Below are 115343 nucleotides of genomic sequence, written 5' to 3' on the forward strand. Positions count from 1 at the left end.
GCATCAATCACATAAGTATCTGAAGCTTGCAGAACCGCTGAGCCATCTGGTTTATTTCCATCTGCTGTTACATTGTTAGTAATGTTTCCAGCATTTACATCCTCTTGTGTTACAGTATATGGATTCGCAGTGAATACCCAAGTTTCCGTAGGATCTAGGATGTTATTAGCATTCGTATCACCAGCAAGAGTAAGGGAAGCAGTAATATTTCCACCAAGTAAATCATCCATAATCACGATATCACTGATAGATACTTCACCAGTATTGTTTACTGTGAAAGTATACACTATTTGATCTCCTTCCGATACACAACCACTAGCATTGGAGGTAGCTGCTTTAACGATACTGATTCCGCCATCGTTACATAATGTAACATCTGGGTTTGTAGCATCAATCACATAAGTGTCTGAAGCTTGTAATACCGCTGAACCATCTGGTTTATTTCCATCTGCTGTTACATTGTTAGTAATGTTTCCAGCATTAACATCGTCTTGTGTTACAGTATATGGATCTGCAGTGAATACCCAAGTTTCTGTAGGATCTAGGATGTTATTAGCATTCGTATCTCCAGCAAGCGTTAGAGACGCAGTAATATTTCCACCAAGTAAATCATCCATAATCACGATATCACTGATAGATACTTCACCAGTATTGTTTACTGTGAAAGTATACACTATTTGATCTCCTTCCGATACACAACCACTAGCATTGGAGGTAGCTGCTTTAACGATACTGATTCCGCCATCGTTACATAATGTAACATCTGGGTTTGTAGCATCAATCACATAGGTATCTGAAGCTTGAAGAACCGCTGATCCATCTGGTTTATTACCATCTGCTGTTACATTGTTAGTAATGTTTCCAGCATTAACATCGTCTTGTGTTACAGTATATGGATCTGCAGTGAATACCCAAGTTTCTGTAGGATCTAGGATGTTATTAGCATTCGTATCTCCAGCAAGCGTTAGAGAAGCAGTAATATTTCCACCAAGTAAATCATCCATAATCACGATATCACTGATAGATACTTCACCAGTATTGTTTACTGTGAAAGTATACACTATTTGATCTCCTTCCGATACACAACCACTAGCATTGGAGGTAGCTGCTTTAACGATAGTGAAGCAAGCATCCAAAATCGTAACAGGTAAATTGAAAGTACAACCTTTTGAATCTGTAATTATTACATTGTATGTAGTATTCGATAAATTAGTAGCAGTATCAGAAGTTTCAGCAGTTGCATTATCCCATAAATAGGTATAAGGCGGTGTACCACCGGACGCTATAATTGTTGCAGTAGCAACTTCTTTACCACAAAGTGTCGTTGTTTGTGATTGTACGGAAGCGATTAATGCAGTTGGTTCGCTAATAGTAACGGAATTCGTAGTAGTACATCCATTATCATCTGTAATGGTTACATTATAGGTTCCGGCAGGAATGTTATTTAGATCTTCGGTAATTGCACCATTACTCCAATTATAAGAATAAGGAGGAGTTCCACCAGTAACGCTTAGGTTAACAGAACCTTCTGCTTGTCCGTTACAAAGAACATCTTCAGAAGTAAGAGAAGAAGCCAATGCGTCTGGTTCATTAATAGTTACGGAATTTGTAGTAGTACATCCATTATCATCTGTAACAGTTACATTATACGTTCCGGCAGGAATGTTACTTAGATCTTCGGTAGTTGCCCCATTACTCCAATTGTAAGAATAAGGAGGAGTTCCTCCAGTAACGCTTAGGTTAACAGAACCTTCTGCTTGTCCGTTACAAAGAACATCTTCAGAAGTAAGAGAAGAAGCTAATGCGTCTGGTTCGTTGATATTAACGGAATTTGTAGTAGTACATCCATTATCATCTGTAATCGTTACATTATACGTTCCGGCAGGAATGTTACTTAGATCTTCGGTAGTTTCACCATTACTCCAATTGTAAGAATAAGGAGGAGTTCCTCCAGTAACTGTTAGGTTAACAGAACCTTCTGCTTGTCCATTACAAAGAACATCTTCAGAAGTAAGAGAAGAAGCCAATGCGTCTGGTTCATTAATAGTTACGGAATTTGTAGTAGTACATCCATTATCATCTGTAACAGTTACATTATACGTTCCGGCAGGAATGTTACTTAGATCTTCGGTAGTTTCACCATTACTCCAATTATAAGAATAAGGAGCAGTTCCTCCAGTAACGCTTAGATTAACCGAACCTTCTGCTTGTCCATTACAAAGAACATCTTCAGAAGTAATAGAAGAAGCCAATGCGTCTGGTTCGTTGATAGTTATGGAAGTATTTGCATTACAAGCTGTATTATTATCAGTAACTGTAACTTCATAGGTTCCTGCAGGTAAATTATTAACATTTGGAGTATTTATATTTGGATCTAATATTCCATTATATGTCCAAGCGTATGAATAATCTCCAGAACCACCTGAAACAGTTAAAGTTATTGTTCCATCATTATTTTCATTACAAGTTTCATTAGTTGATTCTTCTGTTATTACAATATCGTTATATACTGAAACTTGAATTGGAACTTTGTTACCTACACAATTATTATCAAAACCTTCCGCAGCATAATAGGTGAATTCACCAGTAGTATTGGTTGGTGGAGTGAAGCTAGTTTGACCTACTGTACTTGGATTATTATCAGGGTAAAAATAAAGTGTGTAAAGTGGGTTTGTTGTTATTCCTGAAAGTGGTTCAGCTACTTCATCTACACAATAAGTATAGTTGTTAACTGTAGGTTCTGTAGTTATATTTACAACTTGTATGGTAAAAAGATAGATACAAGTAGTATCCCCTGGAGGAACTGCATAATATGTTTTAATTCCTGGTGTAGCAGGAAAAGGATTAGAATTTGTGTATTGAATTGTTGATGGCCCTACAGGATACTCATTGTAAAATGAGGAAGCAGGAGGGAATTGAGAAGAAACCTCTGATAAAGATATGGTTGAGCTATTAGAGTTACAGAAATAAAATCTTCTTTCGTCTGTAATATCTAAACAGTTATCTGCAATAAATTGAGCTGAATCAATATCAATAGCTATAGGCTCTACATTAGGTTCTCCTTGGCAGATACCATTTTCTTGATATCCTTGAATTAAAGGCAACGAATAATTATTACCAGAAACCACTCCTTCACCAGCAATATGTCCTCCTAAAATTACAATTCTAGGTTCACAACTTTCATTAACAAGTATAGAACAGTCTTCTGTAGATCTTAGTTCAAAAGTTATATCTGCTAATAAGGTATTTAAATCTGTGTTTAATGGTATATAATCTAGTTCCCAAACTATAGCTCCGGTGGAACCTTCATTAGGGTCGTAGTAAGGTGCTTGCTGCTGTACATTAGAGTCATATACATTATAATTAATACTTGGATTAACGTATGTAGAAGTAAAAGGAATAGGAACAACAAGTTTTGCGTTTTGAATAGCCTCTGTTCCTTTGTTTCGTATTTCAATACCATACTCAATAACATCTCCTGGTTCCACAACGATATTAGACCCAGAAGGAGGAACGCCATTAATTGTGTTAGTAGCTAGTACACCCTCTGAAACCGGTATATAGGCATCTACAGACATTGCCATATTAAATATTATATAAGTGTCTTGGTTAGATCCATATCTAAACTTAGTTTGGGTTTGACCATTAGAGATTAGTGATTTGTCTGCATTGTTTAGTTCAAACATGCTAATGTCTAAACCTGTATTATTAACTACGTTAGGATTTCTAGGATTACCACCTGTTTGAATAGAAGAGTTAAAAAAGTTATTAGTAGAATTTCCTGAATGATTTAAGGATACCCAAGCATTGTTGTTAGGGTTGGCATCATTTACGTTAGCAGATTTAATAATTTGAAAGTAATCACCTGAAATTCCTTTGTCTCCTTCACCTGCCATAAGACCTAATTTGACATTAACATCTCCAGATTGTACTGCATTGAAACCTGAAACTGGTAATTGATAATTTAAAGTAGAACTTCCTTGAACATATGCATAACCATCAAAAAGTGTTACATCTCTCCAATTCATTTTAGAGTTCTCATATACTACCACAATACCCCATCCACCGTAATATCCGGTAGTACCTCCATTTCCTTCAGATAAAGCTATATCTGCAACCCAATATTCACCAATACCATTGTTTTTTAATTGATCTGTTACTTCAACATAACCTGCATACATATTATTTGATCCAGGGAATTTAATATCATTAGAATTAGCAACATAAGTTCTGTAAGTGGCATCTTGAGGACCTTTTAATTTAACAGTTCTTTGTTGGATTGTGGTTACAGTACTAGCTGCTCTTCCTGTCCAATAAAGGCCAGCATAAATAATATTTGAACATTCAGGGCTTGCACCATTTTCATTTGAGAAAGTTAATGTAGCAGAAGACGAGTTAATTGTTGAAAAGTCACCATCTTCATCAACATATATCATTTCATTCCTACTATTGTTACTATCAACATCGTAAGTTTCCAACGTTAAGTTAGAGTTACCTATAAGTGTAAAGTCTCCTTTTATATTATAGATTTTTACATCAGGAGAATATTGTGATGAACGTTGGGTAAAAGGCTCTATTACTTGAGCAAAAGAATTGCTAGCAAACAAACAAATAAGTATAAAGATACTTATGGTGGTTTTTTTGTAGAAAATGGATTTTATAGTAAACTTTTTCATGCTGATATAAGTTTTACGTTGTTCTGGTTATTTATTATTGAGGAATATTTATGCCGAAATAATTAAGAATATTTGTTGAAGGTACATTGGTAAACATGCTTTCAACTTGTTGCTTTGTGGTTTCAATTTCACAATCAATATAGATGCATTTAAGGTTTGTGATACTTGAAAATGTTTTAGAATAATTTACTCTAGTGTTTAAATCGTTTAAACTTTTAACTTTGATAATTATCGACTCCACACTGCTTAATTCAAAGTTACTTATAGATGAAATAGAAGCAACATCCATATAAAGTCGTTTGAAGTTTGGATCTGCAAATTTTAGGTTGCCGTTTTCAATAACACCACTTTTTAAATGATCATATAGATAATACTGAAGCTCTTTATTTACATTCTTTTCGGTACTTCTTAAGGTATTGTTGTTAGTGAATAATGGCACATCATTTTCTTGTGCACTTACTTTACTTGAAAAAATAAAAATTAGTAATAGTAGGAATGAAAATTGAAGAATAGCTCTATGCTTTTTCATAATTCTTAGATTAAAGGATTTAATTAAATATGACATACTTATGTATGTGTAAAATGTTACTTGTTTTATAAATAATACTGTATAACAATATCTTAAGATATTGCTGAGGGAAGAATATTGATCTTACAATATAAAGGGGCGGTAGTTTGGGATTTTTTTCAATTTGGTCATAGGTTTTAATTAATAGCTAGGATAAATTAACAGCGATTCTTCAATCAAATCAAAAAAAAATGTTAAATAGCTTAAATATTCGTTGAGATGATTTTCAAAAACATTTCATCGAGAAAAAGGAATGATTAGCCGATAAGCTTTTTTAGATATCTTCTGTTTAGTGCTTTAATAAAACATCTTTAACAATAAAATTTAATTATATAATTGTTTGCCTTACTTTTATAGTATATAATTTGTAAAGGATAAAAGGATATGACTTTTATTTTTGATAGCTTTTTAATAAGAAGAAAATGAAAAAACTTATAATTGTTCGACATGCAAAATCTACTTGGAATGAAGGAGTTTCAGACCATGATAGAAGTTTGAAAAAGAAAGGAATTGAAGATGCTAAAATTGTTTCTGAACATTTTAAACAGTTAAACATACATCCAGATCAAGTAATTTCTAGCACAGCTAAAAGAGCTAAACTAACTGCTGAAATATTTTTTGAAAATTTAAAAATAGATACTAATAGTATTCATTTTGAAAAAAATATATACGATTTTACTGGAGATGAACTCATCGAGACAATAAAATCCACAAAAGACCATGTAGAAACCTTAATGGTTTTTGGTCATAATTATGCCATTACTAATTTTGTAAATAACTTTGGCGATAGGTTTATTGAAAATGTCCCAACAAGTGGTTTGGTAGTTATAGAATTTCATGTAGATTATTGGAAATATATTTATAAAGGTCAAACAATAAATATTATCTTTCCAAGAGATTTAAGAGAGTAAATTATATTGCTATTAAGGTAATCTAAAGCTAATTTTTATAGCATTTACTTTTATAAAATATGTTTTAAAAAGAAATAGATTTCATGACAAAATCAGATAAACAAAATAATATATATATAAATAGAGAAATAAGCTGGCTAAATTTTAACGCTAGAGTTTTGCAAGAAGCAGAAGATGAAAACGTTCCTTTAATAGAACGTTTACGTTTTTTAGGTATTTTCTCGAATAACTTAGATGAATTTTTTAAAGTACGATATGCAACAGTAAAGCGTATTGTAGAAGCTGGTAAAAGCGGAAAAAGTGAACTTGGGGGTGTACAATCTAAAGAAGTATTAGAAATAATCACTAAAATAGTAATAAAGCAACAAAGTGAAAGTTTAAAGATTTTAAGCGAGATTGAGAAAAAGCTAGAATCTGAAAATATTTTTGTTATTAACGAAACTGAAATAAACGAAAAACAACAAAAATATATCAAAAGCTACTTCATCCAAAAGGTGAGTCCGGCATTGGTTACTATTGTTTTAAATGATTCTGTAGAACTTCCAAACCTTAAAGATAGTGCAGCATATTTAGCTATAAATATGGTGATGAAAGACGGTAAAAACCAATATGCTTTAATTGAAATCTCTAAGGCTATGGATAGGTTTGTTGTGCTACCTAAAGAAGATGATAAAAATTATATCATTATGGTAGACGATTTACTTCGTTACTGTTTAGATGATATTTTCAATATTTTTGATTATAAGAGCATTACAGCACATATGATCAAAATAACTAGAGATGGAGAGTTAGATTTAGATAGCGATTTAAGTAAAAGTTTTATTGAAAAAATTTCCGATAGTGTAAAACATAGACAGATTGGTGATCCCGTAAGATTTGTTTATGATAAAACTATTGATAAGAAAACCCTTCAATATTTTATGGCTAAAATGGCTATAGAAAATACCGATAGCGTTATTCCAGGAGGAAGATATCATAACCGAAGAGATTATATGGCCTTTCCAAGTCTTGGAAGAAACGATTTACTATATAATAAAATCGAACCTTTGCCAATTAAAGGTTTGAGTCTTGAAAATAGTATCTTTAGTGAAATAGCTAAAAAAGACTATTTACTTTATGCACCATATCATACTTTCTCTTATGTAGTAAAGTTTTTACGAGAAGCAGCTCTTGACCCAACAGTAAAATCTATAAAAATTACTATTTACCGTCTAGCACAAATTTCACATGTAGCAAGTTCTTTAATTAATGCCGCTAAAAACGGAAAAAAAGTAACTGTTTCTATTGAGATTCAAGCACGTTTTGACGAGCAAGCCAATATAGATTATGCAGAACAAATGGAAAACGAAGGTGTTAATTTGTTTTTTGGCGTACAAGGCTTAAAAGTGCATAGTAAAATGTGCGTAATTGAACGCGAAGAAAAGAATAAAATTAAACGATACGGATTTGTTAGTACAGGAAATTTTAATGAGTCTACAGCAAAGATTTATACCGATTATACCTTATTTACTTCCGATCAAAAAATACTGAAAGACATAAACAAAGTGTTCAGTTTCTTTGAAACAAATTACCGTGTATTTAGATATAAACACATTATAAAATCTCCGCATTATACCAAGTCGGCATTCTTCAAATTAATTGACAAAGAAATAGCAAATGCTAAAGCTGGTAATCCAGCATATATAAGACTTAAGATGAATAGTATGTCTAGTTATAAAATGATAGACAAGCTATACGAAGCAAGTAGAGCAGGGGTTAAAATTCAATTGATTGTAAGAGGACTTTGTTGCTTGATTCCTGGTAAAAAAGGAATGAGTGAAAATATTGAAGCAATAAGTATCGTAGATAAGTTTTTAGAACATACAAGGCTTTTCATTTTCTGTAATAACAACGACCCTAAAGTATATATTTCTTCAGCCGATTGGATGACAAGAAACATAGACCATAGAGTAGAGGTGAGCTGTCCTATTTACGATGAAGATATCAAACAAGAATTAATTGATACTTTTAATATTTGTTGGAGCGATAATGTGAAGGCAAGAATTTTAAATGAAAAACAGAATAATAAATATAAACGTAATAATAAGCCAAAAGTACGCTCCCAATTTGAAACGTATAATTATTACTTAAAAAAGAACGAAGAATAGATGTTATCTATAAAAAAATATGCGGCTATTGATATTGGTTCCAATGCGGTACGACTATTAATAGCAAACATAATCGAAGAAAAAGGAAAAGAAACCCGCTTTAAAAAAAGCTCGTTAGTACGTGTCCCTATTCGTTTAGGAGGAGACGTGTTTTTGAAACAGAAAATATCCAAAGAAAACACCCAACGTATGTTGGACACCATGTTAGCTTTTAAGTTGTTAATGAAATCACATAAGGTTGAAAAGTATAAGGCCTGTGCTACTTCTGCAATGCGTGAAGCTAAAAACGGAAAAAAAGTAACGGATTTAATTCTAGAAAAAACCGATATAAAAATTGATACTATTAATGGTGAAGAAGAAGCTGCAATAATTGCTGCTACCGACTTGCATGCTTTTATAGATAAAAACAAAAATTATCTATATGTAGATGTAGGAGGAGGAAGTACCGAGTTTACGGTTATTCATAAAGGAGAAACCGTAACTTCAAAATCCTTTAAAATAGGAACCGTTAGACTTTTAAACGATATAGTTAAAAAGGAAACATGGCAGGAATTAGAAAAGTGGATTAAAGAGAATACTTCAAACTATGACAAAATAGACCTTATAGGATCTGGTGGAAATATTAATAAGATTTTTAAAATTTCTGGAAAATCTATGGGGAAACCATTAACGTATTTTTACCTAACTAGTTATTATAATACTCTACAGTCTTATTCTTACGAAGAACGTATTTCGGAACTTGATCTAAATCAAGATAGAGCAGATGTAATTATTCCGGCAACTCGAATCTATTTATCTGCTATGAAATGGAGTGGCGCAAAAGACATTTATGTTCCTAAAATAGGATTGGCAGACGGAATCATAAAAAGCATGTATTATGATACGGTTTCTAGTAATTCGCAGTAAAAAACAGCCTTTTATCTTTTAAATGTTTTATTTTAATTAATTTGATTTATATTTAATTAACTAATCATCTAAACAGAAAAGGTTTGAACTAAAGACTGTTATGAGTATAGATTTTAAACTAAAGCTCTCAAACGTTCTCTTAGGAGTTGCGTATAAAATTTAGATTATTATTCTTTAATTCCATTTAATTGTTATTTTTGTTATCTAACCATTTAATATAATCATCCATTATGAGAAAAAAATTACTTTTACTAGCATTTTTAGTTACAGGTGTTTTAGTACAAGCACAAGATGTAACTTCAGGAATTCGTGTTGGTTTAAATATTTCTAACTTAGATTTTGAACCACATCCAGAATTTGAAAATGCACATAGAAACGGATTTGCTATCGGAGCATTTGTTAATTACCCTCTTTCAGAAAAAGTTTCTTTAATGCCAGAATTAGTTTATTCTGCAGAAGGTGGGAAAGCTAAAGAATTACGAGCTAATTATATTCAACTACCTGTTACATTAAGATTTCATTTCGGAAACCTTTCAGTTGGTGTTGGTCCACAAGCAAATTTAAAAGTTTGGGAATATGAAGATGGTTATAAAAACTTAATTCTTTCGGGAGTTGGTGGATTACAATATGACATTTCAGATACATTCTTTTTAGATGCTAGATTTAACTACGGATTTACTAATATACTAGAAGATAATCCAGCTGGTATTGAAGCTAAGAACTCTACCATTCAAGTAGGATTCGGATTAAAAATCTAATTAGTTTTCTATATATAATAAAAAAGCCTTCAATAAATTTGAAGGCTTTTTTTTATTATCCGTGAATAGTTTCACTTTTGCTTAAATCTTTCATGATTTCAGCTTCATATTCTAAAAGAGCTTGCCATTTTTCATCAACTTCTTTTCTATCTCCATATTGTCTAGCAAACCCTAAAAACATTGTATAATGATTTGCTTCGCTAACCATTAGGTTTCTATAAAAAGTAGCAAGTTCTTCGTCTTGTAATTCTTCAGAAAGTAATCTAAAACGCTCACAGCTTCTAGCTTCAATTAAAGCTGCATACAGCAACCTATGAACTAATTGATTTGTTCTGCTACCTCCTTTAGGAAAGAACTTTAAAAGGGCTATTACGTATTCATCTTTTCTATCTCTACCAAGTGTCCAACCGCGTTCTAAAATTTTATCGTGTACCATTTTAAAATGGCTAATTTCTTCTTTTACAAGTGCAACCATTTCTTGAACTAGATCTGTATATTCTGGAAAACTAACTATTAAAGAAATAGCTGTACTTGTTGCTTTTTGTTCGCAAAAGGCATGGTCTGTAAGTATGTCTTCAATATTTTTTTCTACTATATTTACCCAACGCGGATCGGTTGGTAATTTTAATCCTAGCATGTTAATTTGTTTTAAAGGTTTTTCCTTGATTAAATATTTATCTGAATGGTATAAACTAAATAGCTCAATATCTCAAAGGGTAGAAGACTAGCAAGTCTTAGACATCTAGATCGAAGGTTTTTCGAAGTAATTCTATAATTGGGTTTTTCTCAGCAAGTTTTTCGAATTTATCCTGAGAACTATACACGTATTTTTTTTCTAGTTCTTCATTTATAACAATATCTAATGTGATATCGTAATTGTTTAGTTTCTTTCTTATATAACCTAACAGGTGATATTGATTACGTTCCACTTCCACTTTATTCGTTTCATTAGGGTAAACAACATTTATAGTGGTTCCAGAAACTTTAGGGGTGTCTATAGATAAAATGGAAGCTAAATTATGCCTTCCGTTTTTCTCTAATTTTTTTACATAAGCATTCCAAGTTTCAACAAGAGCTTCTTCTGTAAAAGGATCTTTAGGTAAATCTTCCTCATCATGAACTACTTCCATTTGCTTGATAAGGTGCTCTTTTTTTAATCGAATACTTTTTAAAGAAAGTGCTGATGTCGATTTTTTCTTTGCATTTAAATCAAGCTTAGGTGTTTCTACCTTTTTAGTTTCTGTTTTAACAGATTGCGAAGGCGTTACCTTAGTTACTGAAACTTCTTCTTTTTTAGAAACTGTTTGAGGAGCAATCTTCGGTTTTGTTACAGAAACAGGTTTGATTCCTAGTTTTGCAAAGTAGGAAGGTGGAATTATGTAGTTTTTGCTATTTTTTTTTTCTCCATCAAAAGTGATAGAGGCAAGCTGCATTAGAGTTAGTTCAACGAGTAACCGCTGATTTTTACTGCTTTTGTATTTTAAATCGCATTCATTTGCTAAGTCAATTCCTTTTATTAAAAAGTCTTGCGAAGCTTTTTTACACTGAATTTGATATTTTTCTTTGGTTTGTTCACCAACTTCTAAAAGTTCTAAAGTTTGCGGATTCTTACAAACTAATAAATCTCTAAAGTGGCTAGCAAGTCCAGCAATATAGTGGTGACCGTCAAAACCTTTAGATAAGGTATTATTGAATTGCATTAACAATTCCGGAATTTTATTCTCTAATATTAAATCGGTACTTGTGAAATAGGTTTCGTAATCTAGAACATTTAAATTCTCTGTTACTGCTTGACGTGTTAGGTTTTTTCCTGAAAAACTTACCACACGATCAAATATAGAAAGCGCATCACGCATTGCACCATCAGACTTTTGAGCTATAATATGAAGTGCATCGTCTTCGGCTTCAATACCTTGTTCTTGTGCAATGTATTTTAAATATTCCTTCGCGTCTTTTACGGTAATTCGTTTAAAATCGAATATCTGACATCTAGAAAGAATAGTAGGTATGATCTTATGTTTTTCAGTAGTTGCAAGAATAAATATACAGTGTTTTGGCGGCTCTTCCAATGTCTTTAAAAAAGCATTAAATGCTGCTTGAGAAAGCATGTGAACCTCGTCAATAATATAGACTTTATATTTACCAACTTGCGGCGGTATTCTTACTTGATCGGTTAGGTTTCTAATATCATCAACCGAGTTATTAGAAGCGGCATCTAATTCAAAAACATTAAATGCAAAATCCTCGTCTTCTTTTTCTGTACCATCACTATTAATCATTTTAGCAAGAATACGTGCACATGTTGTTTTACCAACTCCACGAGGTCCTGTAAATAGAAGTGCTTGCGCTAAGTGATTGTTTTCAATAGCATTTAATAAAGTATTTGTAATAGCAGATTGACCAACAACATCTTTGAATGTTTGTGGTCTATATTTCCTTGCCGATACTACAAAATGTTCCAATCTTTCTGAATTTATTTAAGCAATAAAATTACTACTTTTTGCTGAAGAAACAAAGTTAAAAATAAGCTTTGAAATACATAAGTTTCTAATCTAAATTTAATAGGAGTTATTAACAAAACAAGGTATGTCTTTCAGAAATTATCTCCGATTAATCAAGTTCTATAGTTATTTATAAATATCTTGGATTTCCTCTTAATTTAAGCTGTTTGTTTTAGATATTTCTAGAAATAGTTTTAATAACTTTGCAGGCAAGTAGATTGCCTTATCGCTGTTTCGATTTATCGAGATGGAGGAAAGTCCGAACACCGTAGTGTAATCATAGTGGTTAACGACCACCAGTCGTGAGGCTAGGAAAAGTGCAACAGAAAGTATGTACAGGTAATGCTGTAGTGAAACCGGGTAAACTCTATGTGGTGCAATGTCATGTAAACTAGTGTTTGAGCGTGCACGCGCGATGCTAGAGGGTAGACAGCTAAAGTTTATTAGTAATAATAAACGCAGATAAATGATAAGGGGCATTTTTTTAGAAAAATGTACAGAATTCGGCTTATAAATTTACTTGATTAAACAAGCCCTTTGCTAAATGCAAAGGGCTTTGTTTTTACTTTAAAAGTTTTAGTTTTTTGGTGGAATTACTTCATATCCTAGTTCTTTTGCTACTTCTAGATTGTCATAATAAATTCTGCTGGATATAATTTTATTATCTTTTATTCTAGCAGTTAATTGGTAAGGCATTTCAATAGTTTTTCCGTTTAGCATATAGCTATAGGTTCCCCATTGTGAAACCCAATCTCCTTTATGATTTCCTTTTATTACTCTAAATGTTTGTGATACAAATTCAACTTTTTCATTGGTTCGGTATTTATGTACTTTAGTCCAAGACTCTAAAGTTTCCTTTTTATTAATGGAATCGTTTATAGAAGGACCATACCCGATATATTTTTCATCTAGAAGTATTTCAACCGTTTCCATCTTATCATAAACTAAAGCGTTTACATAATCACTTAAGATTTTAATAGTAGCTTCTGGCTCTGGATTTTCTACAACAATTTCTTTGTAGTTTAAAGATTTTTCTTGGGCGTAGGTGAATAAGTTTACTAATAGAAAGCTTAGTAATAATACTGTTGTTTGTAAAGTTTTCATAATTTCATGTATTTAATTAATAGTTCATTAATCCATAATGAAGCATAGTTAATTAAAAACAAGATTATGTTTCTAATACATTCGTTTTGCAGAAAAAGGGTTTTCTAAGGGAGAAAACGGTTTTTAATTTCAACTAAGATAGTAAAAACTTAACTTTAGATGTGTTAAATATTGGCCAATTGATGTTTATGTAAGAAAGTGAATACAAAGTTTTTTATTCTTCTTCCGCTAGTTCAAAAAAGCTAAACATATTACCGCCATAACTTTTTGAGTAGGAGAAATTAGGTAAATGCGAAAGTTTTGTGTGTTTAGAATGTTCTATAATTAAAACACCTTCTTCTTCTAATAAGTTATTTTGAAATACAAGTTCTGGTATTTTAGAAAAATCTTCTAGAGGAAAATCATAAGGGGGATCTGCAAAAATAATAGTACTAGGTGTAGTAGTTTTTTCTAAAAAAGTAAACACATTGCTTTTAATGGTTTGTATTGGCATTTTAAAGCCTTCAGCGGTTTCGTTTATAAAACGGATGCAACCATAATCTGCATCTACACTTGTTATCTGTTTGGTGCCTCTTGAAGCAAACTCGTAACTTATATTTCCTGTTCCGCTAAATAAATCTAATACAGAAATCTCATCAAAATAGTAAAGATTATTAATGATGTTAAACAGGGCTTCTTTAGCCATATCTGTAGTTGGTCTTACTGGTAATTTCTTTGGTGCAGTAATTCTTCTTCCTTTATATGTTCCAGATATTATTCGCATTAAAAGCTATGTTTTAAAATATAATTATTGTGTTTTAGTTCTTTGGTATTTTCTATAAGATAGTTAGTGTTGGTTTTACCAAACTGTATATGTCTTATGTACTTATAAGCTATATTATAAAGTGAATCGTCTTCCTTTATGTTTCCTAATAATACAAGTTTTACTGTTTCAGGGTTTAGCTGTAGTTGTTCGGCAGTAAAAAGTATATAATATATAAAATCTTCTGCTGTATTATAGTTAAAGGTATTGTATAAAGTTAGTTTTCCTTGGTTGCTAACTATTATTTCAAAATGTGTATCACTTATATGAACATACATTTTTTTGTCCTCTGCATGCTTTTCTGCTTGTAAAATCTCTTCTATTAAAATAGTAGAGTAGTGCTTGTAGTTAAAGGTTCCAAACCTATCGTACAAATAGTTGTTTATATTTACGTAAGGTACGTAAATATTTATACTATCATTAATATGGATTTCATCTTGAGCTATAAAATCCGTTTGTAAAATTTTTGTGTTAAACTTTAAATAGTCGGCAATAGCATCTTCCTCAAATAAAGGTTTTGGTACTAGAGTAGAAAGTTCATTTACATAAATTACATGAATAGTTCGGAAGCTATCTAGAAGTGCTTCTTCGTTATTAAAAGCATCTTTTAAATGGTCTAAAGTATTAAAAGGTGTTTGCTTTTCAGAAAAGGGAATATGCTTTAAATAACAGATGCTATTAGCTTCTGTATTTAAAACACAAAAAGAAAGTCCATTCAAGCTTATTTGAATGGACAATTCTTTAATAGATAATATGTTTGTTTTATTATTCGCTGTCACCATAAGTTTTTGGCCAGTTTCCGCTAGTATTAACTTGATCTAAAGATCCAACTTTAATAGCGTTTCCGTTAACACCATCAACCGATACTACTTCGTTTTCTTGTGCTACTAAATCTTTGTCCTGATCAGCTAATATAACATTCTTTAAAATCTTTGCTTCAAATACTGGGATTTTAGGCTTTCCTTCTTCACCAATAAAACCAGATTTCATTTCAATTTTAGCACCTTCGATACTAGGGATTTCCATCATTGTTTTATATCTGTTAGATTTCTTAAATAAAGAATCTTTTACAGGAACTGTTCCTAAAGTATCAATAACAGTAATATCTTTAAAAGTTTCAACTCCACCGTAAAGTTTTGTTGCTTCTTCATCTAATACTGTTTCTACTCTACGTTGCGTAATAGTAAATTCTGCGGTATCAATAAATTTAATTAAGTTTTCAAAGTTTGGTGCAAAAGTACCAGTTACTTGTCTGTGTGCTAATTGAGAATCTCTAACATCAATCATTTTTTCAATTACAGCAGCATAACGTTTTTGTTTTACTTTGTTAAATTTAATAGGCTCATAGATAGAGTTGAAAGTTTGGTAACCTAAAAAAGCTATTAAAGCTATAAGGGCTATCATTAAAACAGGTCTTAATTTATTAGGTATAAACTTGTCAACAAGCCAAACCAAGCCAATAGTTAAAAGAATTACTGCAACTGCAATTAGTATTATATTCATAATATATTAATTAAATTTTATTAAAGGTCTTTCGCAAATCTACAATTTTTTTTTAATCGTTAAAACCAAAGAGCATAAAAATCATTACTATATTTGATGAAAAATTTCCAGACAGTCTAAATAAATGAATGCATCCAAATTTTATACCCTTATAAAACAACAGTTTCCGTTCCAAACAACGCCAAAACAGGATATTGTTTTATTGCAACTTTCTGAGTTTATTTTTTCAAAATCTCCAAATCAGCTTTATTTATTAAAAGGATATGCTGGAACAGGAAAAACAACCATAATTGGTACCATTGTTACGCATTTATGGCAAGCTAAAAAAAGCGCCGTACTTATGGCACCAACCGGTAGAGCGGCTAAAGTAATTTCTAATTACTCCAAGAAAGAAGCTTTTACTATTCATAAAAAAATATATTTCCCAAAGAAGGAAAAGGGTGGAGGAGTAAAATTTGTTTTACAGCCTAATAAGCATAAAAACACTATTTTTATCGTGGATGAGGCTTCCATGATATCTGATACACCTGGAGAATCTAAGTTTTTTGAAAACGGATCTTTGTTAGATGATCTTATGCAATATGTGTATTCTGGTCACCAATGTAAACTATTATTAATTGGAGATACGGCTCAATTACCGCCAGTTAAGTTAGATTTAAGTCCGGCCCTAGATGAAAACACCTTGAGTTTGAGTTTTAATAAGGATGTTATTAAAATGGAGCTAGATGAAGTAGTTCGTCAAAATCAAGATTCCGGAATCTTAGAAAACGCAACGATTCTTCGAGAAACATTAACAAGTGCTTTTTTAGATACTTTTAAATTCAATTTGAAAAGCTTTACAGATATCATCCGACTAGTTGACGGCTATGAAATTATGGATGCTATAAACGACTCCTACAGTAATTTAGGAAACGAAGAAACCACCATAATTGTTAGAAGTAATAAACGAGCAAATCTGTATAACCAACAAATAAGACAACGTATTCTATTTAATGAAAACGAAATATCTGCGGGAGATTATTTAATGGTTGTTAAGAATAATTACTTTTGGATTAAACCAACTACCGAAGCTGGTTTTATTGCAAATGGAGATATTATTGAGGTTTTAGAAATATTTTCTATTCAGGAGTTATATGGTTTTCGCTTCGCGGAAGTTAAAATACGCATGGTAGATTACCCTAGAATGAAACCATTTGAAACCGTTTTACTTTTAGATACTATTTCAGCTGAAACTCCTTCCTTAGCTTATGAAGATTCTAATAAACTCTATCAAGAAGTTCAAAAGGATTATGAAGATGAAACTAGTAACTATAAGAAGTTTATAAAAATAAAAGGAAACAAACACTTTAATGCGCTTCAAGTAAAATTTTCTTATGCTATAACTTGTCATAAATCACAAGGTGGACAATGGAATACCGTTTTTGTAGAGCAACCTTATTTACCAAACGGAATAGATAGAGATTATCTGCGTTGGTTATATACAGCAGTTACAAGAGCTAAAGAAAAATTGTATCTTATTGGTTTTAAAGAGGAGTTTTTTGAAGAAATATAAGTTTAAAACAATTTGTTAAATGACAACAGAAGCTATTTTAAGTATATTTTTAGGTGTGGGTTTAGCTGCATCTGTTGGTTTTAGAGTATTTGTACCATTATTTGCTTTAAGTCTAGCATCCTATTTTAATGTTTGGGAACTTAATGAGTCTTGGCAATGGGTTGGTAGTTTAACAGCTGTTATAACCCTTGGCGTTGCAACTATTGTAGAAATATTTGCATATTATATCCCGTTAGTAGATAATCTTTTAGATTCTATTGCAGTGCCATTAGCCGCCATTGCAGGAACCGCTGTGATGGTTTCTACTGTTGCCGATTTAAGTCCGGTAATCACATGGGCTTTAGCCATTATAGCAGGAGGAGGGACGGCTGCTGCAATTGCAGGAACATCTAGCGTAGCTCGTGTTGCTTCCACTACAACAACAGGAGGCTTAGGTAACCCTATAGTTTCTACAGCAGAAACAGGAACCTCTATAGTAATGGCAGGAATATCTTTGTTTGTCCCTGTATTAGGCTTTATTTTAGTAATATTTTTGTTGTTTATAATATTTAGACTTTATAAAAAGTTTAAAACTACTAAGGCTTAAAATCCTTTTTAAAGTTATATTTTTGTTATTCTAGTATAATATTTAATATGAAAATAATCTCCATGATTCCGGCACGATATAGTGCTTCTCGTTTTCCAGGTAAGCTGATGCAAGACCTAAATGGCAAAACAGTAATTCTTCGAACTTATGAAGCTACAAAAGCAACAAATCTTTTTGATGATGTTTTTGTTGTAACAGATAGTGAAATCATTTTTAATGAAATAACAAGCCATGGAGGAAAAGCAATAATGAGCATCAAAGAACACGAATGCGGAAGTGATAGAATTGCCGAAGCTGTTGAAAACTTAGATGTAGATATTGTTGTAAACGTACAAGGAGATGAACCTTTTACCGAAGTTGCTTCACTTAAAAAACTGATTGAAGTTTTTAAAGACGATGCTGATAAACAAATAGATTTAGCTTCATTAATGGTTCATATTACAGAGGAAGAAGAAATAAAAAACCCCAATACGGTTAAGGTTATTGTAGATCAAAACAACTTTGCACTGTATTTTTCTAGAAGTCCAATTCCGTTTCCTAGAGCAACAGATGTTGGTGTGAAATACTTTAAACACAAAGGTGTTTATGCGTTTAGAAAAGAAGCATTACTAGACTTTTACAGATTGCCAATGCTACCATTAGAAGCTTCAGAGAAAATAGAATGTATCCGTTATTTAGAATACGGAAAGCGAATTAAAATGGTAGAAACAAATGTGCAAGGAGTTGAAATTGATACTCCAGAAGATTTAGAAAAAGCTAAAAAACTCTGGAAATAACCCCTTTTTAACCGAAACTTAGACTATTGAATAAAGAATACCAACATATTAAAGTCATTGGATTTGATGCAGATGATACGCTTTGGATTAACGAAACCTATTTTAGAGAAGCAGAAGAGAAATTTGCAAAAATTTTAGGAGCTTTTGAAACAACCAACAAGGTAGATCAAGAACTTTTTAAAGCACAAATAAGTAACTTACCATTATATGGCTACGGCATCAAGGGTTTTATTTTATCTATGGTCGAAATTGCTTTAGAACTATCCAATTATACACTTTCTAATAAAGCTATAGAGCAGATTCTGAATATAGGAAAAGATATGCTTAATAAACCAGTAGAGTTATTAGATGGCGTAGAAGAAACTCTAGAAAAATTATCCAATAAATATAAATTAATAGTTGCCACAAAAGGCGATTTATTAGATCAAGAACGAAAGTTAGAAAAATCTGGTTTACTAGATTATTTTCATCATATTGAAGTGCTAAGTGATAAAAAAGAAGAGAATTATTCGAAACTTTTAAATCGTTTAGACATTAAACCTTCTGAATTTTTAATGATAGGAAATTCTATGAAATCCGATATCCTTCCTTTGGTTAATATTAAAGCAAATGCCATTCATATTCCATTTCATACCACTTGGGCACACGAACAAGTAAGCGAAAGAGAAACGAATGGAAAAACCTATAGAACCTTAAAAAGTTTGAAGGAGCTTCCTGATTTACTAGAAAAAAATGGAGGTTGATATAGTTGAAATTTTCACGAACAGAACCTTAAAATGATAACTTCAAATACATAGAAAATCATATTTAGGTTTATTTTCAGAAATATTTCAGAAAAGATTAAATAAGTAATAACTTTACAAATAAAGACTAAAAAGAAGTCTATGAGCTATAAAAATTATCCAATGGTATCTAGAGTCGTTTTTGGACGAGGAAGTTTCAATCAACTGAATGAAATTTTATCACCCAAAAGGTTAAACACAAAAGCTCCGTTTATATTTTTAGTTGATGATGTATTTAAAGGAAACGCTTGGTTAACATCTAGAATTCCTTTGTCTTATGAAGATAAACTATTATACATTTCTGCAGCAGAAGAACCTAAAACATCGCAAGTTGATGCACTTGTAGAAGAAATAATACTTACCCATAAAGAAAGACCTTCTGGAATTATTGGTATTGGAGGAGGGACCCTATTAGACTTAGCAAAAGCTGTATCTATCATGCTTACCAATAAAGGAGAGTCTAAAGATTATCAAGGTTGGGATTTGGTGAAAAATCCAGCAATTTATCACGTAGGTATTCCTACTATCTCAGGAACTGGTGCAGAGGTTTCAAGAACCACCATACTTACAGGACCACAAAGAAAACTTGGAATTAATAGCGATCACACGCCTTTTGATCAAGTTATTTTGGATCCAGAATTAACACAAGGTGTACCAAAAGACCAGTGGTTTTATACTGGTATGGATTGTTATGTACATTGTATTGAATCTTTAAACGGAACGTATTTAAATGCTTTTAGTCAAAGTTATGGTGAAAAAGCTTTAGCACTTTGTAAAGAAATTTTTCTTGAAGGAAGTTTAGACGTACAAGAATCTGCAGATAAATTAATGATGGCTTCCTGGCACGGAGGAATGAGCATTGCTTATTCACAAGTTGGTGTTGCACATGCTATGAGTTACGGACTTAGTTATTTATTAGGAGTAAAACACGGAGTAGGTAATTGTATTGTTTTTGAACATTTAGAAGAATATTACCCTGAAGGTGTTGCCATGTATAAGGCAATGCGTGAAAAACATAATATTAGTATACCACAAAATATTTGTGCTAATTTAACAGACAAAGAATTTGATATTATGATAGATGTTTCTTTGAGTTTAGAACCGCTCTGGGAAAACGCTATCGGTAAAAATTGGAAGAATATCATTACAAGACAAAAGCTAAAAGAACTTTATCAAAAGATGTAATATGATGCATTGGTTAGCAAAATTTATTTACTTTAAAATATTAGGATGGAAAATGGTAGGTAATACTACTTTTTCTAAAGATACCATTAAGAAAGCGGTATTTATTGCAGTGCCTCATACTAGTTGGCATGATTTCTATATAGGTGTTTTATTACGAAAAACAGTTAATATAAAAACTAACTTTGTAGGTAAAAAGGAGTTATTTAAATGGCCATTTGGTTGGTATTTTAGATCTGTTGGAGGAAGAGCCTTAGACAGAACTCCTGGGCAAAATAAAGTAGAAGCAATTGCTAAATTGTTTGATGAAAATGAAGAGTTTAGATTAACATTGGCTCCAGAAGGAACAAGAAAAAAGGTTAGCGAATGGAAAACAGGTTTTTATTATATAGCTAAAAAAGCAAATGTTCCTATTATCATGTTTACCATGGACTTTGAAAATAAACAAAATAAAATATCAGAACCTTTTTACCCTACTGATGATATGGAAGCAGATTTCGCTTTCATGCATAACTTTTACAAAGGAGTGAAAGGAAAAGTTCCAGAAAAATCTTTTGATGTTGAGTAGCTTTAATCAGTTTTTAATGCTTTAGAACCTTTTAGAATATTCTAATTTGCTTCATTAATTTTAAGGTGTACGAGTAATTAAACGAATTATATTTCATTTATATTTCCTTTAGAGGATTTGATTCTATTCACTAATATCTTCAAAATACAACTTTTGCCTAATAGATGTTTAGAGTATATAATTACTCCGTTTCTACTTTGAAGTTTTTCATTTCGTTTAATGGTTCAATTACGTTGTAGTCAGACCAAATAGAAGCATCAAAGGATTTTCTCTTTTCATATTCTATTCTAGTTTCTTCTGTAAAACTTTCATAATCACTAGCAGATAAATCACTTCTTGACAAAATAAGAAGTTCGGATTTTCCCTTAAAAGTTCCTTCCATTTTAAAATTGAAAGCAACCTTATTGCGGCTGTTATCCATTTCAATAAATTTAATAGGTCTGTTTATATAAAAATACCTGTCTGTTTGGTTGTTTATATAACTAGGATAATAGTAGTTATCTGCATCTTTTTTATAAACCACAATGCCTTTTTGATTCTTTTCAACGTATTTTATTCCTAACAACAATTTTAAGTTTAATTTTTCACCAACTCTACCCTTATAAAAACTATAATCAGTTCTAATAACAGCAAAAGTATCGTTGGAAATATATAAAGTACCAGTGTACAAGGCAGCAGATCTACTTGGTTTAAAACTTATGATATAAACCATTTCGTTACCTAAAAAAGTGACGTCTTTTATTTCATACTCATAGTTGCTAGTATTGGTAACAAAGTCTAATTGAGATTTATCATTTATAAAACTACTGTTTTTTATTAGTTTGAATGTTTCGTTTTTTGCAAGGCGAAGTGTATTAACTGTATCTTGCTTTTTTTGTCTATCCTCTCTATTCATAGAAATAGAATCACCTACTTTAAACAAGCCAGACTTAATAGTGTAGAACTTATCTTTATCAAGGTGTTTCATTACTATTTCTTGACCACGGTCAGAAATACTTTCTATAGATTGATCATTTCGTTCATCAAGAAGACTTACAGCTTTTTCAACTTCTAGTTTTGCTTTTTCTTTATTTAAAATCTTTAGATACCCAATAAAATCGGTATACTGTTTGGATTTATTTTTTAGTAGAGACCTTTCTAACTTATCAAAATCATTGTTAAAAGCTTCTAATTGTTTCCTTTTAAAATTGCTAGATTTTTTTATCTCAAAATCTGCATTATCACCAATTACATATTCCGTTTTTCTACTAAATATTTTATATTCATCTAGCTCTAGTTTGTAATTGTTTTTCAGATTTTTATTTACATAAATCATGATAGAATCTACGGAAAGAGATTCGTGATTTAAAACAACTTCGGAGAGTTCATTAATTTTTTCGTTTAAAACATATTCTTTTGAAGTGAAGTCTTTGAGAAGCATCTCATTTTTTTCAAAACCCAAACAGGAAATACTAACAGAATCTGTTTCTGTAAAACCTTTTGTATCTATTGAAAAATTTCCTTCCTCGTTAGAAATCACTCCGTAATTACTTCCAATTTGTATGGTAGCAAAAGGTATTTCTTCATTGTTTGTAGATATTACTTTACCGGAAACCGTTTGAGCTTGCATTAAATGCATACTTAATAAACTAGTTGCAAAAGCTAATAAAATAGATTTACTTTTCATAAGGTGGTTTTATTATACAACGATTAATAAACTTAAATGTAACAAAACAAGCCTAAACTTTCGTTTTAGGCTTTTCAGTTTGTTTGGGTTGAATCCCGATAAATATTTTACTCTTCGTCTGTAGACTCTTCCATTGTGTGATATACGTTTTGTACATCATCATTTTCTTCTAGTTTTTCAAGAAGTTTTTCTACATCTGCAGCTTGTTCTGGAGTAAGCTTTTTGGTTACTTGAGGAATACGTTCAAATCCTGATGATAGTATTTCAATACCGCGACGTTCTAATTCTGCTTGAATAGCACCAAAGCTTTCAAAAGGTGCATAGATTAAAATTCCGTCATCATCTATAAATACCTCTTCAGCACCAAAATCAATAAGTTCTAATTCTAATTCTTCAGGGTCTAATCCTTCTGCATTTACTCTAAAGTTACAAGTATGATCAAACATAAAAACTACAGATCCTGAAGTTCCTAAGCTACCATCACATTTGTTAAAATAACTTCTTACATCGGCAACAGTACGTGTATTATTATCTGTAGCAGTTTCTACAAGAACAGCAATTCCGTGAGGAGCATATCCTTCAAAAACTACTTCTTTATAGTCTCCTTGACTTTTATCACTTGCTCTTTTAATGGCTCTTTCAATATTGTCTTTAGGCATGTTTACTGCCTTAGCATTTTGAATTACTGCTCTTAAACGCGAGTTTGTATCGGGATCAGGACCACCTTCTTTTACAGCCATTACAATGTCTTTACCAATACGAGTAAATGCTTTACTCATGGCAGACCAACGTTTCATTTTACGTGCTTTACGAAATTCAAAAGCTCTTCCCATTAAAGTTTAAGTTTTTAGCTTGCAGCTAGGTGCAAACAGGTTAATAATTAGTTCTTGTGACAAATATAAAAATAAGTAGTGCAAACTACAACAGTTTTCTGCTATCTAAATACAGGTTTTTTAACATGAACCCAACAAGGAAATAGTGTTGTTATTCGTCTTCTGGAATTACAATTGCATCAATAGCTTCTGCTAGTTTAAAATCTTTTTTTGTTACACCGTTTACATCGTGTGTAGAAAGTGAAATTTTTAAAACATTATACAGATTACTCCAGTCGGGATGATGGTTTTGTGCTTCACATTCAAAGGCTATTCGGCTCATCGCACTAAAGCAATCTTTAAAATTATCGAATTCAAATTCTGCATGAATAGCATCGTCTTCAAAATACCAATCAGGAAATTGTAATATTCTTTTTTCTATGTCTAATTCTGTAAGTTTTTCCATGTTTTTTTATTTTAATTAATAATCTATAAAATACTCATTTTTATGACATTTTTACTTTGAATTTGCAAGTTATTTGGTAGCATATTGTTTTTTGGTAGAACAGCTAAATATCTGTCGTCATTTGTAGTGTACACTTGTTTGTAGATTGGTTTATATGAAATTATAGAATCGACTATACTTTTTATAAATTCATCATGGTGAATTAAATCTGTACTCCCCAAATGAAAAATACCAGTTTTATCTCTATTAATGATATAATGTACTTGTTGTGATAGTTTATAATCTGTAGTTACATTAATTATTAAGTTTGGAAACACTTCAATAGGTGATTTTTCATGTAGCAATGTTTTTATTTCTTCTATTCTAGGAGAGCCAGCTCCAAAAACCATAGGTAGTCTTAAGATAGCCCATTTTCTTCTAGGTAAACGCATGAGCATATTTTCAATTTTAATCTTAAAGTGTCCGTAAACACTTTGACTGAAGGTTTTGTCATACTCATAGCTCGGATAGTTTTTATAAGCATCAAAAACATTTGCCGAAGACAAGAAAAGAATTTTGCAGTTATACTGACTAAGATATTCGGCTATATGTAGATGCGCAATATACTGCGTTGCAAAATTACCGCGAAGCGCTGAAATAATAATAGTAGGTTTCGTTATTTCTAGTATTTCTACAATATCATCTTCTTCATGGTTATAGTGAAAAAACTGCTTATTATTATCTAAAGCTTTGGTGGGAGTAGCGTAAGTACCAAAAACCCTAAAGTATGCGTAAAGCTCTTTGTAAATAGCATTTCCTATAAAACCATTTACTCCGAGTATTAAAATTTTATGCTTGTTTATTATCTCCTTCATTCCTTCAAATCCTCAATATTTGCAATCTATTAAATTAATAAAAGTTACTAAGTATGTATCCTTATACGGATATTAACCTAGTAACTTTTACTTTATTGTAGTTATATAAAATAACTTTTATCCTTTATAGAAAGGTAATTTTACAACCGTTGCAGGTACTGCTTTCTTTCTGATTTGAATGTGAATTTTACTATCAACATCAGAAAATACTACAGGTACATACCCTAAACCGATTCCTTTTCCTAACATAGGACTCATTGTTCCAGAGGTTACTTCCCCAATCTTTTTTCCTTGTCCGTCAACAATATCATAACCTTGACGAGGAATTCCTCTTTCATCTAGTTCAAAAGCAATTAACTTACGTTCTACACCGCGACGTTTTTCATCTTCTAAAGCTTCAGAATTTGTGAATTTTTTAGTGAATTTAGTTACCCATCCTAAGCCAGCTTCAAAAGGTGAAGTAGTATCATCTATATCATTTCCGTAAAGGCAATATCCCATTTCTAATCGTAAAGTATCTCTTGCTGCAAGTCCGATAGGTTTTGCTCCAGCTTCAACAACTTTATCCCAAATTTGCTTTACTTCATCGTTTTTGCAATAAATTTCAAATCCGCCACTTCCTGTATACCCAGTTGCTGAAATAATTACATTTTCAATTCCTGCAAAATCTCCAACTACAAAATTGTAAAATTTGATAGCTGCTAAATCATGGCTAGAAAGATCTTGCATAGATTCAACTGCTTTTGGGCCTTGAATTGCTAGTAACGAATAGTCTTCACTTAAATCACGTATCGTAGCGCCAACATCATTTCTATCTTTAATCCAGTTCCAATCTTTTTCTATATTACTTGCATTTACAACAAGCAAATACTGGTCTTCTTTTAATTTGTAAATAATTAAATCATCTACAATTCCACCATCTTCATTAGGTAAGTAGCTGTATTGCGCTTTTCCAACAGTAAGTTTGCTAGCATCGTTGCTACATACTTTTTGAATTAAGTCTAAAGCATGAGGACCTTCAATCAAAAACTCTCCCATGTGGCTAACATCAAAAACACCAACGCTTTTACGTACAGTTTCGTGTTCTATATTTACACCGTCGTACTGAACAGGCATGTTAAAACCTGCAAAAGGAACCATTTTTGCTCCTAAAGCTTCGTGAGTAGATGTTAAAGCAGTATTTTTCATATCAAATTGTTTTTTGTTTTTTAGATTGTCTTCTATTATGAAGACACTAAAGATTATGTTGCAACACAAAAGTATTGAAAAATATTGAGTTGGATTAAGAATAAAATTATTAAAAAAGGAAAAATTATTTCTTAAACGAAAGTTATTTAGAAATAAAGATTACCACCAAACAACGAAGCATTTTTGAGTTTTTCCGTTCGGGGATTTTAACCAACACATAGGAGATAGACTTTTGCTTAAAAGAGATGATAATTCTTCTGAAAAAGCATCAAAATTTAGCCAGTTAACTTGAGGATTCACTTCAGAAAGCCAATCTATTTTTTTAGGTATATAAAACTTACAATCTTTAAATTTCTGAAGTTCTTGTTGGTTTATATAGAAGCCTTTAATACAAGATTTATTTATGATTTTAAATTCCTGATTTTGTTTGTTTAGTGGGATAAATAATTGTGCTTTAAAATTAACTTTTTGTTGGATTTTAGTTACATCTAAGTCCAGACTTTGAAGCAGTGGTTTGGTTAAAGGGTGATAAAGTAATGGTAACTGTTTTTCTTTTAACTTGTTAAGCTTTTGGTTTAAACTATCTTTTCTGTTAGGACCAATCCAATGGTCTATTTCGGTAGTGCCTACAGTTGCATCATACAAATAAAACTTATAGATAACCTCTAGATGTATTGGTGATTTTTTCTGTTTAAGTAAACAATCTAGTTCCCCTTTAGTGATTTTTCTGTCTTGTATCTGAATGTTTTCAGCAAGAATAGAAGTGTCTTTATCATGTTCTAATTGATGAGAAACAAAGCGTTCAACCAATTTGCCAAGTCTAAGTCTTTGTTCTAAAGAATTATGAAATTGAAAATCTTTACTAGATATTTCAAGTTGGTCTAGTCCAAAATCTGAAGCATTTTCCCAAAGATTTGGTGTGTTTATAAAGCCTAGATATGGATTCCTTAAGTTGGTCATTAATAAATGAAGTTTACGATAAATCAATAACAATTAGTATAGAAAAGAATGAAGAAAAGCAGATTTACTAATACTTTTATTTACAGAATTTCTTTGCTTCAAGAAAAGTATTACTTTTACTTCAATTAAAAAAATAAGAAGACAGGTGAAAATATTTTCAAAAGAACAAATCTACGAAGGAGATAGTTTAACAGCCCAAAAGCAGAACATTACTTCTACAGAATTAATGGAACGCGCAGCTACCCGAATTTTCGATTGGATGCATTTACGCATGCAAGGTGCACAAGTGCCTATTCATGTTTTTTGTGGTATTGGTAATAATGGTGGAGACGGGTTGGTTTTGGCAAGGCATTTAATTACACATGGCTATAATGTACACGTGTATATTATTAATTATAGTGATACCCGTTCTAAGGACTTTTTATTGAACTATGACAGAATAAAAAATGTTACTAAAAAATGGCCTTTATTAATGACCAACGCAAAGGAATTGCCGGTTATTAATCCTGATGATATCATTGTAGATGCCATTTTCGGAATTGGTTTAAATAGACCTATTGATGATTGGGTTAAAGTTTTATTTCAGCACCTTAGAGCATCCAAAGCATTTACTCTTTCAATTGATATTCCTTCCGGTTTATTCACCGATAAGCTTCATGCAGATGATAATGAAGTGATTTGGGCAAATTATACCTTAAGTTTTCAAACGCCTAAATTATTATTCTTCTTACCGGAAACAGCTAAATTTACTACCCAGTGGGAAGTTTTAGATATAGGTATAGATCCGGAATATTTATATAATACACAGACAACTTATGAGTTAGTAGGTAAAATGGAAATGCTTCCATTATACAGACCTCGTGAGAAATTTTCAAACAAAGGAACCTACGGGCATGCGCTAATTATAGGAGGAAGCTTCGGAAAAATAGGGTCTATAACTTTAGCTAGCAGATCGGCATTATCTGCTGGAGCAGGTTTAGTTACTTCTTATGTACCTAAGTGCGGCTATCAAATATTACAAACTTCGTTTCCGGAAGCTATGGTAATAACAGATAAAGAAGAAGAAATTATTTCTAATATTCAGTTTGATATAGAACCTAGTGTCATTGCATTTGGTGTAGGAGTGGGTACAGCTCATAAAACAATAGATGCTTTTGAATCTTTCTTAAAAACGAATAAAACTCCTTTAGTAATTGATGCAGACGGATTAAATATTCTTTCTAAAAAGAAAAGCTTATTAAAATTACTTCCAAAACAAACTATTTTAACTCCACATCCTAAAGAATTAGAAAGGTTAATAGGAACCTGGAAAGATGATTTTGATAAATTAGAAAAAACAAAAGCTTTATCTAAAAAACACGATTTAATCATAGTTATTAAAGGCGCAAATACCATTACGATATATCAAGATAAAGGATATGTAAACACTACAGGTAATCCAGGTCTAGCTACTGCAGGAACCGGAGATGTTCTTACAGGAGTAATCACTGGATTAGCAGCACAAGGATACGAACCAATTGTGGCTACACTTTTCGGGATATATTTACATGGAAAAGCTGCAGATATTGCTGTGGAAGATTTAGGATATCAAAGTTTAATTGCAAGTCACGTTATTGAAGCTTTAGGAGAAGCCTATATAGACTTGTTTAAACAACCGGAAGCTCCTCAAGTAGAAGAGGAGGAGACTGAGAAAAAGTAAAAATAAGAGAAAGTATAATCCATAAAAAAACCACTCTAAATTAGAGTGGTTTTTTATTTAGAATTCCGAATTATAATAACTCGTTAAGTACTTCTTTTATTTTCTTGCTAGATGGTCTAGGAGCATCTGGACTAACAATTTTTCCGTCAGGATCTACTAAGATAAATCTAGGAATCCCGTTAATTTTATAATCTCTAATAAATTGAGAGTTCCATCCTTTAGGAGCAAATAATTGAATTCCAACTAGGTTTTCATCAGCTACCATAGCTCTCCAGTTTTCATTTGCTTTTTCCCAAGAACCTTTATGTGCTTTATCATCATCAATAGAGATACTTAAAAACTGAATGTTCTTGTCTTTGTACTCTTCCTCTAATTCTTTAATTGCAGGAATTTCAACTTTACATGGTCCACACCAAGTAGCCCAAATATCTATATATGTGTATTTTCCTTTTAAATCTTCTAAAGAAGTTGTTCCTCCTGCATAGTTTTCATAATCTACAAAAGTAGGAGATTCTGTTCCTGCAGGTAATTCTGCTTTTAAAGCAATTTTCTGATCAATATATCTTTTATAGGATCCTAGCATTGGCTCTAAACTCTTATTTGCAGAGTTTACTACGGTTGTATCTATGTTTTTATTACTGTTATAGAATTCGCTTAATTCAGATTTAATATCATTAAAAGCTTTTTCAACACTTGCAGAGTCTAAATCTCCTAATTTATCTAAATCTAAAAGTTTCTCTTCAAGTAAAGCTTTTTCAGCGATAAAATTACTGTGTTCTGCTCCAACACCTGTGTATTTCGCAGTTTCATCAAAAAGTTTGGTATCAATAGTCATTTGTAAATCAAAACCATTCTTTAAGAATACGTTGGTGCTTTCGCTTCCATCATAAAGATTGTAAACTCCTGGTTCAACCTTTAAAGTATCTTTAAAAGTTCCGTCTTCGTTTACTTTTATAGTTTTAGAATATGTTCTAGTTCTAACCACTAGAGAATCACTGTTTTTATTTGAAATAGTCCCTGAGAAAGTTACGTAGTCTTTAGGTTCTTCTTTACAAGCAACTATGCTCAAAGCACATAATGCTATTATAGTTTTTTTCATTTTTTTATATTTATGTTTTTTCAAAAATAGACAAAAAATGAATTTATGAATAATTTATTAAGGATAAAAGTTGCACAACTTAATAGGATTGATGATTTTTGAAACTCATAAATAATATCATGAGCGAATTTCATCATATATCTTCAGAAAAATTAGACATTGTAACGATTTACAATATTTTTAAAGACAAGAAAAAACTTAAATTGTCTTATGAAGCAATTCAAAGAATAACGAATTGTAAAGAATATTTAGACAATAAACTAAAAGAAGCAGAAAAGCCTTTTTACGGAATTAACACCGGATTTGGTTCTCTTTATAATGTAGAGATTTCTAAGAAAGACTTAACGAAGTTACAAGAAAACTTAGTAATGTCTCATGCTTGCGGAACCGGAGATAGAGTTCCAGAGAATATTGTAAAAGTGATGTTGCTTTTAAAAATTCAATCTTTAAGCTACGGACATAGTGGCGTGCAGTTAGAAACTGTAAATAGGTTGATAGACTTTTTTAATAATGATATTTTTCCGTTTGTTTATACACAAGGTTCTCTTGGAGCATCGGGAGATTTAGCTCCTTTAGCACATTTAGCTTTACCCTTAATAGGAAAAGGAAAAGTTGTTCATAATAAGGTTGAATATACAGCAGAAGAAATATTAGAAAAATTTGATTGGAAGCCAATTCAATTAGAAGCAAAAGAAGGATTAGCACTTTTAAACGGAACACAATTTATGAGTTCGTATGGTGTGTATCTTTTAATGATGTCGCATAAAACTTCTTATTTAGCAGATCTTATTGCTAGTATTTCATTAGATGCTTTTGATGGTAGAATCGAACCATTTCATGATTTAGTACATCAGGTTCGTCCGCATTTAGGACAATTAAAGGTTGCAAGACGTTTTAATGAATTCCTAAAAGGAAGTGAATTAATTACAAGAGAAAAACAACACGTTCAAGATCCATATTCTTTTAGATGTATTCCACAGGTACATGGAGCGACAAAAGACACTTTAGATTTTGTTGAAAAAGTTATAGTTACTGAAATAAATTCGGTTACAGATAATCCTAATATTTTCCACGAAGAAGATTTAATTATCTCTGGTGGAAACTTCCACGGTCAACCACTAGCTTTAGCATTAGATTATTTAAAAATTGCTATGGCAGAAATTGGAAATATTTCGGAAAGAAGAACCTTCCAATTAGTTTCTGGTTTACGTGGTTTACCAGCATTCCTAGTAGATAACCCAGGATTAAATTCTGGTTTTATGATTCCGCAATATACAGCTGCAAGTATTGTTAGTGCCAACAAACAATTAGCTACTCCAGCAAGTATAGACAGTATTGTATCTAGTAACGGACAAGAAGATCACGTAAGTATGGGAGCAAATGCAGCAACTCAAGCTTATTCTTTAATAAGAAATGTAGAACGTGTTATCGCAATTGAATTAATGAATGCTAGTCAGGCAATAGCTTTTAGAAACCCTTCAAAAACCTCTCCTTTCTTAGAGTCTTTCTTAGAGCAATACAGAAAAGAAGTTTCTTTTGTAGAAAAAGACAGAGTTTTACACGATGATATAGAAGCATCTATTGATTTCTTAAGTAAAGTAGATATTGAAGTAGAAGAATTATTTTTAAATAATTACGGAATTTAGATTTTCTAAAAACAAGAATAAAAAATAAAAAAAAGGGCTTATTTAAGTTAAATAAGCTCTTTTTTATGGATGTATTTTTAATAACCAAGTTTCTTTTTCATATTACAAAGGTTATCGGCCCAAAGTATCGCATCTTCTAAATCTTCAAAAATTTCAAATGGTTTATTTAAAAATGCTTTTTCATAAATAGCATTTTTAATACCTGGTTTTTCTTTAGAAACAACCACAAAACCAGCTAAAGCTGAAAACTTGGAAGTTTCAAAATAAATAGTAGGATCCACCGAATAAGAATTTATTCTATGTGTAATGTACACAAATGGTCTGTCTTTAAAATGATCCATAAGTACTTGTGTTTGTAAGTTGCTTTTTTCTTGCGAAACAACTTCTCCTTCATTGATAGTACTTATAACATAGTTTTCAAAGAAGACCATTTTGCAAAAGCTTAGTTCGATAGTCATGATTTTTATATCAAATTATTTAAAAAAACTCCATTATAATAATAGAGTCTTATAAACAATATTTTTTGATTAAATTTTAAGATTCAGCAGGTTTTTCTGCTTTTTCTGTTTTAATTTTTAATTCGTTTGTTTCACTATCTAAATCCATCATTATTTTATCACCTTCATCTAGCTTCGAATTAATAATTTCTTCCGCTAGCGTGTCTTCAATATATTTCTGGATTGCACGTTTTAATGGTCTTGCTCCGTATTGTTTATCGAAACCTTTATCCGCAATATAGTCTTTAGCAGCATCTGTCAATGTTAAGGTATAGCCAAGACCTTTAATTCTAATAAGTAGCTTCTTTAATTCAATATCAATAATTTTATTAATATCTTCTTTTTCAAGAGCATTAAATACTACAACATCATCAATTCTATTTAAGAACTCAGGTGCAAATGCTTTTTTAAGTGCATTTTCAATTACACCTCTTGCGTTTGCATCTTCTTGAGCCTTTTGTGAAGCAGTACCAAAGCCTACACCTGTTCCAAATTCTTTTAATTTTCTAGAACCAATATTTGAAGTCATGATGATTATAGAGTTTCTAAAGTCTATTTTTCTACCAAGACTATCTGTAAGATAACCGTCATCTAAAACTTGAAGCATCATATTGAATACATCTGGATGCGCTTTTTCAATCTCATCTAATAAAACTACTGAGTAAGGTTTGCGTCTTACTTTTTCTGTAAGTTGTCCGCCTTCTTCATAACCCACGTATCCTGGAGGTGCACCAACTAATCTAGAGATAGCAAATTTCTCCATGTATTCACTCATGTCTATTCTAATTAAAGAATCTTCACTGTCAAATAATTCTTTAGCTAAAACTTTTGCTAATTGCGTTTTACCAACTCCTGTTTGCCCTAAAAAGATAAACGACCCAATTGGTTTATTAGGATCTTTTAATCCAGCACGGTTACGTTGAATGGCTTTTACAACCTTTGCAACAGCTTCGTCTTGGCCAATTACTTTTCCTTTTATAAGTTCTGGTAATTGTGCTAATTTATTACTTTCGGTTTGGGCAATTCTATTTACAGGAATTCCTGTCATCATAGAAACAACATCTGCTACGTTGTCTTCGGTAACAGTTACACGGTTTAATTTCGTATCCTCTTCCCATTGTTCTTGGGCTATAGCTAAATCTTTTTCAATGCGTTTCTCATCATCACGTAATTTAGCAGCTTCTTCATACTTCTGTTTCTTGACTACAGATTTCTTTGTTTCCTTAACCTCTTCTAGTTGTTTTTCTAGCTCTAGAATTTGTTCTGGTACTTTTATGTTTGTAATGTGTACTCGAGAACCTGCTTCATCTAAAGCATCAATTGCTTTGTCTGGTAAAAAACGATCTGTCATATATCTAGAGGTAAGTTTTACACAAGCTTCAATAGCTTCATCTGTATAGTCTACATTATGATGTTCTTCATATTTACCCTTGATGTTATTAAGAATTTCAATGGTTTCATCTACAGTTGTAGGTTCTACAATAACCTTTTGGAATCTACGCTCTAATGCACCATCTTTTTCAATATACTGTCTGTATTCGTCTAGGGTAGTAGCACCAACACATTGAATTTCTCCTCTAGCAAGTGCAGGCTTAAACATATTGGAAGCATCTAAACTTCCTGTAGCGCCACCAGCTCCAACAATCGTGTGAATTTCATCTATAAAAAGAATAATATCGTCATTCTTTTCAAGCTCATTCATAACAGCTTTCATGCGTTCTTCAAACTGTCCTCTGTATTTTGTTCCAGCAACTAAACTTGCTAAATCTAGTGTTACAACTCTTTTGTTAAAAAGAATTCTAGACACTTTTTTACTTACAATTCTGTTAGCTAAACCTTCTGCAATAGCAGATTTACCTACTCCAGGTTCTCCAATAAGTAAAGGGTTGTTTTTCTTCCTTCTACTTAAAATTTGAGAAACTCTTTCTATTTCTTTTTCACGACCAACAACAGGATCTAGTTTTCCTTCCTCAGCCATCGCGGTTAAGTCACGTCCGAAATTATCTAAAACAGGAGTTTTAGATTTTTTGTTAGACTTACCAGTAGGAGAGTTGAAAATATCCTTAGACGGATCATCTGGAGATGAAGTATCATCGTCTGGAAATTCTGCCTTTGGTTCTATATAATTATCATCGTTTGTTATCATAAGCTTGAATTGTTCTTTTACGTTATCATAATCCACTTTTAGCTTATTTAAAAGCTTTGTAGTAGGATCATTTTCGTTTCTTAAAATACACAACAGTAAATGTGCTGTGTTAATAGATGTACTTTGAAACAGTTTAGCCTCTAAATAAGTTGTTTTTAAAGCACGTTCTGCTTGTCTAGTAAGATGTAAGTTTTTCTTTTCATTAAAAGCTATTGCAACATTAGGGTTTGCAGGGCTTAAAATTTCTACTTTACGTCTTAAGTGATTTAAATCAATTTCTAAAGCATTCAGAATGTTAATGGCTTTACCATTTCCATCACGCAATAAGCCAAGCATTAAGTGCTCAGTACCAATAAAATCGTGGCCTAAACGCAATGCTTCTTCTTTGCTAAATGCAATTACATCTTTTACTCTTGGTGAAAAATTATCATCCATAAATTATTCCTTTCTACATTAAAAATACTAAATTCCTACTCATTAAAATCAAAAACTATACCTTAATTTATAGGATATATGCTAATAGAGAAAAAATCTTCCAAAATTCAAAATAATTAAGGTCATACTTATCAACTAAAAATGACTGCAAAATTGTTAATAAAAATTCCTAAAAAAATCAAATGAAATGCCTTGCTATGACTGATGAAAGTGTTATATTAGCGTGTTTTGAAAAATACAGAATAATTTAATATTTATATATATGACAGAAGGAGAAAAACTCATTCCAATTAATATTGAAGATGAAATGAAATCGGCTTACATTGATTATTCAATGTCAGTCATTGTGTCACGTGCTTTACCGGATGTAAGAGACGGATTAAAGCCGGTACACAGACGTGTTCTTTTTGGAATGCATGAGCTGGGTATTAGAGCAAATAGCGCACATAAAAAATCTGCAAGAATTGTCGGGGAGGTTTTAGGTAAGTATCACCCACATGGAGATATTTCGGTTTATGATGCAATGGTTCGTATGGCTCAAGAGTGGAGTTTACGTTATATGCTTGTAGATGGTCAAGGTAACTTTGGTTCTGTTGATGGAGATAGTCCAGCAGCAATGCGTTATACAGAAGCACGTATGCGCAAAATATCTGAAGACATGTTGGCAGATATTGATAAAGAAACTGTAGATCATAAATTAAATTTTGATGATACTTTAGAAGAGCCAACCGTTCTTCCTACAAGAGTACCAAGTCTTCTAGTTAATGGAGCTTCTGGAATTGCTGTAGGTATGGCTACTAATATGCCGCCTCACAACTTATCTGAAGTTGTTGATGGTACAATTGCCTATATCGATAATAAAGATATTGAGATTGACGAATTAATGAAACACATCAAAGCACCAGATTTCCCAACAGGAGGAACTATCTATGGCTATGATGGTGTTAAGGAAGCTTTCCATACAGGTAGAGGACGAATCATTATGCGTGGTAACGCAATTATTGAAGAAGTTCAAGGTAGAGAATGTATCATCGTTACAGAAATTCCTTATTTAGTTAATAAAGCAGACATGATTAAAAAGACTGCTGACTTAATTAATGAAAAGAAACTAGACGGAATTACTAGTATTAGAGATGAGTCTGATAGAAACGGAATGCGTATTGTTTACGTTTTAAAGCGTGATGCAATTCCTAATATTGTTTTAAATAAATTATATAAATATACCGCTTTACAGTCTTCATTTAGTGTGAATAATATTGCACTTGTTAAGGGAAGACCAGAATTATTGAATTTAAAAGAATTAATTCACTATTTCGTAGAGCACAGACATGATGTAGTTGTAAGAAGAACTACTTACGAATTACGTAAAGCAGAAGAAAGAGCACATATATTAGAAGGATTAATTATTGCATCCGATAATATTGACGAAGTAATTAAAATCATTCGTGCGTCTTCTAATGCAGAAGAAGCTCGTAATAACTTAATCGAGCGTTTCAAACTTTCAGAAATACAAGCAAAAGCAATTGTCGAAATGCGTCTACGTCAGTTAACTGGACTAGAGCAAGACAAATTACGTAGCGAGTATGAAGAAATCATGAAAACTATTGAAGACTTAAAAGACATTCTTGCTAGAAAAGAAAGAAGAATGGAGATTATTAAGGAAGAACTTCAAGTCATTAAAGATAAGTATGGTGATGAGCGTCGTTCTGTTATTGAATATGCCGGAGGAGACTTAAGCATTGAAGATATGATTCCTAACGAAAAAGTTGTAATTACTATCTCGCATGCAGGGTACATCAAACGTACTTCTCTTTCTGAATACAAAACTCAAAATAGAGGAGGGGTAGGACAAAAAGCTTCAACAACTAGAAATGAAGATTTCTTAGAACATTTATTTGTTGGAACCAACCACCAATATATGTTGTTCTTTACGCAAAAAGGTAAATGTTTCTGGATGCGTGTTTATGAAATTCCAGAGGGATCTAAAACTTCAAAAGGTAGAGCAATTCAAAACCTTATAAATATTGAGCAAGATGATAAGGTAAAAGCATTCATTTGTACACAAGATTTAAAAGACGAAGATTACATAAATAGTCACTATGTAATTATGGCTACTAAAAAAGGTCAGGTTAAAAAGACTGCTTTAGAACAATATTCTAGACCAAGAACTAATGGTATTAATGCTATTACCATTAAAGAAGACGATGAATTACTAGAAGCAAAACTTACAACAGGTGAAAGCCAAGTGATGTTAGCACTTAAATCTGGTAAAGCTATCCGATTCGAAGAGGCTAAAACTAGACCAATGGGTAGAAACGCTTCTGGTGTTCGCGGTATTAGATTACAAGACGAAGTAACAGATGAGGTTATAGGAATGATTGCTGTAGATGATATGGAAAGTGATATTCTTGTTGTATCTGAAAACGGGTACGGTAAACGCTCTAGTCTAGATGACTATAGAATTACAAACCGTGGAGGAAAAGGAGTAAAAACTATTTCTATTACAGATAAAACTGGAAACTTAGTTGCTATCAAGAACGTATCAGATGCAGACGACTTAATGATTATTAATAAATCTGGTATTGCTATTCGTATGGCAGTTCAAGATTTAAGAGTAATGGGAAGAGCTACGCAAGGAGTGAAACTTATTAACCTAAAAGGTAAAGACTCTATTGCTGCTGTTGCTAAAGTAATGCATGATGAAGATGATGTAGAATTAGATGAAGACGGAAATATTATTCCGAAAAACATAGAATCTACTAATGATAATGAGGATGGCATAACTCTTGATAATAACCAGGAAGAAGAAGAATAACCCTCACAAATAATTTAACAAATTTAAAAAATGAAAAAACAAGCAATTATAGCATTAGCATTAGGAGTTAGTGCATTTTCTTTCGCTCAAAAGAAAGAACTTAAATCAGCAGAAAAAGCTATTAATAAAAATAATTTTTCTGAAGCTACATCCCTTTTAAATGAGGTAGAATCTATGTTACCAGAAATGGATGGGAAATTAGCAGATAAATACTATTACCTTAAAGGATTAGCGATTTACGCTAACGGACAAGGAAATGAAAAAGTAGATGAAATTATCGCAAACTTTGATAAAGTAAAGGGAGCATACGAAACAGAAATTGCAGACACAAAGCAAAATATTGTAAACACTATATTAACAAAATCGAATGATTTATATCAGTCTGCTAAATATGTAGAAGCTTCTAAAGGATTCAAGAAATTATATAAACTTGTTCCTGCAGATACTACTTATTTATACTATGCTGCTGCAAGTGCAGTTTCTGGTAATGATTATGACGCTGCTGCAGAAAACTACGAAGAATTAATCAAATTAGGCTATACTGGAATTGAAAAACAATACTCAGCAGTTAATAAAGAGACTGGTGAAGTAGAGTTTTTCCCTAAAAGTCAAAGAGATTTATTTGTAAGAACAGGATCTCATATTAAACCAGCAGAAACACTTACAAAATCTAGAAGAGGAGAAATAATTAAAAACATTGCTTTTATCTATTTAAGCCAAGATAAAACAGAAAAAGCTCTTGCTGCTATTCAAAATGCAAGAAAAATGGATCCTAATGATGCTAATTTAATTGTAAACGAAGCAAACATTTACTATAAGAATGGTGATCAGAAAAAATACAAAGAGCTTATCGAGCAAGCAATTGAATTAGATCCAACTAATATTGATTTAATTTTCAACTTAGGAGTTGTTGCTGCAGAAAACGGTGAAACTGAGAAAGCAAAAGAATATTACAAAAAAGTAATTGAAATGGATCCTACTTATGTAAATGCACAAACAAATATGGCTGCATTAATTTTAAGTGGAGAAAATGCTTTAATCGAAGAAATGAATGGGTTAGGTACATCTAATGCAGATAACATTCGTTACGACCAATTAAAAGAAGAGCGTACGCAGTTATATAGAAACAGTATTCCTTACTTAGAGTCTGTATTAAAAATACAACCAGACAACATTGATGTTGCTAGAACATTAATGAATATTTACAGTGCAATTGATGATACTGTAAAAACAAAAGAAATGAGAGCTTTAATTCAGTCTCTGGAAAAGAACTAATTAGAGATTTATATTACATAAAAAAGCCACTTCAATCGAAGTGGCTTTTTTTTATATAATCTTTTTTATAACTCGTAATTTATGAGTGTGCATCCGTTTGTCTGCATTATAAATTCCGGAGTGGTCTAATCTATCTATTCTTACTTTTCCATGTGCGTGAATAATATAATTATCTTTCATGATAATTCCTACATGCACAATATCACCTTCATTATTATCAAAAAAAGCTAAATCGCCAGGCTCACTTTCTTCAATAAAACTTAAAGCTTCTCCTTGTGTAGCTTGCTGAGAAGCATCACGTAACAATTTGTAACCATTTAGTTTATAAACCATTTGTGTAAAACCAGAACAGTCAATACCAAATGGTGTTTTTCCTCCCCATAAATAGGGAGCATTTAAAAATGAAAAAGCAGTTTTAATTACATCTTCTTTTGGTTGTATCTCTTTTACGACAGAACCATCAAAGCTATGGTTTAAAAGTTCTAAACCATTTAAAGTAGAACCTAGTGGAATAGAATATAAGTGATTGTCTTTATCTTGAACAAATTCAATTAAGTCGTTAGATAAAATAGGAGCTTGGTTGTTTAAAGAGTTATATTGCTCCTCTGTGATTTCAATATACTGCTTATTATCTATCCAACCTTCATAACCATCAAATGCAATACGGATTTTACTCCATGATTTTCGTTGCTCCAATATTTTAAAATAATCTCCATACAAAACTTGCGAAACTAGTTCGGCTTTGTCTGATGGCTCAAATCTTAATGGAACAATGCTTAAGTTACAAATTCCGTATTGCATTAATGATAAATAAATTTATGAGGTTAAGTTAGAATTAAGAACGTTCGATAACAATAGCAGAAGCACCACCACCACCATTACAAATAGCGGCTGCACCAATTTTAGCATTGTTTTGTTCTAATACGTTTAATAAAGTAATAATAATTCTAACACCTGAACATCCTAATGGGTGTCCTAAAGAAACAGCTCCACCATTTACGTTAACCTTATCATCTGTTAATCCTAATATTTTCATATTAGCTAAACCTACAACAGAAAATGCTTCGTTAAATTCAAAATAATCTACATCTCCTAACGCAATTCCAGCTTTATCTAAAGCTTTTGGTAATGCTTTAGCAGGAGCTGTTGTAAACCATTTTGGTTCGTGCGCAGCATCTGCATAACCTTTTATAGTTGCTAAAGGTTTTAAACCTAATTCTTCTGCTTTTTCTTTACTCATTAATACCATTGCTCCAGCTCCATCATTAATAGTAGAAGCGTTAGCAGCAGTTACTGTTCCTTCTTTTGTAAATGCAGGACGTAAAGATGGAATTTTATCCATTCTTACATTTGTATATTCTTCGTCTTTACTAACAATTACTGCTTCTCCACGTCTTTGAGGAACTTCTACAGGAACAATTTCGTTATCAAATTTTCCTGCATCCCAAGCCGCAGCAGAACGACTATAAGATTGAATTGCAAAAGTATCTTGGTCTTCTCTAGAAAACTCATATTCTGTTGCACAGAGATCTGCACAAACTCCCATCGCATTTTGATCGTAAGCATCTACTAATCCGTCACGTTGCATACCATCTTCCATTTTAGCAGGACCAAATTTAGTTCCTGTTCTAGCGTGGTAGTAATGCGGAATTAAACTCATGTTTTCCATTCCTCCAGCAACAACAACATCTGCATCACCTAAAGCAATAGCTTGAGCGGCTTGCATAACTGTTTTCATTCCAGAAGCACATACTTTATTAATGGTAGTACATGGTACAGTATCTGGTATTCCAGCATAAATAGCCGCTTGTCTAGCTGGTGCTTGACCCGTTCCTGCTTGAACAACATTACCCATTAAAACTTCTTGAACCATTTCTGGTTTCAGGTTAATTTTATCTAATGCGCCCTTAATTGCTATGGCTCCTAATTTTGGAGCAGGAACTGAAGATAAAGCGCCTAAAAAACTACCAATTGGTGTTCTAGCGGCAGATACTATAACTACTTCTTTACTCATTGTGATTTGCGTTTAAATTTAATTTATGCGAAAATAATCAAATTTTAGTAGAAATTAGAATGATACTTTATTAATAACAGTTTAAAAAGTATATTTTATTACATTTGAGAACAGTAAAAATTACCATGAAAGACTTCATAAATAGTATCTATAAAAATCATGCTTTAATTTATAAAGCCCTGCTGTTTATTTGTACAACAGTGTTAATCGTTTATTTGTTTCCGAAACAAGGAAAATTCAAATACAATTTTATACAAGGAAAACCTTGGCAGTCTGAAAACCTATATGCTCCTTTTGATTTTGCTATCAAAAAAACGAAACAAGAAATTGATGCAGAAAAACATCAAATTGAACAACAGTCAAACCTATATTTTAACTTAAATACAACGGTTGAAAAAAATGTTAGAGCAGCATATAAGCAAACATTTTATCAAACTTTTCCAGATTCTATTTCTAAGAACCAGTTAAACACTTTATATAAAACAGGAGAGCTTGTTTTAGATAAACTATATAGTTACGGTGTTTTAAATGAAAACTTTAATTTTTCTGAAGAAAAGAAAAGTGTCATTCTAGATGGACAAATAACTGTTAAACAAACTAAGTTTGAAAACCTTATTCAGCAGAAAGATGTAACAACAACTATAAATAAACTCTTAAAAGCAAATCAGGTTGAAGGTTTTGAGATTCATTTTCTTTCTATATTTTTTGAAGTAGTAGAGCCAAATCTAAGCTTCAATAAAAAGCTCACCGAAAATGCTTTAAAAGATGAATTAAGCAAAATAGCATACACACGAGGAAGTATAAATAAAGAGACTTTAATTATTTCTAAAGGGGAAGTAGTAGAAGGAGAGAAGTATCAAGTTTTAGAGTCTTTAAAAAACGAATATAAATCACAGGTATGGACAGCTTCAAACTATAACTGGGTTGTATTTGCTTATACTTTACTGGTTTTACTTGCCTTATTAATGCTGCTGCTTTTTTTAAGAAAATACAGACTAGACGTGTTTAATAACAACACGAAAGTTACCTTCATTTTTTTCAATGTTATAATGATGGTGCTTATAACAAGCTTCGTTCTTAACTATAATTCGCAGTATTTATATATAGTTCCTTTATGTATTCTTCCTTTGGTTTTAAAAGCTTTTTTTGATGCAAGACTCGGTTTGTTCACCCATGTTATAACAGTTCTTCTGTTAGGTTTAATTGTTCCGAATAGTTATGAGTATATGTTTTTACAGATTACAGCCGGAATTATTACCATCTTAACAGTTTCAGAACTATACAAACGTGTCAATTTATTTATTTCCGTAGGACAAATAACGCTTATTTATATCATTGCCTATTTTGCCTTTTTTGTAATTCATGAAGGAAGTGTAGACGCTATTCATTGGGAAACTTTTGGACTCTTTGTTTTATGTGGACTAGCAACCTTATTCGTACAACCTTTAATTTATGTTTACGAAAAGTTATTCGGATTGGTTTCAGATGTATCCCTATTAGAGTTATCCGACACGAATTCTAAGCTTCTAAAAGAATTATCTAACAAAGCACCTGGAACCTTTCATCATTCGTTAAACGTAGCCAATTTAGCGGAAGCAGCAGCAAACGAAGTGGGGGCGAATGCCATGTTAATTAGAGTAGGAGCGCTGTATCATGATATAGGTAAAATGAAAAACCCAACTTTCTTTACCGAAAACCAATCTACAGGCATCAATCCGCATGATGAGTTATCTCCAAAAGAAAGTGCTAACGTAATTATAGATCATGTCTTAGACGGCATTGAAATAGCGAAAAAGAATAACCTTCCAGATAGAGTTATAGATTTCATACGAACCCATCACGGTACAAGTTTGGTTTATTATTTCTATAAAAAAGAAAAGTCTATGAATGAAGAAGCTTCTAAAGAAGATTTTATTTACCCAGGACCGAAACCATTTAGTAAAGAAACTGCCATTTTAATGATGTGCGATAGTGTAGAGGCAGCATCTAAAAGCTTGAAGGAACCAACCTCTTCTAAGATCGATACTTTTGTTGAAAATATCATAAATAAGCAGATGGAAAGCGAACAATTCCTAAATGCGAACATAACTTTTAAAGAAATTCAATCTATAAAAAAAGTGCTAAAGCACAAGCTTGCAAATATTTACCATTTACGAATTGAATATCCCGAATAATTTTCGAAAAAATATTCCAAAAAAATTTGTGTTCTTTGATAAAAGAATATACATTTGCATCCGCATTTAAGAACAAATGCTGTTGTTCATATAAAGATTAACGGAGAGGTGCCTGAGTGGCCGAAAGGAGCGGTTTGCTAAATCGTCGTAGGTGGAAACACTTACCCAGGGTTCGAATCCCTGTCTCTCCGCAATTTTTCAATTTTATTGATAACTGTTTCGGGGTGTAGCGTAGCCCGGTTATCGCGCCGCGTTTGGGACGCGGAGGTCGCAGGTTCGAATCCTGCCACCCCGACAATTTTTTTAGAGTTACGGGCTCGTAGCTCAGCTGGATAGAGCACCTCCCTTCTAAGGAGGCGGTCATAGGTTCGAATCCTATCGGGCTCACAAAAAGACTTACTGTTTCAGTAGGTCTTTTTTGTTTTATATAGGTTTTCTAGAGTTTCATTAAAGGTTTTACTCATAATGTAACTTTAGGGTGATATTGTTGAAATGGGGGGTAGAGCTTTTTAAGGTACACTTTGGTACACCATAATTATTAAAGGGTATCATAAAAAAACGGAGAAAATAATTGTTAAATTATACTTCTCCGTTTTACTATTTTAAAATGAAAAGCAGTTTTAATTTAACTCTTTTCTGTAAGTTTTTCTTCTCTTTATAACTTTAGGGTCAAAATGCTTCCAGATTTTTTGAATAGCATGGTTATTTGCTAGTTCTGGAGTTCGAATACAGTTCTGTATACCTTTTGCCGCAAAAGTCTTGTAATACTCGCTAAAAATGACTGCAGTAATACCTTTGTTTTGATACTCAGGTAAAATTCCAATTAAATAGAAAATAACATCTTTACTTTCTTTTTTAGCTTTCAGAAGTTTTAAGAATCCAAATGGAAATAGTTTTCCGTTAATTTCTTGTAATGCTTTAGAAAAAGAGGGCATAACAATAGCAAAGGCAATCATTTTGTCATCTTTATCAAAAACGTACTTAATGTATTCCGGATTAATAAAACCAATAAATTTCTTTTTAAAATATTCCTTTTGAATATCTGTTATCTCAACAAAAGAGGATAGGGAAGCGTAACTTTTATTAAATAAGTCAAACATCTCATCTGCATAAGGCATTACTTCTTTTGTTTTAGTAAAATCCTTTACATGTACTTGATAACGTTTTCTAATTAAAGCATCTGCTTTAGAGAAAACTTCAGGATCTATATTACTGAATGGAAAATGGCTCTCTATCCATTCTTTTTCTGGCCTATAGTTGTGCTTTTCTAAATGTGTTACATAATATGGGTGGTTGTACCAAGTAATCATGGTTCCAATGACATCATATCCTTCGGTTAGTACACCTACTTTATCCAAATTAGAGAAACCTACAGGGCCTTCTAGGTACTCTAAGTTATTCTCTTCACCAATTTCAGCAACCTTATCTAAAAGTGCTTTAGAGACTTCTAAATCATCTATAAAATCAAACCAACCAAAACGCATTTTCTTTTCGTTTTGCTTGTTTACTTCCAACCAATTGATGATTGCTGCAACTCTTCCTACAATTTTATTTCCTTTATAAGCAAGGAAGAAATAAGCATCGGCATCATTAAATACAGGGTTTTCCTTCTGATCGAAGGTTTTTAATTCCTGTGAAATTATTGGTGGAACCCAGTATTTTGAATCTTTGTAAAGTTGAAAAGGAAATTTAACAAATTCTTTGTATTCTTTTTTAGTGCGGACTTGCCTAATGCTAATCATAAAATTATTAATTCTTTAAAAATCATCAAAATTCTGTTGTTGTTTTTCTTGTTTACTTTTTTTAGTTTCTTTCTTGGTCTTAGTTCTTATTTTTTTACCAGGTTTAGGAGTATTATCTATCAATTGATCTTCATGAAAATCTAATCGGAAAGATGCACCAAGTGTAATTCCGAAAACAGAAGGAGTATCTTTAGTATTCAAAGTTACTGCTGTATCTAATTGAAAATTTTTGCTCCATAAATAAGCACCACCAAATCGAACTAAATTGTCAGCATAAAAATCGCTTTTTATTCCGTGTGCTTCACCAAAAACAGCCCACTGCTGGTTAATTGCTTTTGTAAGTGTAAGTATATAAGAAAAATCAGATTGTGTAGATCCAATTCTATCTTGCATGAAATTCATTACATAAACCCAACCACCAACAAAATTATTCTGTGTAGCAATCATAACTTTAGGGCTTATTCCTTGAACTCCTGGAGCAGTAAACGGATTGTCTTTAGAGTCAAAATTAACCCCTGCATAAATAGATACTGCAGGAATTAGCGACTTCCATTTAAATTTATGATTTGCCTTCCAGCTGTAAATGTTTGGCTTTTCTTCTTTTGCATGCCTGTAAGGGTCAAAAACTAAATATTTAAGACCAAAAGTGAAATGTTTGAAATTGCTAAAATCTGCTTCACTACTAATATTATTGGTAAAAGTTCTGTTGGTGGATTGATAAATACCTTCCAAATTAATTTCTAAGTTCTCTAAAAATAAACCGTATCTAAGGCTGAAATCCACACCATAACTTTCATCATCTCGTTGTAATCGAGAGTGTTTTTCATTTAGCATATATGGTCCAGCTTCAAACTGAATAACGTTAGTTCCTACAGAAAAGGCGCTTTTTGAAACTCCTGGTCTATTTGAATTTATAACTTCTGTGTACTGTGAAAATCCTGAAAAGGAAACTGCAAACACTAGAGTTACTAGATAGTATTTTAAAGACTTCATGTTTATTAGCGTTGGTTGAGTTCAAAGATATATATTTTATATTTTTTTTAAGTATTTATCCCATAAATTAAAACATAAGTATTGTATTTTTGTTAAAAAATAATTTTATGTTGCAATTGGCATCTGTTACTGGAGTTGTAAAAGTGATTTTAATCATACTATTAATTTATTATGGTGTGAAAATCTTATCTCGAATATTTGCTCCATTATTGTTGAAGTTTATAGCGAAAAAAGCAGAACAACGTTTTGGAGAACAGTTTGGTGGTTTTCATAACCAACAACAAAAACAACCTACAACGAAAGAAGGGAAAATCACTATTGATAAAATGCCAGAAAACAGATCTTCAAATAAAAATGTTGGTGAATATGTAGATTACGAAGAAATTGACTAAATTTCAACCTTATTGATATACATTTTATTCATGCAATTCTCTATAAAAAAACTACTCCCACATTTTCTTATTTTCATTGGTTTTATACTAATTTCACTAGCATATTTTAGTCCTGTTTTAAAAGGAAAACAAATATTTCAAAGTGATATTAAGCAGTATATTGGTATGTCTAAACAACAAACCGATTACAGGGAAGAAACCGGTGAAGAGACCTATTGGACAAACAGTGCTTTTGGCGGAATGCCAACCTATCAATTAGGGGCAAAGTATCCGCATAATTATATCAAAAAACTAGATTTAACTCTACGTTTTTTACCTAGACCAGCAGATTATCTGTTCCTGTATTTTATGGGGTTTTATGTGCTTTTACTAGTACTTAAAATAGATTATAAACTAGCTGCTTTAGGTGCTTTAGCATTTGGGTTTTCAACCTATCTCATTATTATTCTTGGGGTAGGACACAACAGTAAAGCACACGCAATTGCTTACATGCCATTGGTTTTAAGCGGAATCATCCTCACCTTTAAACGAAAATACGTAGAAGGTTTTTTACTCACAGCAGTCGCAATGGCTTTAGAAATTGTAGCAAACCACTTCCAAATGACTTATTACCTCATGTTATTGGTAATTGTTTTAGGAATTGCTTATTTGCTAGATGCTTATAGAAAACAAATACTTCCACATTTTTTTCAGTCTGTAGGAATCTTAATTCTTGCTGTTATTCTAGCAGTAGGTTTAAATGCTACAAATATTCTAGCTACCAAAGAATATGCAAATGAAAGTACTAGAAGTAAAAGCGAACTTACCATTCAACCGGATGGTTCACCTAAAGAAGTAACTTCTGGATTAAGTAAAGAATATATTACCGAATATAGTTATGGATTTTTAGAAACTTTTAATTTATACATCTCTAGAATAGTAGGAGGAGGGAATCATGAAGATGTAGGTAAAGACTCTGCTTCGTATGAGTTTTTTGTCAGTCAGGGAGTGCCTGCCTTACAAGCAAAAGAATATGTAAAACAAACACCTACTTATTGGGGAAGTCAACCTATTGTGGAAGCCCCTGCTTATGTTGGTGCTGTGGTTATTTTCCTTTTTGTTTTTTCTTTATTCTTAGTGAAAGGAAGAATAAAATGGTGGCTTGTTGGAGGAACTATCTTATCTCTATTACTTTCTTACGGAAAAAATCTAGGATTCCTAACAGATTTCTTTATCGATTATGTTCCGTTATACAATAAGTTTAGAGCTGTAACATCCATACAAGTAATATTAGAATTGTGTATTCCTATTTTGGCAATATTCGGTTTATCACGCTTATTCAATAATTTTGAAAAGGATGAAGTAAAACTAAATGCCATAAAATATACCCTTGGAATAACAGCAGGATTAGCTTTATTCTTTCTATTATTTAAAAACTCTCTAAGTTTTATGGGAGTAGACTTTGCTGGAGTAAACGACGGTTTTTATAAACAAAATTATGGACAGCGTTTTATTGATGCTTTACGAGAAGATAGAAAAATGTTATTCAGTCAAGACACCTTAAGAACCTTGATTTTAGTATTGCTTTCTGCAGGAACCGTATTCCTATTCTTAAAGAAGAAAATATCTGAAAAACTTGTAATTATAGCCTTTGCTGCATTAATTCTATTTGATTTAGTTTCGGTTGATAGAAGATACGTTAACAACGATAATTTTGTTTCAGCCTTACAAGTGAAAAAACCTTATCAACCTAATCAAGCAGATTTAGAAATACAAAAGGATACATCACACTTTAGGGTTTTTGATATTACAGATCCTACAGCAAGAGCTTCTTATTTTCATAATTCAATAAGTGGTTATCATGCAGCTAAATTGAAGCGTTATGATGAACTTTTCGACTTTCATATTACCAAAAACAATATGAATGTATTGAATATGCTTAATGCGAAATATATTATCGCTGAAGAGGAAGGTCAAATATTTCCTTTCACTAATACCGATGCTAATGGTAATGCTTGGTTTGTTTCAGAACTGAAAGAAGTTGCAACTGCAAATGAAGAAATCATAGCACTAGACAGTTTAAATACCAAAACAAAAGCTGTATTTCTTACTACGGAAGCTATTACAAACAAAAATTTCAGAGTAGATTCTACAGCAAATATTTTGCTTCAAGAATTTAAGCCTAACTATTTAAAATACCAATCAAATAATACCAATAAAGGATTTGCTGTATTTTCTGAAATCTATTATGCAAATGGTTGGAATGCCTATATAGATGGTAATTTAGAGAAGCATTATAGAGTAAACTATGTTTTACGAGGAATGGAGGTTCCTGCAGGAAAACATACAATAGAATTCAAATTTGAACCAAAAGTTATACAGACTGGAAGTAGTATTGCTTTGGCAAGCTCTATTCTTTTAGGGTTATTACTTCTTGGTGGAGTATATTTTAAAATAAAAAAGAAGTAATTAACGTATTTGCTTCGGTAGAAATTCACTACATAATTTCAATTTATATCATTTCTGCTATTGCAGTTTAAGAAAGAATGAGCAAGAAGAAAGTACTTATTATAAGCTATTATTGGCCACCTGCAGGTGGACCAGGAGTACAGCGTTGGCTGAAGTTTGTAAAGTATTTACCAGAGTTTGATGTAGAACCTATTGTTTATATTCCTGAAAACCCAAACTATCCATTAAAAGATGAAAGTTTAACTTATGAAGTTTCAAACGATCTTACCATATTAAAACAACCAATAAGCGAACCTTATAAACTTGCTGGGTTTCTTTCTAAAAAAGGAACAAAATCAATAAGTAAAGGCTTAATTCCGGAAGCGAAAAAACAAAGCTTCGTAGAACAGGTCCTTTTAGCAATAAGAGGTAATTTCTTTATTCCAGATGCTAGAAAAAACTGGGTAAAACCTTCAGTAAACTATCTTTCAAACTATATTAAAAAACACCAAATAGACACAATCATAACTACTGGTCCGCCACACAGTTTGCATTTAATTGGTATGCAGCTAAAGGAAAAACTAGGAGTGAGGTGGATAGCAGATTTTAGAGATCCGTGGACAACCATAGGATATCATAAAGAGTTGAAGTTAACCAAAGCTTCAAAAGAAAAACATCTTGTATTAGAAAATAAGGTTTTAAATACAGCCGATCAAATTGTTGTTACCAGTAGTGTTACCAAGGAGGAATTTCAAGAAAAAACCAACAAACCTATTGCTGTAATTACCAATGGTTACGATACCCAAAAAACCGAAGCTATCGTTATGGATAAAAAGTTTACATTGGCTCATATTGGTTCTTTATTATCTAAAAGAAATCCAGAAGTTTTATGGAAAGTTTTAAAGGAATTAACAGAAGAAAATAAAGAGTTTTCTAAAGAATTTCAGCTGAAGTTAGTCGGTGCTGTAAGTGAAAATGTGGTTAAAAGTATTGAAGCAGAAGGTTTAAGTGATTATTTACACTTGAATAGTTATGTTTCACATAATGAAGCTATTAAAATTCAAAAAGAATCTCAAATTCTACTACTTATTGAAATTGATTCGGAAGAAACGAAGTGTATCATTCCAGGGAAATTATTTGAATATATGGTTTCCAATAGACCAATAATTGCAATTGGTCCAAAAGGTTCGGATGTTGAAAAAATTATTACCGAAACAAATACTGGAAACTATTTTTATTATTCTGATTACGATAGATTAAAAAGTGTACTTTTAAATCAATTTAATGCGTTTCAAGAAAACACATTACAATCACATCCTATAGGGTTACAAAAATACAGCAGAAGAGCTTTAACAAGTAAATTAGCCGAACTAATTCATTTAGAATAAAACGTATGGGAATTGTTGCTTCACAATCTATAAAAAACACCATCATTACCTATTTAGGTTTTGGTATTGGAGCAATTAATACCTTGTTTTTATATACACAGTTTTTAACTGCCGATTATTTTGGATTAATAGTCTTTATCCTTTCTACAGCTAATATTATGATGCCATTATTAATGTTTGGTGTAAATAATAGTTTGATAAAGTTTTACTCCTCTTATAAAACTAGAAAACATCAAAACAACTTTTTAACCTTTATGCTTTTTTTACCTTTTTTGGTAATAATTCCGGTAGGTTTAATAGGTTCTCTTTTTTATGATACTATTGCAAGTTGGTTGGCAAAAGAAAACCATATAATTAAAGATTATACTTGGCTGATTTATGTGCTAGCAGTTGCCTTAGCTTATTTTGAAGTGTTTTTTTCATGGAGTAAAATTCATTTTAAATCCGTTTTCGGAAACTTTATGCGGGAAGCGTTCCATAGAGTAGGAACTATGGTTCTATTATTAGCTGTTTATTATGAAAAGCTATCTGTAGAAGAGTTTATTTACGCTTTATCTTTCGTATATATTCTTCGTATGCTGATTATGAAGATTTATGCTTTTAGTATTCGGTTCCCGAAATTATATTTAAATAAAAACTTTGATTATTTAAACGTTTTAAAATATAGTTTCTTAATTATTATTGCTGGCTCGGTCTCTATGCTACTTCTTGATTTAGATAAGTTTATGTTAGGAGAATTAATAGAGCTTGAAAACATCGCATATTATACAGTTGCTATATTCATAGCTACAGTTATTGCTGTACCAGCAAGAGCTATGCATCAAATTGTTAATCCGCTAACAGCCTCTTTATTGAATGATAAGAAGAAGAAGGAGTTAGAGAAACTGTACAAGACAAGCTCTATCACCTTATTTATCATTGGTGGATTTATATTTATACTTATCATCATAAATATAAATCAATTGTATACTCTTATGAATCCAGAGTATAGTCAGGGTTTATTTATTGTTTTTATTATCTCTATAGTGAAGTTAATAGATAATCTTTTAGGTAATAATAATGCGATTATTTTTAATTCTAATTACTATAGAATCATTTTAGTTTTTGGTTTTTGTATTGTAATTCTTGCTGTATTATTAAATTATCTTCTTATCCCAAAATATGGAATTGAAGGTGCTGCGGTTGCAAGTCTTATAGCTTTTCTCGTATATGATTTTTTAAAACTATGGTATGTGAATTTAAAGTTTAAAATGCATCCTTTTTCGGGCAAGACAATACATACTCTCGTATTAATAACAGTATTCTGTTTGGCGTTTTATTTTTGGGAATTTCCTTTCCATGCTATTATCAACATAGCTTTAAAAAGTATTTTAGCAGGAATTGCATACGCTTTTATAGTGTTTAAATTCTCTTTATCTGAAGACCTCAATACTATCTTTAAAAAGGTTTTTAAATTAAGATAGTAATAAGGCTAAAAAGAAAGTCCTATCACGTTGCTTTGGGGTAAACTTGTGATAGGACTTTTAACCAACTAAAAACTATAATTTTTCTTTTTCTATATTCTTCCTCTAGAATTTCTAGTTGTTCTATTATTAGATCTGCTATTGTTAGAAGTGTTCCCTAATTGCTTTCTACCTCTAGGTGCACTAGCTTTCGTATTTGTTCTTGGTCTAGAAGTATTCTTCTGCATTCTTGGAGAAGGTTTGGTTCTAGGATTTGTTGATACCGTATTTCTAGGTCTAGGTTTAGTTGTTTGAACTCTAGGACTAGATTGGGTTCTTGGTTTATTAGAAACTGTATTTCTAGGTCTTGTAGTATTTGTTTTTACTCTAGGAGCAGAACTATTATTTTGAGCAGTAGCTCTAGGTCTAGGTGTGTTTTGTGAGACTCTTGGCTTTGAATTATTGTTTCTAGGCGAAGATGTAGCAACATTATTTCTAGGTCTACTATTGTTTGGTCTTACATTATTTCTAGGCCTGTCATTTCCTCTTGTAGCTAATTCACTTCTTCTATGAATATTACTTCCACGTCTCGTAGCAACTGCTGTTGTGCGTCTGTAGTTGTTATTAAAAGGTCTTGTATATTTATATCTAACAGGTCTGTAGTGTTGTCTGTAAGGCTTATTAAATACTACACAATGATTGTAGTGTGGGATTCTGTAATGTGCATGCCATGGTCTGTAAATATAATGTCTGTTATAAATATTTATAAAACCAGTATAATGGGAGTATCTATTATATCTGTTATAATGAACGTATAAACCACCTATTTGTGTTATGTATCCATAATGGTTGTAGTTTATAAATACATTACCTACTTGACTTATACGTCCGTAGTAATCATAAAATACTGGAACATGTTCAATTTGAACGATTGCACCAAATTCATCATATTGCACATATGCATTATAGTCGTAACCAGAATTAAAACTAATACTTGTATTACCGTGGTTTATAGAAACATTTACATTAGGACCATAATTAGGCATGTAAAAGTCAAACTGACCATCAGGAAAAACAGAAAATTCAATTCCTTGTTCTACAAATATGAAAGAGTTTCCATAACCTCTCTTAGAGGTATGTGAATGAATATCTTCTGATGTAGTGGTTGGGTTGGCGTTTACAGTAAATCCTGTAAATAGTAGGACAGACGTAAAAATTGCTAGTAACTGTTTCATAATTGTAAGTTTTAAAAATTGAACTTACTATGAGAGTTACAAGCATCGTGCCAAAAACAAAAAGCCTAATCTAGACATTTGTAAATTAGGCTTTTAGTATATAATGAAGAATTATTTAATAGCTATACAGCTTATTTCAACATTTACAAACTTAGGAAGATTAGCAACTTCTACCGTTTCTCTAGCTGGAGCAGAGCTATCTTCAAAATACTCACCGTACACTTCGTTTATTTGAGAAAAGTTATTCATATCACTAATAAAAATGGAAGTTTTAATAACATTCTCAAAAGTCATATCTGCAGCAGCTAAAACAGCTTTTAAGTTTTCCATTACTTGTTTGGTTTCCGTTTTAATATCTGCTAAAACCAATTCTCCAGTTTCCGGATGTAATGCAATTTGTCCAGAAGTATATAAAGTATTTCCTGCTAAAACAGCTTGATTATAGGGTCCGATAGGAGCAGGGGCGTTTTTTGTTGTAATTATTTTTTTCATAGAAAATGTATGTATTTCTTTCCGTGAAAACGGAAACTAATTAATATGCAGATGCTATTTATAATTGCTGATCTGGTTGTCTTCGTTTTTCGTATTTAATATCTTTTAAAATGCTTGATTTAATACCTATAAAGAAGTTCCATGAGCTACGAGTACTAAAAGGAACCCAAGAGAAATTCATTCTCCAACTTAATAAGTCGCGCTCAAAACGCAGTTGGGTATAGGTGAAACCTTTGTTTTTTAAATCGTAACCAGATGAAGCTCCAACAGTCCATCGTGGTGCAAATTCAATATCTCCAGAAAACATTAAAGAATGAGAAGATATTTCATTTTGTCTAATAGAGTTAGAGTAGTTTAAAGCATATGCAAGCCTTAAGTTCCAAGGTATTTTATATCGATATAATTCGCTTGGTTTTGTTTCGGTTTCCTCTTGTTCGTTATCATTAAAAGTTTGATCGGCAAAATCTTGAGCTACACCAAAAAGATCATCTGCACGACCACCGCTTCGTAAGTTTTCTTCTCTACTATTTCTTCTGCTTTTATCCTCACCACCAAAACTTGCATTGTTAAGATTGTAGTTCATGGTTAAGTTCGCACTAGTAAGTCTGAATAAACTTCCGCCATTATCAATATTAAACTTATCAATTCTTCTATTGTTATTATCTAAAGCATAAGGGTCTAAAACAGCACCGAAATTAATAGTTAATTTATCATTTAGAATTTGTGTTCCTCCAGTCATTCTTACAGGACTCCAGTTTAAAGAATCTCCTGCTAAATTATAAGAGGTACTAAAGTTTAAATTATTTAATAAAGTGATTTTTTTAGCTTCGGTTGCCGTGCTATCTTTATCTCTTACTTTAGCTTCAAAATTATTAGATAAACTCAAACCTATAGAACTAGAGTAGGTTTTGTTTGGAGAACCAAAAATATTCTCTTCAAAACGAGTAAATTCTACTTCTTCTAAAACATCTCCGTCAGCATTAACAACTTCAAAAGAATCATAATATCTATCAAAAGAAGGGTTGATATTATAACTTACAGATGGACGCATTACATGTCGAATTTTCTGAATTTTCGGTGTCTTTCCTTCTTTTTCAAAGTTAAACATACCATAAAGCGTTGTTCCTATGCTTGTGCTGAAATTGTAAGTTCTATAAGCATCGAAACCATTGTGGTCTGTAGTAACAACTTCATCTAAGTCTAAATCGTATTCTTTTCTAATAGTTCTAAATGTCCAATTTTCTTGAAAATTAGAACTAGCACTTAAACTGAAATATTTAAAAAGTTTAAAGTTTGTGGATAGAGGAATACTATGCTGAATACCGCTTCTTGCATCATCCCACATTTCTTTTTTAAAGAAAAGAGAATCTTGTGTTGCAATTCGGTTTTCTGCTCTAAAGCTATATTGAAAGTTTATATTTTGAATAATTCCCTTTTTAGAACCAGTTTCACTAGCGAAAGGGAATATTCTACTAACGCTTGCTTGTAATGTTGGAAGCGTCATATTAATAGTTTCTGTATTCGTGTTTTGTGAATGTGTTGCTGTAGCACTCATATTCACCTGCGGTTCTCCTTGAAAAGTTTTAGAATAACTTATAGAAGAAGATAGAGTGTTGTTTAAGAAACTAGGGGCGTTTATTTGGTTTATAGAGTTTTGATAATATTTACTAGAACCTAAGTTAACAGAAGCTGAAAACCTGGAATTAGGACTAGATTTAGGATCTTGATTATGTGACCAACGAATATTATAAATAGTGTTTTTGGCATAATCTGAAAAACCTCGTTCACTAGTAATTAAGTTTTCATATCTAAAGCCTAGGTTACCGCTAAATTTATATCGTAAATTATATTTACTTTCTAAGCGCATACCATAACTACCATTGGTATAATAATCACCAAGCACAGCTAAATCTACATAGTCACTTATAGCAAAATAATATCCTCCATTTTGCAAAAAGTATCCTCTTTGGTTTTGCTCTCCAAAACTAGGAAAGATAACCCCTGAAGTTTGTTTTTTAGTTAACGGAAAATACGCGAAAGGCAAACCAATTGGAGTTGGAACACCATATATAAACATATTAGTTAGTCCAGTTGCGACTTTTTCGTCTGGAACTACTTTTGCTTTACGAAGTAAAAAATAATATTCTGGATCTTCTCTATTTTTAGATGTGGTGAATTTGGCATTCTTTACAAAATAAACCGAATCATTTTCTTTTTTAGAAATTTCACTATCAAAATACCCACCAGCTTGTTCTGTTCTAGAATTGAAAATTAAAGCCTTTTCCGTATCTATATTAAATCGAATAGAATCCGGCTCTACAATTTGCGCTCCTTGTTTAAAAATAGGATTTTGAGAATAATTTCCTAATGAGTCTTTTATTCTACCAGCGTAAACTTCATTTTTATTATAATCTATAACAATAACTCCCGCCTTAATTTCCATATCTTCATATTGGATTTCAGCTTCATTGTATAAATAGAGTTTTTGCTCTTTATTATTAAAGGAAGTATAGTCTTTCGCTTTATAGGTTACAACATCTGTAAGGAATTCTGGTTTTGGTTTAATCGAATCTATTTTGGTAGAGTCTTGTCCTTTTTCTGTAAGTAAGGTAGTAGCGCCCTCATCTTTTTCTTTAGTTTCTATTACATCTCTTATATTTACAGAAATAGAATCTGCACTTTTTACAGGTTTGATTTCCCCTCCAGACTTTGGTCTGTCTTGAGCTAAGCCAACCATGTTGATAAATATGGTAAAACTTAGGGTAAAAAGTATTTGAAAGTTATTAATTCGCAACGCTTTTAATGTATTTTTGTAAAAGTATGGCTCGGTTTTTGAATTGCCAAAATTACATATATTTTTTATGATTAATTTAATTTTACGCAATTTAAAATAATCCAATATTTAAATAGTTATTATTTGTATGCAAACTAACAGATTATTATATAACATATCACTACTAATAGTATTAAGCTTTTTTGTTGGTACTTCATTTTCCTACGCTCAAAACAAGAAAAAGTTTGTTGTAGTTCTTGATGCAGGTCACGGTGGTCATGATCCTGGAAATCTAGGTAACGGCTATAAAGAGAAAGATATTGCGCTAAATATAGTTTTAGGAGCAGGAAAAGAATTAGAGAAAAACCCTGATATAAAAGTAATCTACACCCGTAAAACAGATGTTTTTATAAAACTACGCGAGCGTGCAGCAATTGCAAACAATGCTGATGCGGATTTATTCGTCTCTGTTCACTGTAACGCTTTTAGCAATCAAGCACACGGAACAGAAACCTTTGTTTTAGGTTTACATGCAAGTGAAAGAAACTTTGAAGTAGCTAAAAAAGAGAACGAAGTAATTTATCTTGAGGAAAATTATGATGTGCATTATGAAGGGTTCAATCCTAACTCACCAGAATCTTTAATAGGTTTAACTTTAATGCAAGAAGCATATTTAGACCAAAGTATTCAACTAGCACATTTAGTAGAATCTAATTTTGCTAATTCCTTAAAACGAAAGAGTAGAGGAGTAAAGCAAGCAGGTTTTTGGGTATTGCACAACACCTACATGCCTAGTGTTCTAATTGAAACAGGATTTTTAACGTATAAAAATGAAGGTGCTTATCTAAATTCTAGTAAAGGTCAAAAAGATATGGCAACTGCAATTAAAGATGCTATTTTAAAATACAAGAAATCTTTAGATCAAAACATTGGGGAATCTGTTTTTAAGTTTGAAGACCCAATAGAAGATATAGAAGCTTCAGAAAAAGAGCAAATTATTAAAGATGTAGTTTTTAAGGTGCAAATTGCTGCAAGTTCCAAGAAACTAGAGCCTAAATCCTATAATTTCAAAGGTTTGTCGGATATCTCAAGAGACAAAGAAGGTGCACTTTATAAGTATTTTTATGGAAACACCTCCGATTTAGCAAAGGCGAAACAACTACATAAAACCGCTAAAAACAAAGGCTATACAACAAGTTATATTGTAGCTTTTAAAGACGGAAAAAAAATTAGTGTAGACGAAGCCTTAAAAACAAGTGCTAATTAGAAGCATTCTTTGTAAATTTATTTCTAATTTTGTTCTATAATCAATCCTATATATAATTTGAAGTTATCAAGAGAAGTTAAAACTGCAATACTTGTTATTTCAGGAATTCTATTCCTTATAATTGGTATCAATTATTTAAAGGGAAAAAATATTTTTCAACCACAAAATGAATTTTATACAGAGTTCGAGTATAATGCATTAACTACCGCATCTCCAGTTACTATTAAAGGTAATAATGTAGGTAAAATTAATAGCATAAAATATGATTTCGAATCAGGAAAAACCCGAGTTTCATTTACAGTAGACAAAGGTCTTAAGTTTACTAAAAATAGTATAATTCGCCTTTACGAATTAGGAATTATGGGCGGAAATGGTATTGCCATTATCCCATCTACAGAAGGAGAACTCGCTAAAAGTGGTGATTTTATTAAATCGGAAGTAGAAGAAGGTCTTGTAAAAAGTTTAACAAACAACTTCTCAGGTTTAAGCTCTGGACTAGACGGAACATTAGAATCTGCAGATTCTCTCTTAGTAAGTTTAAATAGAATAGTAGAAGACGATTCAGAAAAAGGATTAAAAAACGCTATTGGCGAACTAAACGAAACTATAAAATCATTTAAATCATTATCTTACTCTTTCAATTCTTTAATTTCAAAGAATGATAAGAGTTTAACTGCTGTAATTTCTAACTTCAATAAAGTTAGTGAAGACCTAGCAGTTCTTTCAACAGATTTAAAGGATGTAGAAATATCAAAAACCGTTAAAACTCTAGACCAAACCTTACTAAATGTAAATACGCTTTTAGCCGATTTAGATAATGGTGACGGTACTTTAGGAAAGTTATTAAAGGATGATAAATTATATGATAATTTAGAAGTAGCTTCACAACAACTGCGTGAATTATTACAAGATTTCAAATTAAACCCTGGTAGATACGTTAAAGTATCTGTGTTTGGGAAGAAAAATAATGAAGAATACGTTAAACCAGAAGACGAAAGACAATAAACCAAATATTACATGAACTACTTACCAAATATTATTTTCGCAATTGCTCTAATTGTAGGCTTTGGCTACTTTGCTAGAAACGTAAAAAAACTTGTTCGTAATATCAAATTAGGACAAGATGTTGATGTTAGTGACAACCGTTCACAACGTTGGAAAAACATGATAAACATTGCTCTAGGGCAAAGCAAAATGGTAAAACGCCCTGTTTCAGGATTTTTACACGTAGTAGTATATATCGGTTTTATCATTATTAATATTGAGGTACTAGAAATTATAATCGATGGACTTTTCGGCACACATCGTATTTTTTCACAAGTATTACCAGAAGCCGTTTACGGATTCTTAATTGGTTCTTTCGAGGTTTTAGCCTTCTTAGTATTTGTAGCAGTTGTTGTATTCTGGATAAGAAGAAATATTATCAAAATACAACGTTTCTGGAAATCAGAAATGAAAGGATGGCCTAAAAACGACGGAAACTTCATTCTATACTTCGAAATGGTATTAATGATTCTTTTCTTAGTAATGAATGCTGCCGACACCACTTTTCAAAATATGGAGTCAGGAAATGTAATCAGTCAATTCATCTCACCTTTATTTTCAGGAATGTCTCCAGAATCTTTACATATTATAGAAAGAGGAGCTTGGTGGTTACATATTGTTGGAATATTAATTTTCTTAAACTACCTATACTTTTCTAAACATTTACATATCCTTTTAGCATTCCCTAATACTTTTTATGGTCGTGTAAATAACAAAGGACAACTAAACAACCTAGAGTCTGTAACAAAAGAAGTGAAGATGATGATGGACCCAGATGCCGATCCATTTGCAGCAGCACCAGAAGGAGCAGAAGACGAAACTCCAGCTAAATTCGGAGCAAGTGATGTGCAAGATTTAACATGGGTACAATTGCTTAACGCATATACATGTACAGAATGTGGTAGATGTACAAGCGAATGTCCTGCAAACCTAACAGGTAAAAAATTATCACCAAGAAAAATCATGATGGACACAAGAGACCGTCTTGAAGAAGTTGGAAAAAACATCGATGTAAACAACGGTGAGTTTAAAGATGATGGTAAACAATTACTTGGAGATTATATTACAAACGAAGAAATCTGGGCATGTACAAGTTGTAATGCCTGTGTAGAAGCTTGTCCGGTAAGCATCGATCCTTTATCTATTATTATAGAGATGAGACGTTACTTAGTAATGGAGCAAAGTGCTGCACCAGCAGAATTAAACAATATGATGACAAATATTGAAAATAATGGTGCTCCTTGGCCATACAATCAAATGGACAGATTAAACTGGAAAAACGAGTAATATTATTTTGGCGTTACCCAAGGGTCGCGCTTTCGGCAGTCGCTCTCTGCGAGGAGCTTCAACAAATGCCTCAATCGCTAACGCAGTAAAAAACAAAAACTAATTACCGAAAATCACAACATACAATGAGCGAACTACTAAATGTGCCTACAATGGCAGAGTTTATGGCAGAAGGAAAGCAACCAGACATTTTATTCTGGGTTGGTTCTGCTGGAAGTTATGATGATAGAGCAAAAAAAATAACAAAAGCATTTGTTAAAATATTAAACAAAGCAGGAGTTAATTTTGCAGTATTAGGTACAGAAGAAAGTTCAACAGGAGATGTAGCAAAAAGAGCAGGAAACGAATTCTTGTTTCAAATGCAAGCCTTAATGAACATAGAATTATTAAACTCATACGAAGTAAAACGAATTGTTACTTGCGATCCGCATTCATTCAATTGTTTAAAAAATGAATACCCTAGCTTAGGTGGTAATTACGAAGTTTTACACCATACGCAATTCATAAAAGAGTTAATCAGTTCGAAGAAATTAGATATAAAAGAGAGTGATTATAAAGGGAAACAAATAACCTTTCACGACCCTTGTTATTTAGGAAGAGCAAACTCAGAATACGATGCGCCAAGAGAAGTGCTAGGTAGCTTAAATGCAAACCTAGTAGAAATGAAAAGAAGCAAAGAAAGAGCTTTATGTTGTGGAGCAGGTGGTGCGCAAATGTTTAAAGAACCTGAAAAAGGAGATAAAGACATTAATGAACTTCGAACAGAAGATGCATTAAAAACAAATCCAGATATTATTGCTACTGCTTGTCCGTATTGTATGACTATGATGACAGACGGAGTAAAAGTAAAAGAGCAAGAACAAAAAGTAAAAGTTTTAGATATTGCAGAACTTATTGCTAGTTCACAAAACCTATAATCTATTTCTTTTTAAAATTTCAAATTACAAGATACATGTTAGTAGACTTTAATACATTACCGGAGGAATCTCGTGTTTGGATTTACCAAGCTAATCGTTCATTTACAGAACAAGAAATTGAAGAAATTTCTAATAAATTAAATATATTTCTTGAAAATTGGGCTGCTCACGGAAGCGACCTACAAGCAGGATACAAAATTGTTTATAAGCGTTTTATTGTTATTGGCTTAAACCAAAACAAGAACAATGCAACCGGTTGTTCTATCGATGCTTCTGTACATTTTATTCAAGGATTAGAGAAAGAATATAATGTAGATTTAATGGATAAAATGAATGTTTCTTATAAACAAGGAGAATTCATTGCTTATAAAAACCTATCTGATTTTAGAAAAATGGCGAAACAAAAAGCTGTTTCTAAAAACACGATTGTTTTTAATAATCTTGTAAATACTGTAGCAGAATTTAAAGAAAATTGGGAAGTACCTGCAAGCGAAAGTTGGCATAGTAGATTTCTAAACTAAACGATGCATGATCAATGAAATCTTCATACTTAACATTTCTGGGCAAGATAAACCTGGTTTAACTTCTAGCTTAACAAATGTTTTAGCAGAATATGGAGCTAAAATATTAGACATTGGTCAAGCAAATATTCACGATACACTTTCGTTAGGTTTTCTTATTGAAATTGAAGCTGGTAACGACTCCGCTACTGTTTTAAAAGATTTGCTTTTCAAGGCTTACGAACTTGGAGTTACTGCTAAATTTACACCAATTTCTATTGAGGACTACGAAAAATGGGTAGCTCTTCAAGGAAAAGACCGATACATCATAACTGTTTTAGGTGAAAAAATTACTGCAAAGCAAATTTCTGAAATCACCAAAGTAATTTCAGAAAAGAACCTAAATATTGATGCTATAAAAAGACTTACCGGTCGTGCTTCTCTTATTAATAAAGAAGAACATCCTAGAGCATCCATACAGTTATCAATAAGAGGAAAAATAGATTGCAAAGAGGATCTTACTGCCAAATTCATGCAAATTTCTAGCGATTTAGATGTAGATATAGCTTTTCAAGAAGATAATATTTACAGAAGAAATAGACGTTTAGTTTGTTTTGATATGGACTCTACTTTAATACAAGCGGAAGTAATTGATAAACTTGCAGAGTTAGCCGGTGTTGGAGAAGAAGTTAAAGCTATTACAGAATATGCTATGCAAGGCGAAATAGATTTTAACGAAAGCTTTATTAGAAGAATGCGCCTTTTAAAAGGTCTTAAAGAAGATGTTTTGCAAGAGGTTGCAGAAAATCTACCAATTACTAAAGGAGCAAAAAGACTTATAGATACCTTAAAACAATACGGTTTTAAAACTGCTATACTCTCTGGTGGATTCACTTATTTTGGAAATTATTTACAAAAAAAACTAGGTATAGATTATGTATATGCTAATCAATTAGAAATTAAAGATGGTGTTTTAACTGGCGGTTATCTAGGTGAAATAGTAGATGGTAACAAAAAAGCAGAATACCTTAAAGAAATTGCTAGAAAAGAAGGTATTAACATAAGCCAAACCATTGCTATAGGAGACGGAGCAAACGATTTACCTATGCTAAATCTTGCCGGATTAGGAATTGCATTCCACGCAAAACCTACTGTAAAAGATAACGCTCAAAACTCGATTTCTAGTTTCGGTTTAGATGGAGTTTTATACCTTCTAGGGTATCACGATAAACATATAGATTTACATCATTAGATTTTTTCTTTCTTCCGTAAGGAGCAATTTTTCATTTAATGAATTTACTTTTAGTAAGTTCGTTGATAATTCTTCTAAAATCTATCTTAAAGTCTATATAACTTCGCTTTAAAAATGTTATTTTGGCATAGTTTTAAAGCTATATTTTCAAAACTTATTTTATGCGCTACTATTATCTTTTACTAGCTATAGTCATATATCCAATTTTTAGTCAAGCACAAGACACAAACCCTTTACTTGCTAACGATGCTGTTTCCCAAAAGAAATGGGTGGATAGCCTTTATAACAACATGTCTCTTCAGGAAAAAATCGGGCAACTTTTTATGATTCAGGTATTCTCTAATCAAGGGCCACAGAATAAAGCCAAGATTGTTAAACAAATTAAAGAACAGCATATAGGCGGAATTATATATTCAAATGGGGGACCTGTTAGACAAGCGAAACTAAACAACGAATTACAAGCTGCCTCTAAAGTTCCATTATTAGTTGGTATGGATGCAGAATGGGGATTAAGCATGCGATTAGATTCTACATACGCTTTCCCTTGGAATATGACACTTGGCGCTATTAAAGATAATAGGCTAGTAGAAAAAACAGGAAAACATATTGGAGAACACTCTAAACGTCTAGGGGTACACTTTAATTTTGCTCCGGTAGTTGATATTAATACCAACCCTAAAAATCCAATTATAGGGAATCGTTCTTTTGGAGAAGATAGAGATAACGTTACCGAGAAAGCTCTTGCATTTATGAAGGGAATGCAAGGAGCAGGAGTTCTTGCTAATGCAAAACATTTTCCTGGCCATGGAGACACAGAAACCGATTCTCATAAAACACTTCCTACAGTAGATTTTGATAGAAAACGTATAGATTCAGTAGAATTATATCCGTACAGAAAACTTATAAAAGAAGGTCTGTCTAGTGTGATGGTTGCCCACTTAAACGTACCTAGTTTAGAGTCAAGAAGTGGTTTTCCATCTTCTTTGTCGAAACATATTGTTACAGATATTTTAAAAGAAAAACTAGGTTTTAAAGGTTTGATTTTCACCGATGCATTAACCATGAAAGGTGCAGCAGATTATATTGATAAATCACTAGACGGAAGCGGTGCTAACAAGGTGCCTACTGGTGGAGAAATAGATTTAATGGCTTTTCTAGCAGGAAACGATGTTATGCTAATGTCTGAAGATCCTGAAAAAGGAATTAACAAGTTCGTAGAAGCCTACCATAAAGGTATTATTACCGAAGATCGTTTAGCACACTCGGTTAAGAAAATATTACAAGCAAAATATAAAGTCGGTTTACATAATTACCAACCAATAGGGATAAATAACTTACACGCCGATTTAAACAGATTAAGAGACGATATTTTATACGAAGAGCTTTTAGAAAATGCAATTACCGTTGCAGAAAACAAAGCTGGATTACTTCCTCTAAGACAGCTAGAAACAAAAAGCATCGCTTATGTAAAGTTTGGCGATGATGATGGTTCTGTTTTTTATAACGAATTAAAGAAATACGCAAGAGTTCATGAAGTAAAAGCAAATAGCTTAGAATCGCTTTCAGATAAATTAAAGCATTATAATACAGTTATCATAGGCTTACACAGATCTAATGATAATCCATGGAAAAGCTATAAATTCACTAGTCAAGAACTTACTTGGCTATACGAAACAGCTAGAACCAATAATGTGATTCTTAATATTTTCGTTAAGCCTTATGCATTATTAGATATAGATCCTATCAACAATATTAAAAGTGTTGTTGTGAGTTATCAAAACAGTGATATAGCGCAACAGAAATCTGCTCAAATAATTTTCGGAGCATTACCAGCAAAAGGAAGACTACCTGTTTCAGCAGGTGTTGATTTTAGCGTTGGGCAAGGAGATACTTATACTTCAATCAAACGTTTGTCTTATACAACTCCGGAGCGAGCAGGTATGAGTTCTTTAAAACTAAAGAAGGTGGATTCTATTGCCAATCATGCAGTAAATGAAGGAATGACTCCAGGAATACAATTGCTTATTGCTAGAAAAGGTAAAGTGATTTACAATAAAAACTTCGGAAAACATACTTACGACAAAAATGCGGAAGCAGTTAAAATCAATGATATTTATGATGTTGCTTCCCTAACAAAAATATTAGCAACCTTACCTTTATTGATGGAATTAGAAGAAAAAGGAATAATTTCACTAGACAGTAAATTATCAGACTTACTTCCAGAATATAAAAGCTCTAACAAAAAGAATGTAACCATCAAAAGCATGCTATCGCATTATGCGCGTTTAAAACCATGGATTCCTTTTTATTATGCGACTTTAGATTCTGTCACAAAAAGACCAGACCCTAAATATTACAGAAAGAGTTTCGATCCTAAATTCAGTATTAAAGTTGCTGATGAACTTTATATGCGAAATGATTATCAGGATTCCATTCAAGGAATTATAAAGGATTCCGATTTATTAAGTAGACTTCGTTATCGTTATAGTGATTTACCATATTATATTTTAAAGAAATATATTGAAGAATATTACGACAGAACTTTAGACGAATTAACTAGAAATCATTTTTATGAGTCTTTAGGAGCAAATTACACTATGTATAATCCTAACAATAGGGTTAGTAATAAAAATATTGTTCCAACGGAAGAAGATGATTATTATAGATATCAAAAAATTCACGGCTATGTTCACGATATGGGAGCCGCTATGCAAGGAGGAATTGGTGGTCATGCCGGAATTTTTAGTAATGCAAATGATGTTGCTAAAATCATGCAAATGTATTTACAGAAAGGGTATTACGGAGGAAAACGATATTTAAAACCAGAAACTATAGATAAGTTTAACTTCTGTTATTATTGTGATGAGAATAACAGACGAGGAATAGGATTCGACAAACCTCAATTAGGAGATGCTGGTCCAACTTGTGGATGTGTTTCTATGACAAGTTTCGGTCATTCAGGTTTTACCGGAACCTATGCTTGGGCAGACCCGGAAGAAGAAATTGTATATATATTCTTAGCAAATAGAACCTACCCAACCGCAGGTAAAAACTTATTATTAAAAGAAGATATTAGAACGAATATTCAAGAAGCTATTTACGAAGCTATAATTGATTAAAACCAAAGTTTAGTAATGGAAATTTCATAAACTTAAAACATAAAGAATGAAAATAGGAATTGTTTGTTATCCAACATTTGGAGGAAGTGGAGTAGTAGCTACAGAACTTGGTTTAGAGCTATCAAAACGTGGACACGAAATACACTTTATCACCTATAACCAACCTGTTAGATTAGAATTATTAAACAAAAACGTACATTACCATGAAGTAAATGTACCAGAATACCCTTTATTTCATTACCAACCTTATGAATTAGCCTTGTCTAGTAAGTTATTAGATATGGTGAAGCTTCATAAAATAGAAGTACTCCATGTGCATTATGCTATCCCGCATGCATATGCAGCATATATGGCGCAAAAAATGCTATTAGAAGAAAATATTTATGTGCCAATTGTAACTACCCTACACGGTACCGATATTACGCTTGTTGGCTCACATCCCTTTTATAAACCAGCAGTAACCTTTAGCATCAATAAATCAGATGCAGTAACAGCGGTTTCTCAAAGTTTAAAAGAGGACACTTTGCGTTTATTTGATATTAAAAACGATATTGATGTAGTAACCAATTTCATCGATATTTCTAAGTATGATCATGGTTTTTCTGACTGCCAACGAAGCATGATGGCTGATGAAAATGAGAAAATAATAACACATATTAGTAATTTACGTCCTGTAAAACGTATGGAAGATGTTGTAAAGATATTTTATAATATTCAGAAACAAATTCCAGCGAAACTTATGGTAGTAGGTGATGGGCCAGATAGAGAAAAAGCAGAGTCTCTTTGTGCTAAATTAGGAATTACTAAAAAAGTAATTTTCTTCGGAAAAAGTAATGAAATAGATAAGATTCTTTGTTTTAGTGACTTGTTCTTATTACCAAGTGAAACTGAAAGCTTTGGTCTTGCAGCATTAGAAGCAATGGCTTCTGGAGTACCAGTGATATCAAGTAAAACAGGAGGAATTCCAGAAGTAAACAAACAAGGGGTAACAGGATTTTTAAGTGAAGTAGGAGATGTTGAAGATATGTCTAAAAATGCTATTCATATTTTAAGTGACGAAACTCGATTAAAAGAGTTTAAAAAGAATGCTAAAGCAGAAGCTATAAAATTTGATATCCACAATATAGTACCTCAATACGAAGCTATTTACGAAAGAACTTTAAAGAAATCTTTAGAGAGAAAATAAAAAAAAAAAACCACTTTTTTAAAAAGTGGTCTTTAATATGTAAATCATTTTGTTTTTTAGAAAGTATATCTAGCTGAGATACCTACATCAAAGTCTAAATCATCGTTGTCATATCTTTCGTCTCCTAGACCAAATTCAGGTCTAACATCAAATGACAATAATAATGGGAAGTCGAATTTATATTCGATACCAACATTACCAGATAAGAAAACAAATGAATCTTTATAATCTTTGTGTCCTGGAACATCATGTTTGTAAGCTCCAAAACCTGCACCAGGACCAGCATACCAGTTGAAACCTCCGTCAATGTTCCATACCCATTGGTAAATACCTGCTAGTTTAAATCCATTGTAATTTTTCCCGTCTTTTATTCCTAAATCTAACTCTATTCGATTTGTTTCAAAGACAGCTCTTTGATAAGTAACTTCTGCACCAAAACCTTTACTATCTCCTAAACGAAGTCCAATAGCGTTTTCTGAAATTTCTTGTGCGTTACTTGTTGCTACAAAGCCTACACAGGCTAATGCTAATAAAAACAATTTCTTCATAATTCTATAATGTTTTAAGTTCTATGAAATATAACAAATCTTCCTACATAGTGTAAAAAAAATAATGTAAATGTTTTGTTAATATTGAACTACAAAGTGTAATTTTAAACCATCATACATTTTCTCCCAATTATAATGAAAATAGCAGTTAAAAAGGCATTAAGGAATATAGAACAACAATTAGAAGGCGACTTGCTTTTTGATAATTTAACACGTTCTATTTATGCAACAGATGCTTCTGTATATAGAAAACTACCCTTAGCTGTCGCTTATCCTAAAAACGAAAATGATATTAAACTACTTATTCGTTTTGCTACAGAAAATAAAACATCTTTAATTCCTAGAACAGCTGGAACATCTTTAGCTGGTCAATGTGTTGGAGATGGTATTGTTGTTGATGTTTCAAAGTATTTTACCAATATCATAAAATTAGATGAAGAAGCACAAACCGTTATAGTGCAACCAGGAGTTGTTAGAGATGAGCTAAATAATTACTTAAAACCATTTGGTTTATTTTTTGGGCCAAACACTTCCACATCTAACCGATGTATGATTGGTGGTATGGTTGGTAATAACTCTTCGGGAACAACTTCTATTCAATATGGTGTTACACGCGATAAAGTTTTAGAATTAAAAACGATTCTTAGTGATGGAAGTGAGGTTATTTTCAAAGATTTGTCCGCTGAAGATTTCACAAGAAAAACAAAGCTTGAGACTTTAGAAGGAGAGATATATAATACCCTTTTTACGGAATTAGCTTCAGAAGAAGTAAAGCAGCAAATAAAAAGTGAATTTCCAAACCCTGAAATCCATAGAAGAAATACCGGTTATGCTATTGACGAATTAATCCAATCGGAAGTTTTTAATTCTTCAAATGAAAAATTCAATATGTGTAAACTACTTTCTGGTAGCGAAGGAACTTTAGCTTTTAGCACACAAATCACTTTAAAGCTAGATAAACTTCCTCCTGCAGAGAGTATCATGGTTGCAGCACATTTCAATAGTATTTCAGACTGTTTAAAAAGCGTGGAGTCTGTGATGCAACACGATTTACATACCTGTGAAATGATGGATAAAACCATTTTAGATTTAACCAAACACAACAAAGCACAAGAAGCCAATAGAAGTTTTGTCCAAGGAGAACCACAGGCTATTTTAATGTGTGAAGTTAAAGGTGACACTATAGAAATTGTAAATTCTAAAGCAGATAAACTTTTAAAAACACTTAAAGAACAAGCCTTAAGCTATGCAAATCCTTTATTGGTAGGAGATGAAATCACTAAAGCTATTGAGTTAAGGAAGGCAGGTCTTGGTTTATTAGGAAATATTATAGGGGATAAAAAAGCTGTTGCTTGTATTGAAGACACTGCCGTAGCGCTATCAGATTTAGCAAATTTTATAGAAGAATTTACTTCTTTAATGAAAAACTATAATCAAGAAGCAGTTTATTATGCACATGCTGGCGCCGGAGAATTGCATCTACGCCCAATACTTAATCTTAAGAAAAAAGAAGATGTAGCGCTTTTTAGAAAAATCACTTCAGATGTTGCCAAGCTAGTTAAAAAATATAAAGGTTCTATGAGTGGGGAGCATGGTGATGGAATTGTGAGAGCGGAGTTTATTCCTATAATGATTGGTGAAGCTAACTATGAAATCTTAAAACGAATCAAAAAAGCTTTTGACCCTAATAATATTTTCAATCCAGGGAAAATTGTTGATGCACTTCCTATGGATGAAAACCTAAGATATGAGGTAGATAGGGAAGAACCGGTAATAGAAACCCTACTAGATTTTTCAAAATCAGATGGAATACTTCGTGAAGCTGAAAAATGCAATGGTTCGGGTGATTGCAGAAAGCTTCCGGAGTTTGGAGGAACTATGTGTCCTAGTTATCGAGCTACTAGAAACGAGAAAGACACAACAAGAGCTAGAGCAAATGCATTAAGGGAGTTTTTAACGCATTCGGAAAAATCAAATAAATTTAATCATAAAGAATTAAAAGACATTTTCGATTTATGTTTAAACTGTAAAGCCTGCGCTAGTGAATGTCCAAGTAGTGTAGATGTCGCTAGTTTAAAAGCAGAATTTTTATACCAATATCAGAAGGAAAATGGCGTTTCTCTACGTACTAAATTGTTTGCTTATAATAACAAATTAAACCAATTTGGAAGTCGTTTGCCAAGACTAACAAATTTTATATTTTCAAATGATTTTACGTCTTCCATTTTAAAAAAATCATTCGGAATTGCAAAAGAAAGAAGTCTTCCATTAATATCAACTAAAAGTTTAAGTAAAACAACTTTAAACACTTCAAATAAGGAATTTAAAAATAAATATATTAAAACTATTTACTTGTTTAATGATGAATTCACAAACTTCTTAGATACTCAAATAGGCATAGATGCTATCGAACTTTTGAATAGGCTAAACTATAAAGTTGAATTAATAAATCATGAAGAATCTGGACGTTCCTTTATTTCTAAAGGGCTGCTAGAAGAAGCAAAAATACTTGCCAATAAAAACGTTCAGATTTTTAAGGAAATTATTTCTTTAGAAACGCCTTTAATCGGAATAGAACCTTCTGCTATTTACACATTCAAAGATGAATATATTCGATTAGCCGACGACAAAGCTTCCGCTGAAAAAATTTCAAAAAACACTTTTTTAATCGAAGAATTTCTTCAACAAGAAATAAAGTCAGGAAATATCACCTCCTCACAATTCACGGAAGAAACCAAAAATATAAAGTTTCATGGTCATTGTCATCAAAAAGCCATGTCAAATCAACTAGCAAGTTTTGAAGTTTTAAATCTTCCAAAAAACTATAAAGTTACTATCATACCAAGCGGATGTTGTGGTATGGCAGGTAGTTTTGGTTATGAAAAAGAGCATTATTATATAAGCATGCAAATTGGTGAGCAAACCCTTTTTCCTGCAATACGCAAAGCAGAAGTTACAACCATCATAGCTGCAAACGGAACTAGTTGTCGCCACCAAATTAAAGATGGCACAAATCGTATCGCTTTGCACCCCATAAGTATATTAAAAGATGCTTTACTATAATTTTCATTTCTGTAATAATAAATTTACTTTAGCGACTCAAATAACTATTTTTTAGATAATGGCAGGGAATTCTTACGGAAACATATTCAAACTTACTACTTTTGGCGAATCTCACGGAGAAGCTATAGGCGGTGTTATTGATGGTTGTCCTCCAGGATTGACCTTAGATTTTGAAGCTATTCAAAAAGAATTAAACCGAAGAAAACCAGGACAGTCTGAAATAGTAACCCAAAGAAAAGAAGCTGATACCGTAGAATTTCTTTCGGGAATTTTTGAAGGAAAAACAACAGGAACGCCTATTGGTTTTTTTATAAAAAACGCCAATCAGAAATCTAAAGATTATTCCCATATTCAAGATGTTTACCGCCCTAGTCATGCAGATTTCACTTATCAAAACAAATACGGAATCCGTGATTATAGAGGAGGAGGACGTAGTTCTGCTCGAGAAACAGCTTGTAGAGTTGTTGCTGGAGCAATTGCAAAACAAGTTATAAAAGACATACAGATTCATGCATTTACTTCTTCCGTAGGAGAAATTTTTATAGACAAGCCTTATCAGGCTTTAGATTTTTCTAAAACGGAAAACAATATCGTTCGTTGTCCGGATGAATCTTCAGCTGAAAAAATGATTTCTAAAATCAAAGAAATTAGAAAAGAAGGAGATACTATTGGAGGTACTATAACCTGTGTGTTACAAAACGTACCAATCGGACTTGGTGAACCAGTTTTTGATAAATTACAAGCCGAACTAGGTAAAGCAATGCTTTCAATCAATGCTGTTAAAGGCTTTGAGTACGGAAGTGGGTTTTGCGGAGCCAAGATGAAAGGTAGTGAGCATAATGATTTATTTAACGAAGACGGAAGTACTAAATCCAACCTTTCTGGGGGAATTCAAGGCGGAATTAGCAACGGAATGGATATTTATTTCCGAGTAGCCTTTAAGCCGGTTGCTACGATTATGCAAAAACAAGAAACTATAAATACCAAAGGAGAAATTGTAGAAATGCAAGGAAAAGGAAGACACGACCCTTGTGTGGTACTTCGTGCTGTTCCTATAGTTGAGGCTATGGCTGCATTGGTGATAGCAGATTTTTTCTTATTAAATAAACTATACAAATAACAAAAATATAATAGAGACATTCTTCCCTTCTAGAAGATTTACGAAGAACAAATAAACGTATGAAAAAACTAGCATTACATTGGAAAATTATTATTGGTATGGTACTCGGTATCATTTGGGCTTTAATTTCAAGCTCAATGGGTTGGAGTTCTTTTACCATTAATTGGATTGATCCATTTGGAACTATTTTTATTAATTTATTGAAGCTTATTGCTGTGCCTTTAGTATTATTCTCCATTATTGGAGGTGTTGCAAATATTGGTGATCCTTCTAGCTTAGGTAGAATGGGAGGTAAGACGCTAGGAACCTATCTACTTACAACTATAATGGCTATATCACTAGGATTACTATTGGTAAATGTATTTCAACCAGGGAAACTAATTGATGGGCAAAGCAGAATTGATAATAGAATTAGCTATGAAATTTGGGCAGATTCTCAAGGTTATCAAATTAAAGATGGTATAAACTACTTACAGAAACCGGAGTTTTTTGAAAGAGCTCAGCAAATTTCAAAATTATCTAATAGCGAATTAAAAGAAGCTGCAGTTGCGGCTAAACTAGAAACCGTAAAGAAGCGTAAAGAAACAACTCCATTACAACCTTTAGTAGATATTGTACCAAGTAACTTTTTTCATTCTTTATCTAACAATGGTTTAATGCTTCAAATCATCTTTTTTGCAGTGTTTTTTGGTATTTGTTTGTTATTTATTCCTTCAGATAAATCAAAACCAGTATTAAACCTTGTAGACGGGATTAATGAAGTATTCCTTAAAATGGTAGATATTGTTATGCAGGCAGCTCCGTTTTTTGTTTTCGCTTTATTAGCGGGAGTTGTTAGCAAAATGGCTGGTGATGATATTGGGAAGGTAGTTGAAATTTTCAAGGGATTAAGCTGGTATTCTTTAACGGTACTTCTAGGTTTATTATTAATGATTTTTGTTATTTATCCGTTGATTTTAAAAGCTTTTGTAAAGAAAATATCATACAAAGGATTCTTTAAAGCTATGAGTCCAGCACAGACTTTAGCTTTTTCTACTTCAAGTAGTGCTGCAACCCTTCCTGTTACCATGGAATGTGTTGAGCAAAACTTAGGAGTGAATAAAAAAATAAGCAGTTTTGTTTTACCTATTGGAGCAACTGTAAATATGGATGGAACAAGTATGTACCAAGCTATTGCTGTTATTTTCTTAGCACAATTACACATGATAGATTTAACCTTAGGCCAACAAATAACTGTTGTTTTAACAGCGACTTTGGCTTCTATTGGTTCGGCAGCAGTACCAAGTGCAGGTTTAGTAATGTTAATTATTGTATTAGATTCTGTAGGATTAAATCCTGCTTGGATAGCTATTATTTTCCCTGTAGATAGAATTTTAGATATGTTTAGAACTGTTGTAAACGTTACTGGAGATGCTACTGTTTGTTCTATAATTGCTGATGGAGAAGGGATGTTAGACTATAATGAAACAGAAAACCCAACGGAAACGTTTGATTTAGATTCATAAACTATTTTAGGGTTAAACGAAGTTCAAGAAGCATTAAAAACTTAATATTTTGAAACAATGTCTAAGCTAGAATTAGAAACGTCTGTAGTCTCTACAACTTGGTTATATAATAACCTAGATGCTGAAAATATAATTATTTTAAATGCTACAATTCCTAAAGTAACTAGTGAAGATAGGGAAGACTCAGAAGTATTTCAAATTTCTAATACTAGGTTTTTCGATATTAAGAATAAGTTTAGTGACGTTGATGGAGAATTCCCAAGTACATTTCCATCCTCTGAACAATTTGAAACTTCTGCTCAAGAATTAGGAATTAATTCGGATTCTGTGATAATTGTTTATGATGAAAAAGGAATTTACTCTAGCGCTAGAGCTTGGTATTTATTTAAGGCATTTGGTCATAAACAAGTTGCTGTTTTAAATGGCGGTTTACCTGCTTGGAAAGATGAAAAATTTCCCTTAGAAAAGAAACAAAATAACATAAAAGTCGCTACTGGAAATTTTCAAGCAAAACTACAAGCTCGTTATATGGTGTTTTTTGAAGATATCTTAAAAATTCAAGACGATTCCAATTACACGATTATAGATGCTAGATCATCAGATAGATTTCAATCTCTTACACCAGAACCAAGAGCAGGCTTAAGAAGTGGAACTATACCAAATTCTAAAAACCTTCCCTTTACAACTTTACTGCAAGGTCAAAAACTTTTGCCAAAAACATATTTAGAAAAAGCATTTAAAGAAGTAACAGATAAAAATGAAAAACTCGTTTTTTCTTGTGGTTCTGGTATTACTGCATGTGTTTTGGCACTTGGAGCAAACGTTTTAGGTTACAAAAACACAGCTGTTTACGATGGTTCTTGGACAGAATACGGAAGTTTAGTTAAGAAGAGTTAGTCGAAGCTTTACTTACAGCTATTACATTTTCTCAAAATTATTCTCTTCTAGATAAAAGGCAATTCCTCAGTATTTAAGATATAAAACATGTAGTTTATCGATGATTTTTGCAGAAATTTAATCCTCAACTAATATCTCTGCTTTATATCGATATAATTTCTAAATACTCCTTTCTGTGTGTATTTTCGCGTCAGTTAAAAAAATCTATGAAAATATTAGTTGCCTTTTTTTTATTAAATGTTTCATTTTTAGCAGCACAAGATAATGTTGCTTTAAATTCTTTACCTGTTCAACCTATAGTAGTTAATGAAATTTCTGAACCAGTTTTAGAAGATTTAATAATTATTTCAGAAGAAACCTTATTAACAAAAAAGAAGTCTTTTAAAACTATTATTGAAGATACTCTTTCTGGTAGAAAATACTTAATATTTAATATTGATAAGTACACGAAACTTTGCTAATAAAGTAATTTGATGAAAAATATTTTATTCGTTTTTCTACTAATCACTTCCGTTTTGTCTTGCACTAATAATATTTCAGAGCAACAAACAAACATTCATGAATTAACTGGAACTTGGGAACGTTCTGATTCTAACACAACTTTACAAAACACCATTGTTTTTAATGAAGATTTCACAGGAATAAAAACTTCATTTAAAAAAGATGGAGATTTCATGATTTCAAATGCTTCAGATTTTGAATGGATAGCTTCAGAAAGTCAATTGACTATAAATCTTTACGAAGAAATTCAAACTTCTTATTTCTTTAATGAAGAGGGACAGTTGGTTTTATCTGCACTTTCTACAATTCCTTATAATAAAATAGATTAGCTTAAAAATTTAGCTTTTAGTTCAGGACTAGGAACCATACAGGCTTCCTTTTTACCATACCATTTATATCTGTTTTTCGCTATATAACTATATACCCAGTTTCTAATAAAAGTAGGTGCTATTAAAAACACTACCATTAAGTTGTTAGGAAAGTCTAAATCCTTTGCAATTAATAAGGCTGCTGTAGATTTTATTTTTAGACCATTATTTTTTGAATAGAGAAGAATAGAATCTGTTTTATTGGTATCAATCTGAAATTCATCCATGATACTTCTTCCTAAGTCACTTTGCAAGGAGGCAAACCTGAAAAGATCTTTCTTGTCATGTTTAATCACATACTGAACAGAACTATTACAGAGGTTACACACCCCATCGAATAAGATTAATTTTTTATGTTCAGGTAATGGTTGCATACAAGTTATTTTACTGCTTCTACAAGTTCTAACATTTCTAAGCTAACGTTTGTGGTAAAAATACCATAATTCACTATAGCCTTGTTTTTCTCTATGGCATCAATGCTTCCTATAGCTCGACCATCTTCCATACGAACGCGATCACCAACTTTTAGTATAGGCTTCGGTTTTTCAGGAACAATAGCTTTTTTCTTGTTTTCCTTTTTCTTTTTTCTAATTACTTCAACTTTCTTTTCAACTTCTTTCTTTACTTTAATTTCCTTAGCTTTTATAGATTTTTTTTGCTTAGGGGAAACTTTCTTCCGTTTAGAATTTTCAATTTGAACAAGCTTAAACAGTTCGGAATACAATTCTTTCTTTTTCTTGTTTTCGAAGAACTTTTCAGCAATATCATTAACTTTTTGACCTAAATAAATTAGTCGTTGGTTACTATCATATAACTCCTGATAGCTTTCTAGTTTCTTCTGTATTTTAGAATTAATTTCTTCTAACTTATCTGCTTCCTCTAGTTTCTTTTTTTCGTTTTGTTTTAAAGATTGCCCTGTTTTTTCTAGCTTACTTCGTTCTTTTTGAAGCTTAGCAATAGTAGCATCAAAGCGCACTTTACCACGTTCAATTTTCTTTTTAGATCTATTGATTAAACTATACGGAATACCGTTTTTCTGAGCAACTTCAAAAGTAAATGAACTTCCGGCGTTACCTATAACTAGTTTATAAATTGGTTCTAAACTTTTTTCGTCAAAAAGCATATTAGCATTTTGCATATAGGGTAGCTCATTTGCTAATAACTTTAAATTAGAATAATGTGTTGTTATGATTCCGAAGGCTTCACGATGATAAAATTCTTCTAAAAATGTTTCTGCTAAGGCACCTCCAAGTTCTGGGTCGGAACCTGTACCAAATTCATCAATTAAAAAAAGCGTGTTTTTGTTACACTTTTTTAAGAAATAGTTCATTTGTTTCAGCCTATAACTGTAAGTACTCAAATGATTTTCTATAGATTGATTATCTCCAATATCGCTTAATACCCTATCAAACAAACACACCGAACTTCGTTCGTGCACCGGAATCAACATTCCGCTTTGTAGCATTACTTGTAATAGTCCAACCGTTTTTAGTGTGATACTTTTCCCTCCTGCATTAGGTCCCGAAATAACGATAATTCTACTGTCTTGCTTTAATTCTATAGTTTGCGGGAAGGTTTCTTGTTTCTTTTCTAAATTATTTAGATACAATAATGGGTGGTATGCATCACGCAAAAACAAAGTTCTATCCTCATTAATTTCAGGAAGAATTGCATTCATTGATTTAGCATACTTTGCCTTTGCAGCAACAACATCTATAGTAATTAAAAAATCTTGATACTGTTCAATTAAAGGAGAAAATGGCCTAATGAAATTTGTAATATCCTTTAAGATTCTTACAATTTCTTCAGATTCTTCAAACTCTAAATTATTTAATTCTCGTGTATATCGTAAAGTTGCTTCTGGTTCAATATAAACGATGCTTCCTGTTTTACTGCTTCCCATAATAGAACCTTTAACCTTACGCCTGTACATAGCTTTTACAGCAAGTACGCGTTTGTTATCTACTACAGATTCGCGTATATCATCTAGATATTCTAATTGATTATAGCTATTTAATGCAGAAGTAAAACTCTGATTAATTTGTCCTTTTAGCTTATTAATATTTTGTCTAATATCATAAAGTAGGGCAGAGGCCTCATCTTTTATATCCCCAAATCTATCTACATTTGCGTCTACTTTTTCAATAATCTCTTTTGTAACTTCTATATGAGAAGCATACTCACTTAAGTTTGGATAATATTCTTCAAACTTCTTCAAAAACTTTACAATTTCATTACTTGTAGAAGAAATAGCCGCTATTTTTTTTAGGCTATAAATCTCTAAGAAAGTATTTTCAATTTTAAGAAGCTTTAATTCTTTTTCTACAGTATCAAATCCATGATTAGGAATTCTGTTATCATTATAAAAAGAAGCTAAATATTCGTTTACTAATTTTAAAGCCAGCTGTAGCTCTTCCTTTGTTTTATAAGGTCTAATTTCTAAAGCTTTTGCATTACCTAAAGGAGTAATACAAAGTTCGCTTACTTGCTGTAAAACAGTAGAAAACTCTAAATCTTGTAATGTTTTTTTATGTATGTTAATCATATATATGATCCGATAATTTATATAATTATAGGAGGTTGTATTGTGCTTATTATTGTTCTTTTAAGGCATAACAAAGTTAGTTATAATGTTGAATAAATTATAACTAGATTTGTATGAATTAATAAAGATTCAATATGAAAAATATATTCTTCCTTTTTGTTTTTCTTTTAAGCCTTAGTTGTGCTAACGAATTTGATAAATACAAAGAAAGACCAAAGTATATAACGGAAGCTTCTGCTAGTGATAAAGCCTATTTTGAAGCATATGACAAAACTTTACAGCTTTGGGATGTATCTTATGAAGAATTATATATTCCAACTACAGATGGTATAGCGCATGTTATTGTTAGCGGTCCAAAAAGTGGAGAGCCACTAGTGCTTCTTCACGGAATGAATGCTAGTTCTACCATGTGGTATCCAAATATTCAATCTCTTTCAGAAAATCACCGTGTATATGCAATTGATTTTCTTTTAGAGCCTGGGAAATCCTATTTGTACAAGGACATGGAAAGTATAGACAAAGTAATAGACTGGTATAAAGAAGTGCTTTTCGTTTTAAAACTAGATAGTTATCATGTTATTGGTGCTTCCCGTGGTGGATGGCTTTCTGTTAAACTAGCTCTTGAAAATCAGCATGAAATTAAAAGTTTAGTATTGCTGAGTCCTGCACAAACTTTTTCATGGATAAGACCAAGTGAAGGATTGCTAAAAAATATTGTTTCGCTTCTTTCTTCTAAAGAAAAAAGAATAGAGCAAAGTTTAAAAACCATGTCAAGTAATGTAGACAATATTAGTGACGCATATTTAGAGCAATATTATATTGGCACAGAAAAAGATTCTGTAAATAAGTTTCTAATCAATATGAAACCATTTCCTAATGATGTTCTTAAGACTTTACAAATGCCAGTTTTAGTTTTAATAGGAGATGACGATATCATTAATACTGAAAAAACTATAGAGATTGTAAAAACGCTACCTAAAGGTAAAGGAGAAATTATAAAAAATGCTGGACACTTTTTATCTATTGACCAAGCTGAGGAGGTAAATAAAAAAATGCTCGATTTTTTAAATAATCTTCCTGATTAAATTTACGATATATAAACCAATACCGTCATTACAATTAGGGTAAACACAGTCATTATAATCATTAATGGCATGATAAATTTTAACCATTTATTAAAACCAACTTTAACTACAGCAAGAGAAGCTAATATTAAACCTGTTGGATTAATAAAATAGAATAGCCCTAAACCGTATTGGTAAGCATTTACAACGATATCTCTACCAACTCCAACGGTATCTGCTAATGGAGCCATTATTGGCATAGTTAACACCGCCATTCCAGATGAACTAGGGATGAAGAAGGAAAGTCCTCCATAAATCATTGTCATAACACTTGCAAAAACACCTTTATGCATTCCGGTTGTCATATCACTTGCGTAGTATAGCATGGTATCGCTAATTAGTCCGTCACTCATAATTACAGTCACACCACGTGCAATCCCAATAATTAAAGCCACTCCTAATAAGTCGCTAGCTCCTCTTACAAAAGTATCTACAAAATCTGATTCTTTAATTTGAGAAATAATTCCTATTAAAATAGCACCAACTAAGAAAGTTGAAGTCATTTCTATAAACCACCAATCTAGCATAGAAACTCCAACAATCATAATGATAAAACAAGCAGCAAAAACAAATAATGCCAATCTTAAACGAGTAGTGAACTTAACTTCAGTTTTATTAGAATTACCAAAAAGATCTTCAATTTGCTGTTTTTGATCATAAATTATAGACTTTGTAGGGTCTGCTTTTACTCTTTTAGCATAACGCATGATATAAGCAATACAAATTGTTAATGAAAGCCCAAGCATAATTACTCTTCCAACCAATCCTGTAGTCCAATTAATTCCTGCTGCATCACTAGCAATAATAGTACTAAAAGGGTTAATAGTAGAGCACATTGTACCTATAGAAGAGCCTAAAAATATACAGGCAATACCTACAAGTGCATCATATTTTGCAGCTAGAAAAACCGGAATTAAGATAGGGAAGAAGGCAATGGTTTCTTCTGCCAATCCAAAGGTAGTTCCTCCAAAAGCAATAAGCGTTGTAACTAAGATAATAAGTATAAATTCTTTTCCTTTTAAAGCCTTCGCTAGCCAACCAATACCAGCATCAAAAGCTCCAGTACTATTAATAATACCTATAAGTCCACCAATAATTAAAACTAAGAAAATAATATCTGCAGCTTCAATAATTCCTCTAATTGGTGATTTTATAAACTCAAAAACACCTTGAGGTTTAGACTCTAGTTGGTTATAAGTATTAGGAATATTAATTGCCTTATAAATATCTCCGTTAGTAAATTTTTCTAATGGAATTTTAATATTTAAAGTTTCCAAAGTTTCTTGAGTTGCGGGAAGTGTAGTTTCTTCAACTAAACTAACTCGAGTAAATGTATCTGCATCTTTATCGTAATCTAAAGTATCATATTTTCCTGCTGGAACGATCCAAGTTAATAGCGTTACTAAACCAGCAATTATTAGTAGTATAGTTTGAGCAGTTGGAAATTTTAAATTTTTCATAAATATAGATGCTGAAATTTTATCAAGATTAAAGATAGTATTATTTTAGACTATCATAAATTTAAAATGGAAAATGCTGGCAAATATAAGCACTAGTTGGAAAAAACACTTAGAAGAAGAATTAAAAAAAACATATTTTAAATCTCTTTTAGAGTTTATCACGGAAGAATATAAAAATGAAGAATGCTTTCCTAAAGAAGAAGCTATTTTTAACGCCTTTAATTTATGTCCTTTTGAAGCTGTAAAAGTCGTTATAATTGGGCAAGATCCTTATCATGATGTCGGGCAAGCTAATGGTTTATGCTTTAGTGTTAATAATGGAGTGCCATTTCCGCCTTCCTTAAAGAATATTTTTAAAGAGTTAGAAACAGATTTACAAATTCCGTATCCTGATACTGGTAATCTAGAACCTTGGGCTAAGCAAGGGGTTTTATTACTGAATGCGACCTTAACTGTTAGAGCACACCAAGCAGGTTCACATCAAAAAAAGGGTTGGGAAACCTTTACAGATGAAGTTATTAAATTAATAAGCGATAAAAAAGAAGGGGTAGTATTTTTGTTATGGGGAGGTTTTGCTAAAAAGAAAGCGAAGCTAATAGATAAAAATAAACATCATATACTTACATCAGGACACCCATCGCCTTTAAGTGCAAATAGAGGATATTGGTTTGGTAATAAGCATTTTAGTAAAACTAACTACCTGTTGCAGAAAACTGGGGAGAAACCTCTTCTTTGGAGTTTATAACCCGTATAACTTTTCGAACTGTTTGAGATTTTACTCTGTCCTTTTTCTCTTTTGTTGTTCTATTACAACTAAACTTAAGTAATATAAAGTTTATTGCAATAAGACAAATGAGAATGTAAATGATTGTTAATAGCATAAGCAACATCTTTTTGCATTTAGTAAAACTAAATAACAATATTGGTTACTTAAACTTAACAAAAATTAACACAAATAAAAAATCAAATTGTTGTAAGACAGTTTTTTAGGGATGAAATACAAAATATTCAAAATAAATTTTGATTTATAATTTGGTAACTAACTTATTATAATCCCATTTTTCTGGAATTATATCTAATGCAAGCAATTGATCTTGAACATTTTCTATTGTTTTCTTATCAATAACTTCTTGAGACCATTCTGTTAATTCTAACCATTCTTGAACATCTTCTAGTTTTTGCTCATATCTATTTGCAATAGTAGCGTCTATTCTAGGAATATCTTTAAAGTCTGTAGTTGTTTCGTTTATAATATTTAAGATGGTTTTTACATCCTCTTTATTATTTTCTAAAAACTCCTTTCTTACTGCAATAACAAAACAAGGCCATGGAGAAGGGCAGTTGCCTATTCTTCTAAAAACACCTTCATCTACCAAAGGTTTAGTGGTAAATTTTTCCCATAGAAAATAATCTGCAACTTCCTTTGTTAATCCTTCTACAGCTCCATCTAAATCTTTAATAACTTCAAAATCTAAATCTTTTTCTAAATTCCAATTATTATTTTGAGCATTAATATAAGCCATTAAATGAGAACCCGAACCATATCGGCTAATAGCAGCTTTAGTTCCTTTCAAATCTTCTACGCTATGATAATTTGAATCTTTTGCAACATGAATTCCCCAAATTAAAGGCGAAGCAACAAATGTTTGAATAATGGCACTTGGATTTCCATCAATAATATCTTTGATAATTCCTTCTGTAAGAATTACTGCCATGTCTATTTCTCCTTCACGAAGGGCTTTAGACATTTCACCAGAACCTCCAAAATAATCTTTCCAACGAAGATTTATTCCTTCGTCTTTATATTCACCATTTTTAAGCGTTAAGTACCATGCTAAATTAAAATGCTCTGGTACACCTCCAATATTTATTGTTTTCATATGTTTCCGCGAAAGCGGTAATGTCTTTAATTCTTTTAAATAGAACGATTATTCGGCTAATTTATCTAAAGTATAAGTGATTAATTTGTTTACAACCGCTTTTGGATCTTTACTAAACTCACCTGTTGCTCTATTGGCAATAATAGCATTCATAGATAGTGCTTGATGACCTAATAATTTTGCTAAACCATATATAGCAGATGTTTCCATCTCTAAATTTGAAATTCTAAATTCTTTATAATTAAAAGTATCTAACTTATTATTTAATTCACTGTCTTGAAGCGCTAACCGTAAAACTCTACCTTGTGCTCCGTAAAATCCTCCTGCAGTAGCGGTAATCCCTTTATAAATCTCAGTACTATCTAATAAGTCTGCTAGTTTCTTGCTATTACTTATAATTAAAGGTCTTGCTTTTTCTGAACTCCAATTAGTATATGAAATAAAAGCATCCTCAATTTCTGAATTGGTAATATTGTCTAATTTGTACGAATGCAACATACCGTTCATATCTAAGCCATGCGAACTCATTACAAATGCATCTACCGGAATGTCTTTTTGAAGCGAGCCAGAAGTACCAACACGAACAATGTTTAAACTTGTAAGCTCCTTTTTAACTTGTCTTGTTTCTAGGTTGATATTGACTAACGCATCTAATTCGTTTAGCACAATATCAATATTATCGGGACCAATACCTGTAGAAATCACAGAAATACGTTTTCCCTTGTAAGTACCCGTTTGGGTTTTAAATTCTCTTTTTTGAATAGTAAACTCGATAGTATCAAAATGCTTTGTAATTCTTTCTACGCGATCTTGATCACCTACAAAAATAATATCCTTAGCAATATGCTCTGGTCTTAAATTCAAATGGTAAACACTACCATCTGGGTTTAAAATAAGTTCAGATTCTTTAATTTGCATGTAATATAGTTTTAATGAGTTTATTTTCTTTTTTATTGAATAGATAATCTAATCGATTTACCTCTCCAAATTGCATGTTATCATTTATTTCTGAAGCATAGTTACGTTGATTCAACAACACTTCATATCCTTTTCTATTAAGCTTGATACTGTCTTCTTCCTGGATAAAAAATAAGGAGAGTTTATCTATAACTCGCATTAATTGTATATCGCTAAAGCCATAATAACCCTGATAATTTAAAGCATAACCAAGTAAATGATGCCTTGATTTTACTTCGTACTTATCAAGTATTTTAATAATGTTATGTTCTAGTTCACTCAAACCGTTTACCGAATCTGGAAATCTTTTTAGATGAGCTTTTAAACAGATACTTAAATATTCAAAAGTAGATTGCTCGGTAATAAATGGTTTGAGTAAATTATGGTCGCTACCACAGTATACTTCCCAAATATTAGATGCAAATTCTTTATCTTCTTTTGATAAATAAATACGCTCTTTAAAATGTTCATCTATCTGAAAAGCCGTTAATTCCGTTAAAGCCTTTAGGTTTTCTTCTCCAGGAATCCTTCCACTACAAACTAATGAAATTGGTTTCTTAATTTGCTTTTCTCTTAACAAACTAATAATAGCCAACATATTAATATGGCAGAATAAATCATATTCAAACCATAAAACAATTTCAGAATAATTAGAGATATTATCTAGCTTCTGTAATTCGGTTTTATATTTCTGCTCGTCAATTTCAATTTGGTAAAACTCCTTTAAAAAGTCTTTTCGTACTTTTAAAAAAGCATCTGAATCGATCTTCACTTTTGTAGGCCCTTCGCATAACATTTCATGCCAAGTAAGATATTCTCCCTTATAATCTAACTCTATTAAGTAATTAGTTAAATTACCACCATTAGTTATATGAAGAATATTCTTTGTCATTAACCACCTACGCGCTTTACATTAAAACCTTTTTCTTTTAGCATAGTCATGATTTTATCACGATAATCACCTTGAATAATAATTTTATCGTCTTTAAAACTTCCACCAACACTTAGTTTGGTTTTCAGCTCTTTTGCTAATGCTTTAAAATCTTCTGTCGCTCCAGTATAACCATCTAAAATAGTAACAGGTTTCCCTTTGCGTTTTTCGTATTTACAAAGTATCGGGTCGTCTTGAAGCCAAATATCATTTTCATTGCTATTATCTACTTCAGGTTCTTCTTGAACATGCTCTGGAAACAAGTTTTTAAGCTGATCTTGTAAATCCATGAATTTATTTTTTTATCAGTCCTAAGTCAACAAGACGTTCATGTAAAAATTCCCCAGCTGTGATATCGTCAAATTGCTTAGGATTTTCTTTATCTATACAACTTTCTAAAACATTTAGTTTCATATCACTTACCGGATGCATAAAAAACGGAATAGAATAACGTGATGTTCCCCAAAGTTCTCTTGGCGGATTAATTACACGGTGAATGGTAGATTTTAATTTATTGTTGGTGTGACGTGATAACATATCTCCAACGTTAATCATTAATTCATCAGGTTCTGCAATGGCATCAATCCATTCTCCATCGTGTCTTTGCACTTGTAAACCTCTTCCTTGGGCACCCATTAAAAGCGTGATTAAGTTTATATCACCATGAGCAGCTGCACGAACGGCGTTTTTAGGTTCGTTAACAATAGGAGGGTAGTGAATTGGTCTTAATATAGAGTTTCCGTTATGAATATAATTATCAAAATAAGTTTCTTCTAAATTAAGATGTAAAGCTAGAGCACGTAAAACATATTTTGCTGTTTTTTCAAGCATTCTATATGTTTCTTTTCCAATTCTATTAAATTCAGGTAACTCTTCAACAGTTACATTTTCCGGGTATTCTTCTTCTAATTTAGGGTTGTTTTCTACCCACTGACCAAAATGCCAAAATTCTTTTAAGTCTCCTTCTTTTTTTCCTTTTGCACTTTCTTTTCCAAAAGAAATATAACCGCGTTGTCCGCCAATTCCTTCAATTTCATATTTCTGCTTGGTTTCTAACGGAAGGTCGAAGAAGTTTTTTACTTCACTATATAAATTATCAACTAAAGTGTCATCTAAGAAATGACCTTTAAGCGCTACAAATCCTATTTCTTCATATGCTTTACCAATTTCATCAACAAATTTTTGTTTTCTTTTTGGGTCTCCTGAAACGAAGTCACTCAGGTTCACACTAGGTATTCTGTCCATAATCGTTTATTTATAAGTCGAAATACAAATGTAACGAAATTCTTCAGTAAAATTAAACTAAATAGACACATAACGTGAAAAATTAGTTACTTTTGGTTTTATAAAAACTAAGGTATTGGAAACAATTTCTACAACTATGATTAGCTACAAAAAAGAAGGTTTAAAAGATGAAACCTTATTAGAGTTATACACAAGCATGCTGAAGCCTAGGCTTATAGAAGAGAAAATGCTTATTTTATTACGTCAAGGAAAAATCTCAAAATGGTTCTCTGGAATTGGTCAAGAAGCTATTTCTGTTGGTGTTACAAAAGCCATGAAAACAGAAGAATACATCTTACCTATGCACAGAAACCTAGGGGTTTTTACCACGCGGGAAATACCACTACGCCGACTTTTTGCTCAATGGCAAGGAAAAGCAAGCGGTTTTACTAAAGGAAGAGACAGAAGTTTCCACTTCGGGACGCAAGAATATAATATTGTTGGAATGATTTCTCATCTTGGACCACAACTTGGGGTTGCAGATGGTATTGCACTAGCAAGTAAATTAAATAATAAAAACCAAGTAACTGCTGTATTTACAGGAGAAGGAGGTACTAGTGAAGGAGATTTCCACGAAGCTCTAAACGTTGCTTCCGTATGGCAATTACCTGTTTTATTCTGTATTGAGAATAATGGTTACGGATTATCAACACCAACAAGTGAGCAATACAACTGTAAGGATTTAGCAGATAGAGCTATTGGTTACGGAATGGAAAGTCATATTATTGATGGAAATAATATTTTAGAGGTTTACAATAAAATAAGCGTTCTTGCTGAAGATATCCGTAAAAATCCTCGTCCGGTTTTACTGGAGTTTAAAACTTTTAGAATGCGTGGACACGAAGAGGCTAGCGGAACTAAATATGTTCCTCAAGAATTAATGGACACTTGGGCAAAGAAAGATCCTTTAGATAACTATAAAAGTTTCTTATTTGAAAACGGTATTCTAACAGAAGCTTTAGACGAGAAGTTTAGAGCTGAAATTAAAACTGAAATTGATAATGCTCTAGCCGAAGCAGAAGCAGAAAAACCTATTGTTCCTTCTGAAACAGAAGAGTTAAATGATGTTTATCAAAACCACACATACCAAGAAGTTACACCTAATAGTACTACAGAAGAAATTCGTTTAATCGATGCGATTTCTCAAGGTTTAAAGCAAAGCATGGAGCGCCACGATGACTTAGTTATTATGGGGCAAGATATTGCAGATTATGGTGGAGTTTTCAAAATAACAGATGGTTTTGTAGATGCCTTTGGTAAAGATAGAGTTAGAAATACACCAATCTGTGAGTCTGCAATTGTTGAAACAGGAATGGGACTTTCTATAGCAGGTATGAAAAGTGTTGTAGAAATGCAGTTTGCAGATTTTGTTACTTCAGGATTTAACCCGGTAGTAAACTATTTAGCAAAATCACATTATAGATGGAACCAAAATGCAGATGTTGTTGTAAGAATGCCTTGCGGAGCAGGAGTTGCTGCAGGACCTTTTCATAGTCAGACAAATGAAGCTTGGTTTACAAAAACACCTGGATTAAAAGTAGTATATCCTGCTTTCCCTTATGATGCTAAAGGACTTTTAGCTTCAGCAATTAACGACCCGAATCCTGTATTATTCTTCGAGCATAAAGCTCTATACAGAAGCATTCGTCAAGAAGTACCAACAGATTATTTCACCTTGCCACTTGGTAAAGCTTCTCTCTTAAGAGAAGGAAATGACATTACTATAATTGCTTATGGTGCAGCTGTTCATTGGGCACTAAAAACATTAGATAAGCACGAAGATATTCAAGCAGACCTTATTGATTTACGCTCGCTGCAACCTTTAGACACCGATGCTATTTATGCTTCAGTTAAAAAGACAGGAAAAGCTATCATCTTACAAGAGGATTCTTTATTTGGTGGAATTGCTAGTGATATTTCTGCATTAATTATGGAAAACTGTTTCGAACAACTAGATGCTCCAGTAAAACGTGTAGCTAGTATGGAAACACCAATTCCATTCATCAACCAGCTTGAAGACCAGTATTTATCAAGAGATAAATTTGAAGGCGAATTATTAAAATTATTAGAGTACTAGTAGTTTCTAAGTAACATATTCAATAAACATATTATGAAAAAAACAATGTATACACTTTGTGTATTAGCTTTAGTTGCTACCAGCTGTAAAATGGAAGAAAAGCAAACGGCAACCAATAATGTAGATGCTCCAGTTGCTAAAAAGATTCCTAAAGACTTAGTTGCCCATGGCGAAACTCGTACAGACAATTACTTTTGGATGCGTTTAAGTGACGAACAAAAAAATGCAGAAACACCAGATGCGCAAACGCAAGATGTTTTAGATTACCTAAAAGCTGAAAATGAGTTTTTAACTAAAACAATGAGTCATACAGAGCAATTGCAACAAAAGCTTTATGACGAAATGGTTAATAGAATAAAAAAAGACGATGCTTCGGTTCCTGTAACAGACAACGGATATTCTTACTATGTGCGTTATGAAGAGGGAGAAGATTACGCTTTATTTTGTAGAACAATAGTAGGGGAGGACACTAAGGAAGAAATCATCCTTAACGGTCCAAAAATGGCAAAAGGTCATGCCTATTACGGCATTGGTTCACGTAGTGTTAGTCCTAATAACGAACTAATGGCTTTTGGTATTGACACTATTTCAAGACGTCAATACACTATCTATTTTAAAGATTTAAAAACAGGAGAACTTTTATCAGACAAACTGAGTAATACAGGTGGTTCTGCAGTTTGGGCAAATGACAATAAAACAGTTTTTTATACCACTAAGGATCCTGAAACTTTAAGACAAAATAAAATTTTTAAACACACTTTAGGAACAGACCAATCAGAAGATGTTTTGGTTTACGAAGAAAAAGACGAAACCTTTAGATGTGGTGTATGGAAATCTAAATCGAATGCTTATTTATTCATAGGAAGCTTCCAAACGCTTTCAACTGAAATTCAATATTTAGATGCAAACACCCCAAATGGAGATTGGAAAATTGTGCAACCAAGAGAAAAAGATTTAGAATATTCGGTAGATCATTATGCTGACCACTTTTATATTCGCACCAATCTAGATGCAAATAACTTCCGTTTAGTTAAAACGCCACTTAACAAAACAACCAAAGAAAACTGGGTAGATGTTATTCCTCATAATAAAGAGGTTTACTTAGCAGGTGTAGAACTATTTAAAAATTATTTAGTTCTTGAAGAACGTAAAAATGGTTTAATGCATATTCGAGTTAATAGCTGGAAAGGTGAGGAGCATTACATACCTTTTAATGACCCTGCTTATGTAGCGTATACAACTTCTAACATAGACTTTGATACAGATTTATTGCGTTTCAATTATTCGTCATTAACAACTCCTTTTACCAATTACGAATATGATATGAACACTAAAACTTCTAAAGTTTTAAAACAAGAAGAAGTTTTAGACCCTAATTTTTCAACAGAAAACTACGTTTCAGAACGTAAATTTGCTACTGCAAAAGACGGAACAAAAGTGCCTGTTTCTATCGTTTATAAAAAAGGATTAGAGAAAAACGGAAAAAACCCATTATTGCTTTATGCTTATGGATCTTACGGAAGTAGTACAGACCCTAACTTTAGCTCTACGCGATTAAGTTTATTAGATAGAGGTTTCGTTTACGCTATTGCGCATGTTCGTGGTGGACAAGAAATGGGACGTGATTGGTATGAAGATGGTAAACTTTTAAAGAAGAAAAACACTTTTACAGACTTTATTGATTGTGGTGAGTTTTTAATTGAAGAAGGCTATACAAACAGCAAACAATTATATGCTTATGGCGGAAGCGCTGGAGGATTATTAATGGGAGCAATCATCAATATGAAACCAGAATTATGGAATGGTGTTGTAGCAGCTGTACCTTTTGTAGATGTAGTTTCTACAATGTTAGATGAAACTATTCCACTAACAACTTTCGAATTTGATGAGTGGGGTAATCCGAAAGAAAAAGAATATTACGATTATATGATGTCTTATTCTCCTTATGATAATATTGAAGCTAAAGATTATCCTAATTTATTAATTACTACAGGATACTGGGATAGCCAAGTGCAATATTGGGAGCCAGCTAAATGGATTGCCAAATTACGTGAGCTAAAAACAGACGACAATCTTCTTATCATGGATTGTAATATGGAAACTGGTCACGGAGGTGCATCTGGTCGTTTTGAGCGCTATAAACGATTAGCGCTAACTTATAGCTTCCTTCTAGATTTAGAAGGAATAAAAAAATAACAACAAAGAAAGTCTAGTGTAAAAGCTAGACTTTTTTTTTATATAAGCAGTTATAAATTTTTAAAAAAACTAATCATTTTTCTGTTGAAAAGTTAAAAATTTTAAAAAGCCTCCTTTAAAATAGGAAAATTGAAACTTAGGTACGATTTTTGAAAACAGTGAGTAGAAATATTCTATAAATTATGCGATTACTTTTTTTTGGACTAATATTTTTTTTCAGTTTCACTTTACACGCACAAATAGACAACGAGCAAAAATCTATTGCTATTCCTGTTGTTGAAAGTGATGAAGGAGAGATTGAACAAGAGGTTGAAGAAGAAGGAAAGCCTATAGACAACCAAGGATTTGTTATTCCTAAAGAAGATAATATCAATGGGATGTCTGTTCCAAAACAACAACAAAAATTAGAATTACCTAAAGAAGAATTTTCGATGTTTAATCAAGAAAACTTTGGTGATCCTGGAGAATTATACAAAGACCGTATAAAAAAACACGCAAGCTATACGGAAATGAGAAAAGAACAGCAATATCGTGGAAGCACTACCACGCAATTCTTTGGCGATTTCACTACAAAATCAGATCATATTGATATTGCATACCGAGATCATGGCGCTTTTGATGGAGACCATATTCGTGTTTTTGTTAATGATGATGTAGTGAAACCTTCAGTATTACTAACTCCTAGTTATACTGGTTTCAAATTTAAATTAGCTGAAGGAATCAATAAAATTGATTTCTATGCTTTAGATACCGGACAAGTTGCACCAAACACTGCAGAGTTTCAAATTATAGATGACTTCGGAAATATTATTTCTGGTAACCAATGGAACTTAGCTAAAGGGGTTAAAGCTACAATTATCATCATAAAGGAGTAGTTTTCAAGTATTTTCAATATTCCCTGTAAAATACTCTTCATAAACAGTAAAAAGTTGCTATTTTTGCACAATCTTAAAACATTATGAGCAACACTATTATTACAACAGAATCCGAAGAAACTAAAGCAGGAAAAGACCTTTATAGCTATCAAAAAGGAGCTATTAACAAAATATTTAAGGCCTTTGAAGACTCTCCAGAAGATTATCACTTACTATATCAATTACCTACTGGTGGAGGAAAAACAGTTATTTTCTCTGAAATAGTTAGACAATACTTAAAGCATCACAAAAAGAAAGTTTTAGTGATGACGCACCGTATTGAATTATGTAAGCAAACTTCTAAAATGCTTACTGAATTTGGTGTAGAAAATAAAATTGTAAGTAGTAAAGCGAATCTAGACGATCAGAGTCAGTATAGTTGTTTTGTTGCAATGGTTGAAACCTTAAACAACAGACTACAAGAAGACAAATTAGATATTTCAGATATCGGGCTAGTGATTATTGATGAGGCACATTACAATTCCTTTACAAAACTTTTTAAATTCTTTGAAAAGTCTTTCATATTAGGAGTTACAGCAACACCTTTGAGTTCTAATATTAAGCTTCCGATGAATGATAATTACGACGAACTTATTGTTGGTGAAACTATTGAACATCTTATTGAAAGTAAATTCTTAGCACGTGCTGAAATTTATTCTTACAATGTTGGGTTAACATCATTAGTTGTTGGTGCTAACGGAGATTATACTGTAAAATCTTCAGAAGATTTATATACAAATTCAGATATGCTTTCTAAGCTTATTCAAGCTTATGAAGAACGTTGTAAAGGAAAGAAAACTTTAATCTTCAACAACGGTATTAATACATCTTTACATGTATATGACACCTTTAAAAGAGCAGGTTACCCAGTTGCACATCTAGATAATACGAATACAAAAAAAGAACGTAAAGCAATATTAAAGTGGTTTAAAGAAACGCCTGATGCTATTTTAACATCGGTAAGCATCTTAACTACTGGTTTTGATGAACCTACTGTAGAGTGTATCATTTTAAATAGAGCCACAAAGTCGTTAACACTTTACTATCAAATGATTGGTAGAGGTTCTCGTATTTTAAAGAACAAATCTACCTTCCAAGTAATTGATTTAGGTAATAACCTTCACCGCTTTGGTCCGTGGGGAGCAGATCTTGATTGGCAACGTATATTTAGAACACCTAACTTCTATTTAGACGGACTAATAACAGATGAGGATATTGAAGAAAATTTCAGATATGAAATGCCAGAACATATTCGTTCTGAATTTTCAAATTCTGAAGATGTATATTTCGATATCAAAAAAACATATATAGATTCTATTAAAGCAGGAGAATCTTCAAAAGTAGTATTAGAAAGATCTATACATCATCATGCTAAAATATGTATCGAAAATTCGGAAGATGTTTACGATGCCTTAGGTTTAGCTAAAATGTTAGGAGACGATATAGATTACAGAATTGGAAGATATACGAAGTGTATAAGTAAGAGTACTTTTAACTTTGTTGAATGGTTGAAAAACGATTACAGATTAAAATTACGTGCTTATATCCGAGATAATTTTGACACCATGTTTGAAGAAATTCATGGTCGTCCAGCAGAATAAGCTAGCACTTATTTTCCTTTAAATATTAAATCCTAAGTAAGTAGAAAACTTCTATTTACTTAGGATTTTAAATACCAATTCTTTGGTTAATTTTTGATCTCCAGCTGCTTTACGTAGGTCGTCAAAAGAATAAACAAAATTACACCCAGATTTATACTCCGAACAACCATAAGCCGATTTTCCTTTTATAACGGTTCCTTTTTTACACTTAGGACAAGTTAATGTATCTGGAACTTTTGCTTTTGCAGATTTTTTAGGCTCTAAAACTAAATTAAAATTATCATCAAATCGGAGTAAACCTTGAACAGATCCGTTTTCGGTTTTAAAACCTTTCAAATTAACAGTAGATCCCTTTTGCAACAGTCTAATATATTGTTTTTCAGAAATCTTTTTGCCTTTATATGTAAATGGTAAAACAAACTTACAACCTGAAGTATAGGCTGCACAGCCATAGGCAGACTTTCCTTTAATTAGCTTAGCTTGCTTGCATTTAGGGCAATTTTCATCTGTAATACCAGTCGTTTTCTTACTTACTTTTTTTGCTTTTGTTTTTTGAACGGTAGTAGCATAACTAATATTAGCTCGTTTGGTTTCGCTACGAACTTCGTACACCAATCTATCTACCATTTGCTTCATGTTTCTTATAAAAAGACTAGCACTATATTCTCCTTTTTCAATGTCTTTTAACTGTTTTTCCCAAGAACCAGTAAGTTCTGCCGATTTTAATAATTCATTCTGAATCGTATCAATCAACTGAATACCCGTAGTAGTTGGTAAAATCTGTTTTTTATTACGCTTGATATATTTACGTTTAAAAAGCGTTTCAATAATATTGGCACGAGTAGAAGGTCTTCCTATTCCGTTTTCCTTCATTAATTCTCGTAGTTCATCATCATCTACTTGTTTCCCGGCAGTTTCCATTGCGCGTAGGAGAGAAGCTTCCGTATATTGTTTTGGTGGCTTGGTTTGTTTTTCTAAAAAAGATGGCTCATGAGGTCCTTGTTCGCCTTTTTCGAATGTTGGAAGAATTCCAGATTCCTTCGATTTTTTAGAATCGGTTTTATCAGATTCAAAAACAACTCGCCAACCTTTTTTTAATATCTCTTTTCCGGTAGTTTTAAAATGAACATCTGTTGCCTTACCAATTACTGTGGTATTGGATACAGAACAATCATCATAAAAAACAGCAATAAAACGTTTTACAATAATATCATACACTTGTTGCTGATTATATTGTAGATTTATTTGAATTCCTGTTGGAATAATAGCATGGTGATCGGTTACTTTTTTATCGTTAAAAACTTTAGAAGATTTTTTAATTTTCTTTCCAAGAAGTGGCTGTGTTAAAGCAGCATAATTAGTAAGATTCTGAAGAATCCCTGCTACTTTAGGATACACATCGTTTGGAAGAAAAGTAGTATCTACTCTAGGATAGGTAACCACTTTTTGTTCGTAAAGCTTCTGTACTATTTTTAAAGTTTCGTCTGCTGAAAACCCAAATTTCGTATTACAATAAACCTGTAGGCCAGTTAAATCAAAAAGTTTCGGAGCATATTCTGTTCCTTTTTTCTTTGTAATAGAAACAATTTCAAAAGGAGCTTCTTTTACTTTATTAGCTAAAACCTCTCCGTCTTCCATTTTCAGAAATCTACCTTCCTCGTAACTAAATAAAGTATCACGATACATGGTTTGAAGTTCCCAATATGGCTGTGGTTTAAAGTTTTCAATTTCCTTAAAACGATTAACAACCATAGCTAGAGTAGGAGTTTGCACTCTTCCAACAGATAAAACTTGTTTATATCCACCATGTTTTACGGTATATAATCTGGTGGCATTCATTCCTAAAAGCCAATCGCCAATAGCACGAGAAAATCCCGCATAATATAAGTTATCATAGTTTTCAGAAGGTTTTAAATTTTCAAAACCCTCCTTAATAGCTTCTGTAGTAAGCGACGATATCCAAAGGCGTTTTACTTCTCCTTTATAATTTGCCTGATCTAAAACCCAACGTTGAATAAGTTCTCCTTCTTGACCAGCATCCCCGCAGTTTATAACAAGTTCTGCTTTATCAAAAAGACTTTTTACAATATTAAACTGTTTTTTAATTCCAGAATTAGCTACCACTTTGGTTTTGAATTTTTCTGGTAGCATGGGTAAGTTATTAAGATCCCAACTTTTCCAATGAGGTTTATAGTCGTTAGGCTCCATTAAAGTACATAAGTGCCCGAAAGTATAAGTTACAGCATAGCCGTTTCCTTCATAATAGCCATCACGTTTAGAGTTTGCTCCCAATACAGAGGCAATCTCTCTAGCAACACTAGGTTTTTCGGCAATACAGACTTTCATTTATGGATTAATTTAAAGTGCAAAATACATAATTTTAGCTTTTTTTTATAGTTCTATCGGTTAAAAGAATTAGTATATTTCACTTTTAAATAAAGCATGCAACACAAAGAAGCCATATTATCTAGTTATAAAAGAATTACGCCATATATTCATAATACACCTGTGTTAACTTCTGAAGGTTTAAATGCAATTGCAGGAGCTAATCTCTATTTTAAATGTGAGAATTTTCAAAAAATGGGAGCTTTTAAAATGCGAGGAGCATTAAATGCTGTACTGCAATTAAGTGATGTGCAAAAAAGTAGAGGAGTGGTTACACATTCTTCTGGAAATTTTGCCCAAGCAGTTTCATTAGCGGCAAAACAAATAGGGATTTCAGCACATATAGTTATGCCTGAAAATGCGCCACAGGTAAAAAAAGACGCTGTTTTAGCTTATGGCGGAAAAATTACTTTATGTGCATCTACAATAGAAGCAAGGGAAGTAGCTACCGAAAATATAATAAAAGAAATAGGTGCTACTTTTATACATCCTTCTAACGACTTAGATGTTATTTACGGAAATGCTACCGCATGTTATGAGCTTATTGAAGAGCACGATTATTTAGACTTTATTGTTGCTCCGGTTGGAGGAGGAGGCTTACTTGCAGGAACTGCTTTAAGTGCCTCATTGTTTGGTAGAAATTGTAAAGCTTTTGGAGGAGAACCTATAGAAGTAAATGATGCGTATAGGTCTTTAAAAAGTGGCAAAATTGAATCGAATAACACTACAAACACCATTGCAGACGGACTAAGAACACAATTAGGAGATATAAATTTTCCGATAATTCGGGAGTTTGTTGAAGAAATTGTTTGTGTGGAAGAAGTAGAGATACTTGAAGCGATGAAATTAATTTACCAACGACTTAAAATAGTTGTAGAACCATCTAGCGCTGTGGCTTTAGCAGCTGTTTTAAAGAACAAAAAACACTTTTCTAATAAAAGCATTGGAATTATTATTTCTGGCGGAAATGTGGATTTAAAAAGCTTGCCATTTTAAGAATTATTCCTTGTACTAAATCAATTGTAGGCTGTTATTCTTGCTTTCGACCTTGAAATTCAATATCTTTGGGACTAATAACAAGTAAAAATATATTTTATATTAATTAATGGCAAAATCACAACAGACATTTAACAAAAGTGAAAAGGAAAAAAAGCGTTTAAAGAAAAGAGAAGATAAACGTAAAAAAATGGAGGCCCGAAAGGCTGAAAAAGAAGAAAACGGAACAGATGGAATTCAGTTTGCTTATGTAGACCATAATGGTAATTTAACGGATACTCCACCAGATCCTGCTTTAAAAGTTAAAGTAAAAGCTGCCAATATCGAAGTTAGTATTCCAAAAACTACAGACGAAGATAGAGAAGCATTTGACCCAGTTAGAACTGGAACAGTTTCTTTTTTCGATAGCTCAAAAGGTTTCGGATTTATTATTGACGGAGAAAACAATGAAAAATACTTTTGCCACGTTAGTGGTTTAAGAGATGAAATAGTTGAAGGCAATAGAGTTTCTTTTGAATTAGAAAAGGGACAACGAGGAATGAACGCAGTAAAAGTTACTTTAGTTAAGTAATCCTTTATCACACTATATAATAAAAGCTTCTTATTTTGAAATAAGAAGCTTTTTTAGTTTATAACACTATGTGTTACTTAGCTTTATTTGTGATTTCTGTAGGCAACTCGAATAGCTCTAAATCGAAATAAGGAACAGCAGCTAAGCTATGATCGAATATATCTGAAATAATATACTCATAGTTAACCCAACGTTTATCGCTACTAAAGGCATAAATTTCAAGAGGCAACCCTTGAGAAGTAGGAGCTAATTGACGTGTCATAATAGTCATATCCTTGTTTATAGCAGAATGATTTTCAATATAGGATTGAATATACTTTCTAAAAACTCCTAAATTCGTAAGATTTCGACCGTTAATTAATACAGATTTATCTATTTCATTTTGATGATTATACTTATCTATATCATTTTTTCTATCTGTTAAATAGTCAGATATTAACTGTATTTTTTTTAAGTTTTCTACATCATCATCTGTTAGATAATGCACACTTGAAGCCTTAATTATTATAGATCTTTTAATACGTCTACCACCAGAATCACTCATTCCACGCCAGTTTTTAAAAGAGTCGGAGATAAGGGCATAGGTTGGAATAGTAGTAGTGGTTTTATCGAAATTCTGAACTTTTACGGTAGAAAGGTTTATTTCTGTAACATCTCCATCTGCACCATATTTTTCAAAAGTTATCCAGTCACCAATTCTAACCATATCATTTACAGTAACCTGTATACTAGCAACAAAACCTAGAATACTATCTCTAAAAACCAGAATTATAATTGCAGAACCCGCACCAATAGTTGTTATAAACTCCCAAAAGGAGATACCACTAACAATAGCAAAAATCATAAAGATTCCGATAACCCATGCAAAAATCATAAAGACCTGGATATAGCTATCAATAGGCTTATCTTTAAATCTAGGAATAGTTTTTAAATAATCTTTTAGAGAGTGTAAAACAGATCTAGCAATCCATAGCGAAAGAATCACACCAAATACTTGAAGTCCGGTTTTTATAATTAAACCAAAGTCCGGAAAATCTTTAAAAATTATAGGAATTGCCTTTATAGCAAGATACAAAGGGAATATGTGCGCAATATTTCTAGGAGCTTTATTATGTACTAAAATATTATCAAATCTAGTTTTAGATTTAAGAGCAATTACATTAAAAGAGTTAATTATTATTTTTCTAAGAACATAATCAATTATAGTAATTAGAATTAGTAATACTATTAACAAGCCAAGCATATTGAGATATTCTGCAATAATTTCATTAACACCAAGCGTTAATAAATAATCATAAAGAATATGTTTTAAGTTTTCCATAAAATTTTGTTTAAATGTAAAAATACTTCAAGGTATAGGAATAGGCTAATAATTAACAGGTATTTTACAAATTTACAAATCTATATCAATATGAAGTAAGTGAAATATCCTATTTTACATAATATTAATTATAATACATTTACTTATAATTATCGAATAGCGTATTTAGCAATAAATTATATAATTTAAGATTTAACGTTATTATACTTATATCGAGTAATTATGAAAGCTATTTATGTCTATGCTAGAATAATTAATAAGTCTAGCTATAATTCCATATTAAGTAAAATATCCCAGTCTGTTGTTTTCATATCTGTAAAAAATATAAATATTCTATTTTACATAATATAAAAAGACTCTGAATTTCATTTTATATTGAATCAAGCTTCAAAACAAAATTATAAGCCAATCAGAATGAATTAAGCTTCTTTTTTAAATCTATTAAAAATGGTTAGCATCTTTTTAGTATTTATAAAATAAACGCCGGTTAGCAAGACTCCTGCAGCAACTATAGATTGTGTTGTAATAGATTCCTCTAAGAAATACCACCCTAAAAGTAAAGCTATAAGTGGATTTACATAGGTGGATGTTGCTACTTTTTCTGGTGAAACTACTCGTAGTAAATAGTTGAAAGAAGTAAATGCGACAATACTACCAAATACAACTAAAATAAGCATTGAAAGTTGCACCTCTTGTTTCCACGAACTAAAACCAATCCATTGCTCCCCTACTGCAAAACTTCCTATAAGTATAAAAATTCCTCCAGATATCATTTGATAACCGGTATTTATAAAGAAGTTGGATGGTAAATCTGCTTTAGAAACAAAAATACTCCCGAATGCCCAGCTTAGCATACAGAAGAAAATCATGATTAAACCTACAACTGTATCTTCACTGCTAATTAATTGCTTTTGACTAATCAGTAAGTAAATTCCAATTATACCAAGTATCACTCCAATAACAGACATTGCTTTTATTTTCTTACCATCTATCAATCTTAAAAGAATAATTACGACTAAAGGTTGGGCAGATATTTCTAAAGCAGCTAGTCCACTATCTACATATTTTAAAGCCCAAACTAAAATTCCGTTCCCTCCTGCCAAAAACAAAAATCCTGCGATGCACGTATTCATTAACTGTTTTCTAGTAATTTTTAAGGAATAACCTGAAAACTTGGCTATAATAAATATCAATATACCTGCAACCAAAAATCGTATTGCACCAACTTGAAATGGAGGTAATTGCATTACAGCAATTTTATTTAATAAATAGGTAGAACCCCATATAACATAAATAGAAAAAAAAGATGCAATGATTAATAGCGGAGTTTTAGATTTCATTTGCTTGACTATGCTAATTGTTAGGCTTTAGCGCATAACAAAATTAAAGGAATTAATTAGTTTTATTAATTGTTTTGAAGTTAAATCTTTTTGTCTTTTCCAACGTCTATTCCCATTATAAGCTTAAGAACCGAAACGCCAACTAATAATATTAATGCGTAATTCCAAACGTGTGTAAGGTCATAAATCATCCCAACAATAAACGGTCCTGTTGCAGCAATAAAATAGCCAATAGACTGAACAATTCCAGAAAGTTCTGCAGCTGTTTCAGAATCTTTAGCTCGTAATACGATAAGCAATAAAGCCAATCCAAATGTACCGCCAAGAACCATTCCTATTAAGCCAATCCACAATTCTACCATTCCTAATTCTGGAAACATTAAACCAATAAAAGCTAATATTTCAATAACAATTAAAGACACAATTACCAATCGTTGATCTTTTCTTGAACCTGCCCAAACTGGAATTATAATAGCTCCTAGGATTCCTGTTCCTTGAGATAAGGAAAGCATCCATCCGGCATAAGCTTCGTCATAACCTCTATCAATTAAAATTGCTGGTAACCAAGCTAAAATCACATAAAAAGCTAAAGACTGAAGTCCCATATAAAGTGCTAATTTCCATACCAACAATGTGCCACTCAGTTTTTTCATTGCCTCTTTAAAACTCCTGCTTGGTGGTGTACGATTAATACGCTTGATATTAGGAATCCAAATAATAATGGCTAGTATAGCCAAAACAGACCAAGATACTAAGGATCCACGCCAACCTAAATTAAACTCAACTGCTAAAGGAACACTTAAGCCAGCTGCAAATGCAGCTCCTAAAGACATAACTCCAGAGTACAAACTTGTAACAAACCCTGCTTTATGAGGAAAGTTCCTTTTAATTAATGCAGGAATCAACACATTACCAAAAGCAATTGCAATACCTAATAAAATAGTTCCTAAGTATAGTTCAAAAACTCCTCCGAGAGAACGGATAATAATCCCGGTAGCAAGTGTAATTAACGCTCCTAAAAGTGTATTACCTATTCCGAAACGCTTTGTGAACAATGGCGTTATGGTAGAAACTACTCCAAAAGCAATTAATGGTAAGGTTGTTAGTAGACCTAATAAAGTATCTGAGAGTCCAACATCTTGACGAATCATGTCAATCAATGGACCAATACTTGAAAGTGCTGGTCTTAAGTTTATTGCTACAAACAAAACCCCCACAAGTAGTAAGGTACGTGCAGCTTTTGTTAATCCGTTTTCGTCTAATTTTGCCATAATATTAAAAAGAGCACAAAAGTAACTCTTTGTTTTGAGAAGAAATATCTCTAATAGTTATTTATTAAAGTCTATAAACAAATTAGGATTTTAATAAAGATAAATTTTTCTTTTTAGATATTAAAATATCTACTAAGTTTGCAAACTAAATTATCAAGAATCTCAAAAGGAGATAGCAACCTGCATAACGAGCAAGGTGCTAAAACGATAAGCCAAATACTTTGGAAAAAACGTTAAGCATTCCTAATATTTGCTAATTTTCTCTTTCTGCGATTCTGTAAATAAACAGATAGACGATGCAAACAAGCTCAAACAAACCTACATTTAAAGCTTTAATTCCTTTTTTAATATTCATTTTCACTTTTTTAAGTGTTGGAATTATTCAAGAGGACTTTTATGCACTACCCGCTCCTATTGCTGTAATATCAGGTATAGCTGTAGCATTTGTACTTTTTAAACAATCTATCCATACTAAAATAAAGGTTCTTCTTGATGGATGTGGCGATCACAAAATATTAACCATGTGCTTAATTTATTTACTTGCTGGTGCATTTGCTGAAGTCACAAAAGCTACCGGAAGTGTAGACGCTATTGTAAACTTTGGATTAGAACTAATAAGCAGCCAGTATCTATATTTCAGTGTATTTGTTATCTCTGCATTTTTATCCGTTTCCACAGGAACATCTGTTGGTTCCATTGTTGCTTTATCTCCAATTGTAATGGGTTTTGCTGAAACGGAAGGCTTGTCTTTAAGTATTTTATGTGGAGCATTATTAGGAGGTGCCATGTTTGGAGATAATTTATCCGTAATATCTGATACAACCATAGCCGCCACACAATCCTTACAGGTTAAAATGAGTGATAAATTCAAGGCAAATATAAAAATTGCCTTACCCGCAGCACTTGTAACTATAGGTATTCTTATTTATAAAGCATTTACCTTAGATACAATTACATCTGATAGAATAAACCACTCCTATTCCTTGATAAAGATATTCCCATATATACTAGTGTTAACTTTATCTATCAAAGGCATAAACGTTTTTTCTACTTTGTTTTTAGGTATAATTTCTGCCGGAGTATTAGGGGTAATTTACAAGGATTTCACTGTTTTAGAGTTTACACAAACTAGTTTTGTAGGATTTCAAAATATGACAGAAATTTTTCTATTGTCTTTATTAACTGGTGGCTTAGCCGCTTTAGTAACATATAATGGAGGAATAGAATATATTTTAATAAAAATAAAAGGATTTATAAAAAATAAGAAATCAGCACAGTTTGGAATTAGTGCTTTGGTATCGACTGTAAATTTGGCTATTGCTAATAATACTGTTTCTATTATTATTTCAGGACCTATAGCAAAGTCTATTAATGACCAATACAATCTTGAAAATAAACAAACTGCTTCCTTATTAGATATTTTTGCCTGTATTATACAAGGAGTTTTACCTTATGGTGCTCAGGTTTTAATGATATTAAGCTTCGCTAAAGGAGATATCACATATTTTGAACTAGTAACAAATACATGGTATATACTATTACTATTAATTTCAAGTTTGATATATATTGTATTTAATAATACAGGCAAAGCTAGAGGATTTTGATTTTTTTGATAGCCTATAAAAAAAATTCTGAATTAACAATTTGAACACCTTTGTCTATCAATTTCTTTTTAAGCGACTTGAATGCTTCAGCATCTAATGCTTGTGAAGCATCTTCTATAAAAAAACAAGTAAAACCTTCTTCTAAAGCATCCATAGTTGAAAAATACACGCAAATATCTCCGGCTAAACCACAAAGGTAAACCTCAGAAACTCCTTTTTCTTTTAAATAACCTGTTAGACCTGTAGATTTCAAATGTCCGTTATCATAAAAGGCACTATAACTATCAATGGACTTATCGGTTCCTTTTCTGAAAATGGTTTCCCATTTATCTGTATTTAAATCTGGATGAAACTCTGCTCCTTGTGTGCCTTGAACACAATGGTCTGGCCAAAGAGTTTGCGGCTTACCATGAAGTTCGATTTCATCAAAAACCGATTTTCCTTTATGATTGGAAGCAAAACTCACATGATCTTGCGGATGCCAATCTTGACTTGCAATAACTAAATCGAATGTATCTTGTATACGATTAATAACAGGAACAATCTTATCTCCATTAGGAACTGGAAGGGAGCCGCCAGGAATAAAATCATTCTGTACATCAATTATAATAAGCGCTTTCATATTTTAATATTTATGCTTTTTTAATAGTTCGTCTCGCTCTTGTTTTAAAGTATTACTTAAACCAACTTTATAAATATGTGGGTTTTGGAAACGTTTGTATTCTAATGGAAGTTGTTCTAATCTAGATTTTGAATATGCAGCAATTTCTGTAACGGTTCTTGAAGGAGTAATTCTTTTTCCGTTTTCCATAACTTTTTCTAATAAAGGCTCATGGGTAAATCTTTCAAGATTTAAACTCTTATTAATATCGAATGGGTGAACCATCTCGTCTAAAGTTCCTTCTTTAAAAAGTCCAACAGCATCTGCTCCGTAGAATTTCCCATTTTCATCTATCATTCTATACACTTGCTTTTTATATGGTAGCGAAACTTTAATTAAATTTTCTGAAAGTTTAATTCTAGGCGCTCCATTGTATTCCGAAAGTTTATATACTCCTCCAAAAGAAGCATCTGGTTTACCGGTAACTAGGTTGGTTCCAACTCCGTAAATATCTATTGGTGCCCCCTGCTCCTTCAAACTTTTTATAACGTATTCATCTAACTGATTAGAAACCACGATTTTCACATATTGTAAATTGGCTTCGTCTAACATTTTACGTGTTTTTTTAGCTAAATAAGCTAAATCTCCACTATCCAGCCTCACTCCCATTAACTGCTCTCCTCTACTTTCCATTTCCTTAGCAACTTGAATAGCTTTAGGTAATCCACTTTTTAAAGTGTTGTAAGTATCAATTAACAATACACAGTTTTTTGGTCGGTGCTGAGCAAAATCTTGAAAAGCCTTTAACTCATCTTCATAACTTTGAATGAAGGAATGCGCCATAGTTCCAGAGGATGGAATTCCATAATCTTCGGCAGCTATAACATTACTTGTTGCGTCAAATCCGCCAATAGCTGCAGCTCTTGATGCATAATAACCTCCAGTTGCATGCGCACGACGAAGTCCCATATCTAATAGGGTTTCGTTTTGAGCACTATAACGAATTCTGCTAGCCTTGGTAGCTATTAGAGTTTGAAAGTTTAATATGTTTAGTAAAACGGTTTCAATAATTTGAGCTTCAATAATATTTGCTTCAACCTGAAGAATTGGACGATTAGGAAAAACCACATCCCCTTCTTTACTAGAATTAATAGTTCCGTTGAACTTAAAGTCTTTCAGATAATCTAAAAAAGCTTGTTCGAAACCGTGTTGCTCTAAATATTTTAAGTCTGAAGCTGAAAATTTAAAGTTTTCAAGAATATTCAATACATCTTCAAGTCCAGTAAAAATAGCATATCCACCTTTAAAAGGGTTGCTTCTATAATAATAGTCAAAAACTGCTTTTCCGTCAGGTTTGGTGTTAAAATATACCTGAGCCATAGTAAGTTGGTATAAATCTGTATAGGCTGCTGTTATTTGCATAAAAGTATGTTTTTGTTTAGAATTTTATTTTTGTCAAGATATTCAAAAAATGAATAATTTCTTATCAAGTTAAGCAAAAAAAAGAAAGAGGAGAAAGTATAATTTACCTTCTCCTCTTTTATATCTTCGGAATATTCAAAATATTCTACAAAGGCAAACTTCTTCCATAAAATGAAATACTATGCCTCTTCTAATTGTCTTTTTGTTTTTCTGTACGTGTATTTAGGATAGATATTTCGTTTAGCAAAACGATTTACTTTATCACTATTTATCATTTTTATATACACAGGTTTTGTTACACCAAAATACTCGTAAGTAGAACCATCTAGAAAGGTAATTTCTAATAAAAGACCTTTATGAGTAAAGTCTGCAATACCTGTGTTAGTAATTGTTTCTGTGTAAGCATCTAAGTTAGCTGCAATAGTTTCTGGTGCGATACTAACTAGAAAGTGGTAACCATCAATAATTTTTCGGCTGTTTATTTCTGCTTCTTCTTGCAAAGCATCTCCGTTTTGGAATTTATCTGGGTGCCACTCCTTAACTAAATTACGGTAACTCTTTTTTAAAGTCTTTAATTCAACTTCGTTTTCAACTCCAAAGAGTTTTTTGTATTCGTTTATACGCTTCATTTCAAATTTTATAAGAGCGCAAAAGTACGCGTAAATATCAGATGTATAACTATAAAAGTGGAATATTAATTTAGAGAACTAAACTAGGTAAATACGCACCTTTTTCTTTTTTAACCTACTGTTATTAAGTTTATCGGCTAAATTTCTTGCAACACCTTTTGAAACTGCAACAAAAGCACAATCCTGTTTTAACTCGATAATTCCTAGTTGCTCCTTATTAATACTGCCTTCTTTAAAGAATAAACCTACAATATCTCCTTTAGAAATTTTATCTTTTCTTCCACCTGAAATAAATAAGGTTCTCCATTGGCTAGCAATTTTAGTTGCCTTTCCACTAGGTGTAAAAACAGATTTTGTTTCAATAAATTCTGGAAGGTACTCCTTTTCCCATTGTAATACATAGGCCGTACCTTGTGCATTCATACGGGAAGTTCTACCATTTCTGTGGGTGAATTCTTCTGCTTTTAAAGGAAGTTGGTAATGAATAATATAATTAAGCTCCGGAATATCTAAACCCCGAGCAGCTAAATCTGTAGCGACAATAATTTGATGCGTTCCATTTCTGAATTTTATCAAAGCGCGTTCCCTTTCAATTTGCTCCATATCACCATGAAACGTTCCGTGAGCAATATTGTTTTTATTTAGAAAATCGCTTACAAACTGAATAGTATCCTTGAAATTACAGAAAATGATTCCAGGTTTATTTCCTATATCATGCAGTACATCTACCAAACTTTGCAGCTTGTTTTTTTCTGCTGAAATAACTTTTTTGATTTCTAAATTACTAGCTTCATCTACCAAATAATCAATTACCAATTCGTTTTGTAATCCAACGAAACGAGGGATTTCAATATCTTGTGTAGCAGAAGTAAGAATACGTTTTTTTATATTTGGAAGACTAGAAATGATTTCTTTCATTTCTTTTTCGAAACCTACTTCTAAAGATTTATCAAATTCATCTAAAACAAAAGTATTAATGGCTTCTACAGAAAAAGTTTCTCTTCGTAAATGATCTGCTACTCGACCCGGAGTTCCTATTAAAATAGCAGGTGCATGAGCTAAATCTATTTTATCCTTACTAAAAGGTCTTCCGCCATAAACTGCATTGGCTTTAAAACCGGTACCCATTGTTCGAATTACTTGTTCAATTTGAATAGCCAGTTCACGTGAAGGCACTAAAATTAACAATTGTACATTTGGGTTTTCCTTGTCTAAAGCAGAAATTGTTGGCAATAAAAAAGCTACTGTTTTTCCTGTTCCTGTAGGAGAAAGTAAGACAGTATTTGCAGTACTTGTAATAGATAACAAGGCTTCATCCTGCATAGGATTTAGCTCTTTAATATTAAGCTTATCTAAAATATCCTTTTGTAGTTTTATATAATTAGCCATTTTCTATTTTTTCTTTTTCTTCTTTTTTACAGCCTCTTTTTTCTCTACAATCGTATTGTTTTCGGCAATATAATTGGCTAGTATCTTATCTACCAGTTCCTCTTTTGTTAAGTGATGAAATATGGTTTTTACTTTCGCTTTAAAGTCTTCTGGAATATCACGATTTGGCTTTGTTTTAAATATTTTTCTAGCCCAAATCAGTCCGTTGTTCTCCTCAATGCTTTTCGGGTCTGCTTTTTTATATTCGTTGAAGATAATTCCTAATTCGTCTTCAAATTCTGGTATATCTATTAATTCATCTTGTTGAATCACACTTAAAGACAAGCCCTTTGCTCCTGCTCTAGCTGTACGACCGCTTCTATGTACGTAGGCATCGTAAGTATCTGGTAAGTGGTAATTGACTACATAAGAAACTTCCTTTACATCAATTCCACGAGCAGCTAAATCTGTTGCAATAAGAATATCAATATGACCTTCTCTAAACTGTCCCATGATTCTGTCACGAATTCCTTGTGTTAAACTTCCATGAATGGCTCCAGATGAAAATTTATTGATGGCTAAATTTTTAGCTAATTTATTAACAGCAGCTTTCGTTTTACAAAAAATGATTCCCCTTTCTCCTTCTTTGGTATTTAAGAAATGCATTAAAACATCTAGCTTTTCAATTGGCTCTACTACTACGTATTGATGATCAATTCCTTGATGACCTATAGTAGACATATCTGCTTCCAGTTGTACGACATGCTTAGACATGTAATTCTGAACCAATTGTTTTATTGCTCCAGATAAAGTAGCAGTAAATAATAGAGTTCTTCTTGATTTTGGAATTTCTTTAATAATATTATCCAAATCTTCTTTTAAAGCAGAAACCATTTCATCTGCTTCATCTAAAACTAAATATTTTAAGTTTTTAAGTTCAATAGCTTCTCTTTTTATCAAATCTACTAAACGACCTGGAGTTGCTACAACAATATGAGTTGGATTTTGTAATCGCTCGATTTGTGGTTTTATTGGAATTCCACCACAAACAGATGTTATGGAAATATTAGAACTATGAGTAGCAAAAGACTCTAAATTCGTCTGTATTTGCTGACCTAATTCTCTTGTTGGTGTTAATATTAATGCTTGAACTTGATCTAGTTCCGTATTTATTAATTGTAATAATGGTAATCCGAAAGCTGCAGTTTTACCAGTTCCTGTTTTTGCAATAGCTACAAGGTCTTCCTTTTGATTGAGTACAACCGGAATGGCTTTCTCTTGGATATCTGTAGGTATGCTTATTTGTAAATCGGTTAAGCTTTGCTGTAATAATGTATTAATTCCTAAATAGGAAAAAGATTTTGACATAAATGTAATTTTATGCAAAGATAACCACTGTTATAGATATAATACTTCTATTTCTTAACATTTGTATAAAGTTCGCTAGGATAAATTGTTATAGCTTTCAACAACACATTAAAAATGAATTAATAAATTTCTGTTAAAAAAAAGAATGAACGTTCATTTTTTAGTATATTTGCAACTCAATTATAATAATTATGGCGAAACTTCAAAAAAGTATAGATAAGCGTAATGCACTTGTAAAGGCAACAATTCAGTTGGTAAATAACAATGGATTTCATGCAACATCTATGAGTAAAATTGCCAAAATGGCAAAGGTTTCACCAGCTACTATTTACTTATACTTTGAAAACAAACAGGATTTAGTAAATCAAACTTACTTAGAAGTAAAATCAGGTTACACAGACTATGCTTTTGCTAATTATAACCCGGAAATGACAGTTGAAGCAGGCTTTAGATTAATATGGCATCGGATAGCAGATTTTAAGCTAAAAGAATGTGAAAGTGCGTTATTTTTAGCACAGTGTGATAATACACCTATGATAGACGAACCTAGTCGACAAGAAGGTATTAAGCATTTACAGCCCCTACTCGACCTTTGGGAGCGTGGAAAAAAAGAGGGAATCATAAAACCTATTTCTAATTATCTTCTGTATGCTTATACTATCAACCCACTTTCATTTTTGATGAGTGCACAAATTCGTGGCACATTTGTCTTAGATAAAAACCAGATAGAAGAAGCTTATCAAGCTGCTTGGAGTAGTATAAAACTTTGTAATTAATATGAAAAAAACAGCAATAATATTAGGAGCAACCGGATTAACAGGAAGTATATTACTTCAAAAGTTGATAGCAGATTCTAGTTATGAAAGAATAAAATTATTTTCAAGGTCTAAAATAGCAAGTTTACCTGAAAAAGTAAGTCAGTATATAGGAGATCTTCTAGATTTAGAACAATTTATAGATGATTTTACTGCAGACGAAGTGTATTGCTGCATTGGTACAACTAAGAAGAAAACACCTAATAAGACTTTATATAAACAAATTGATTACGGGATTCCTGTAACAGCGGCTAAAATGTCTAAAGAAAATAACACTCCTACTTTTTTAGTCATTTCTGCAATGGGAGCTAATAAAAATAGTAGTGTGTTTTATAATAAAGTAAAAGGGGAAATGGAAGAAGGTATTCTAAATCAAAACATCAAAAACACTTATGTTTTGAGACCTTCACTTATTAGTGGTCCGCGTAAAGAAAAAAGACTTTTAGAAGATATAGGTTTAGTAGTTTTTAAATTTCTGCAACCACTATTTATTGGGAAGCTAAAGAAATATAAAATTACCGAAGCCGAAAATATAGCGCAAGCAATGCTACACTTAGCAAATAACACAAATCAAGACGAAGTAATTATTACTTCCACCAAAATAACAGAAATAGCAAATAACAATTAACATATGGAATTATTAAATAAATTAAACTGGAGATATGCTGCAAAAGCCATGAATGGTGAAACAGTAGCTGAAGAAAAAATTGAAAGAATCTTAGAAGCAGCTAGATTAGCTCCAACCTCTAGCGGATTACAACCTTTCGAGATTTTTGTAATTAAAAATCAAGAAATTAAAGAAAAAATCAGACCAGTAGCTTGGAACCAATCTGTAATTACAGACTGCTCTCACCTACTCGTTTTTGCTGCTTGGGATACCTATACCGAAGATAGAATCAATTATATGTTTGATTTAACCAATGATATTCGCGGATTCAAAAATGAAGGATGGGAAAATTACCGCCAAAAACTCCTAAGTTTCTATCCGCAACAAGATGCTGAAGTAAACTTTAACCACGCTGCCAAACAAGCATATATAGCCTTTTCACAAGCTATTACTGCTGCAGCATTTGAAGGAGTAGATGCTACTCCTCTTGAAGGATTTGAGCCAGATGCAGTAGATGAAATTTTAGGACTTCGCGATAAAGGACTTCGTAGCGCAGTATTATTACCTATAGGTTACAGAAAAGAAGAAAATGATTGGTTAGTAAATCTTGTAAAGGTTAGAAAACCTATGGAAGAATTGGTTACTGTAATTGATTAGATTATATTAAGTAACTATAAAACAACACATTATAAACTAAAAGAAAAGAAGATGAACAATTTTGATTTTAAGAATCCTACAAAAATTATTTTTGGAAAGGACACGATACAACAACTAGAGAATGAAATACCAAAAGACGCAAAAGTATTATTGCTTTATGGTGGTGGAAGTATCAAGAAAAACGGTATTTACGACCAAGTAAAAACAGCTTTAGCTAAAGTAGATGTAATGGAGTTTGGCGGAATTCCTGCGAATCCAGAATACGCTACTTTAATGAATGCATTAAAAGTAATTAAAGAAGAAAAAATCACTTATTTATTAGCTGTAGGTGGTGGTTCTGTAATTGACGGAACAAAGTTTTTGTCAGCAGCTGCATTATTTGAAGGAGATACTCCATGGGATATTCTAACAAACAATATTAGAACCGAAAAAGGAATGCCTTTTGGTACTGTTTTAACATTACCTGCTACAGGTTCTGAAATGAACTCAGGTGCGGTAATTACAAGAGCTGAAACTAAGGAAAAGCTTGCTATGGGCGGACCTGGATTATTTCCAAAGTTCTCCATTTTAGATCCTCAAGTGATAAAATCTATACCAACACGCCAATTAGCAAATGGTATTACGGATGCTTTTTCACATGTTTTAGAGCAGTATATGACTTATCCAATCGATGCTTTATTACAAGATCGTTTTGCTGAAAGCATTTTACAAACATTAATTGAAGTTGCTCCTAAAGTACTAAAAGATCCAACAGATTATAAAGCTGCAGCAAACTTCATGTGGAGTTGTACAATGGCTTTAAACGGATTGATCCAAAAAGGAGTTCCTACAGATTGGTCGGTACATGCAATTGGTCATGAATTAACGGCTTTATTCGGAATTGATCACGCAAGAACTTTAGCTATTATTGCTCCTAGTCATTACAAATTCAATTTTGATGACAAAAAAGCAAAATTAGCACAATATGCTGAACGCGTTTGGAATATTAAAGAAGGTAGTGTAGACAACAAAGCTAACGCTGCAATTGAAAAAACTGAAGCTTTCTTCAATGAATTAGGAATAGACACTAAACTTTCTGACTATACGAAAGGCTATGAAGGAACTGCTGAAAAAATCTCTCAAAGATTTACAGAACGCGGTTGGTTAGGATTAGGTGAACATAAAACCTTATCTCCAGATAAAGTAGAAAAGATTGTAAAAATGGCTTATTAAAATATAACAAGCATATTATCAATAAAATAAAAAAGCTATCTTTAAAAAAGGTAGCTTTTTTTATAAACCAATTTTTAACTAAATTTTTATATTTACAAGAGGCTTCTATTCTAGCGTTTAGAATACAGCATGCAGTATGTAATAATAAGTTGCTTGTCTTAAAAATAAATATTAAAAAATTGTAAATTTGCAGTATGAACGAAGAGCTTTTACTCCAGGTAGAAATATATGTAGCAGAACTGCTTAGTAAGCAGCTCTCTTCATTAAACTATTATCATAACGCAATACATACTAGAAGAGTTGTTTCTAAAGTAAAGGAATTGGCTAAACTAGATTCTTGTACCGAACAAGAAGTATTAACTTTACAAGTAGCCGCCTGGTTTCATGATACAGGCTATATACATCTAGATTCTGGACATGAAGAAGAAAGCGTTAAAATAGCCTTGTCTTTTTTAGAAAAACACGCTGTAGCTAAAGAAAGTCAAGACCAAATTAAGCAGTTAATTTTAGCTACCAATAAAGATTATATTCCTAGTAATAAACTGGAGTGCATCCTTAAAGATGCAGATTGCGGACATCTAGCTTCTTCAGACTATATTGAAATTTCAGATTATTTATTAAAAGAGATTAACGCTAAGAATCAAAGTGAAATTTCTGATTTAGAATGGATGCAGGAAAACCTAAAATTCCTTAAAAATCATACATTCTACTCCAATGCAGCCAAACAACATTGGCAACCAAAAAAAGAATTAAACCTTATAGAAATTCAAAATAAAATAGATAAAAAGATTTCTAAAGAGAAGAAATCTAAAAATAGTACAAAAATAGGCAGAGGTGTTGAAACCATGTTTCGTGTGCAACTTAAAAACCATATAGAACTTAGTGCTATTGCAGATACAAAAGCCAATATATTGCTTTCTGTAAACGCAATTATTATCTCTGTCGCATTATCTAATTTAATACCAAAACTAGATAATCCTTCTAATATGTTTTTGGTTTACCCAACTCTAGTTTTAATGCTTTTTAGTGTTGCTTCAGTGGTATTATCGGTATTATCTACACGTCCAAAAATATCGAATGTTGCGATTACCAAAGAGATGATTCGAAAAAAGAGAACAAACATCCTCTTTTTCGGAAACTTTCAAAAAATGAGTTTAGAAGATTTTGAATGGGGAATTGATTATTTAATGGAAAATGAAGATACTTTATATAATTCACTAACTAAAGATTTATACTATTTAGGACTTGTACTTAATAGAAAATATAAGTTATTGAGAATAACCTACACCGTATTTATGTTCGGTATAATTATATCTGCTGCTGCATTCATTTTTAGCTATTATGTATATTTTTCTGCATAATAAAATAGAACAACAAACTAATGAAAACTGAAAATATAGGCCCTTTTAAAGTAATCATGTCTTTACGTTTATTTAAAAATAAACTTGAAGAATTACTTACTTCCAATAGTTTAACTGTTCAGAAACAAGCCAAACAGGCTCTTGCCCTTTTTGAAGATTATCCAGACTTAGTAACTGGATTAGAATGCAAAGATGCTTTCTTTAAAATGAAACCGGCGATAGATGAACTAATGACTTTTATCTTTCCTACTACCTTAACAGATAATGAGATAAAGGCAGCTATCACACCTTATGACAATGAAGTGTTTTATTGTAGTAATAGATTAAGAGGTATTATTAATTCATCAAATACCGATAATTATATTTTCAAAGATTTATATAAAGATTTTGAGGGAACTTTTGATCTACTAACTTATGCTATCATCTTAAACATTTACTATAAATACCAAGTAGATTTTGATAGACCAAAAACAATAGCTATTACCGATAAAAATGGTAATACTAAACGCTATCGTGTTGCCTTTAATGCAGATTTCTTAGATATATACCCTAACGAAAATGCTATAGATATTACGGATGAAATTCTAGATGAATTACTAAGCAATGCAGATAAAACAGAAATTTGGGAGAAGTATTTTCCTGAAGGATCATGGACTTTAGAAGGCTTTGGGGTTTTAAGCCTAATTGATACATCTTTAGATAAACGAATTGACGACTTTAAAACCCATTTAATACAACCAAATCAAGAAAGTTTTCAGTTTTTAAAACAAGATATTCGCCGAATATTTAATATTCCAGATTTAGAACTAGGTAGTTATAATGTAAAACACAATAGCATCATCCCTCCTTTTGATAGGAGCTTTGATATGCTTAGTATCTTACCAGGCGACCAAATTGATGTTTCTAATTATGCCTGTAACCATGTAAATAATCAGTTGTTTAAAAACTGTAAACCAATGATTATTTCAAATGTAGAAAATTATCATAAACAGACGAAAGGAAACAGATTAAGCAAGGTATTATTAGATAGAGGATTAAAAAGTGTAGCACTTATTCCTATTCCTATTGATGGGGAATTAGGTATAATTATTGAAATGGCCGCTTTTAAAGCAAATCAGCTTAACGCAATTAATATGGTTAAGTTAGATGCCATAATGCCTTTCATTTTAAGCTATTCTAAGCGTGTTTCTACTGAATATAAAAATGAAATAAGCGCGGTTATTCAGCAAAATTGCACAGCAATTCACCCTTCTGTTCAATGGCGATTTGAAGAAGAGGCAAGTAAATTTATTCAGGAAAGAAACTACGGTGACAATCCTGTTTTTAAAGAAATAGCTTTTAAAGATGTAGTTCCTTTATTTGGTCAGATAGATGTTGTTGGCTCTTCTGTAGCTAGAAACGATGCTATAAAACGAGATTTAAGTAAGCAGTTAAAAATAAGTAAAGAATTAATTCTGAATAGAACCAAAATAAACTTACCGTTCTACGAACAATTAATCTTTCAAATAGACAAATATTTAAAAGAGCTAGAAGAGGGTTTTCATGCAAATTCTGAGCAAGAAATAAATCTGTTTTTCCAAAAACAAATATTTCCTTTATTTAAGCACTTTCAAAGTATGTCGTCTAATAACAAGGATATTGATGACTTTCTTAATTCTATAGACGAGGAAACAAATAGTTTATATGAAGCTAGAAAAGCTTATGATATTACTCTAGAAAAAGGAAATAAATTGATGTCTTCTTTTCTAGATAAGCAACAAGAAAAAGCTCAAGAAATCTTTCCGCATTATTACGAGAAATTTAAAACAGATGGTATTGAGCATAATTTATACATCGGGCAGTCTATTTCCAATCAACTAATCTACCACCCTACTGTTTTATACAATTTACGATTATGGCAACTTCAGGTTACCTGTGAAATGGAGGCTATGTATTACGAAAAACAAAAAGATTTTCCTTTACAACTACAAGTTGCATCTTTAATCTTAGCTTACGATATTCCTATCACTATTCGCTATAGAATAGACGAAAAACAGTTTGATGTTGACGGAGCATATAATGTGCGTTATGAAATGATTAAAAAGCGTATTGATAAAGCGCATATTAAGAATACAACCGAACGTTTAACACAGCCGCATAAACTTTGTGTGGTTTATTCTAGTAAAGCAATAGAACGAGAATATTTGGCTTATTTCGAGTTTTTACAAGCAAAAAACTATATTGGTAAAAACATCGAAATTGTAGAAGTAGAAGAACTTCAAGGTGCAAGCGGTATGAAAGCTATCCGAGTTGATTTAAATAAAGAATTACAACAAGTATCTAATATTTTTACATTAGAAGATTTACACGCAGTTTAAAAAAACACCCATGAAAAGTAAATTATTAGCAGGTTTTATTGCTATAGGATTAATTATAACCGGTTGTGCTACATACAATCCCTATAATACGAATAGCAGTCAAAAAGAACTAAAAAATATAGATAAAGAAACCACTAATATCTTTTTAATTGGAGATGCAGGAATGCCCAATGCAGATGGTACTGCTCCAAAAACCTTGGAAAAAATACAAAGTCAGTTTGAAAAAGCAGACAAAAACGATTTACTACTTTTTCTAGGAGATAATATTTACCCAAAGGGAATTCCTTTAAAAGGGAAAAAAGCAATAAAAGAAGCTAAACACGCTTTAAACTTGCAATTAGAAGTAGCAAAAACCTTTCATGGATATGTTTATTTTATACCTGGAAATCACGATTGGTACAGTGGTTTAAAGGGATTAAAGCTACAAGAGAAAATGGTGGAAGATGCCTTAGGGAAAAACACCTTTCAACCAGAAAACGGTTGTCCAATAGAAAAAGTAAATCTAAATAATGATACGGTGTTATTGATAGTTGATTCTCATTGGTACATCACCAATTGGAATAAACACCCTACTATTAACGACGACTGTGAAATAAAAACTAGAGCAGATTTTTTAGAAGAATTTAGATCTGAAATAAAAAAGGCACGCGGAAAAGTAACTTTAGTTGCTGTTCATCATCCAATGCATACGGAAGGCCCTCATAATGGACGATATGGTATTAAAGAGCACATGAAGCCCGTTCCTATTCTAGGAACTATAAAAAATGCTATCAGATCTACAAGTGGTATTGTTAATGCCGATTTATCCAATCAATTTTATATTGAATTAAGAGATAATCTAGTAGCTGCTGCCCAACAAAATGAAAATGTTGTTTTTCTTTCTGGACATGAACATAGTTTACAGTATTTAGAATTCGATAATATCACGCAGATAATTAGCGGTTCGGGTTCTAAAACTACACCTGTAAGAATGCGTAACCCTAATGATTATGGGCATGCAGTTCCTGGTTATGCGGTAGTAAATATTTCTAAAGACAAGGCTGTAGATGTGCAATTTGTAAATTCAAACTCAGAGGAAGTTGAATTTTATAAGCAAATAAAAAAAGCCGAAACTACTCCAGAAATTCATTACCCTAAAATAGCTGCTGATACTATTGTCGCTTCTATTTACACGAAAGAGGAAACAGATAAAAATGGTTTTCAGAAATTTATCTGGGGAGATAGATATAGAAAAGAATACAGCAAAGACGTTCCTGCTAGAGTTGTTTATTTAGACACACTAAAAGGAGGTTTAAAACCTTTTAGAAAAGGTGGCGGAACGCAATCTAAAACCCTACACTTAAAAGATGCAAACGGAAAACGTTATGTGATGCGTGCAATGAAGAAGCAGGCTGACCAGTTTATACAAGCTGCTATTTTTAAAGATCAATATGTACTCGGGCAATTTAAAGAAACTGCTTCAGAACGATTATTAGAAGATGTTTTTACAGGTTCGCACCCTTATGCCCCTTTTACACTTGCAACTTTATCAAAAGCTATAGAACTAGCTCACCTAAATCCGAAACTATATTTTATACCTAAGCAAAATGCTTTAGGAACGTATAACAAAGATTTTGGTGATGAATTATACCTATTTGAAGAACATCCTTCCGATGGCCATACGCATTTAGGAAGCGGTAATTTCACTGGCGAAATTGTTAGTACGGTAGACATGTTAGACGATGTTTTAAGTGATGAATCTAAAGTAATTGATGAAAAAGAATTTATAAAAGCAAGATTATTTGATATGCTTATTGGGGATGCAGATAGACATCAAGACCAATGGCGCTGGATGGTTTATGAGGAAGATGATAAAACGGTTTACCGAGCTTTACCAAGAGATAGAGATTTAGCTTTTTCAAAAATGTCTGATGGATTTATATTTGGAACAGCTGTAAAACTAATACCTTCTGCTAAAAAATTC

At 32.0% G+C, this 115343-nt stretch carries 91 protein-coding genes, 3 tRNA genes, 1 other RNA gene and 1 riboswitch (1 of these 96 running past the window's edge); of the genes, 53 read left to right on the plus strand and 42 right to left on the minus strand.

The window, feature by feature from the left end; all coding sequences use genetic code 11:
- On the minus strand, positions 1-4676 hold a 4676-nt coding region (locus DU428_RS05780), incomplete at its 3' end, for a DUF7507 domain-containing protein (RefSeq protein WP_114436822.1).
- A gap of 34 nt (positions 4677-4710) precedes the next feature.
- A complete protein-coding gene (locus DU428_RS05785) occupies positions 4711-5205 on the minus strand; it encodes a hypothetical protein (protein WP_123796489.1) in 495 nt (164 codons plus the stop codon).
- Positions 5206-5666: 461 nt separating this feature from the next.
- Between DU428_RS05785 and DU428_RS05790 the strand changes: the two genes are divergently transcribed.
- The 4 genes from DU428_RS05790 to DU428_RS05805 all read left to right on the plus strand — a co-directional run bounded on the left by DU428_RS05790 (position 5667) and on the right by DU428_RS05805 (position 9966).
- Complete coding sequence (locus DU428_RS05790; protein WP_113966174.1) at positions 5667-6155, plus strand: SixA phosphatase family protein; 489 nt, start codon at positions 5667-5669, stop codon at positions 6153-6155.
- Between the two features lie 83 nt (positions 6156-6238).
- A complete protein-coding gene (gene ppk1, locus DU428_RS05795; protein ID WP_113966173.1) occupies positions 6239-8302 on the plus strand; it encodes a polyphosphate kinase 1 in 2064 nt (687 codons plus the stop codon).
- Positions 8303-9208 carry a Ppx/GppA phosphatase family protein gene (locus tag DU428_RS05800; RefSeq protein ID WP_113966172.1) on the plus strand — a complete coding sequence of 302 codons (906 nt, stop codon included), beginning with the start codon at positions 8303-8305 and terminating at the stop codon, positions 9206-9208. It abuts the gene before it with no gap.
- 230 nt (positions 9209-9438) lie between these two features.
- The gene (locus DU428_RS05805; protein ID WP_072348963.1) at positions 9439-9966 is read left to right on the plus strand and encodes a porin family protein; all 528 of its coding nucleotides are present in this window, start codon (positions 9439-9441) and stop codon (positions 9964-9966) included.
- Positions 9967-10021: 55 nt separating this feature from the next.
- On the opposite strand, the gene miaE is transcribed toward DU428_RS05805, so the two are convergent.
- Both miaE and dnaX read right to left on the minus strand, forming a co-directional pair.
- Positions 10022-10603 (minus strand): tRNA-(ms[2]io[6]A)-hydroxylase, encoded by a 582-nt coding sequence (gene miaE, locus DU428_RS05810; RefSeq protein ID WP_072348965.1) that lies wholly within the window; start codon positions 10601-10603, stop codon positions 10022-10024.
- A 97-nt stretch (positions 10604-10700) separates the two neighbouring features.
- Positions 10701-12428 (minus strand): DNA polymerase III subunit gamma/tau, encoded by a 1728-nt coding sequence (dnaX, locus tag DU428_RS05815; protein WP_072348967.1) that lies wholly within the window; start codon positions 12426-12428, stop codon positions 10701-10703.
- Between the two features lie 249 nt (positions 12429-12677).
- On the opposite strand from dnaX, the gene rnpB reads away from it, so the two are divergent.
- An RNA gene (rnpB, locus tag DU428_RS05820) (RNase P RNA component class A) lies at positions 12678-12994 on the plus strand.
- 49 nt (positions 12995-13043) lie between these two features.
- On the opposite strand, the gene DU428_RS05825 is transcribed toward rnpB, so the two are convergent.
- The 4 genes from DU428_RS05825 to DU428_RS05840 all read right to left on the minus strand — a co-directional run bounded on the left by DU428_RS05825 (position 13044) and on the right by DU428_RS05840 (position 15879).
- Entirely contained in the window at positions 13044-13571 is a 528-nt protein-coding gene (locus tag DU428_RS05825; RefSeq protein ID WP_113966171.1) for a nuclear transport factor 2 family protein, read from the minus strand.
- A 214-nt stretch (positions 13572-13785) separates the two neighbouring features.
- Complete coding sequence (locus DU428_RS05830) at positions 13786-14334, minus strand: RsmD family RNA methyltransferase (protein WP_072348970.1); 549 nt, start codon at positions 14332-14334, stop codon at positions 13786-13788.
- A complete protein-coding gene (locus DU428_RS05835) occupies positions 14334-15155 on the minus strand; it encodes a DUF3822 family protein (RefSeq protein ID WP_113966170.1) in 822 nt (273 codons plus the stop codon). Before DU428_RS05835 ends, DU428_RS05830 begins: the two co-directional genes overlap by 1 nt.
- The gene (locus DU428_RS05840; RefSeq protein WP_207802365.1) at positions 15139-15879 is read right to left on the minus strand and encodes a hypothetical protein; all 741 of its coding nucleotides are present in this window, start codon (positions 15877-15879) and stop codon (positions 15139-15141) included. Before DU428_RS05840 ends, DU428_RS05835 begins: the two co-directional genes overlap by 17 nt.
- Positions 15880-16000: 121 nt before the next feature.
- On the opposite strand from DU428_RS05840, the gene DU428_RS05845 reads away from it, so the two are divergent.
- The 6 genes from DU428_RS05845 (at position 16001) to DU428_RS05870 (ending at position 21322) form a co-directional block, all read left to right on the plus strand.
- Positions 16001-17428, plus strand: coding sequence for an ATP-dependent DNA helicase (locus tag DU428_RS05845; protein ID WP_113966169.1), 1428 nt, complete (start codon positions 16001-16003; stop codon positions 17426-17428).
- A gap of 19 nt (positions 17429-17447) precedes the next feature.
- Positions 17448-18014 carry a DUF4126 domain-containing protein gene (locus tag DU428_RS05850; protein WP_072348976.1) on the plus strand — a complete coding sequence of 189 codons (567 nt, stop codon included), beginning with the start codon at positions 17448-17450 and terminating at the stop codon, positions 18012-18014.
- 47 nt (positions 18015-18061) lie between these two features.
- Positions 18062-18790, plus strand: coding sequence for a 3-deoxy-manno-octulosonate cytidylyltransferase (gene kdsB / locus DU428_RS05855; protein ID WP_072348978.1), 729 nt, complete (start codon positions 18062-18064; stop codon positions 18788-18790).
- Positions 18791-18816: 26 nt separating this feature from the next.
- On the plus strand, positions 18817-19533 hold the full coding sequence (locus tag DU428_RS05860) for an HAD family hydrolase (protein WP_072348981.1): 717 nt from the start codon (positions 18817-18819) through the stop codon (positions 19531-19533).
- A gap of 141 nt (positions 19534-19674) precedes the next feature.
- The gene (locus DU428_RS05865) at positions 19675-20757 is read left to right on the plus strand and encodes an iron-containing alcohol dehydrogenase family protein (RefSeq protein WP_072348983.1); all 1083 of its coding nucleotides are present in this window, start codon (positions 19675-19677) and stop codon (positions 20755-20757) included.
- A gap of 4 nt (positions 20758-20761) precedes the next feature.
- Positions 20762-21322, plus strand: coding sequence for a 1-acyl-sn-glycerol-3-phosphate acyltransferase (locus DU428_RS05870; protein ID WP_072349501.1), 561 nt, complete (start codon positions 20762-20764; stop codon positions 21320-21322).
- 181 nt (positions 21323-21503) lie between these two features.
- On the opposite strand, the gene DU428_RS05875 is transcribed toward DU428_RS05870, so the two are convergent.
- The 6 genes from DU428_RS05875 to DU428_RS05900 all read right to left on the minus strand — a co-directional run bounded on the left by DU428_RS05875 (position 21504) and on the right by DU428_RS05900 (position 27268).
- The gene (locus tag DU428_RS05875) at positions 21504-22988 is read right to left on the minus strand and encodes a carboxypeptidase-like regulatory domain-containing protein (protein WP_113966168.1); all 1485 of its coding nucleotides are present in this window, start codon (positions 22986-22988) and stop codon (positions 21504-21506) included.
- Between the two features lie 107 nt (positions 22989-23095).
- Complete coding sequence (locus DU428_RS05880) at positions 23096-23821, minus strand: YebC/PmpR family DNA-binding transcriptional regulator (protein ID WP_072348988.1); 726 nt, start codon at positions 23819-23821, stop codon at positions 23096-23098.
- A 151-nt stretch (positions 23822-23972) separates the two neighbouring features.
- A complete protein-coding gene (locus DU428_RS05885; protein WP_113966167.1) occupies positions 23973-24266 on the minus strand; it encodes a 4a-hydroxytetrahydrobiopterin dehydratase in 294 nt (97 codons plus the stop codon).
- Between the two features lie 23 nt (positions 24267-24289).
- On the minus strand, positions 24290-25120 hold the full coding sequence (locus DU428_RS05890) for a sugar nucleotide-binding protein (protein WP_113966166.1): 831 nt from the start codon (positions 25118-25120) through the stop codon (positions 24290-24292).
- 117 nt (positions 25121-25237) lie between these two features.
- Positions 25238-26308 carry a glycine cleavage system aminomethyltransferase GcvT gene (gcvT, locus tag DU428_RS05895; protein WP_113966165.1) on the minus strand — a complete coding sequence of 357 codons (1071 nt, stop codon included), beginning with the start codon at positions 26306-26308 and terminating at the stop codon, positions 25238-25240.
- Between the two features lie 159 nt (positions 26309-26467).
- Entirely contained in the window at positions 26468-27268 is an 801-nt protein-coding gene (locus tag DU428_RS05900) for a DUF1853 family protein (protein WP_072348996.1), read from the minus strand.
- A 145-nt stretch (positions 27269-27413) separates the two neighbouring features.
- On the opposite strand from DU428_RS05900, the gene DU428_RS05905 reads away from it, so the two are divergent.
- Positions 27414-28967: an NAD(P)H-hydrate dehydratase gene (locus DU428_RS05905; RefSeq protein ID WP_113966164.1), complete on the plus strand. Its 1554-nt coding sequence runs from the start codon at positions 27414-27416 to the stop codon at positions 28965-28967.
- A 70-nt stretch (positions 28968-29037) separates the two neighbouring features.
- On the opposite strand, the gene DU428_RS05910 is transcribed toward DU428_RS05905, so the two are convergent.
- Positions 29038-30066, minus strand: a complete 1029-nt coding sequence (locus DU428_RS05910) for a TlpA family protein disulfide reductase (RefSeq protein ID WP_072349000.1) — start codon at positions 30064-30066, stop codon at positions 29038-29040.
- Positions 30067-30185: 119 nt separating this feature from the next.
- Here DU428_RS05910 and hutH point away from each other — a divergent pair, with 119 nt between their 5' ends.
- Complete coding sequence (gene hutH, locus DU428_RS05915) at positions 30186-31712, plus strand: histidine ammonia-lyase (RefSeq protein ID WP_072349003.1); 1527 nt, start codon at positions 30186-30188, stop codon at positions 31710-31712.
- Between the two features lie 77 nt (positions 31713-31789).
- Here hutH and DU428_RS05920 read toward each other — a convergent pair whose 3' ends face one another.
- The gene (locus DU428_RS05920; protein ID WP_072349005.1) at positions 31790-32170 is read right to left on the minus strand and encodes a hypothetical protein; all 381 of its coding nucleotides are present in this window, start codon (positions 32168-32170) and stop codon (positions 31790-31792) included.
- A 76-nt stretch (positions 32171-32246) separates the two neighbouring features.
- Positions 32247-34790, minus strand: coding sequence for an ATP-dependent Clp protease ATP-binding subunit (locus tag DU428_RS05925; RefSeq protein WP_072349007.1), 2544 nt, complete (start codon positions 34788-34790; stop codon positions 32247-32249).
- 262 nt (positions 34791-35052) lie between these two features.
- On the opposite strand from DU428_RS05925, the gene gyrA reads away from it, so the two are divergent.
- Entirely contained in the window at positions 35053-37605 is a 2553-nt protein-coding gene (gene gyrA / locus DU428_RS05930) for a DNA gyrase subunit A (RefSeq protein ID WP_113966163.1), read from the plus strand.
- Positions 37606-37635: 30 nt separating this feature from the next.
- Positions 37636-38880 (plus strand): tetratricopeptide repeat protein, encoded by a 1245-nt coding sequence (locus DU428_RS05935; protein ID WP_072349013.1) that lies wholly within the window; start codon positions 37636-37638, stop codon positions 38878-38880.
- 51 nt (positions 38881-38931) lie between these two features.
- Here DU428_RS05935 and DU428_RS05940 read toward each other — a convergent pair whose 3' ends face one another.
- Positions 38932-39681, minus strand: a complete 750-nt coding sequence (locus DU428_RS05940) for a C40 family peptidase (RefSeq protein ID WP_072349015.1) — start codon at positions 39679-39681, stop codon at positions 38932-38934.
- Between the two features lie 34 nt (positions 39682-39715).
- A complete protein-coding gene (locus DU428_RS05945; RefSeq protein ID WP_113966162.1) occupies positions 39716-40894 on the minus strand; it encodes an acetyl-CoA C-acyltransferase in 1179 nt (392 codons plus the stop codon).
- 125 nt (positions 40895-41019) lie between these two features.
- Here DU428_RS05945 and DU428_RS05950 point away from each other — a divergent pair, with 125 nt between their 5' ends.
- The 4 genes from DU428_RS05950 to DU428_RS05965 all read left to right on the plus strand — a co-directional run bounded on the left by DU428_RS05950 (position 41020) and on the right by DU428_RS05965 (position 43455).
- Complete coding sequence (locus DU428_RS05950) at positions 41020-43068, plus strand: HD family phosphohydrolase (protein ID WP_113966161.1); 2049 nt, start codon at positions 41020-41022, stop codon at positions 43066-43068.
- A 102-nt stretch (positions 43069-43170) separates the two neighbouring features.
- Positions 43171-43259 (plus strand) — tRNA-Ser (locus DU428_RS05955).
- Between the two features lie 29 nt (positions 43260-43288).
- Positions 43289-43363 (plus strand) — tRNA-Pro (locus DU428_RS05960).
- A gap of 18 nt (positions 43364-43381) precedes the next feature.
- A tRNA-Arg gene (locus tag DU428_RS05965) sits at positions 43382-43455 on the plus strand.
- A 233-nt stretch (positions 43456-43688) separates the two neighbouring features.
- Here DU428_RS05965 and DU428_RS05970 read toward each other — a convergent pair.
- Together DU428_RS05970 and DU428_RS05975 are read right to left on the minus strand one after the other, a co-directional pair.
- The gene (locus DU428_RS05970; RefSeq protein ID WP_072349021.1) at positions 43689-44810 is read right to left on the minus strand and encodes a GTP cyclohydrolase; all 1122 of its coding nucleotides are present in this window, start codon (positions 44808-44810) and stop codon (positions 43689-43691) included.
- Positions 44811-44825: 15 nt separating this feature from the next.
- Positions 44826-45803, minus strand: coding sequence for a transporter (locus DU428_RS05975; protein WP_072349023.1), 978 nt, complete (start codon positions 45801-45803; stop codon positions 44826-44828).
- A gap of 107 nt (positions 45804-45910) precedes the next feature.
- Between DU428_RS05975 and DU428_RS05980 the strand changes: the two genes are divergently transcribed.
- The 4 genes from DU428_RS05980 to DU428_RS05995 all read left to right on the plus strand — a co-directional run bounded on the left by DU428_RS05980 (position 45911) and on the right by DU428_RS05995 (position 51473).
- Entirely contained in the window at positions 45911-46195 is a 285-nt protein-coding gene (locus DU428_RS05980) for a DUF4834 family protein (protein ID WP_072349025.1), read from the plus strand.
- A gap of 30 nt (positions 46196-46225) precedes the next feature.
- Positions 46226-48643 (plus strand): YfhO family protein, encoded by a 2418-nt coding sequence (locus DU428_RS05985; RefSeq protein WP_113966160.1) that lies wholly within the window; start codon positions 46226-46228, stop codon positions 48641-48643.
- Positions 48644-48720: 77 nt separating this feature from the next.
- Positions 48721-50010 (plus strand): glycosyltransferase family 4 protein, encoded by a 1290-nt coding sequence (locus tag DU428_RS05990; RefSeq protein ID WP_113966159.1) that lies wholly within the window; start codon positions 48721-48723, stop codon positions 50008-50010.
- Between the two features lie 5 nt (positions 50011-50015).
- On the plus strand, positions 50016-51473 hold the full coding sequence (locus tag DU428_RS05995) for an oligosaccharide flippase family protein (protein WP_072349031.1): 1458 nt from the start codon (positions 50016-50018) through the stop codon (positions 51471-51473).
- A gap of 92 nt (positions 51474-51565) precedes the next feature.
- Here the strand turns inward: DU428_RS05995 and DU428_RS06000 are convergent, their stop codons facing one another.
- The 3 genes from DU428_RS06000 to DU428_RS06010 all read right to left on the minus strand — a co-directional run bounded on the left by DU428_RS06000 (position 51566) and on the right by DU428_RS06010 (position 55973).
- Positions 51566-52687, minus strand: coding sequence for a hypothetical protein (locus DU428_RS06000; RefSeq protein ID WP_072349034.1), 1122 nt, complete (start codon positions 52685-52687; stop codon positions 51566-51568).
- Between the two features lie 111 nt (positions 52688-52798).
- Positions 52799-53179: a RidA family protein gene (locus DU428_RS06005; protein ID WP_072349036.1), complete on the minus strand. Its 381-nt coding sequence runs from the start codon at positions 53177-53179 to the stop codon at positions 52799-52801.
- Positions 53180-53237: 58 nt separating this feature from the next.
- On the minus strand, positions 53238-55973 hold the full coding sequence (locus DU428_RS06010) for a putative LPS assembly protein LptD (protein WP_317047504.1): 2736 nt from the start codon (positions 55971-55973) through the stop codon (positions 53238-53240).
- A gap of 127 nt (positions 55974-56100) precedes the next feature.
- Between DU428_RS06010 and DU428_RS06015 the strand changes: the two genes are divergently transcribed.
- The 8 genes from DU428_RS06015 (at position 56101) to bshA (ending at position 66524) form a co-directional block, all read left to right on the plus strand.
- Entirely contained in the window at positions 56101-57219 is a 1119-nt protein-coding gene (locus DU428_RS06015) for an N-acetylmuramoyl-L-alanine amidase family protein (protein WP_113966158.1), read from the plus strand.
- Positions 57220-57276: 57 nt separating this feature from the next.
- Positions 57277-58224 (plus strand): MlaD family protein, encoded by a 948-nt coding sequence (locus tag DU428_RS06020; RefSeq protein ID WP_072349039.1) that lies wholly within the window; start codon positions 57277-57279, stop codon positions 58222-58224.
- A 12-nt stretch (positions 58225-58236) separates the two neighbouring features.
- Positions 58237-59550, plus strand: a complete 1314-nt coding sequence (locus DU428_RS06025; protein WP_072349040.1) for a (Fe-S)-binding protein — start codon at positions 58237-58239, stop codon at positions 59548-59550.
- 125 nt (positions 59551-59675) lie between these two features.
- On the plus strand, positions 59676-60467 hold the full coding sequence (locus tag DU428_RS06030; RefSeq protein WP_113966157.1) for a (Fe-S)-binding protein: 792 nt from the start codon (positions 59676-59678) through the stop codon (positions 60465-60467).
- A 35-nt stretch (positions 60468-60502) separates the two neighbouring features.
- Positions 60503-60988, plus strand: a complete 486-nt coding sequence (locus tag DU428_RS06035; RefSeq protein WP_113966156.1) for an ABC transporter ATPase — start codon at positions 60503-60505, stop codon at positions 60986-60988.
- A 7-nt stretch (positions 60989-60995) separates the two neighbouring features.
- Positions 60996-62219 carry a phosphoserine phosphatase SerB gene (serB, locus tag DU428_RS06040; protein WP_113966155.1) on the plus strand — a complete coding sequence of 408 codons (1224 nt, stop codon included), beginning with the start codon at positions 60996-60998 and terminating at the stop codon, positions 62217-62219.
- A 161-nt stretch (positions 62220-62380) separates the two neighbouring features.
- Positions 62381-65338, plus strand: a complete 2958-nt coding sequence (locus DU428_RS06045; protein WP_113966154.1) for a glycoside hydrolase family 3 N-terminal domain-containing protein — start codon at positions 62381-62383, stop codon at positions 65336-65338.
- Positions 65339-65384: 46 nt separating this feature from the next.
- Positions 65385-66524, plus strand: a complete 1140-nt coding sequence (bshA, locus tag DU428_RS06050; RefSeq protein WP_113966153.1) for an N-acetyl-alpha-D-glucosaminyl L-malate synthase BshA — start codon at positions 65385-65387, stop codon at positions 66522-66524.
- A 56-nt stretch (positions 66525-66580) separates the two neighbouring features.
- Here bshA and DU428_RS06055 read toward each other — a convergent pair whose 3' ends face one another.
- On the minus strand, positions 66581-67072 hold the full coding sequence (locus tag DU428_RS06055) for a hypothetical protein (protein ID WP_113966152.1): 492 nt from the start codon (positions 67070-67072) through the stop codon (positions 66581-66583).
- 135 nt (positions 67073-67207) lie between these two features.
- Here DU428_RS06055 and DU428_RS06060 point away from each other — a divergent pair, with 135 nt between their 5' ends.
- The 6 genes from DU428_RS06060 to DU428_RS06085 all read left to right on the plus strand — a co-directional run bounded on the left by DU428_RS06060 (position 67208) and on the right by DU428_RS06085 (position 74487).
- The gene (locus tag DU428_RS06060) at positions 67208-70135 is read left to right on the plus strand and encodes an FAD-binding and (Fe-S)-binding domain-containing protein (protein WP_113966151.1); all 2928 of its coding nucleotides are present in this window, start codon (positions 67208-67210) and stop codon (positions 70133-70135) included.
- A 58-nt stretch (positions 70136-70193) separates the two neighbouring features.
- Positions 70194-71255, plus strand: coding sequence for a chorismate synthase (aroC, locus tag DU428_RS06065; RefSeq protein WP_113966150.1), 1062 nt, complete (start codon positions 70194-70196; stop codon positions 71253-71255).
- A gap of 59 nt (positions 71256-71314) precedes the next feature.
- Positions 71315-72760: a dicarboxylate/amino acid:cation symporter gene (locus DU428_RS06070; RefSeq protein WP_072349049.1), complete on the plus strand. Its 1446-nt coding sequence runs from the start codon at positions 71315-71317 to the stop codon at positions 72758-72760.
- A 57-nt stretch (positions 72761-72817) separates the two neighbouring features.
- Complete coding sequence (locus DU428_RS06075; RefSeq protein ID WP_072349050.1) at positions 72818-73657, plus strand: sulfurtransferase; 840 nt, start codon at positions 72818-72820, stop codon at positions 73655-73657.
- A gap of 206 nt (positions 73658-73863) precedes the next feature.
- The gene (locus tag DU428_RS06080) at positions 73864-74118 is read left to right on the plus strand and encodes a hypothetical protein (protein WP_072349051.1); all 255 of its coding nucleotides are present in this window, start codon (positions 73864-73866) and stop codon (positions 74116-74118) included.
- 12 nt (positions 74119-74130) lie between these two features.
- Complete coding sequence (locus tag DU428_RS06085; protein WP_113966149.1) at positions 74131-74487, plus strand: hypothetical protein; 357 nt, start codon at positions 74131-74133, stop codon at positions 74485-74487.
- Here DU428_RS06085 and DU428_RS06090 read toward each other — a convergent pair.
- Positions 74484-74900 (minus strand): thiol-disulfide oxidoreductase DCC family protein, encoded by a 417-nt coding sequence (locus DU428_RS06090; protein WP_072349053.1) that lies wholly within the window; start codon positions 74898-74900, stop codon positions 74484-74486. The genes DU428_RS06085 and DU428_RS06090 overlap by 4 nt on opposite strands.
- A gap of 5 nt (positions 74901-74905) precedes the next feature.
- Positions 74906-77071 carry an endonuclease MutS2 gene (locus tag DU428_RS06095; RefSeq protein WP_072349054.1) on the minus strand — a complete coding sequence of 722 codons (2166 nt, stop codon included), beginning with the start codon at positions 77069-77071 and terminating at the stop codon, positions 74906-74908.
- A gap of 134 nt (positions 77072-77205) precedes the next feature.
- Here DU428_RS06095 and DU428_RS06100 point away from each other — a divergent pair, with 134 nt between their 5' ends.
- Positions 77206-78156 (plus strand): alpha/beta fold hydrolase, encoded by a 951-nt coding sequence (locus DU428_RS06100; RefSeq protein WP_072349055.1) that lies wholly within the window; start codon positions 77206-77208, stop codon positions 78154-78156.
- A 2-nt stretch (positions 78157-78158) separates the two neighbouring features.
- Here the strand turns inward: DU428_RS06100 and DU428_RS06105 are convergent, their stop codons facing one another.
- Entirely contained in the window at positions 78159-79655 is a 1497-nt protein-coding gene (locus DU428_RS06105; RefSeq protein ID WP_113966148.1) for a YfcC family protein, read from the minus strand.
- A 73-nt stretch (positions 79656-79728) separates the two neighbouring features.
- On the opposite strand from DU428_RS06105, the gene DU428_RS06110 reads away from it, so the two are divergent.
- A complete protein-coding gene (locus DU428_RS06110; protein ID WP_113966147.1) occupies positions 79729-80400 on the plus strand; it encodes a uracil-DNA glycosylase in 672 nt (223 codons plus the stop codon).
- Between the two features lie 280 nt (positions 80401-80680).
- Here the strand turns inward: DU428_RS06110 and DU428_RS06115 are convergent, their stop codons facing one another.
- Genes DU428_RS06115 through DU428_RS06135 form a run of 5 tightly spaced genes read right to left on the minus strand, consistent with a single transcriptional unit; the run spans position 80681 to position 84668 of the window.
- A complete protein-coding gene (locus DU428_RS06115) occupies positions 80681-81535 on the minus strand; it encodes a substrate-binding domain-containing protein (protein ID WP_113966146.1) in 855 nt (284 codons plus the stop codon).
- Positions 81536-81583: 48 nt separating this feature from the next.
- Complete coding sequence (locus DU428_RS06120; protein WP_113966145.1) at positions 81584-82453, minus strand: nucleoside phosphorylase; 870 nt, start codon at positions 82451-82453, stop codon at positions 81584-81586.
- Positions 82443-83384, minus strand: coding sequence for a DUF1835 domain-containing protein (locus DU428_RS06125; protein ID WP_072349060.1), 942 nt, complete (start codon positions 83382-83384; stop codon positions 82443-82445). The genes DU428_RS06120 and DU428_RS06125 overlap by 11 nt, the downstream gene beginning before the upstream one ends.
- Positions 83384-83713 (minus strand): translation initiation factor, encoded by a 330-nt coding sequence (locus DU428_RS06130; RefSeq protein ID WP_072349061.1) that lies wholly within the window; start codon positions 83711-83713, stop codon positions 83384-83386. The genes DU428_RS06125 and DU428_RS06130 overlap by 1 nt, the downstream gene beginning before the upstream one ends.
- A 4-nt stretch (positions 83714-83717) precedes the next feature.
- On the minus strand, positions 83718-84668 hold the full coding sequence (locus tag DU428_RS06135; RefSeq protein WP_113966144.1) for an isopenicillin N synthase family dioxygenase: 951 nt from the start codon (positions 84666-84668) through the stop codon (positions 83718-83720).
- A 136-nt stretch (positions 84669-84804) separates the two neighbouring features.
- Here DU428_RS06135 and DU428_RS06140 point away from each other — a divergent pair, with 136 nt between their 5' ends.
- The 4 genes from DU428_RS06140 to DU428_RS06155 all read left to right on the plus strand — a co-directional run bounded on the left by DU428_RS06140 (position 84805) and on the right by DU428_RS06155 (position 91495).
- A complete protein-coding gene (locus tag DU428_RS06140) occupies positions 84805-86784 on the plus strand; it encodes an alpha-ketoacid dehydrogenase subunit alpha/beta (protein WP_113966143.1) in 1980 nt (659 codons plus the stop codon).
- Between the two features lie 33 nt (positions 86785-86817).
- A complete protein-coding gene (locus tag DU428_RS13645; RefSeq protein WP_113966142.1) occupies positions 86818-88980 on the plus strand; it encodes a S9 family peptidase in 2163 nt (720 codons plus the stop codon).
- A 182-nt stretch (positions 88981-89162) separates the two neighbouring features.
- Positions 89163-89855 (plus strand): hypothetical protein, encoded by a 693-nt coding sequence (locus DU428_RS06150; RefSeq protein ID WP_113966141.1) that lies wholly within the window; start codon positions 89163-89165, stop codon positions 89853-89855.
- Between the two features lie 83 nt (positions 89856-89938).
- Complete coding sequence (locus tag DU428_RS06155) at positions 89939-91495, plus strand: DEAD/DEAH box helicase (RefSeq protein ID WP_072349066.1); 1557 nt, start codon at positions 89939-89941, stop codon at positions 91493-91495.
- Positions 91496-91546: 51 nt separating this feature from the next.
- Here DU428_RS06155 and DU428_RS06160 read toward each other — a convergent pair whose 3' ends face one another.
- The gene (locus tag DU428_RS06160; RefSeq protein WP_113966140.1) at positions 91547-93841 is read right to left on the minus strand and encodes a type IA DNA topoisomerase; all 2295 of its coding nucleotides are present in this window, start codon (positions 93839-93841) and stop codon (positions 91547-91549) included.
- 96 nt (positions 93842-93937) lie between these two features.
- Between DU428_RS06160 and DU428_RS06165 the strand changes: the two genes are divergently transcribed.
- Both DU428_RS06165 and DU428_RS06170 read left to right on the plus strand, forming a co-directional pair.
- A complete protein-coding gene (locus DU428_RS06165) occupies positions 93938-94876 on the plus strand; it encodes a pyridoxal-phosphate dependent enzyme (RefSeq protein WP_113966139.1) in 939 nt (312 codons plus the stop codon).
- Positions 94877-94985: 109 nt separating this feature from the next.
- Positions 94986-95447 carry a cold-shock protein gene (locus DU428_RS06170; RefSeq protein ID WP_072349069.1) on the plus strand — a complete coding sequence of 154 codons (462 nt, stop codon included), beginning with the start codon at positions 94986-94988 and terminating at the stop codon, positions 95445-95447.
- 73 nt (positions 95448-95520) lie between these two features.
- On the opposite strand, the gene DU428_RS06175 is transcribed toward DU428_RS06170, so the two are convergent.
- The 3 genes from DU428_RS06175 to DU428_RS06185 form a co-directional block, all read right to left on the minus strand.
- Positions 95521-96768, minus strand: coding sequence for a mechanosensitive ion channel family protein (locus DU428_RS06175; protein WP_072349070.1), 1248 nt, complete (start codon positions 96766-96768; stop codon positions 95521-95523).
- 419 nt (positions 96769-97187) lie between these two features.
- Positions 97188-98108, minus strand: a complete 921-nt coding sequence (locus tag DU428_RS06180; RefSeq protein WP_113966138.1) for an EamA family transporter — start codon at positions 98106-98108, stop codon at positions 97188-97190.
- An 80-nt stretch (positions 98109-98188) separates the two neighbouring features.
- A complete protein-coding gene (locus tag DU428_RS06185; RefSeq protein ID WP_072349072.1) occupies positions 98189-99379 on the minus strand; it encodes a CynX/NimT family MFS transporter in 1191 nt (396 codons plus the stop codon).
- Positions 99380-99524: 145 nt separating this feature from the next.
- A riboswitch (SAM-I-IV-variant riboswitch) is annotated at positions 99525-99620 on the plus strand.
- Positions 99621-99675: 55 nt separating this feature from the next.
- Here DU428_RS06185 and DU428_RS06190 point away from each other — a divergent pair.
- Positions 99676-100983, plus strand: coding sequence for a Na+/H+ antiporter NhaC family protein (locus DU428_RS06190; RefSeq protein ID WP_113966137.1), 1308 nt, complete (start codon positions 99676-99678; stop codon positions 100981-100983).
- 13 nt (positions 100984-100996) lie between these two features.
- Here the strand turns inward: DU428_RS06190 and pncA are convergent, their stop codons facing one another.
- The 5 genes from pncA to DU428_RS06215 all read right to left on the minus strand — a co-directional run bounded on the left by pncA (position 100997) and on the right by DU428_RS06215 (position 106371).
- Complete coding sequence (gene pncA / locus DU428_RS06195) at positions 100997-101605, minus strand: bifunctional nicotinamidase/pyrazinamidase (protein WP_113966136.1); 609 nt, start codon at positions 101603-101605, stop codon at positions 100997-100999.
- Between the two features lie 3 nt (positions 101606-101608).
- Positions 101609-103006 (minus strand): nicotinate phosphoribosyltransferase, encoded by a 1398-nt coding sequence (locus DU428_RS06200; protein ID WP_072349075.1) that lies wholly within the window; start codon positions 103004-103006, stop codon positions 101609-101611.
- Positions 103007-103185: 179 nt separating this feature from the next.
- On the minus strand, positions 103186-103635 hold the full coding sequence (locus tag DU428_RS06205) for a KTSC domain-containing protein (RefSeq protein WP_072349076.1): 450 nt from the start codon (positions 103633-103635) through the stop codon (positions 103186-103188).
- Positions 103636-103713: 78 nt separating this feature from the next.
- Complete coding sequence (locus DU428_RS06210) at positions 103714-105024, minus strand: DEAD/DEAH box helicase (protein ID WP_113966135.1); 1311 nt, start codon at positions 105022-105024, stop codon at positions 103714-103716.
- Between the two features lie 3 nt (positions 105025-105027).
- Complete coding sequence (locus DU428_RS06215) at positions 105028-106371, minus strand: DEAD/DEAH box helicase (RefSeq protein ID WP_072349078.1); 1344 nt, start codon at positions 106369-106371, stop codon at positions 105028-105030.
- A gap of 191 nt (positions 106372-106562) precedes the next feature.
- Here DU428_RS06215 and DU428_RS06220 point away from each other — a divergent pair, with 191 nt between their 5' ends.
- From DU428_RS06220 to DU428_RS06250, 7 genes are all read left to right on the plus strand, one after another.
- Positions 106563-107147 (plus strand): TetR/AcrR family transcriptional regulator, encoded by a 585-nt coding sequence (locus tag DU428_RS06220; RefSeq protein ID WP_113966134.1) that lies wholly within the window; start codon positions 106563-106565, stop codon positions 107145-107147.
- A 1-nt stretch (position 107148) separates the two neighbouring features.
- Complete coding sequence (locus tag DU428_RS06225) at positions 107149-107814, plus strand: NAD(P)H-binding protein (RefSeq protein ID WP_113966133.1); 666 nt, start codon at positions 107149-107151, stop codon at positions 107812-107814.
- A 3-nt stretch (positions 107815-107817) separates the two neighbouring features.
- Positions 107818-108450 (plus strand): NAD(P)H-dependent oxidoreductase, encoded by a 633-nt coding sequence (locus DU428_RS06230; protein WP_072349081.1) that lies wholly within the window; start codon positions 107818-107820, stop codon positions 108448-108450.
- 51 nt (positions 108451-108501) lie between these two features.
- On the plus strand, positions 108502-109662 hold the full coding sequence (locus DU428_RS06235; protein ID WP_113966132.1) for an iron-containing alcohol dehydrogenase: 1161 nt from the start codon (positions 108502-108504) through the stop codon (positions 109660-109662).
- 194 nt (positions 109663-109856) lie between these two features.
- Positions 109857-111023, plus strand: a complete 1167-nt coding sequence (locus DU428_RS06240; RefSeq protein WP_113966131.1) for a Pycsar system effector family protein — start codon at positions 109857-109859, stop codon at positions 111021-111023.
- A gap of 20 nt (positions 111024-111043) precedes the next feature.
- Complete coding sequence (locus DU428_RS06245) at positions 111044-113380, plus strand: hypothetical protein (RefSeq protein WP_243633455.1); 2337 nt, start codon at positions 111044-111046, stop codon at positions 113378-113380.
- 10 nt (positions 113381-113390) lie between these two features.
- Positions 113391-115343 carry the 5' portion of a metallophosphoesterase gene (locus DU428_RS06250; RefSeq protein WP_113966130.1) on the plus strand. The gene runs 1710 nt beyond the window's last position, so the window shows 1953 of its 3663 coding nt (coding positions 1-1953); it begins with the start codon at positions 113391-113393; its stop codon lies off the right edge, out of view.

The sequence above is a fragment of the Oceanihabitans sediminis genome (genome assembly GCF_003337215.1).
Taxonomy (GTDB): domain Bacteria; phylum Bacteroidota; class Bacteroidia; order Flavobacteriales; family Flavobacteriaceae; genus Oceanihabitans; species Oceanihabitans sediminis.

Coding starts and splice junctions, on each gene's coding strand:
- DU428_RS06150 (WP_113966141.1), top strand. CDS start 89,163: ATGCGATTACTTTTTTTTGGACTAATATTTTTTTTCAGTTTCACTTTA.
- DU428_RS05865 (WP_072348983.1), top strand. CDS start 19,675: ATGAGCTATAAAAATTATCCAATGGTATCTAGAGTCGTTTTTGGACGA.
- ppk1 (WP_113966173.1), top strand. CDS start 6,239: ATGACAAAATCAGATAAACAAAATAATATATATATAAATAGAGAAATA.
- DU428_RS13645 (WP_113966142.1), top strand. CDS start 86,818: ATGAAAAAAACAATGTATACACTTTGTGTATTAGCTTTAGTTGCTACC.
- DU428_RS05920 (WP_072349005.1), bottom strand. CDS start 32,170: ATGACTATCGAACTAAGCTTTTGCAAAATGGTCTTCTTTGAAAACTAT.
- DU428_RS06170 (WP_072349069.1), top strand. CDS start 94,986: ATGGCAAAATCACAACAGACATTTAACAAAAGTGAAAAGGAAAAAAAG.
- DU428_RS06165 (WP_113966139.1), top strand. CDS start 93,938: ATGCAACACAAAGAAGCCATATTATCTAGTTATAAAAGAATTACGCCA.
- DU428_RS05950 (WP_113966161.1), top strand. CDS start 41,020: ATGAAAGACTTCATAAATAGTATCTATAAAAATCATGCTTTAATTTAT.
- serB (WP_113966155.1), top strand. CDS start 60,996: ATGATCAATGAAATCTTCATACTTAACATTTCTGGGCAAGATAAACCT.
- DU428_RS06180 (WP_113966138.1), bottom strand. CDS start 98,108: ATGAAATCTAAAACTCCGCTATTAATCATTGCATCTTTTTTTTCTATT.
- DU428_RS06100 (WP_072349055.1), top strand. CDS start 77,206: ATGAAAAATATATTCTTCCTTTTTGTTTTTCTTTTAAGCCTTAGTTGT.
- DU428_RS05910 (WP_072349000.1), bottom strand. CDS start 30,066: ATGAAAAAAACTATAATAGCATTATGTGCTTTGAGCATAGTTGCTTGT.
- DU428_RS06055 (WP_113966152.1), bottom strand. CDS start 67,072: ATGAAGAAATTGTTTTTATTAGCATTAGCCTGTGTAGGCTTTGTAGCA.
- DU428_RS05805 (WP_072348963.1), top strand. CDS start 9,439: ATGAGAAAAAAATTACTTTTACTAGCATTTTTAGTTACAGGTGTTTTA.
- DU428_RS05985 (WP_113966160.1), top strand. CDS start 46,226: ATGCAATTCTCTATAAAAAAACTACTCCCACATTTTCTTATTTTCATT.
- DU428_RS06035 (WP_113966156.1), top strand. CDS start 60,503: ATGTTAGTAGACTTTAATACATTACCGGAGGAATCTCGTGTTTGGATT.
- DU428_RS05800 (WP_113966172.1), top strand. CDS start 8,303: ATGTTATCTATAAAAAAATATGCGGCTATTGATATTGGTTCCAATGCG.
- DU428_RS06110 (WP_113966147.1), top strand. CDS start 79,729: ATGCTGGCAAATATAAGCACTAGTTGGAAAAAACACTTAGAAGAAGAA.
- DU428_RS05995 (WP_072349031.1), top strand. CDS start 50,016: ATGGGAATTGTTGCTTCACAATCTATAAAAAACACCATCATTACCTAT.
- DU428_RS05790 (WP_113966174.1), top strand. CDS start 5,667: ATGAAAAAACTTATAATTGTTCGACATGCAAAATCTACTTGGAATGAA.
- DU428_RS05885 (WP_113966167.1), bottom strand. CDS start 24,266: ATGGAAAAACTTACAGAATTAGACATAGAAAAAAGAATATTACAATTT.
- DU428_RS06080 (WP_072349051.1), top strand. CDS start 73,864: ATGAAAATATTAGTTGCCTTTTTTTTATTAAATGTTTCATTTTTAGCA.
- DU428_RS06200 (WP_072349075.1), bottom strand. CDS start 103,006: ATGCAAATAACAGCAGCCTATACAGATTTATACCAACTTACTATGGCT.
- DU428_RS06085 (WP_113966149.1), top strand. CDS start 74,131: ATGAAAAATATTTTATTCGTTTTTCTACTAATCACTTCCGTTTTGTCT.
- DU428_RS06115 (WP_113966146.1), bottom strand. CDS start 81,535: ATGAAAACAATAAATATTGGAGGTGTACCAGAGCATTTTAATTTAGCA.
- DU428_RS06245 (WP_243633455.1), top strand. CDS start 111,044: ATGAAAACTGAAAATATAGGCCCTTTTAAAGTAATCATGTCTTTACGT.
- DU428_RS06205 (WP_072349076.1), bottom strand. CDS start 103,635: ATGAAGCGTATAAACGAATACAAAAAACTCTTTGGAGTTGAAAACGAA.
- pncA (WP_113966136.1), bottom strand. CDS start 101,605: ATGAAAGCGCTTATTATAATTGATGTACAGAATGATTTTATTCCTGGC.
- DU428_RS06215 (WP_072349078.1), bottom strand. CDS start 106,371: ATGTCAAAATCTTTTTCCTATTTAGGAATTAATACATTATTACAGCAA.
- DU428_RS05980 (WP_072349025.1), top strand. CDS start 45,911: ATGTTGCAATTGGCATCTGTTACTGGAGTTGTAAAAGTGATTTTAATC.
- DU428_RS06005 (WP_072349036.1), bottom strand. CDS start 53,179: ATGAAAAAAATAATTACAACAAAAAACGCCCCTGCTCCTATCGGACCC.
- DU428_RS05975 (WP_072349023.1), bottom strand. CDS start 45,803: ATGAAGTCTTTAAAATACTATCTAGTAACTCTAGTGTTTGCAGTTTCC.
- DU428_RS05935 (WP_072349013.1), top strand. CDS start 37,636: ATGAAAAAACAAGCAATTATAGCATTAGCATTAGGAGTTAGTGCATTT.
- kdsB (WP_072348978.1), top strand. CDS start 18,062: ATGAAAATAATCTCCATGATTCCGGCACGATATAGTGCTTCTCGTTTT.
- DU428_RS06225 (WP_113966133.1), top strand. CDS start 107,149: ATGAAAAAAACAGCAATAATATTAGGAGCAACCGGATTAACAGGAAGT.
- DU428_RS05785 (WP_123796489.1), bottom strand. CDS start 5,205: ATGAAAAAGCATAGAGCTATTCTTCAATTTTCATTCCTACTATTACTA.
- DU428_RS06090 (WP_072349053.1), bottom strand. CDS start 74,900: ATGCAACCATTACCTGAACATAAAAAATTAATCTTATTCGATGGGGTG.
- DU428_RS06095 (WP_072349054.1), bottom strand. CDS start 77,071: ATGATTAACATACATAAAAAAACATTACAAGATTTAGAGTTTTCTACT.
- DU428_RS05830 (WP_072348970.1), bottom strand. CDS start 14,334: ATGCGAATAATATCTGGAACATATAAAGGAAGAAGAATTACTGCACCA.
- DU428_RS06185 (WP_072349072.1), bottom strand. CDS start 99,379: ATGGCAAAATTAGACGAAAACGGATTAACAAAAGCTGCACGTACCTTA.
- DU428_RS06175 (WP_072349070.1), bottom strand. CDS start 96,768: ATGGAAAACTTAAAACATATTCTTTATGATTATTTATTAACGCTTGGT.
- hutH (WP_072349003.1), top strand. CDS start 30,186: ATGAGCGAATTTCATCATATATCTTCAGAAAAATTAGACATTGTAACG.
- DU428_RS06125 (WP_072349060.1), bottom strand. CDS start 83,384: ATGACAAAGAATATTCTTCATATAACTAATGGTGGTAATTTAACTAAT.
- DU428_RS05845 (WP_113966169.1), top strand. CDS start 16,001: ATGAATGCATCCAAATTTTATACCCTTATAAAACAACAGTTTCCGTTC.
- DU428_RS05850 (WP_072348976.1), top strand. CDS start 17,448: ATGACAACAGAAGCTATTTTAAGTATATTTTTAGGTGTGGGTTTAGCT.
- DU428_RS05990 (WP_113966159.1), top strand. CDS start 48,721: ATGAGCAAGAAGAAAGTACTTATTATAAGCTATTATTGGCCACCTGCA.
- DU428_RS05825 (WP_113966171.1), bottom strand. CDS start 13,571: ATGAAAACTTTACAAACAACAGTATTATTACTAAGCTTTCTATTAGTA.
- DU428_RS06135 (WP_113966144.1), bottom strand. CDS start 84,668: ATGGACAGAATACCTAGTGTGAACCTGAGTGACTTCGTTTCAGGAGAC.
- DU428_RS06045 (WP_113966154.1), top strand. CDS start 62,381: ATGCGCTACTATTATCTTTTACTAGCTATAGTCATATATCCAATTTTT.
- DU428_RS05875 (WP_113966168.1), bottom strand. CDS start 22,988: ATGAAAAGTAAATCTATTTTATTAGCTTTTGCAACTAGTTTATTAAGT.
- DU428_RS06075 (WP_072349050.1), top strand. CDS start 72,818: ATGTCTAAGCTAGAATTAGAAACGTCTGTAGTCTCTACAACTTGGTTA.
- DU428_RS05890 (WP_113966166.1), bottom strand. CDS start 25,120: ATGAAGGAGATAATAAACAAGCATAAAATTTTAATACTCGGAGTAAAT.
- DU428_RS05880 (WP_072348988.1), bottom strand. CDS start 23,821: ATGGGAAGAGCTTTTGAATTTCGTAAAGCACGTAAAATGAAACGTTGG.
- DU428_RS05835 (WP_113966170.1), bottom strand. CDS start 15,155: ATGGTGACAGCGAATAATAAAACAAACATATTATCTATTAAAGAATTG.
- DU428_RS05900 (WP_072348996.1), bottom strand. CDS start 27,268: ATGACCAACTTAAGGAATCCATATCTAGGCTTTATAAACACACCAAAT.
- DU428_RS06190 (WP_113966137.1), top strand. CDS start 99,676: ATGCAAACAAGCTCAAACAAACCTACATTTAAAGCTTTAATTCCTTTT.
- DU428_RS05970 (WP_072349021.1), bottom strand. CDS start 44,810: ATGATTAGCATTAGGCAAGTCCGCACTAAAAAAGAATACAAAGAATTT.
- bshA (WP_113966153.1), top strand. CDS start 65,385: ATGAAAATAGGAATTGTTTGTTATCCAACATTTGGAGGAAGTGGAGTA.
- DU428_RS06070 (WP_072349049.1), top strand. CDS start 71,315: ATGAAAAAACTAGCATTACATTGGAAAATTATTATTGGTATGGTACTC.
- DU428_RS06140 (WP_113966143.1), top strand. CDS start 84,805: ATGATTAGCTACAAAAAAGAAGGTTTAAAAGATGAAACCTTATTAGAG.
- miaE (WP_072348965.1), bottom strand. CDS start 10,603: ATGCTAGGATTAAAATTACCAACCGATCCGCGTTGGGTAAATATAGTA.
- DU428_RS06240 (WP_113966131.1), top strand. CDS start 109,857: ATGAACGAAGAGCTTTTACTCCAGGTAGAAATATATGTAGCAGAACTG.
- DU428_RS06230 (WP_072349081.1), top strand. CDS start 107,818: ATGGAATTATTAAATAAATTAAACTGGAGATATGCTGCAAAAGCCATG.
- DU428_RS06025 (WP_072349040.1), top strand. CDS start 58,237: ATGAACTACTTACCAAATATTATTTTCGCAATTGCTCTAATTGTAGGC.
- DU428_RS06030 (WP_113966157.1), top strand. CDS start 59,676: ATGAGCGAACTACTAAATGTGCCTACAATGGCAGAGTTTATGGCAGAA.
- DU428_RS06235 (WP_113966132.1), top strand. CDS start 108,502: ATGAACAATTTTGATTTTAAGAATCCTACAAAAATTATTTTTGGAAAG.
- gcvT (WP_113966165.1), bottom strand. CDS start 26,308: ATGAAAAATACTGCTTTAACATCTACTCACGAAGCTTTAGGAGCAAAA.
- DU428_RS06130 (WP_072349061.1), bottom strand. CDS start 83,713: ATGGATTTACAAGATCAGCTTAAAAACTTGTTTCCAGAGCATGTTCAA.
- aroC (WP_113966150.1), top strand. CDS start 70,194: ATGGCAGGGAATTCTTACGGAAACATATTCAAACTTACTACTTTTGGC.
- DU428_RS06060 (WP_113966151.1), top strand. CDS start 67,208: ATGAAAATAGCAGTTAAAAAGGCATTAAGGAATATAGAACAACAATTA.
- DU428_RS06160 (WP_113966140.1), bottom strand. CDS start 93,841: ATGAAAGTCTGTATTGCCGAAAAACCTAGTGTTGCTAGAGAGATTGCC.
- DU428_RS06220 (WP_113966134.1), top strand. CDS start 106,563: ATGGCGAAACTTCAAAAAAGTATAGATAAGCGTAATGCACTTGTAAAG.
- gyrA (WP_113966163.1), top strand. CDS start 35,053: ATGACAGAAGGAGAAAAACTCATTCCAATTAATATTGAAGATGAAATG.
- DU428_RS06000 (WP_072349034.1), bottom strand. CDS start 52,687: ATGAAACAGTTACTAGCAATTTTTACGTCTGTCCTACTATTTACAGGA.
- DU428_RS06105 (WP_113966148.1), bottom strand. CDS start 79,655: ATGAAAAATTTAAAATTTCCAACTGCTCAAACTATACTACTAATAATT.
- DU428_RS06155 (WP_072349066.1), top strand. CDS start 89,939: ATGAGCAACACTATTATTACAACAGAATCCGAAGAAACTAAAGCAGGA.
- DU428_RS05940 (WP_072349015.1), bottom strand. CDS start 39,681: ATGCAATACGGAATTTGTAACTTAAGCATTGTTCCATTAAGATTTGAG.
- DU428_RS06120 (WP_113966145.1), bottom strand. CDS start 82,453: ATGCAAATTAAAGAATCTGAACTTATTTTAAACCCAGATGGTAGTGTT.
- DU428_RS05925 (WP_072349007.1), bottom strand. CDS start 34,790: ATGGATGATAATTTTTCACCAAGAGTAAAAGATGTAATTGCATTTAGC.
- DU428_RS06210 (WP_113966135.1), bottom strand. CDS start 105,024: ATGGCTAATTATATAAAACTACAAAAGGATATTTTAGATAAGCTTAAT.
- DU428_RS05945 (WP_113966162.1), bottom strand. CDS start 40,894: ATGAGTAAAGAAGTAGTTATAGTATCTGCCGCTAGAACACCAATTGGT.
- DU428_RS06015 (WP_113966158.1), top strand. CDS start 56,101: ATGCAAACTAACAGATTATTATATAACATATCACTACTAATAGTATTA.
- DU428_RS05870 (WP_072349501.1), top strand. CDS start 20,762: ATGCATTGGTTAGCAAAATTTATTTACTTTAAAATATTAGGATGGAAA.